Genomic DNA, 115,343 nt, shown 5'->3' with positions numbered 1-115,343 from the left:
CTGGACGCCAACGACATCGGCATCCCCTTCCCGCAGATGGATGTGCACCTGCACCAGCAGGAGTCCCGGCGGTTAAAGGAGGAAGTGGTCTGATCCCGCCGTCATCAGCCACAAAAAAGCCGCTTTCAGCGGCTTTTTTATTAGATTCCGTACTGCTCCCGGTAGGCCCTGACCCGCTCCAGGTGCTCGGCCAGCTCCGGCTGCTCACTCAGGTAATCGATCAGATCCGCCAGGGTGATGATGGCGGTCACCCGGGCCTGGTAGTCCCGCTCCACCTCCTGGATGGCCGACAGCTCGCCCTTGCCTTTCTCCTGCCGGTCCAGCGCGATCAGCACCCCGGCCAGGGTGGCGCCGTTGGCCTGGATGATGTCCATCGACTCCCGGATGGCGGTGCCGGCGGTGATCACGTCGTCCACCAGCATGATGCGTCCCGCCAGCTCGCTGCCCACCAGGTTGCCGCCCTCGCCGTGATCCTTGGCCTCCTTGCGGTTGAAGCAGTAGGGCACGTCCAGGTCATGCACCTCGGCCAGTTGCACCGCGGTGGCGCTGGCGATGGGGATGCCCTTGTAGGCGGGACCGAACAGCACGTCGAACGCCACCCCCGAATCAACCAGGGCGACGGCGTAGAAGCGGCCGAGCCGGGCCAGGTCGCGGCCGCTGTTGAACAGGCCGGCATTGAAGAAATAGGGGCTCTTGCGCCCGGATTTGAGGGTAAATTCGCCGAACTTGAGCACGGACTTGCTCATGGCGAACTCGATAAACTCACGCTGGTAGGCTTTCATTCTGCTCTCCGCAATATGGGTTGTTTACAGAGGGTCGGCTTATCGGGCCTGCCCTCTGCCTGACATCAGTGTCGTAAAGACCCGCGGCTTAACCGGCAATCGCCCGGCGCTGGTGCTCCACCAGCTCGTCGATACTCTGTCGGGCCAGGGCCAGCATCGCCAGCAGCTCTTCATGGCTGAAGGGCTCGCCTTCCGCCGTGCCCTGCACCTCTATCATTTTTCCCTCGGCGGTCATCACCACGTTCATGTCGGTTTCCGCCGCCGCGTCCTCGGTGTATTCCAGATCCGTCACCGCCAGCCCGTCGACGATGCCCACCGACACGGCCGCCACCAGGGTCTTGAGCGGGTTGGCGGCGATCACGCCCTTTTCCCGCATCCATTGCAGGGCGTTGGCCAGGGCCACGCAGGCGCCGGTGATGGCGGCGGTACGGGTGCCGCCGTCGGCCTGGATCACGTCGCAGTCCACAGTGATGGTGTGCTCGCCCAGGGCCTTGAGATCCACCGCCGCCCGCAGGGAGCGGGCGATCAGCCGCTGGATTTCCATGGTGCGGCCGCCCTGCTTGCCCTTGGCCGCCTCCCGCTGCATCCGGCTGTGGGTGGAGCGGGGCAACATGCCGTATTCCGCCGTCACCCAGCCCTGGCCCTTGCCTTTCAGGAAACGGGGCACCCCGGTTTCCACGGTGGCGGTGCACAGCACCTTGGTGTGGCCGAATTCCACCAGCACAGAGCCTTCCGCGTGACGGGTATAATTGGTGGTGATGGTGACCGGCCGGATTTCATCGGCCGCGCGTCCGCGAGCTCGTGTTGACATGGCATTCTCCAAGTGGGGTTAAAACCGCATCGCCCGATGGGCGAAGTGGCGCCATTATAGAGAAACTGGACGGCCATTGCATGCGGGCAACCATTGGCGCCGACCCGAGCCTGTGTCACACTCGGTGTATGAAGGTCCACATACTACAGAGAATCGCATGATCCACAGCATGACCGCCTACGCCCGGCAGGAATTCAAGCAAGACTGGGGCACCGCCGTGTGGGAAATCCGCTCGGTCAACCAGCGCTACCTAGAAACCTACACCCGTCTGCCCGAACAGTTCCGCGGCCTGGAGCCCATGGTGCGGGAGAAACTGCGCGCCCGGCTGCAACGGGGCAAGGTGGAATGCGGCCTGCGCTTCGAATCCAACCTGGCCAACCAGGGCCAGTTGCAGATAAACAAGGCCCTGGCCGAGCAGTTGATCGAAGGCGCCACTTGGGTGATGGAGAAGGCCGGCCACGGCAGCATGAACCCGGTGGACATACTGCGCTGGCCGGGGGTGATGGAAGCCCAGGCCCAGGACATGGACACCCTCAGTAACGCCCTGATCGCCTGCCTTGACCAGGTCATCGACGACTTCCTCGCCGCCCGCGCCAGCGAAGGCGACAAGCTGAAAGCACTGATCGAACAGCGGCTTGACGGCATAGAGCAGGAAGTGGCCAAGGTAAAAACCCATATGCCCGACGTGCTGGCCTGGCAACGCCAGCGCCTGCAGGAACGCTTCGAAGAAGCCAAGCTGGAGCTGGATCCGCAGCGGCTGGAGCAGGAAATGGTACTGCTGGCGCAGAAGGTGGACGTGGCCGAAGAGCTGGACCGCCTGGTCACCCACATCGGCGAGACCCGCAAGATCCTCAAGAAAGGCGGCGCCTGCGGCCGGCGGCTGGACTTTATGATGCAGGAGTTCAACCGCGAGTCCAACACCCTGGGCTCCAAGTCGATCAACGCCGACATCACCGCCTCGGCGGTAGAGCTGAAGGTGCTTATCGAGCAGATGCGGGAGCAGATCCAGAATATCGAGTAATATTTCGCCTCGTTATCTGCTCAATCCGGCCCTTGTGTTACAAGGGCTTTTTGTTTCCGGTGAAACTCAAGGAGCGGTGGTTCGCTTCAATATGGCGGAAACTGGCACCTGTGAGTAACCCGGGTGTCACATTGGTTTGGTAACAAGCCTTTTTACGGCAGAGATTACCGTAAAAAGACGAAAGTCGAGCCTGAAACCAGCCGGGCAGCTGTCGGTTGGCCTGCCGGGCCGCGTTCAGCTGCTGCCCACCATTTTCCCGGGTCTGCCATATTCCCAGTTTATTGATGGGAGCAACCGTCGTTGGCGCAGCACTTCGTCAATGGTGGTGGGTAGCCGTTCAGCGGACGACGCCGGCGCCTTGGAACAATGAGAACATGGCCGACATTCAGGGTCGGCTCCCGGGCCCGGCATGCTAGAATAACCCGGTCTTTAACGCCATCAATCATCACAGGAGCCCCCGTGAAGGCCCATATACTGCTGACCAGCCGGTTGATCAAGCTGTTCGCCAACATCACCAAGGTGCTGTGCTACGGCTTCCATGCCCTCTTCCCCGACCAGCGCTTTACCCTGCCGGAACGCTCCGGTGCCCTGCTGAAGGGCAAGAACAGGCCGATACCGCGCATCATCTGGCAGACCAACTTCACCAACAGGGTGACCCTACCGGTCTACCTCAACTACCTGTTCAACCGGCTGATCTCGCCCACCTTCGAGTATCGCTTCATGATCACCGAAGCGCGGGCCGACTTTATCAGGGCCCATTACCCGGACGAGATTTTCGAGCAGTATTCCAGGCTGCAGATCGGGGCCGCCCAGGCCGATTTCTGGCGGCTGCTGGTGCTGCAAAAACACGGTGGCGTCTACCTGGACATCGACGCCCACGCGGTGTGGCCACTCGGTTTTATCATCAGGCCGGAGCATCAGGAGCTGTACATCATCCGCAAGGGTGACGAACTGACCAATTACTTTATCGCCAGCCGGCCGGACAATCCCAACCTGGCCAGGCTGATCGCCCGGGTGCTGCAAAACATTCGGGAAAACACCATCGAAGGGGTCTACAACCTGACCGGGCCGGGGGTATTCAACCAGGTACTGGATCACCGTCGGGTGCCCACCACCTTCTATCGCTACACCTGCAGCCAGGGCAGTTTCACCAACGAGTATTTCCAGTACATCGACAAGCCCCAGGGTAAGTGGACCAAGGAGCAGCACAAGGTGAGCGTGGTCCGCCAGGAGCCCCCGCAACAGTAACCCCCCGCTCCGGTCGTCCGGAGCGGCTTATTCCAGCCCGACCCAAAGAGTGCTGAATCCGCTGCCCGGGTAACGGGCCCTGACCGGCTCTCGTCCGGGTGACAGGGACCACCCGTCGCTCGCCTGCAGCAGCGCTGCCAGCACCAGCCGCAGTTCCAGCCTGGCCAGGGGAGCGCCCGGACAGACGTGGATACCGGCGCCATAAAGCAGGTTGTCCGCCGGATCCCGATCCAGGCGGAACTCGTCCGGATCGCCGAACACCGCCTCATCCCGGTTGGCCGACGCCCAAAGGATGGAAATCCGCTCGCCCGCCACCAGCGTTCGGCCGCCCACCTCGACTTCCCTGGTGGTGACGCGGCGGTTGCTGATCAGGGGCGCATGAATGCGCAGGATCTCGTCGATGGCGGCGGGCAGCAGCGAGGCATCCTGGCGCAATTGCCGCTGCACCTCGCCATGCTCGGCCAGATAGTGGATCAGGATGCCGATGCTGGCGGTGATGGTGCCGAGCTCACCCACCGTCCAGTTGCGCAGCAGGCTGACCAGTTCCTCGTCGGCCAGCGGCCGCCCCGATATCCGTTCCCGCAGCAGGACGGTGGTCAGATCGTCCGGGGCCTCGGCGCCCAGTGCTCTGCGCTCCGCCAGCAAGGTGGGGATATAACCGTCGAACTCGATCGCCACCGCCGCCAGTCGGGCCCGGTCACCGGCCAGGGTCGCCCGCTGGTGGTTCAGGGTCCACTGACGCAGCGGCTCGTGCAGCGAGGCCGGCCAGCCGAGAAAGGCGCATTGTACCTGCAGCGAGAACGGCTGGGCCAGGCCTGCTACCATCTCGCACTCCCCCCTGGGCAGGGCCGCGACCAGACGACGGGCCAGTGCCCGGCAGGCCGGCTCGAAGGCCGCCATGCGGTTTTCATCGAAATAAGGCTCGATCAGCCGCCGGTACCGGCCATGCTCCGGCGGATCCATGCCGTTCGGCACGGACAGATGGCAGGATACAGCATTGCTGAAACCGTGGTGATCCTCGAGGATGCGACGCACCTCCCGGTGGCCGAACACCGACCATTGCAGATAGTCGCTGTAGGCAACAGGACATCGCCGGCGCAACTCATCATAGGCGGCGATCTGATCCTGCAGTACGGCTTCGGCCCTGGGATCCCAGTCGCTTTGGGGTTTATCGGCCATTGTGGCTCCTTCTTTTCACCACCGGCGGTGGCGTGCCGGTATCAAGCGCCAGACAGGCTGCCATTGCTGCATAAAGCCCCGGGTTCGCCCTTGATCGGGATCACGGATAAGGTGCATTTAAAATATCACGGCCCCTCATGCCCGCCATTCGCCATGATATTTTCAACATTTCCCGCTATTTATTGGTGTACGACACAATATCTTCAACATTTCCTGCTATTTATCGGTGAAGGGCTCGCCGACGCTGGCAAAGGGACTCAAAACGGCATTAAGCTGATTCCATCCCAGTCTCGCCGGAGCACGACGCCCTTACCCGAATCGTCACCACACGCACTAAAAAAACTAACAACCAATAACGTAGAGCACCGCCGGCAACGAACGCATGCCGGCACATCTTAGGGAGAAGAATATGAACCGCTGGCATCGCCTCGGCATGCGCGCCCGTCTGTTTATCGCCACGGCCCTGCTGCTGGCCGTTCTCGTCCTGCTGGTGGTGATACTGCAATCCACCCTCAACGGCCGGGATCGGCTGTCCCGGCTGCAGCACGACGAACTGCCCACCGCGCTCTCGGCCATCGCGGCCCAGGTTCAGGCCAGGCTGAATACCGTCATCGCCGGCTCCGAAGCCCTGGCCAAGAGCCCCTTTATCCTGGACTGGATTGCCGCCGGCGCCCCGGCGGATCAGCTGCCGCAGATACAGGCGGCCCTGGCCCAGGTGCAGGACTCGCTGCAGGCCACGGCGGTGTTCATGGCCACCAATGACGGCCGGGAGGTGCGCTACCACCACTACGAAGACGGCAAGCTCGACTGGCGACGGATGTCCGCCGACAATCCCGACGACGCCTGGTACTTCAGCTACCTGAATGGTGGCCGGCCCTTCGAGCTGAACCTGGACACCAACGCCTTCAGCGACGAGCAATTGCTGATGTTCGTCAACTTCCGCAGCAGCCGTACCAACCCGGCGGATCAGCCGCTGAACGTGGCCGGCGGCGCCATGAACATGAGCCAGCTCGGCGCCCTGATCCGGGAGTTTCGCATCGGGGCCGGGGGTAAGGTAATGCTGGTGCAGCCTTCCGGCCTGGTCGATATCCACCCGGACATGAACCAGGCCGGAAGGCTCGACCTGGGCAGCCAGCCCGAGCTGGCCGGGCTGCTGTCCGGCAAAAGCGAGCAGGGCCGTATCCTCCGCCTGGACTGGCGGGGGGAAGAAAAATTCATCGGCGCCATCTGGATGCCCGCCTTGCAACGCTTCCTGGTGGCCGAAGTGCCCACCGCCGACATCCTGGGTGAAATCCGCCACAACCAGCTGACCACCCTGGGTATCGCCGGCCTGCTGCTGGGCCTCGGGCTGGTGTTGCTCTACCCCATGGCCGGCGCCCTGATCGCCCCCCTGGCCTCGTTGCGCCGCCAGATCAGCGACACCGCCGACAGCCTGGACCTGCGGGTACACTTCGAAACCCGGGATCAGGCCGAAATCGGCCACCTGTGCCGGCAACTGAACCTGCTGATGGACAAGCTGCGCCAAACCCTGAGCGAAGTCCGTCATGTCAGCGACGAAACCGAAGTGGTGGTGGAGCAGTTGCACGGCGGGGCCCGGGAAGCGAGTGACTCCTTCCACCTGCAGCAGTCGGCGCTGGAGCAGATCACCCGGGTCATGCACGGCATCACCACCCAGGTGGCCGACATCGCCACCAACGCCGGCGAAGCCGGCCGTTACTCGGAAGAAGGCAGCGCCGTGCTGGACGCGGCGGAGCGGCAGTTGGAGCAGAGCTACGGTGCCATCGGTCGCCTGGAGCAGGACATGCTGGATGCCAAGGCGCGGATGGAGTCCCTGCGCCGCCACAGCGACGACATACTGCACGTGCTGGAGGTGATCCGCAGCATCTCGGATCAGACCAACCTGCTGGCGCTCAACGCCGCCATCGAGGCGGCACGGGCCGGCGAGCACGGCCGCGGCTTCGCCGTGGTCGCCGACGAGGTGCGCCAGTTGGCCCAGCGCACCCAGAGCTCCACCACCGAAATCCAGAACATGATCGACAACCTGCGCAACGCCAGCACCCAGGTGGCCGAGCAGATGGACATCAGCGCCGGCAGCAGCCAGCACGGCCTGGCCAGCCTGACCAGCACCCGGGAGCAGTTGCGACAGATGAGCCGGCGCCTGGAGGAAGTGTTCGCCATCAACAGCAGCATGAGCACCGGCACCCGGGCCCAGCAGGACGCCATCGGCCAGATCCACGAGGGGCTGCAGCACCTGGCCGAACAGGGCGCCCGGGCCAGCACCATGGCCCAGCAGGCCGCCAGCGCCAGCCAGCACCTGAGCCAGCAGGTCGGCCGGCTGCGGGACAAGGTAATGGTGTTCCAGTGCTGAGCCGACCGGTGGTCCCGGTTTTTCACGCATAACTATTCGGTTTTTACGAGGCTTTGGGCAGGTAAAAACTGATAGAGCCGAAGCAGCCACCTGATCATAATGAAATTTGCGTGGAGGGCACTTCCGCAGCAAGCTATAGTTACTTTTGATTGGCCGTTGTGTTTGCAACGGCCATTTTTTTATCCGCCGGCTTCTGGTAAGCTTTGCCGCCCCTGGTTCCAGCCGCCATGCTCGGCGCTGGCAGACAACCTCGAACGGGCTCGACACTATGGCGCACAGCGGTACCTTATTTATCATTTCCTCTCCCAGCGGCGCGGGCAAGTCCAGCCTGATCCGGGCCCTGCTCGAACGCCCCAGTGCCGACGGCAAGCTGCAGGTTTCGGTCTCCCATACCACCCGCGACAAACGCCCCGGTGAAGAGGATGGCGTGCACTACCACTTTGTCGACAAGGCGCAGTTCGAGCGGCTTATCGAGCGGGGCGCCTTCTACGAGTGGGCCGAGGTGTTCGGCAATTATTACGGTACCTCCCGCGAATGGATTGACCAGTTGCTGGTGCAGGGCATCGACGTACTGCTGGACATCGACTGGCAGGGCGCCCGCCAGATCCGCAAACAGTCGCCCAGCGCCAAGTCCATCTTCATCCTGCCGCCCAGCCGGGAAGAGCTGGAGCGCCGGCTGCACGCCCGCCAGCAGGACAGTGCCGAGGTGATCAAAAACCGCATGGCCAAGGCGGTGTCGGAAATGTCCCATTACGATGAATACGACTACCTGCTGGTCAACGACACCTTCGAGCATGCGCTGAACCAGCTCAGCGCCATTATCGAGGCCGAGCGCGCCAATACCGGCAAGCAGGCGGTACGTTACCAGGACTTGCTTTCCCGGCTACTGGCGGAATAAGCTAAGATCCATTAGAATTTTGCACCTTTTTTAATCATTGGAGTCCATCATGGCACGCGTTACTGTTGAAGATGCTGTAGAACAGGTTGGTAACCGCTTCGATCTGGTCCTGGTTGCCGCCCGTCGCGCCCGCCAACTGGCCACCCAGGGTAAAGAACCGCTGGTCGATGAAGAAAACGACAAGCCCACCGTGGTCGCCCTGCGCGAAATCGAGGAAGGCTTGGTCAACCATGCGGTCATGGACGTCCAGGATCGCCAGGAGCAGCAGGAGCTGGAAGCCGCCGAGCTGGCCGCCGTGGCCGCCATCGCCGAAGGCCGCAGCTAACTCCGGTTTTGCCCTCCGGCCCGCGCCGGCGGGCCCGTTCCCGGCCTGAACGGGCCTCACCTCTGAATTATGTGCAAACGGCGTTGACTGTCGGGGTACCACTTGTATCTATTTGAATCACTCAAGGAACTTTCCTCCGGATATCTGCCGGCCGAGCAGGTAGAGCAGCTGAAAGCGGCCTATATCGTGGCCCGGGACGCGCACCAGGGACAGACCCGCTCCAGCGGCGAACCCTATATCACCCATCCGGTGGCGGTGTCCCGCATTCTGGGCGAGATGCACCTGGATCACGAAACCCTGATGGCCGCCCTGCTGCACGACGTGATTGAAGATACCCCGGTCACCAAGGAGATGCTCGAACAGCAGTTCGGCAAGCCGGTGGCGGACCTGGTGGAAGGGGTGTCCAAGCTCGACAAGCTCAAGTTCCGCGATCGCAAGGAAGCCCAGACCGAAAACTTCCGCAAGATGGTACTGGCCATGACCCAGGACATCAGGGTTATCCTGATCAAGCTGGCCGACCGCACCCATAATATGCGCACCCTGGGCGCCCTGCGCCCGGACAAGCGCCGCCGCATCGCCCGGGAAACCCTCGAGATCTACGCCCCCATCGCCAACCGGCTCGGTATCCACAGCATCAAGAACGAGCTGGAAGAGCTGGGCCTGGAGGCGCTCTACCCCATGCGCACCCGGGTATTGCGCGAGTCGGTGCGCCGGGCCCGGGGAAACCGGCGAGAGATCATCCAGTCCATCCTGGAAGAGATCAAGGGCCGGCTGGACGACGCCCGTATCGAAGCCCTGGTCAAGGGCCGGGAAAAGAACCTGTTCTCCATCTACAAGAAGATGGTGAAGAAAGAGCTGCAGTTTCACGAAGTGATGGATATCTACGCCTTCCGGGTGATCGTCAGGGACATCGACACCTGCTACCGGGTGCTGGGCCAGATGCACACCCTGTACAAGCCCCGCCCCGGCAGGTTCAAGGACTATATCGCCATTCCCAAGACCAACGGCTACCAGTCGCTGCACACCTCCCTGGTGGGGCCGCACGGGGTGCCGGTGGAAGTGCAGATCCGTACCGAATACATGGATCAGATGGCCGACAAGGGGGTGGCGGCCCACTGGGCCTACAAGCAGGACGGCGAAAGCTCCGGCACCACCGCCCAGGTGCGCGCCCAGCGCTGGATGCAGAGCCTGCTCGAGCTGCAGCAGAGTGCCGGCTCCTCCTTCGAGTTCATCGAAGGGGTCAAAACCGATCTCTTCCCCGACGAAATCTACGTGTTCACCCCGGAAGGCCGCATCCTGGAGCTGCCCTCCGGCGCCACCCCGGTCGACTTCGCCTATGCGGTGCACACCGATATCGGCCACGCCTGCGTCGGCGCCCGGGTCGACCGGCAGCCGTTCCCGCTCAGCCAGCCGCTGCACTCGGGCCAGACGGTGGAGATCATCACCGCCCCCAGCGCCCGGCCCAACGTGGCCTGGCTCAACTTCGTGGTCACCTCCCGCGCCCGCACCAAGATCCGCCAGTTCCTCAAGAACCTGCGCACCGAAGAGTCGGTGCTGCTGGGCAAGCGGCTGCTCAACCACGCGCTGGGCGCCAAGAACCTGGAAGACATTCCGGCCGAACGCATCGCACAGGTGCTGAAGGACACCAAGCACGGCTCCATCAACAACCTGCTGGCCGACATCGGCCTCGGCAACGCCATGAGCGTGGTGGTGGCGCGCCGGCTGCTGGGCAAGCTGGACGAGATCCCCGCCGAGCGCAACAAGACGGCGAAGAAGATGCCGATCCGCGGCGCCGACGACATGCTGCTCAACTTCGCCAACTGCTGTCGTCCCATCCCCGGCGATCCCATCGTGGCCCACATCAGCCCGGGCAAGGGGCTGGTGGTGCACCTGGAGTCGTGCAAGAACATCCGCGGCTACAGCAAGGAACCGGACAAGTACCTGCCGGTGCAGTGGGACATGGAGCAGGATTTCGACTTCGAATTCAAGACCGAGATCGGCATCGAGATCATCAACCATCAGGGGGCCCTGGCGGAGCTGGCCAACGTGATCGCCGCCACCGGCGCCAATATCCACAGCATCAGCACCGAGGAGAAAGACGGCCGGGTCTATGTGGTGGAGTTGTTGATCACCACCAAGAGCCGTATCCACCTGGCCAATATCATGCGCAAGATCCGGGTCACCCCCAACGTGCTCAAGGTGTACCGGCAGCGCAAATAGGTCCGGGTGTTGATCAAATAACGACATTTCATCTCCCGGGCTTTAGCGGTAAACTGCTCCGCAATTTGTTGCGCCCGGTTTACCACCACGGAGCCCGTTATGCTCGGTCGCCTGCTTTTGCTCGGGGTCTGCCTGCTTATGAATACCGCCATCGCCTCGCCCTTGCGCCTGACCACCGAAGCCGAACTGAACACCCTCGGTCCGGCGGGACTGGAGGTATTCTGGCGGCAACAGGCGACGGAAGGCACCTTTAGCGGCAGCGGCGATCTTTCGTTGCCCTTCGCCAAGCTCAGTTCCGCCGACCACGACAAGGCGGTGATCCTGGTCAACGGCCGCACCGAAAGCTATCTCAAGTACCGGGAGCTGGCGCGGGATCTGTTCAACAACGGCTATGACGTCTATCTCTACGATCACCGGGGCCAAGGCCTGGCGCCGCGACTGCTGGACGACCCACTGCTCGGCTATGTCGCCGATTTCGACGATTATGTACAGGATCTGGAGCGGTTCGTGCAACAACAGGTGCTGCCGGATCGGCCCGGACAGCTCTACCTGCTGGCCCACTCCATGGGCGGCACCGTCTCCGCCCTGTGGCTGAGCGAGACCCGGGTCAGGCTGCAGGCGGCGGTGCTTTCCTCTCCCATGATGGGCATCTATCTCGGCCCCCTGCCCCGCTGGTTCGCCAGGGGCCTGGTCCGGGTGCTGCAGACCGGCTGCCACTGGCTGGGCTACCAGCACTGCTACGCCCCCGGCCAGGGCGGCGGCTACCAGGAGCCCGAGTTCGCCGATAACGATCTGACCCACAGCCCGCTGCGCTACCGGCTGTTCCGCCAGCTCTACCGGCAACGGCCCGAACTGCAGCTGGGCGGGGTCAGCCTGCACTGGCTGGCGCAGAGCTTCAGCGCCGCCGACCGGGCCATCGCCCGCGCCCATCGCATCACCACACCCCTGCTGGTGCTACAGGCCGGCGCCGACGTGGTGGTCGACAATGGGGCGCAGCAGGCGTTCTGCCAGGCCCTCGGCCACTGTGAAGGGGGCGGCCCCCTGGTGATTGCCGGGGCCGCGCACGAACTCTTTATCGAACAGGATGACTACCGCCAGCAGGCACTGGGACCGGCCCTGGCGTTCTTCGACCAGCATCCGTAAGCCGGGCACCGCCGTGCCCCCAACCGCCAACAGGACTGCCCTATGTACAACGTAATAGTGTCCGATCTCGACGGCACCCTGCTCAACCGCCATCACCAGGTTTCCGACTACACCCGGGAGGTGCTGCACCAGTTGGTGGCCCGGGACATCGAATTCATCGTCGCCACCGGCCGCCACTACGTGGACGTGCGCTCCATCCGCGACAAGCTGGGGCTGAACGTCAGCCTGATCACCAGCAACGGCGCCATGGTGCACAATCCGGACGACAAGCTGATCTATAACCAGACCATCCCCGCTGAGATGGTGGAGGATCTGGTCGGCCGCTTCCGCCTGCCCGGGGTGCACCTCAACATGTACCGGGGCGAACACTGGCTGGTGGAGGAAGACATGCCGGGCATGCTCGACTTCAGCCCCGACAGCGACTTCCGTTACCAACTCACCGATCTGCGCGCCACCGCCAAGCAGGGGGTGGAAAAAGTGTTCTACGCCGGCGATCACCAGCAACTGCTGCAGGTGGAGGAAATGCTGCTGGCCCACTTCGGCGACCGGCTCAACGTCACCTTTTCCCTGCCCCAGTGCCTGGAGGTGATGCACGGCGAGGTCAACAAGGGCTCGGCGGTGGCCTCGCTGATGGGCCTCAAGGGCGTGCCCCTGCAACGGGTGATCGCCTTCGGCGACGGCATGAACGACTACGAGATGCTGTCCGGCGTCGGTCGGGGCGTGGTTATGGCCAACGCCCATTCCCGGCTGCGGGACGCCCTGCCCCACCATGAGCGCGCCCTGAGCGCCGACGAGGACGGCGTGGCCCGTTACCTGGCCGGGGTGTTCGGGCTCTGACTCAGGCCATCGCCAATATCGCCTGCCACTGCTCCGGGGTGACCGGCATCACCGACAGCCGGCTGCCCTTCTGCACCAGCGGCATCCCGGCCAGGGCCGGGTTGGCCTTCAGCGCCGCCAGCGGCAGCAGCGGCAGGCGGCGCTCGAAGGCCAGTTCCACCGCGTACCAGGTAGGCTGGTCCGGATTGGATTTGGCGTCGAAATAGGTGCTGCCGGGATCGAAGGCGAAAGGGTCGGGAAAGCCGGCCCGCACCACCCGGCCGATGCCGGCGATGCCCACCTGCTTGCAGCTGGAATGGTAGATAAACACTTCGTCACCTTCCTGCACCTGGTCACGCAGGAAGTTGCGCGCCTGATAGTTGCGCACCCCTTCCCAGATGGTATTGGCCCGGGCCAGATCGTCGATGGAAAAGGTGTCGGGCTCGGTCTTGAACAACCAGTAGGCCATGGTGCTCCCTCGTCATTTATTTGCGCCGCCCGCTGGCGGCCATTATCGGTCTATGGCAACCTTGTGGGTTGAAAATAGTGGCCTTTCACGGAGAAATACGCAATGCACAAACCGCTGTGGCTCGGCCTGGCACTGCTCCTTACCGCCTGTGGCGGCACGCCCCCTCCGCCCGCACCCGAGCCGCCCCCGGTGGCAGAAGCCGAGCCCGAGCCGCAACCCTTTGAAAACGGGGTGATCAGCGTACCGGTCAGCCCGGTGCAAGAGCTTCCCGGCACCTGGTGATCATGGACAACTACATCGGCATCATGTCCGGCACCAGCCTGGACGGCATCGACGCCGTGTTGGTCGAGACCGACGGCGAACGGATCCGGCTGCTTGAGCGCACCACCGCCCCCTTCGAACCCGGGCTGCGCGACCGGCTGCTGGCCCTGGCCGGCGGCGGCGCCGTCAGCGCCCGGCAATGGGGCGAGCTCGATGCCGAACTGGGCCGGGCCTATGCCGGTGTGGTGCTGCAGCTGCTGGCAGGATCCGGCCGGCAGGCCGCCGACATCCGCGCCATCGGCTGCCACGGCCAGACCGTCTGGCACCAGCCCGACGGCCCCCTGCCCTTCTCCCTGCAACTGGGCGACGGCAACCGGCTGGCGGCCGAAACCGGCATCACCACCGTCAACGACTTTCGCCGCAAGGACATGGCCTTGGGTGGCCAGGGCGCGCCCCTGGTGCCCGCCTTCCACCGGCAGGTGCTGGGCGGCACGGACCGGGTGCGGCTGGTGGTGAACATCGGCGGCATCGCCAACATCACGGTGCTGGCGCCCGATACGCCGGTGCTGGGCTACGATGTCGGCCCCGGCAACATGCTGATGGATCTCTGGTGCCGGCGCCACACCGGTCAGCCTTTCGACCGGGGCGCCGCTCTCGCCCGCCGCGGCCGGGTGTCGCCCGCCCTGCTGGCGCGGCTGCTGGCCGAACCCTGGCTGGCCCTGCCCGCCCCCAAGAGCACCGGGCGGGAGCTGTTCAACGAAAGCTGGCTGGACCACCGGCTCGCCGGCGACGAGGCGGTGGCCGACGTGCAGGCCACCCTGGCCGAGTTCACCGCCACCGCCATCGCCCGCGAGGCGCAACAGTGGCCGGCGGGCGAGCTGCTGGTGTGCGGCGGCGGCGGCCACAACCCCCTGCTGCTGGAACGCCTCGCCGCCCAGTTGCCCGGCTGGCGGGTGGACACCACCAACGCCGCCGGGGTGGACATGGACGCCATGGAAGCCATGGCCTTCGCCTGGCTGGCCCACCAGACCCTGCACGGCCTGGCCGGCAACCTGCCGGCGGTGACCGGCGCCCGCCGACCCGCCATACTGGGCGCCATCCACCCGCCCGGCTGAACCCGAAGGTATCCCCATGCAACACCACGACCTGCTCAACGATTTGGCCCGGCTGGCCTCGGAAGGCCGCAACCCGGACACCCTGGATATCGATCTGAAAAGCACCCTCGACATCGTCACCACCATCAACTCCCAGGACCAGCGGGTGCCGGAGGCGGTGGCCCGGGTGCTGCCCGAGATCGCCGCCGCCGTGGATCTCGCCGTCGCGGCCTTGCGCCGGGGCGGCCGCCTGGTCTACCTGGGCGCCGGCACCAGCGGCCGGCTGGGGGTGCTGGATGCGTCCGAATGCCCTCCCACCTTCAGCGTGCCGGCCGGCATGGTGGTGGGGCTTATCGCCGGCGGCGAGGCGGCCATGTTCCGCGCCCAGGAGGGGGTGGAAGACGACGCCGCCCGGGGCGAGCAGGATCTGCGGGACATCGATCTCTCCGATAAAGACGTGGTGGTGGGCATCGCCGCCAGCGGCCGCACCCCCTATGTGCTCGGCGGCCTGCGCTACGCCCGCGCCCTGGGCGCCGGCACCGTGGCGCTGGCGTGCAATCCGGGCTCCCTCATCGGCCGGGAGGCGGCCATCGCCATCGAGCCCGAGGTCGGGCCCGAGGTGATCACCGGTTCCACCCGGCTCAAGTCCGGCACCGCCCAGAAGCTGGTGCTCAACATGCTGAGCACCGCCAGCATGATCCGCCTGGGCAAGGTGTACCAGAACCTGATGGTGGACCTGAACGCCAGCAATGAGAAGCTCGAGGCCAGGGCCATCCGCATCGTGATGCAGGCCACCGGCACGGACGAAAGCACCGCCGCCCGGGCGCTGGACGATGCCGACCGGGAGGTCAAGCTGGCGATACTGATGCTGCTGTCGGGGCTGGGCAAGACCGAGGCCCGGGCCCGGCTGCAACGGGGCCAGGGCGTACTGCGCCGGGCGCTGGAGGATTAGGGCTCACCGGAGGACGACTCGTCGTCTTGGGCCAGCCTGGCGCGCAGCTTCTCTTCCCGGCGGCGATACCAGTGGGCCTTGAACGCCGTCCACCAGTCGTGGGACAGCTCGCCGCCGTAGGCCTCCAGCAGGGCGATTACCCGATCCAGGGTCAGCACGGCGGCGTCGTAGTCGATATCCAGCCAGTGCTTGCGCACCACCACCTTGACCACGCCCGGCTCGGTGCCGAACACTTCCGCCAGCTGCTCTATCTGCAGCTGGTTCATATGGTCGAGTTTAAGGTGCCGTCGGACCAGGGCGCGTTCGTCCTGGGCCGGTGAGGTCGGTGATGTCATGGCCTGCTCCTGTGCTCTGCTCTTATTCTAGTCGTTCCGCTCCTGACCGAGTTAAGAGTAAAGGACCGCCAAAAGCAAGCCTTGCCGCCACCGGCCAGGGCCAGCGACAACCGTTGCAAAGCCCGGCCCGCTGCGCCACCATAATGCGGAATTCATTTCCAAAAAATGAGAGGGACAGATGGACGCCACCGTCACACTCAAGGCCATGGCCGGCCAGCCGGCCATGGCCCTGCCCGCCATCGGCCAGGGCACCTGGTACATGGGCGAAGGACTGGCCCCGCGGCAGGACGAGGTCCGGGCCCTGCAACAGGGGCTGGAGCTGGGGCTGCGGCTTATCGACACCGCCGAGATGTACGCCGACGGCGGCGCCGAGGAAGTGGTGGGCCAGGCACTGAAGGGCCGCCGGGAGCAGGCTTTCCTGGTGTCCAAGGTCTACCCCTGGAACGCCGGCCGGCAGAGCGCGATCCAGGCCTGCGAGCGCAGCCTCAAACGCCTGGGCACCGATTACCTGGATCTCTACCTGCTGCACTGGCCGGGCAGCGTGCCCCTGGACGAAACCCTCGAGGCCTTCGAGCGGCTGCAAGCGCAGGGCAAGATCCGGCGCTTCGGGGTGTCCAACTTCGATATCGACGAGATGCAGGAACTGGCGTCCCTGCCCGGCGGCGAGCGCTGCGCGGTCAACCAGGTGCTCTACCACCTGGGCTCCCGGGGCATAGAGCATTCGCTGCTGCCCTGGCAGCGCCAGCAGGGGCTGCCCACCATGGCCTACTGCCCCCTGGCCCAGGGCGGCCGGCTGCGCCGGGAACTGCTCGGCCACCCGGAGCTGCAGGCCATCGCCGCCGAGCTCGGCGCCACCCCGGCCCAGGTGCTGCTGGCCTGGGCCATCCGCCCGATAAACGGCCTGCGCGACGTCATCGCCATCCCCAAGGCGGTGCAGCCCGAGCATGTGCAACAGAACGCCGGGGCGCTGCACCTGCGGCTGGGCGACGACGTCCTGGCCCGGCTGGACGCCGCCTTCCCGCCGCCCCGGCGCAAGGAACCGCTGGATATCGTGTAACGCTACACCAGCAGCAGGAAGGGGAAGACGATCACCGCCAGCAACACCAGGATGATCACCGAGATATAGGGCAATACCGAGCCGAACGACCTGTTCAGCGGCAAGCCGCCGATGGTGCCGGCGATCAGCAGGCACAGGCCGTAGGGCGGCGTGATCAGGCCGATGGACAGGGTGATGATGATGATGATCCCCATCTGTACCGGATCCACGCCCAGCAGCAGGGCGGTCGGATAGACCACCGGCACGAACAGCACCATGGCCGGTATCGCATCCATGAAGGTGCCGATGAACAGGAAGAACAGCACCACCACCAACATGAACAGGTACCTGTTGCCGCCCAGTCCGGCGAAGAACTCCGCCACCAGGCTGTTGATCCGGTAATAACCGAGGAACTCGCCCAGGGCCGAGGCGGCCGCCAGGGCGAACAGCGACAGGCAGCTCAGCTTGAGGGTGTCGATAAAGATCTCCGGCAGATCGCTCAGCCTGATGGTCTTGTAGTAGAAGGCGCTGATCAGGTAGGCGTACACCGCCGAGAACGCCGCCGCCTCGGTGGGGGTATAGATGCCCCCGACGATGCCGCCGATGATGATCAGCGGGGTGATCATCGCCGGAATGGCGTCCTTCAGCAGCGCCATGAATTCGCCGCGCGATACCTTGTCCGCCACCGGCAGCCCGTCCTTCCTGGCGAAGTAGCTGATCATCGCCATCATGCCGAAGCCGATCAGCAGCCCGGGGAGCAGGCCGCCGATAAACAGCTGGCCGACGGAGGTATTGGTCAGGCCGCCGTAGATCACCATGGTGATGCTGGGCGGTATGATGCTGCCGATGGTGGACGAGGCCGCCGTCACCCCCACCGACATCTCCGGGCTGTAACCCTTCTTGGTCATGCTGGGGATCAGGATCTTGCCCACCCCGGCGGTGTCGGCGGTGGACGAGCCGCTGACCCCGGCGAACATCATCGACACCATCACGTTGGCATGGGCCAGGCCGCCCGGCTTGCGCCCGACCAGGGCGATGGAAAAGTCGATCAGCTTGCGTGAGATCCTGCCGCTGTTCATCAGGTTGGCGGTCAGGATGAACAAGGGGACCGCCAGCAGCACATAGGAGTTCAGCCCGTAGAACATCTTCATCGGGATCATGGTATTGGGAATACCGCCGATGCTGGCCACCCCGGCCAGGGCGGCGATGCCGATGGCGAAGGCAATCGGAATGCCGAGAATAATCAAGGCGACGAACAGCACCACTATCAGTCCTAGCTCCATGCCGGCTTCTCCCTTTTGATGCAGACCCGGATCTCCTTCAACATGCCCTCGAGCAGATAAATCGAAGAAGTCGCAAATGTAATCGGCAGTACCAGCCAGACATAACCCTGCTGCAACGACGGCAGGGTGATCCACTTGGAATGCCAGAAGGTGTCGGTGATTTCCACGCTGTAAAAGGCGCACAACACGCAGAACACCAGCATGACCGACTGTTCGAACAGCACCAGCGCCAGGCGGGCCCGGCCGCTCAGTTTCAGCGCCAGGGCGTTGAAGCTGAAGTGCTTTTTCTCCCGGACCATGACGGCGGCGCCGGAGAATATCGCCCAGATAAAGGCGTTGACCGCCACTTCCTCGGTCCACAGCACCGAGATGTTCAGGTAGCGCGCCAGTACCTGCAGCAGGGTGGCGGCCACGAAGATGACCAGCGCCAGGGTCCCGATCGCGAGCTGGAGCCTGGCCAGCCAGGTGATAAATCGTTCCATCGTCACTCCCCGTTGTATGGGGCTGCACCCGGGGTGCAGCCGATCCTTTGAAGTTTCACGCCCGGGCGGCCGTTACCGGGCCTGCCGGATCTGCTCGACCAGCTCGCTCATGCCGTGCTGCTCGGCCCATTGCTGCTGGATTCGCTGCGCCAGCTCCATGAACGGCTGGCGGTCCGGGGTGTTGACGATGGCGCCGCCCTCGATGGCCTGTTGCTTGTACTGGCTCTCCTCGGTGTAGATGGCCTGGCGCTCGGCCCGGGTCGCCTGGTGCACCGCCGCCATAAAGCGCTCGCGCTGCTCGTCGCCCAGCTTTTCCCAGGTGGCGTTGCGCAGCAGCAGCAGCCGGGTGGTGTAATCGTGGCCGGTTTCCGAGATGTACTTGCCGTTGGCGGTCTTGTGATGCTCCATCGGCACCAGGTAGGGGTAGGCGTTCTCGGAGGCATCGACCACGTTGCTGGACAGGGCCTGATACAGCTCGGCCCAGGCCACGGAGGTGGGCACCGCCCCGGCGTCGAGCCAGAACTGGGACACCACCCCGGCGGTCTGGGTACGGATCTTCATCTGTTTCAGGTCGTCCAGGCTGTTGACCGGCTGCTTGCCATACCAGTGGCGCACCCCGGCCGACCAGTAGCCGACGACGCGGTATTTTTCGCCCGACTCGGCGAAGATGAGATCCGCCATCCTGTCGCCGACCTCGCCGTCGACCACCGCTTCCCAGTGCTCGTAGTCGTCGAACAGGTACAGCAGGGAGAAGAGGTCCACCTCATCGATGCCGGCGGAAGTCATGAAGCCCGGCGACACCAGCACCAGATCGGCGCCGCCCAGCACCAGTTTTTCCATCAGTTCGTTTTCGTTGGTACCGATGGTGCCCGCATGCACCTCCACGCTGAACTCCCCACCCTGCTCGGCCACCTCTTTCAGCTTCAACATCCCTGTCTGGTAGGGGCTGGAGATGTTGGTCTGGTTGTGCGCGGCGATGATGCTGATGGCGCCGGAGTCCGCCTCCTGCTCGCCACACCCCGCCAATGCCGCCGCTACCAATAACGCCAATACCTTTTTCATTCCGTCCTCCAAAATCCTGAGTCATGTTCCGTGTGCAAGGCACCGCCCTTGGGCACGGAAGAATAATGGAACCGGTTCCTAAAAAAGGAAACGGACTCGCGCCCATTTTGTGACGGCACCCGGCAGATCGGAAAATAGTGCGTGACGGGGATCATGGATTTACAGGAAAAGCCGACAGAAAAACCGTTCGCCGGCGGCTTTTTGCCCACGCCAGCTTCGGTTCCCCGCCGCTACATGGTGGTGGAGCCGCGGATCACCAGTTCGGCAGGATACAAACGGGCCTCATGGGCGCCGGTGTCGCCCTCGATCCGCCGGAGCAGCAGGGCACAGGCGGTTTCGCCGATCAACTGGTTGGGCTGGCGCACCGAGGTAATGCCGGCGCCGGGCAGCTCGGCCCAGTCCAGATCGTCGACACTGAGCAGGCCGATCTGGGCGCCCCAGTCGATGCGCAGCCGTTTCAGCGCCTTGGCGGTGATCATGGTGACCACCCCGTTGGCGGTAACGATGGCCTTCTTCAGCCCCCGGTTGGCCGCCACAAAATCCGCAATGGCGTGGTCAACCTGTTGTTCTTCCTTGGTAAATTCGAAATGGCTGCAGCTCATGCCGGGCTCCTCTCCCACAAACTCCCGCAGCGCCCGCAACCGCTCGCTGCGGGTATCGATGGCCAGCGACTGGGTCAGGAAGAGGATGGACTCGTACCCCTGCTCGATCAGGTGGGCGGCGGCGATGCTCATCGCCTGGCGGTTGTCCAGGCCCACCACGTCACAGTCGAAGCCGGCGCTCTTGCGATCGACGAAGACGAAGGGACAATCGATGTCGGCAAAGGCCTGCAGCGACTCGTCGGACATGCCCACGGAATTGATGATCACCCCATCGACCCGATGGCTGCTCAACAGGGCGAGATAGCGGTTCTGCTGCTCGGGCTCATTGTTGGTGTTGCACACCATCAGCATGTAGCCGGCCTCGTTGCAGATCTTTTCGACTCCCCGCAGCACGCCGATGGAGTAGGGATTGGTGATGTCCGCCAGCACCAGGCCAATCAGCCTGGAACGCCCGGCCTTGAGCGCCCGGGCGGACTGGCTGGGCCGGTAATCCAGCGCCTTGATCGCCGCGCCGATGCGACTGCGCAGATCTTCCGACAGCAGCTGCAGCTCGCCATTGAGGTAGCGGGACACGCTGGTCTTGCCGACCCCGGCCTGCCTGGCCACGTCGGATATGGTTGCATGACCTTGTTTTTTAATGTTTTTTTTCAAATCAATTCCATCCTGTTCGGGCGCGACAACCATGGTGGTGGAGGCCTGGCGCCGTGCTTGCCCCCCCGGTTTCGGCAGTCCCCGCCGTGACCCCGTCATATTATGCTTTTTTTCTGCGCCGTTTCACAAAATTGGGCCAAGCGACTTTAACACGTTATGGAACCGGTCCCATAATCATTCCCCGTCGACCGGCTGACCGGCCGGACGCGAACTTCAACCTCACAAGCGAGAGGATGCCATGACATCGGTACAGAATCTGGATGTGGTGACCATCGGCGAAGCCATGGCCATGTTCACGGCCCAGCAGCGCGGCGCCCTGGCGGATGCCAGCAGCTACATCCGCCGCCTGGCGGGGGCCGAGCTGAACGTGGCCATCGGCCTGGCCCGGCTCGGCTTCGGCGTGGGCTACGTCACCAAGGTCGGGGCCGACGCCTTCGGCGAGTACATTCGTCGCGAGATCGCCGGGGAAGGGATCAATACCGACAGGGTGATCACGGATCCACGCTTTCCCAGCGGCTTCCAGCTGAAGGCCAGAACGGACGACGGCAGCGATCCCCGGGTGGAGTATTTTCGCCGGGGCTCGGCGGCCAGCACCCTGTCAACCGGCGACTACGACGCCGATTTTTTTACCGCCGGCCGGCACCTGCACCTGAGCGGGGTGGCGGCGGCGGTGTCCGACAGCCTGCGCGCCCTTTGCCATGCCGCACTCGACGGCATGAAGCAGGCCGGACGAACAGTGTCGTTCGACACCAATCTGCGCCCGAGCCTGTGGCCGGACGCACAGACCATGGTGGCCGAAGTGAACGCCCTGGCCTGCAAGGCCGACTGGGTGCTGCCGGGCATAGAGGAAGGCGAAATTCTCACCGGGCAGCGGGAGCCCGCGCGCATCGCCGACTTTTACCTGGCACGCGGGGTTGGCGTCGTGATGATCAAGCTGGGCCCCGCGGGTGCCTACTACAAGACCGCTCGCGGCGAGCAGGGTATGGCGGCGCCCTTCCCGGTGGCCAAGGTGGTCGACACCGTCGGTGCCGGCGACAGCTTCGCCGTGGGCGTGATCTCCGCCCTACTGGAAGGCTTGCCCCTCGCCCGGGCAGCTCGGCGGGGCAACCTGCTGGGCTCGCTGGCAGTCCAGGTGGCCGGCGACAGCGAAGGCCTGCCCGACCGTTCCACCCTCGACCGGCTGCTCGCCGACAAGGAAAGCGCATGAAACCGAAAATCGTGTTGTACAAAGCCCTTCCCGAGGCGGAGCTGGCCCGCTTGCGGGACCGGTTCGAGGTCAGCGCCTTCGACGGCATCGGCCCCCACAACAGGGCCGACTTTATGGCGGCCCTTACCGAGGCGGAGGGGCTGATCGGCGCCAGCGCCCCGGTCACCACTGAAATGCTGGCGCAGGCGCCCCGGCTGCGGGCGGTGTCCACCATTTCGGTGGGCATCGATCAGTTCGATCTCGCCACCCTCAACCGACGCCGCATCGCCCTGATGCACACCCCCTCGGTGCTGACCGAAACCACGGCGGACACCCTCTTCGCCCTGGTCATCGCCACCGCCCGACGGGTGGTGGAGCTGTCGAACCTGGTGCGTGACGGCTGCTGGCAGGGCAGCATAGGGCCCGAGCATTTCGGCGTGGACGTGCACGGCAAGACCATGGGCATCATCGGCATGGGCCGCATCGGCTACGCCCTGGCGAAGCGCGCCCACCTCGGCTTCGACATGAAGATCAACTACTACAACCGCAGCCCGCACCAACAGGCGGAAGCGCAGCTGAGCGCCACCCGGATGCCGCTGGACGCCCTGCTGGCCGAGGCCGACTTCGTCTGTCTGGTGCTGCCACTCACGCCCGGGACCGAGCGTTTCATCGGCCGGGAGCAGTTCGCGCTGATGAAGCCCGACGCCATCTTTATCAACGGCTCGCGCGGCAAGGTGGTCGACGAACCGGCGCTGATCCAGGCCCTGCAGGAGCGCCGCATCCGCGCCGCCGGCCTGGATGTGTTCGAGGTAGAGCCGCTGCCGGGCAGCTCGCCCCTGTGCCGGCTGGACAACGCCGTGCTGCTGCCGCACATCGGCTCCGCCACCCACGAAACCCGGCTGGCCATGGTGCGCTGCGCCGTCGACAACCTGATCGCCGCCCTCGACGGGGATCTCGGCCGCAACTGCGCCAATGCGGCGGCCGTGTTCCCTCCACAGGGCTGACAGCCGGAGACCTTATTTCGTCCGACAACGGCACCGATACCACTTTTATCCCGGATACGGCTGCCGTATCCGATTACAGGGATCACCACATGCAAGCAGAGGTTATCGTCGTTACTTCCGCCTACGGTCACGACAAAGTTCGTGCCCTGGGCGGCCAGGCGGCATTGCTGCCGATCATCGCCGCCAGCGGCGCGGACGGCGTGGAAATACGCCGAGAACTGCTCAACCGGGACGAATCGCTCCCCGGCCTGGCGGAGCAGATCCGCGCATGCCACCTGAGCTGTGTCTATTCCTCTCCCACGCCCCTGTTCGACCCCACCGGCACGCCGGATCTGCACGGGCTGACGGAACGGCTGGACGAGGCCACCCAGCTGGGCGCCCGGCTGCTCAAGCTGCCCCTCGGCCATGCTCCGGACAACCCCGGGCTGGCCGGGCTCACGGCCCTGCTCCGCACCGGCGACATCCGGCTGTTAATTGAAAACGACCAGACCCCGGAGGGTGGTACCCCGGCCCCCCTGCTCCGTTTCTTCCAAGCGGTACAGCAGCAAGGCGCCCCCATCGGCATGACCTTCGACATGGCCAACTGGCACTGGCTGGGGGAGGACAACGCCAGGGCCGCCGCGCAGTTGGCGTCTTTTGTCGAATATATCCACGTCAAGGCCAGCCGGGAGCGCGACGGCAAGGTGCATGCCGTGTCCCTCGACGAGGCGCCGGATACCTGGGCCCCGCTGATACCCCTGTTGCCGACGACAGTGCCGCGCGGCATCGAGTCGCCGCTGCTGGGGGACGATCTGGCTGCAGTTACCCGCGGCTATGTGAACCGACTGCGCATCCCGGCCGCCTGAGTTGCGTAATCACCCATCACTAAAAACAGAACGGCAACCAAAACAACCGAACAGGAAGTCAGCCATGCATCATACCCTTGAACACGTCACCGCGCGGATCCTGGCCCGCAGCCGCGCCAGCCGGGCCGCCTACCTGCAGCGTATGGAACACCAAGCCGCACAGGGCAAGGCCAGGGCCGGCCTGGCCTGCGGCAACCTGGCCCATGTGGTGGCCGCCGCCTGCTCGGCGCAGAAAAAACGGCTGCTGGACATGACCCGGGCCAACCTGGCCATCGTTACCGCCTACAACGACATGCTGAGCGCACATCAGCCCTACGATGCCTACCCCGCCGCCATCAAGGCGGCGCTCGCCGAGCACGGCCACAGCGCTCAGGTGGCCGGCGGCGTGCCGGCCATGTGCGATGGCATCACTCAGGGCCAGCCGGGCATGGAGCTATCCCTGTTTTCACGGGATCTGATCGCCCAGGCCACCGCCGTGTCGCTCAGCCACAACGCCTTCGACGCCACCCTGCTGCTCGGCATCTGCGACAAAATCGCCCCCGGCCAACTGATCGGCGCGCTCAGCTTCGGCCAGCTGCCCACCGCCTTTATCCCCGCCGGCCCAATGCCCACCGGCATCGGCAACGAGGAGAAGGTCCGCGTCCGCCAGCAATATGCCGCCGGCCAGGTCGGGCGCGAGGCACTGCAGGAAATGGAAAACCGGGCCTACCACGCCCCCGGCACCTGCACCTTCTACGGCACCGCCAACAGCAACCAGCTGGTCTTTGAAGCCATGGGGCTGATGCTGCCGGGATCCGCCTTCGTCGCGCCGGAAAGCCCGCTGCGCCACGCGCTGACCATGGAGGCGGCGCTGCGCCTGGCGGCCCAGGCGACGGGGGTGGCGAGCCGCCCTCTGTATCGGGTGCTGGACGAAAAGGCGGTGGTCAACGGAGTGGTGGCGCTGCTCGCCTCCGGCGGCAGCAGCAACCACACCCTGCACCTGGTGGCCATTGCCCGGGCAGCGGGCTGGGTACTGAACTGGGACGACTTCAGTGAACTCTCGGCAGTGGTACCCCTGCTGGCGCGGATCTATCCCAACGGACCGGCCGATATCAATGCCTTCCAGGAGGCGGGCGGCGTGCCGCTGCTGCTGCGCCTGTTGGCCGAACGGGGGCTGCTGCACACCGACGCCTTGCCGGTCTACGGCGACTACCGGGACTACCTCAGCGCCCCCACCCTGGATGCGGACGGCCGCCTGCACTGGCGCCCCTGCGCCGACACCCGGGATCCGGCGGTGATCGCCCCCCGCGGCCAGGCCTTCAGCGCCAGCGGCGGGCTCAGGGTGCTCGACGGCGACCTGGGCCGCGCCATCATCAAGGTCAGTGCCGTGGCGCCGGAACATCGCCTGATCCAGGCGCCGGCCCGGATATTCGACAGCCAGCAGGCGGTGGTCGAGGCCTACCGGGCGGGCGAACTGCACCAGGATGGGGTGATAGTGGTGCGCTTCAACGGCCCGGCGGCCAACGGCATGCCCGAGCTGCACCAGCTGATGCCACTGCTTGGCAACCTGCAGCAGGCCGGCCACCGGGTGGCGCTGGTCACCGACGGCCGCCTGTCCGGCGCCTCGGGCAAGATACCCGCAGCCCTGCACCTGACCCCGGAGGCAGCCCGGGGCGGCCCCCTGGCGCGGCTGTGCGACGGGGATCTGATCACCCTGGACGCGGAGCGCGGCACCCTGGCGGTGGACGCCCCTCTCCGGGAGCGCCTACCCGCCACCCCGGACCTGAGCGACAACGACGCCGGCTGTGGCCGGGAGCTGTTCGCTCCCCTGCGGGCGCTGGTGTCCGACGCGGAGCACGGCGCCAGCCTGTTTTCACCCCCGGCGCCGGCAAGGCCGGCCACACAGCAAGAGGAAACCCCAAGATGACATGGCAACTCCAACCCGACGCGGTCTTCGCCGCTTCCCCCCTGATGCCGGTGATGGTCGTCGACCGGCCCGAGCAGGCGGTGCCCCTGGCCCGCGCCCTGCTGGCCGGCGGTATCGGCGTGTTCGAGGTCACCCTGCGCACCGAGGCGGCGCTGGCCGCCATTGCCGCCATCGCCGAGGCCCTGCCCGAGGCGCTGGTGGGGGCCGGCACCGTGCTGACCCCCGATCAATACGATGCCGCCGTGGCCGCCGGCGCCCGTTTCGTGATCTCGCCGGGCTGCACTCCCCGCCTGCTGCAGCACGCCGCCCGGGGCAGCGCCCCCCTGATCCCCGGGGTCAGTACTCCCTCGGAGATCATGCAGGCACTCGAGCTCGGCTACAGCCGGCTCAAGTTCTTTCCCGCCGAAGCCAACGGCGGGGCGGCGGCGCTCAAGGCCATGTCCGCCCCCCTGCCCCAGGTGCGCTTCTGCCCCACCGGCGGCATCAACCCGGACAACCTGGCCGGCTACGCCGCCCTGAACTGCGTGGCCACGGTGGGCGGCAGTTGGATGCTGCCCGCCGACGCCATCGCGGCCGGCGATTGGGAACGGGTGACCCGCCTCAGCCGGGAGGCGCTCACCCTGCTCGGGGAGCTGCACCGCCAGGCTGGCTAAGGCACTATGTAGCCGGCAGGCAACCCCGCCGTGTGCAGCTGTGCACCTTGCCGGCGGGCCGCCCGCGCCCCAGGCATCGTCGCCACCTGGACTTAACACGACATGGTTCTCTCACCTTCCCATTTAACCATTTGAAAACAGATGGTTATCATTATTTGTGGTTGCCATCCCGCCCCTTCCGGCCCTATGGTGGAAGGGGTAGCGGCTGGCGGAGCCGACCACGGGAGGGAGCACCATCATGCAGACACCGGCACCACGCTGGCACCGGCTGACCACGGAGCAAACCGCCTCGGCGCTGGACACCGACAGCGGCCGCGGCCTGAGCGACCAAGCCGCCCGGCAACGGCTGGCCGAGCACGGCGAGAATCGCCTGGCCGAAACGGCGCCCCGTCCCCCCTGGCTCAGGTTCCTGGATCAGTTCAAGGCCGTACTGGTGCTGGTGCTGCTGTTCGCCGCCGGGCTGGCCTGGGCCATCGGCGATCTGAAGGATGCGGTGGTCATCCTGCTGGTGGTGCTGTTCAACGCCGCCCTCGGCTTTTACCAGGAGCACCGGGCGGAACGCACCCTGGCCGCGCTCAAGGGCATGCTGGTGCCCAGGGCCAGGGTCAGGCGCAACGGCCAGGTGCAGGAGCTGGCCGCCGCCGAGCTGGTGCCCGGCGACCTGGTGCTGCTGGAGGCGGGCGACCAGGTGCCGGCCGACGGCCGGGTGCTGGCCGCCCACGCCCTGGAGGTGCAGGAGGCGGCGCTGACCGGGGAGTCCCAGCCGGTCGGCAAGCTTGCCCCGCCGCTGACGGAGGACGAGCTGCCCCTGGGCGAACGCTGCAACATGCTGTACATGAACACCACCGTCACCCGGGGCCGGGGCGAAATGCTGGTGGTGGCCACCGGCATGAATACCGAAATGGGCGGCATAGCGACGCTGATCGCCCAGGCCCCGGAAGGGGAAACCCCGCTGCAACGGCAGCTGGACCGGCTGGGCAAGCGGCTGGCGGCCATCGCCGGGGTGGTGGTGGTGGCCATCTTCGCCATGACCCTGCTGCGCGGCACGCCCTGGGCCGAAGCGGCGATGACCTCGGTCGCCCTGGCGGTGGCCGCCGTGCCCGAAGGCCTGCCCGCCGTGGTCACCGTGACCCTGGCCATCGGCATGTGGCGCATGGCGCGCAAGAAGGCCATCCTGAAGAAACTGGCGGCGGTGGAAACCCTCGGCGCCACCACGGTGATCTGCACCGACAAGACCGGTACCCTCACCCTCAACCAGATGACCGCCCGGGCCGGCTGGCACGCGGGCCACCGCTTCAGCGCCAGCGGCCAGGGCTATGGCAGCGACGGCCGGATCCACAGCGAGGGCGGCCCCGGGCCGGCAGACATGCTGCCGCCCATGGCGCTGTGCACCGAGTCGCGGGTGCGCGACGGCAAGCTCATCGGCGATCCGACCGAGGGCGCCCTCTATGTGCTGGCCCAGAAGGGCGGCCTGGATCCCCAGCGGGAGCAGGAGCGCGCGCCGCGCCTCGCCGAGATCCCCTTCGACTCGGCCCACAAGTTCATGGCCACCTTCCACCACCGGGGCGACCGGGTGCTGATGTACATCAAGGGGGCGCCGGACATCCTGCTCGGCCACGCCGGCCACTGGCAGCACGGCGACGGCCCCCGCCCGCTGGACGATGCCGCCGCCCGCGCCATCACCCGGGAAAACGACCACCTCGCCGGCCAGGCGCTGCGGGTGCTGGCCGTGGCCCAGCGGGAGATCCCGGCCCGCGATTTCGACCCGGGCGAGGATCTCTGGCGCTGGGTCGGCGACTGGACCTTTCTGGGGCTGGTGGGGCTGATGGATCCACCGCGCCCCGAGGCGGCCGAGGCCATCGCCCACTGCCGGGCCGCGGGCATCCAGGTGAAGATGATCACCGGCGACCACAAGACCACGGCGGCGGCCATCGCCCGAGAGCTGGGGCTGCGGGGCGGGGTGCTGTCCGGTGCCGAGCTGGAGCGCATGGACGACGCCGAGCTGGCCCGCCGCATCGACGATATCACGGTATTCGCCCGGGTCTCGCCCCAGCACAAGGTCAAGATCGTCCGGGCGTTGCGGGCCGACGGCCACGTCACCGCCATGACCGGCGACGGGGTCAACGACGCCCCCGCCCTCAAGGCGGCGGACATCGGCGTCGCCATGGGCATCACCGGCACCGCCGTGACCCGGGAGGCGGCGACCCTGGTGCTGACCGACGACAACTTCGCCACCATAGTGCAGGCGGTGGAGGAAGGCCGCACCATCTACGACAACATCGTCAAGTTCGTGCGCTTCCAGCTGTCCACCAACATCGCCGCCATCCTCACCGTGCTCAGCGCCACCCTGCTGGGCCTGCCGATGCCCTTTACCGCCATCCAACTGCTGTGGATCAACATCATCATGGACGGCCCGCCCGCCATGACCCTGGGGGTGGAGCCGCCCCGGCCCGGCCTGATGCGGGAGCCGCCGCGCCCGCCCGGGGCGCAGATCCTGTCCGGCCGGCGCCTGGGCCGGCTGGCGCTGTACGGCCTGACCATGACGACGGGCACCCTGGCGATGTTCGCCTACGGCCTGGCGCAGGACGCGCCGGAGCGGGCCGGCACCCTGGCCTTCACCACCTTCGTGCTGTACCAGTTCTTCAACGTGTTCAACGCCCGGGCGGAGCAGGGCTCGGCCTTCAACCGCCATTTCCTGGCCAACGGCAAGCTGTGGCTGGCGCTGGCGGCCGTGCTGCTGCTGCAGCTGCTGGTGGTGCACTGGCCGCCGCTGCAGCAGGTGTTCGCCACCGTCGCCCTCGGCCCGGGCGACTGGCTGCGCTGCGCCCTGGTGGCGTCCAGCGTGCTGTTGCTGGACGAGGCGGCCAAGCTGAGTCTGCGGCTCTGGGCCCGCCACCGTTCTTCCACCGCCGGCTGAGCCGAGACGCCGAGGAGGCCGTATGGAATTCGTTCTGTTAATCGCCCTGATCCTGTGCAACGGCCTCTTCGCCATGGCGGAGATCGCCCTGGTCACCGCCCGCAAGAGCCGGCTGCAACGGCTGGCCGACGAGGGCGACCGGGCGGCGGCGGTGGCGGTACGCCTCGGCCGGGAGCCGACCCGGTTTCTGTCCACCGTGCAGATCGGCATCACCGCCATCGGCCTGCTCAACGGCATAGTGGGGGAAGCGGCCCTGGCCGGTCCCCTCGCCGGGCTGTTGCGGGAGGCCGGCCTGAGCCCGGGCGCCAGCGCCATCGCGGCCACCGTGATGGTGGTGGCCGGCATCACCTATGTCTCCATCGTCGTCGGCGAACTGGTGCCCAAGCGGCTCGCCCAGTTCAATGCCGAGGGCATCGCCCGGCGCGTGGCCCGGCCCGTGTCCTGGCTGGCGCAGCTGTCGCGCCCCTTCGTCTGGCTGCTGTCCGTCTCCACCGACGGCCTGCTGCGGCTGCTCGGCCAGCAGGCGCCGGGCGGCAGCCACCTGACCGAGGAAGACATCGACGCCATGCTGGTGGAAGGCTCCCTCAGCGGGGTGATCGAACCCTATGAACACGACATGGTGCGCAAGATTTTCCGCCTCGACGACCGACGGATCATCTCGCTGATGACGCCACGCAGCGACATCGTCTTCCTGGACATCGACCATCCCCGGGAGCTGATGCTGGCGCGGGTCAACGACGCCGAACATTCCTGCTTCCCGGTGTGCCGGGGCGGCATCCAGGAGGTGCTGGGCGTGGTCACCGCCAAGCAGTTGCTGCGCCAGCAGCTCAGTACCTCGCCGCCGGCGCTGGGCGAGCTGCTGCAACCCGCGGTATTCGTGCCCGAATCCCAGACCGGCATGCAGCTGCTGGCGCAGTTCCGCCGCTCCGGCATCCGCATGGTATTCGTGGTGGATGAATACGGCGACGTCCTGGGGCTGGTGACCCAGCAGGATCTGCTGGAAGCCCTGGCGGGGGAATTTCACTCGCCGGAGCCCGGGGAGTTCTGGGCCGTGCAACGGGACGACGGCTCCTGGCTGCTGGACGGCCTGCTTCCCGTGCACGAGCTGCAGGACCGGCTCGGCCTGAAGCGGCTGCCGGGAGACGGACACGGCCGCTACCACACCCTGGGCGGCATGCTGCTGTGGCTGTGGGGGCGCATTCCCGGCACCGGCGAGCACCTGGACTGGGAGGGCTGGCGGCTGGAAGTGGTGGATCTCGACGGCAACCGCATCGACAAGGTGCTGGCCAGCCCGCTGGCCGACGCCGGCGGGCAGGCGCCGGCCGGCGACGAGACGCCCTGAGCCGGGCGGCGCGGGCGTTATTTGCTGCGGGTGATCTTGTCCAGGTAGCCCATGGCGAAGGCCGACAGCACGAAGGTGATATGGATCAGCAGGTACCACTTGATCTTGTCGTTGGGGATATTCTCGGTGTTCATGAAAATTTTCAGCAGGTGGATGGAGGAGATCGCCACTATGGAGGCCGCCACCTTGTTTTTCAGCGAGCCGGCGTCGAGCTTGCCCAGCCAGCCCAGCTTGTCGTCGCTCTCTTCCACGTCCAGCCGGGACACGAAGTTTTCGTAGCCGGAGAACATCACCATCACGATCAGGCCGCCCACCAGGGCGATGTCGATCAGCGACAGGGTGACCAGGATCAGATCCACTTCCTTCATCGCCAGGATATTGGGCAGGATATGCAGGATTTCCTGGAAGAACTTGATGCCCAGCGCCACCAGCACCAGGCTCAGCCCCAGGTAGATCGGCGCCATGATCCAGCGCGACGAATACATCAGTTTTTCAAACAGTCTTTCCATTGTTCTTTTTTCTCTCAAAAACGACCGGTTGTGCCGGAGCGGGGCGGAAGATGCTGTAGCTTACCACCGCAGCCTCCCAGCACGACGCCGGATGCCGCCTTCCCGGCATGACGGGGGCACATAACAACGATTCCTCCCCCGGTAACGCACTACCCGGGGAGGAATCGTCATTATTATTGATGAAAAACCATGACTCTACTACCGGTACCCTTGCCCGGCGCATCACCCGCTCAGGCGGTGCTCCCTCCCCTCAAGGGTCCCTGGTAAGGGGCAGCGCCGGCCTTCCGCTTTCGCTCGACGAATGTCTGCAGATAGTGCTGGTATTCGTTCAGCACGTCATGCACCACCTGCAGCCGGGTGTAACCGTTGAGGTTCTGCCCTGCCCCGTTTTCGGTCAGGAACACGTCGAGCCGCAGATAATAGTCGTCATCCGCGGGCAGGAAACTCGGCGGCGGCACCCGCCGCGGGCGGATGCCGTAGACAAAGCTGGGCGCCCCCTCGAAGTCAACCTGCAAGACCGGGCAACGCAGTGAGGAATCCTTTACCTCCTGTTCGATAATGTGGGCCGGATGGCCGCGGCTCGTCAGTTCTTCGGCCAGCTCGGCCAGGGCCGGTCGAATGGCGTGGCGCAGCGTGGCTTCCGCACCGCTCAGGGTCAGGCCATCCAGGGTTCGATCCAGCCGCTCGCGCCAGTCGCTGGCGACCACCTGCTGGCGGGCTTCGGCCTTGCCGGTTTCGAGCTTCAGCGAACGATACATGGCGAACATGGTCAGGAAGATCACCACCGAAAACGGCAAGGCGGTGATCACCACGGCGCTCTGCAGGGTACGCAGTCCTCCGGCGATCAGCAGGGCAAGGGTAATCAGGCCGATGAGCGCCGCCCAGAATATCCGCAGCCGGGCGGGCGCGTCGTGGTTCACGTCGCGCAGCACATAGGTGAAGTTGGACAACACCAGGGCGCCGGAGTCGGCCGAGGTGACGAAGAAGACGATGCTCAACAGCAGCACCAGGCTGGCGGTAAGGCCGACCCAGGGCAGTTGCTCGAGGAAGGTATAGATGGTGGCCGGCGGTGTGTTCAGGGCCTGCTCCCCCAACTCGACCAGCCCCTGCTCGACCATGTCGATGCCGCTGTTGCCGAATACGGACATCATCACCATCACGAAGATCAGCGGGATGAACAGGGCACCGGCGACGAATTCACGGATGGTGCGACCACGGGAGATGCGCGCCAGGAACAGACCGACGAAGGGCGCCCAGGCGATCCACCAGCCCCAGAAGAACACCGTCCAGCCGCTGAACCAGCCCTGGGCCTCGGGCGTGTAGGCGTAAGTATCGAAGCTCTTGCCGACCAGGGCGGCCATGTAGTCGCCAGTGTTCATCACCAGGGCATTGAGCAGCTTGAGGGTATCGCCCTGGATCAGCACGAACAGCACCAGGCCGGCGACCAGCAGCAGGTTGAGCTCCGACAGCCGGCGAATGCCCCGCCCGACGCCGCTGACCACCGACAGGGTCGCCAGGGTCACCACCAGCACGATCAGCATGATCTGGGCGGGCAGCCCTTCCGGTATGCCGAACAGGTAGGTCAGGCCATAGTTCATCTGCATCACGCCGATGCCGAGCGCGGTGGCGATACCGAACACCGTGGCCAGCACGGCGGTGATGTCCACGGCATCGCCGATGGGACCATAGATGCGCTTGCCCAGCAACGGGTAGAGGGTCGAGCGAATCGCCAGCGGCAATTGATGGCGATAACTGAAATAGGCCAGGGCCATGCCCATCAGCACGTAGAGCCCCCATCCCGATATGCCCCAGTGCATGAAGGTCTGCACTATGGCCCGGCGCTGGGCCTCGGGGCTTCCTCCCTCGCCGAGCGGCGGATTCAGGTAGTGGGTCAGCGGCTCGGAAATCACGAAGAACAGGATGGCGCCGCCGAGTCCGGCGGCGAACAGCATGGCCGACCATGACAGCAGCGAGAACTCCGGTCGTGAGTCATCGGGGCCGAGGCGGATCTTGCCGAAGCGCGAGACCCCGATCATCACCACGAACACCAGATAGGCGGCGACCGCCAGCATGTAGTACCAGCCGAAGGTGCTCCCTATCCAGTCCAGCCCGGCATTGAAGAACGCCGTGGCGTGATCGGTGAAGGCGATCGCATAGATCAGAAAGACCAGAATGCCGGCCACCGAACCGTGGAAAACGCGCCGATTCAGGCCGTTACTCTGCTCATGTTCAACTGTTTTGTATAGCATGGGAAATCCCTCTCAGATTCCTATCGTCACCGGTCTGTCGCGGCAATCATCGCCGTCGACAAGATGGGCCCGTTGTAAACGGGCCATGACGTCGGGTTTGGTCCAAACCAAGTACAGTTTCCCACCCCGGCCATGGCAACGTCTGGCCTGGTGCCGGAGCAGATGAATACCGCTCAAGTCGATAAAGTTGATGCCCGCCGCCAGGATCACCAGATTCGGTTGGTCACAACGCTCGAGTCGTTGGGCAACCGAGTCACAGGCGCCGAAAAACAGCGAACCGTCGATCCGGACGACATCACAGCATGGCTCCTCCAGGGCCTGCTGAATCTCCAGGGGGGCGGCTGACAGCATGCATTCCACCACCGGCGGCCGGGTGGTACGACGCAGGTAGAGTACCAACGAGGCCAGCACGCCGAAGTAAATGGCAAACTCCAGCGCCAGCAACAGGGTGCTGAAAAAGGTGATCGACAGCACCGCCGTTTCCGAGCGGCTGGTCTGCAGCGCTTCGCGGATCCCCTTGCGGTCGACCAGCCTCGCGGCCACCAGCAGCAACAGGCCGGCCATGGCCGGCATCGGCACATGATGCAGCAGGGGTGCGGCCAGCAGCATGATGGGCACCAGGAACAGCGCGGCCAGCACCGCCGCCAGTGGCGAGCCGGCCCCGGCGCTGGCATTGAGCCCCGAACGGGTGAACGATCCCGAGGAGACATAACCGGAAAAAAAGGCACCACCTATGTTGGACAGCCCCTGCCCGATAAACTCCTGGTTGCTGTTCAGCCGCTCGCCCGAACGCAGAGCGAAAGCCCGCGCGATCGCCGTGGCCTCGACCAGCCCCAGCAACCCCAGGGCGATGGCGCCGGGAACCAGTGACCGTAGCGAATCGGGTGAAAAATCCGGCATCGAGAGCGGCGGCAGCCCCGCCGGTACCGCGGCGATACGCGGGATCAGGGCGTGCTGTGGGTCGAGCCAGGCGGCCAACAGCGAGGCGGCCAGCAGTACCAGCAGCATGCCCGGCCAGCGCGGCAGCCAACGCTGGAATGCCAGGCAGGCCGCGACCGTGAAGCCGGCGATCAGCACGGCGTCTAACCGAACATCGCCCAAGCGTGGCCAGAGGTCGAGAACACCGACGTGCTCCTCGAACACCAGCCCCAACGCATGGGGAAGCTGGCTGATGGCGATGATCAGGGCGGCACCGGCGGTGAAGCCCATCACCACCGAATGCGAGACGAGATTGACCAGCGCCCCCAGCCGCGCCAGGCCCAGCAGCAACTGGAAGACCCCGGCGAGAAAGGTCAGCGTCAGCGCCAGGATGATGAAGTCGCCGCTGCCCGCCCCGGCAAAGGGTTTCAGGGTCGCGAACAGGGCAATCGACAGTGCCGCCGTCGGCCCGCTGATCATTTGCCGCGAGGAGCCGAACAAGGCGGCCAGCACGGCCGGGACCATGGCGGTGTAAAGGCCGTACTCCGGCGGCAGCCCGGCCAGCAAGGCATAGGCCACCCCCTGGGGCACGACCAGCACGGCACCGGTCAGGCCGGCGATGGCATCACCGCGCAGCGAGCGCGAGTTCTGCTGCGGCAGCCAGCCGAGAAACGGCAACCAGCGCTGCAGCCTGGCCGGTGGCCGGCGGGTGTCGGTCGGCGACGTCATCATGACCGGTCGGTGGACACGACCGGGAAGCGCGCACGTCGCTCCAGATCGTCCAGATCGATGGTGTTGCGCATGTACTGGATGCTGGCATCGAACACCGGCTGGTGATCCCAGGCCGTGACCTTGCCCTTCATCAGGGCACGAGCGACCAGCTTGCGGCGCCGCTGGCTGGCAATGACATCATGGTACAGCCGCCCATAGTCCCAGCGGCGGGTAACCTCGTTGCGGAACTCCTGGCACAGCCCCTGGTGGGCGGGATCCGCGGCCAGATTGTTGAGCTCCAGCGGATCGGCCTCGAGATCGAACAACTGGTCGGGATCCGGGGCGGTGTGGACAAACTTGTAGCGCCCGCGGCGGATCATCAGCAAGGGGGCGATGGCGCCTTCGCCGAGGTATTCGCCGATCACCTCGTCGTGGCCGCCGTTGCCGGTCAGGTGCGGCAGCAGGCTGCGACCGTCGACGGGGACGGCGTAGTCCGGTGCGACACCGTCGCGGGCGAGCTCGGCAAAAGTGGGCAGCAGATCCATGGTCGACACCGACTCGGCAACGCGCCGCGGGGCGAAGCGACCGGGGGCGTGGACCAGCATCGGCACCCGGGCCGAGTCCTCGAACCAGCTCATCTTGTACCAGAGGCCGCGCTCGCCGAGCATGTCGCCGTGGTCGCCGGAGAAGACGATGATGGTATCCTCCTCCAGGCCGCATTCCTTCAGCGTGGCCAGTACCTCACCGATGCGATCGTCCACGTAGCTGATGGCGCCGTAATAGGCATGGCGCGCGTTGCGGATCTGCTCGTCACCGAGGGTCTCCTCATTGAGCTGATAGACATGGCGCAGCCGCTCTGAGTGGGGATCCGACTGCTTCCGTGAATAAGGCACCCGGGGCATGTCGATGTCGTCGTGGTTGTAGCGATCCCAGTATTGCTGCGGGATGGTGTAGGGATCGTGCGGGTGGGTCAGCGAGACCGTCAGGCAGAAGGGGCGCCGCTCGCCGTTGCGTACGTAGTCGTAGAGAAAGCGCCTGGCGCGAAAGGTGACCTCGTCGTCGAAGTCGAGCTGGTTGGAGCGTACGCAGGGGCCGGCCTGGGTGACCGAGGACATGTTGTGGTAGTAGCTCGGCCGCTCGTCGAAGTTCTCCCAGTCGACCACCCAGCCGTAATCCGCCGGGTAGATGTCGGTGGTCAGGCGCTCTTCGAAACCATGCAACTGATCCGGGCCGCAGAAGTGCATCTTGCCGGAGAGGGCGGTGGTGTAGCCGGCATCGCGCAGGTAGTGGGCGAAGGTCGGGGTATCGGCCGCAAAATCGGCGGCGTTGTCGTAGCCGCCGATACGCGACGGCAGTTGGCCGGACATCAGGGTGAAGCGCGACGGCGCGCACAGCGGGCTGTTGCAGTAGGCCGAGTCGAAGACCACCCCTTCGGCTGCCAGGCGCGACAGGTGTGGCGTCTTGACCAGGGGGTGGCCGTAAATGGGCAGGGCCGAGGCCGTCATCTGGTCGGCCATCAGGAACAGGATGTTGGGTTGCTTGGCGGTCACGCAGGGATCCTCCCGGGGTAGTTACGACGATAGGTGTCGGGTCCTGCCGTCAGTCTCCCTCCAGCTTCCGGGGTCTGTAAACTCGTTGATTTTTTATACTTCTCATTAGCCAGACTAATGTCGCATCGAGGTAAGACAGGGTCGCCCATCGGGCGATAAGCTGCTATTACTGCTTGTACACTCGAAAGTCACCAGAAGGCCATTAGCCGGGTTAATACCGAAGCCGGGCCTGTCCGCCGCTGGCCCTCTGCGTGCCTATTCATGGAGCGATCAGGATGGTGACCTTACTGGGCGGGGTGGTGTCGCCCAACAGCCTGCGCGTCTTCGAGACGGCGGCTCGACATTTGAGCTTTACCCTGGCGGCCAGGGAGCTGCGCTCGACCCAGTCGGCGGTCAGCCAGCATATCCGCACCCTGGAAGAACAGCTGGGCCTGCCCCTGTTCGAGCGCATTTATCGCGGCGTCCGGCTGACCGAGGCGGGGCAAGCCCTGTTTCTCAGCGTTCAGGACGGGTTCGCCACCATAGAGCGGACCCTGACGGCGCTGCTGCACCAGAACCAGCATCCCAGGGTCAATATCCTCACCGATTTCTCGTTCGCGGCGTACTGGCTGATGCCCCGGCTGCCGTCGTTCCGCCGGCAGTATCCCCATATCGATGTGCGCATCATGACCAGCCAGGGGCCACCCGACTGGCAGGACAGGGAGGTCGATGTCGCCATCGTATTTTGCGACGAGCGGGCCCTGACGTCGGTCCCGCTGTTGTTTCCCGAAGAGGTCTTTCCGGTCTGCAGCCCCGGCTTCCTGCAACAGCATGGTCCCCTGGACGAGCTCGAAAGGCTCTCGCAGATACCCCTGCTGGCGCTGGACACCCAGGGACAAAGCTGGCTGGACTGGGCCGAGTATTTCCGGCTGCTCGGTGGCACCGGCTACCTCGGCACCCCCGAACTGACGTTCAACAACTACACCCTGCTGATCCAGGCGGCCATCGCCGGACAGGGGGTCGGCATGGGGTGGAAGGGTCTGGTCGACCACCTGATCGAGGGCGGCATGCTGGTTGGGCTGGAGTCACTGAGCCTGCGGACGCGGCGGGGCTACGGCCTGATCGACGTCCGGCCCGAGGTGACCGGCGAGGCCAAGCGCATGCTGCTGGAGTGGATACTGTCTTGCCGTGCCCAGGAACAAGCGTCGCCGCCTGTCTGAACGCCAGCCGTCAAGGCGGTTGGCCGCCAGCGCCTCATGTGTACTGACAATAAAGTCTGTACACTAATGACCAAAGCGACAATAAAGTTTGTACACTAACTCATAAGCCACTGAAATTTAAATAGATATTTCAGTGGCTTAGCTGAAACCTACTATGATTCTATCAAGTCAGGTAGCAATGAAGCAGGATCACACTCCAGCGTCAGAGCAAGCTGATACAGCTTTTCCACGGTAATGTTAACCTCTCCCCTCTCAATCAGACCCATATAGCTCCCGCCTGCACCACACATCAGAGCAAAGCGGTCCTGTGACAACCCTTTGGCCTTTCTCTGCTCACGGATCTTTGCCCCCAGCGCTCTCGCCAGTTCTTGCATACTTTGGAGAGCTGGAATGCTATCAAACACTAATGAAAGACTTACCCTGCATAAAAGAGAAAATTGAAATAAAATACAGAAAAACCCAAGAAGAGAACTTAAAGCTAGTGGGAATGCTTTGTGCAACAAACAAGTTTATAGGGAAGTTAAGTGTACTACACAAAAAATTTAAGAGTGACATTACACTAAAAATAAACCTGCTTTGGATTGGCTTTCAAATTAAAACACTCGACTGGTCACAAAGCAGGAATGTAATTATAAAAAATAAAATAGCACAATAGCCAACCACCCTTAACCACCAGTTTTTATTGAGCGAGCTGCAGAGATCAATTTTCCCTTCATTATCAACTTATAATTAGATATACTACCATATATCTCTTCTATATTTTTAACATTGTCAATACTTCTATAAACAAAATTTTCTCCTTTAAGAACACCCAACCTCTCATAAGCGAAGTGGACTTTAGCCTCCAAAGAATTCACATAATCATCACACATATTATCTCTTTTTACCTTATATTTATGCACCGCCTTCACATGAACATTCAATGGACAGCCAATGTAATCAAACATATTCTCTTGAACACATGAAGAACAGTCTCTAACCTTAGATTTCATTAGCTCATGAAAAACACCAAAAAAATTAAACTCAAGAGCGGTAAAGTTTTCAGCCATATATCTATCAGGAAAATCCGAACTGTAATATTTATTTGAAAAAACAAGATTCAAATTTTTAAGTATGTAAGCCCTTTGACTAAATGACGTTAAGGTATCACTATCACTTTTAGATAAAGCTCCATAGGTAACAGGTGAGTTAAAGCCATCTGGGTAGTAAGCCTGCGAGCGAAAGAAATAAGAAGCAAGCTCTCTTTTTGCGCATGGGGAAAGTGAAAAACTCATACTAGGAGAACTATAAAGAAGAGAACCCACTTCTGACTCACCAGAAAAACATTCAATGGATGCTAAGCTAGACCAATCTGCACTTAAAATATGCCTGACACACTTTAACGTTTTTCTTAAATTCAAGCCCACGGGAAGTTCATTGATCTCACAACCGTGAATATCACACTTGGAAGAATTATACCAGGACGACTTAAAACAAGAGAACCCGACTTCACTTATTTGTCTATTAATACATTCCTTGCAATACTTAATATTATAGAAAGGGCCACCTCGATCCTCTTTCTTCTTACTAAAAAAAAGTTCAACCCCGGCTATTGACCAACCAAACCTATCGGACACAAAATCAAATTTTTCACCAACGCAAAAAAGTTCATCATAAAGTCTAATTAAATGACGGAAGCCCAAGCCTTCATAAAATCGATAGTGATCATTATCTATAATTCTATGACATCTCCAGCGACCATTAAAAAACAACAAGCGGAAGTCACTCTCACCCATCATAGATAAAGTTCTGAATATATAGCTTTGTAGCAACTCACCATCTTGTGGCTGAGTCAATCCATTAATTATCATTAGTAAAAAGTGCCGCTTTATCGTCAAGTTTTGTTTTTATATTCTCCCATTTGGGCATCACCTGGCCCATCAGTCGGTAAAAACGCTCGCTATGATTGTGCTCGGCCAGGTGGCAAAGCTCATGCAGAATCACGTAATCAACGCATTCACGCGGGGCCTTAACCAGGTGCGGGTTAAGGGTAATTCTGCCCTGAGGCGAGCAACTGCCCCACTGGGTCTGCATGGTGAGAATACGCAGGGGCGGGCGCTCCGCTACCCACAGCGCCTGGGGCAACAGGGCATCGAGCCGGCGGTTAAACACTTCCCTGGCCCGGGTCTTGTACCAGGCGTTCAGCACGGCTTTTACCCTGTCAGGCTCAGAAGCTCGCACCGAGGCCTCCAGGCGGCCCCGCAGCAGCTTTACGCCCTGAGGCTGGTCAGCGTCGACCACCACCTTCAGCAGGTGCTGTTTGCCCAGATAGTAATGGCTTTCACCACTGATATAACGGCGCGGCGTTATGTGCTCCTGCTGCTGGCGAAAGTCCCGCAGTTGCTCATGAATCCACCGGGCACGTTGCTTCACCGCCGCCGTCACGGCGTCATCATGAGTGCCTTCCGGTGCCGAGACCACCACCCGGCAATCCGGGTGTACCTTAATGAGTACCTTGTCACTGCCTTGCCGCCGTTTCACCCGCTCAAAGGTAATGCGCTCGTCACCGTACCAGAAACCAAGGGTGCGGCCCTGTTCATGAATGGGCACATTCATACTCAGCTCAGCCCCACCCGGGTGATCTGCACCACCATTTCCACCATATTGCGGGCCTGATCCATGCCGCCGCCCACCGCCTTGCACTCCTTAAACAGGCGCGGCAACAGCTGCTTGCGGATCTCCGCCTCAATATTTTGCGGATTGATGGAGTGCTCGGCCACGGCAGCGGTGACGATGTCATCCAGCTCAAAGGCAAGCGTTACCCACTTGTTCTGCACCTGGTCATCCGTCATGGCAAAGACGGCGGGCAGCGTCTTTTTGAACACGCCGAAATAGGCCTGGGCATGGCGGTTGCCGGCAAAGGCATCGGGTAGCTCATCCAGCCGGCGATCCTGCACCTGCTGTTCAAACTCCTGGAACAGCAGATATTGTTTCAGCGGGTGGTCAAAGAGCTTTTCTGCCTCGATAATGGCCTGACGCAGCAACCATGAAAACGCCTCCTGAGCATAAGGATCATCCCTCAGCTCTTGCTCAATCATCCGGGTCACCCGGGTTTTGATGATGTCGGTCTCGTTACGGGTTTTCTCTTCGGTCCAGTCCTGAGGCTGCTGTTGCTTGCCCATTTTGCCCACTTCATAGGCACCCTCGGGCTCTTTAACGTCCACGCCCACCACATGCTTGTCGAGCAACTTTTTCACCTGCTCGGCGTATTCGTCAAAGTCGATGCGCTCGCCTGCATCCTGCTGTACCAGTTGGCGCAGACTGGTGAACTGCTTGACCGTTTCCTTGTAGAGGCGGCGGTCATCTTCGGTAAAGCTTTTGTCTTCAAAAAAGGTGGCTGATTGCAGTGCAACCTTAAGGCAGCTGGCAAAGGCCGAGAGCGCGGCATAGAAGTCTTCACGCACCTTGAGGTGCACATCCACCAGCTCGCCGTCCCGCTCCTGCATATTGGGCACCAGCACCCGGCGCAACTGCTCAATATCGTTTTTGTTTTTCACGCCATCAAAAATGGCCCACAGCTGTTTATAAAGCTGGGGCAGCCGCTTGTATTCCGTGCTCATGGACTGATACAAACCATCAATGTCGTTAATGTCGTAACCGCCCTGAGTGCGGGATGCCAGGTCCTGATATTTGGCAATGGTGGTGTCCAATTCCGCCAGGATGCCGCGATAGTCGATAAGCAAACCAAACTTCTTTTTCGGGTGCAGCCGGTTCACCCGGGCAATGGCCTGGATCAGGTTGTGCTGCTTCAGCGGCTTGTCGATATAAAGTACGGTATTTTTGGGCTCGTCAAAACCGGTGAGCAGCTTGTCTACCACAATCAGCAGTTTGAGCTTGTCGTCCTTGTCGAACCGCTCCACCACATCCTTGGTGTAGGCCTGTTCGTCCTGGCTGCCCACGTTGTCCTTCCACCACTGGGCCACTTCCGGCATGGCCGACTCATCCACGGCAGTGTTGCCTTCCCGGGTGTCGGGCGGGCTCATCACCACCGCTGACTCAAACAGCCCGGCTTCATCCAGATACTTTTTATACTTGATGGCCGAGGCCTTGCTGTCGCAGGCCAGTTGGCCCTTCAGGCCTTCGTCGATGTTTTTGACAAAGTGATTGGCAATATCCAGTGCAATTAGCCGAATACGGTCATCGGCACCGTATACCTGGCCTTTTTTACCGAACTTGCGCTTGAGATCGGCCTTCTGCTGCTCGCTCAGGCCTTCGGTAATGCGATCAAACCAGCTGTCGATGGCCCGCTCGTTCACATCCAGGTCAGGAATACGCTCTTCATAGAGCAGCGGTGTTACCGTTTCGTCTTCCACCGCTCGCTGCATGGTGTAGGCATGCACAATGGGGCCGAACTTGTTGGTGGTTTTGTCATCCTGCAGCAGCGGAGTGCCGGTAAAGGCCACAAAGGCCGCCCTGGGCAGCGCCTGCCGCATTTTGATGTGGTTTTCGCCGCCCTGGCTGCGGTGCCCTTCGTCAATCAGCACAATGATATTGGGGCTGTCATTGTGGCATTCCGGACGCTTGGTGGCGCTGTTGAACTTTTGAATAAGAGAAAAGATGATGCGCTCTGTGCCCTGACCAATCTGCTCGGCCAGACGCTTGCCCGAGGTCGCCATGGCGTCGGCCTTGTCCTTTTTACCTTCCAGCTCTCCGCTCATCATAAAAGTTCTGCTCAGCTGGCTTTCCAGATCCACCCTGTCGGTAACCACCAGCAGCCGGCATTGTTTCAGCGCCTCGTGCAATATCAGCGCCCGACTTAAAAACACCATGGTGAACGACTTGCCGGAGCCGGTGGTATGCCAGACAACACCGCCTTCCCGGCCACCATCGGCCCGCTGGGTCTGAATGCGGTCAATCAGCCGCTTGATGCCAAACACCTGCTGATAGCGGGCCACAATTTTGCCGGCTTTTTTATCAAACAGAATGAAGTAACGGATCATCTCCAGCAGGCGATTCGGGCTCAGCAGGCTGATCAGTAATTTATCCTGCCCGGTAATGGCCAGCTCGCCACCGGCAATCAGGCTCTGATACCAGTCCAGATCCTTTGCCGGACGATGACTGAACAGCGTTTGTAGCTGAGTGGCAGACAAGGCACGGTTCTTTAAAGCCTGCATGGCTGCATCGGTAATGTCTTCTTCCCGCCAGGCGGCCCAGAACTTTTTCGGTGTGCCGCAGGTGCCATAACGACCTTCGTTGCCGTTAATCGACAGCAACAGCTGGCTGTAGGAAAATAACAGGGGAATTTCATCGGGCCGCTGATTACGCAGGCTTTGGGAAATGCCTTCCTCCACGGTAGGGCCTTTGTTGCCATGGCCATCGGGCCGTTTGGCTTCAATCACTACCAGCGGAATGCCGTTCACAAAGCACACCAGATCGGGACGGCGCTTGTCTTGAAACGAAGAGCCTACGCCACCGGCACGGGTAACGGTGAACTCTTCGGTAAACACAAAGCTATTGTTGGCCGGGTTGTGCCAGTCAATCAGCGGTATGGTGGGGCTGACCTTTTTGCCATCCACAAACTCGGTGACGGCAATGCCGTACAGCAGATGGTTATAGAGCCTTTCATTGGCGGTAAGCAGGCCTTCGTTCAGCGCCGGGCTGCATACCTCGGCCACCAGATTATCAATGGCCTTGGCCGACAGCGTCCGCTTGGTTCCTGCAAGGGTATAGGTGCGTTTGGCCAGTTCCGCCCTCAGCAGGCCGTGCAGCACCACCTCATCGGCCTTGCCACCCCGGGCCGCCAGCGCCTGCTCCGGGTTAAGGAACGACCACCCCAGATTGGCAAGCAGTGCCATGGCCGGCAGCTTGGCGCTATATTCTTCCTGAAATTTGAATGTGTGCTTTGTCATTATTAACTCTTTCTGCTTGTTGGTGCCCAACAACATCCAACTTTACCGATTTATCAAATTTTACTCTCAGGTAAAACTCCAAGCTGCAACATCAGCCTTTTAAACGAAGAAAACAAATCATCCAGTGATTTAATGTAATCAAAATAGTTACTTAACAACTTGGATGCTACTTCATCGTCGTGATTTGACCCTCTCAAGAATAAAGATACCCCCATTTCACACTCTAAATCCATGACGAATTTTTTTATTAACGACTTCGACATTACTCTTTCAGGCTTGAATACGCCATCATCCTTCCAAGATCGAACAACATCAATAAAGTTAAGGTTATCAAATTCTGGTCTATTATTTTTCTGACCATTAAATTTAACCTCTATCTCTTTATTTAGAGAACTACTCATATCGTGAATATCACGCTCCAACTGCCTCATCCAATTATCTGTAAAAATAGAGACGCATTCAGTTCTAACATCAGGAATCAATGAACACAAGTAATCTTTAAGGATAATATTGTTTGAAAATAACACCGACTCTATACAGTAACCATCATGACTATAAGGAGTACAGCCTTTATTTCCTAACATCTCCTTAAGTCTTTTATCAATATCATTTGTAGAAAAGTCGCGATCGAAAACAACATGCCACTTTTTACCTTTAAGAAGTGACATCAGAGTTCTTCGGTTATATTCAATTTTTTGTGTTATATTGTCTTTCCCACGTAATGAAAGAAAAACAGAGTGTGAAGTACATCCAACCGGCTGAAATGTTTGCTTTAACTTTGAGTTAAGTTTTTTGATATACTCTGCATCATCTTCACCTTCAACAAATACTACATGTGTTGCATGATTCAACCGTTCAAGCGACATAATCACGCCACCTAAGGATTTTTTTATTATGTCAAAACCACTCGGGTTAATTGCTTCTAACTGACCGCTAATCTTCGATTCATCACTCAGGAAGAAAACTTCTCCATCTTCAGAGTTAGTGACAAACTGGTCATTATGACTAATCACAAAGAATTGATTATGATCAATCCCTCTTAGATGACTAAGCAGGCTTTGTTGTAACTTAGTATGGATGTGAGAATCAGGTTCATCTACTAATAATAACTTGAGAGGGGCATCAATAAACTCAATTGTCGATAGTATTTCGACAATTTGCAAAAAGCCACTCCCTTGCAAGTGGAGATCATAATACTTTGACCCATCGATTGAAACACCAAGCCGAATAAACTCATCCTTATCTTTCCTTGCAGGGCTAGGTATATCAAACTTTACTTTTTTATCAAGTATTTCAGAGATACTCCCTTCCAAATCAGAAATAGACCTTCTTTTGGATATTATTTTATTCCTCAGAACTTCGTGCGAAGAACCTTTTTGAATTTTCCTTTTTATTTGTGCTTCATTGTAATACGGTTCATACTGATGAACACCAGCTACAGGCCTTGTTTGGTAGATGAAAATCGCTTCATCTAAAAATTTTCCATCTCCACAGAAGGATGTAGCAAAGTTACTAAATTGCTTTTCTTCTATAGGTTGCACTCGAAAGAACGCATTCTCAATTGATGTTGGGCATGTTACTTTAAAACCGAGATCCCAAAATTCATCATCACCCTCTTCATTCTTTAACGTGAGCGTTATTTCAGAGCACTTACCTAACTCAGCGTCTTTGGGGTCATAGAAAAGGTCTTCATCACTGGTGATACGTAAAAAGTCTAGATCTTGGTAATTAACATATCTATTAGTTGACTTCTTGACCTTATAAAACCCTTTTCTGGAGGCGAGTATATATGTTTTGTAACATTTCTCCCAAAGGTGTATAGCTTCAAAAACAGTAGATTTACCCGCACTATTCTCTCCAATGACAATATTAAAATCTGGATTGGGAGTAATGCATATACTCTTAAATGCTTTGAAATTTCTTAGTTTTATTTTGCTAATTCTAAGTTTCATCTTTATCCCATCAAACCAAAACTCGACGTTTACCCGTCAACAACTGCTGCATCAGCGCCTTTTTCTCCTGCCTGAGTGCATCCAGCTTTTGTTGTAGAGTATCTATTTCTCTATCGGCGATGGACAGCACGGCAGAGATTTTTTTTTGTTCTTCAATATCCAGAGGGACTTTAAATTCTTTTTCCTTCAACTCTCGCATATGCCTGCTGTAGCCAAGGTTCGGAATGTCAGTATTCAGCAAGGTGTAATACCCAAATTTATTAAAAATATTTGGTTGCGTGTCGAGAACTTGAGTGCCATCTGCTCCAGGGCAGAAGATAAAGTCAATCCATTTTAGGCATCTGGTATGATCTCCAAAAACAATCACGGGTATGTCTGAATAGACTTCGTCATTCCCACAGTAACCAGCTATCATTTTTTGACCCTGATCGACAATAGGAACAGAGCCGGACTCTAAATATTCATTAGATTTAACCTGAGCGGATTTTTTGTTGACAACTTTGAACGCATCTTGAAAGGTGAAATATTTCCACTCCCCACTAAACCTCACTCCATCCTTATTCAGCAGACGCTGTTTGCCGGTCAGCAGTTGCTGCATCAGGGCCTTTTTCTGCTGGCGGCTGTTGGCCAGCAATTGCTCCGTAGTGGTGATCGCCTTGTCCCATATGGACAGAATTTTAGCGATTTTCTTTTGTTCAGGAGGTGGTGGAACTGGAACTTTGTATGCCTTTAAACTTTTCAAACTTATGGCTGGCTGCGCAGTTTCAGTTTTAATCTCTGAGAGACCGTCTCTCTCATAGTTGAAATATAGTATAAAACTAAAAAATTCAGTGTCGTTATCATCAAAAGATAATTTTAGGCAGTTTCCCGCAATAATGGCTTCGGGATGATCATGAGGGATGATTGCACATCGTCCAGCTTGCGCTCCGATCTTTGCCATCAGAATATCACCACCTTTAGCGGCACTTCTTTTTTGTTCGTCGAATAGTTTCTGGTCTACATAGACATACTTATCTGCTGAGAACTTTCCAGATGTAACAAATCCACTTTGCAAAACAGGAACACCTTCCGACTTGTAATGCTCTGACTTCAGATTGCTACCAAATGGGCCATCAACCATTGCATATTTCTTTCTGGAAACTACATCCTCTAACCGCTTGTAGCTCCAATCAGCTGGGAGTTTCATTGCAAGCCCCCTTGTGATCGGTAGTCGAGCTCCTTCAGATATTTATTCATCTCGCCTTCCAGCTCACTGAGCTGGGCCTTCAGCTGTTCACGCTCGGCGCGCACCGCCAGCAGATCGATCTCTTCCTCTTCCTCAAAGGTGTCGACATAGCGGGGAATATTGAGGTTGTAATCGTTCTCGCGGATCTCTTCCAGGCTGGCGAGGTAGGCGTATTTGTCCAGGTTATCGCCGTTCTGATAGGTGGCGACGATCTTCTGAATGTTCTCTTCAGACAGCTGGTTCTGGTTCTTGCCGGCCTTGAACTCACGGCTGGCGTCGATGAACAGCACTTTGTCGTCCACTTTCTGCTTTTTGAATAGCAGAATGGCGGCGGGAATACCCGTGCCGTAAAACAGCTTTTCCGGCAGGCCGATCACGGCGTCCAGCAGGTTTTCTTCAATCAGCTGCTTGCGGATCTTGCCCTCGCTGGAGCCACGGAACAGCACACCATGAGGCACCACCACACCCATACGGCCAGAGCCGGGCTTGAGGGTTTCTATCATGTGCAGAATAAAGGCGTAGTCACCCTTGGTTTTGGGCGGCACACCGCGGCGAAAGCGGCTGAACTTATCGTGTTCGGCCTCGTCGTGACCCCATTTGTCCAGGCTGAATGGCGGGTTGGCGGTGACCACATCGAACAGCATGAGATCGCCGTTTTTGTCCAGCAGCTTGGGGTTGCGAATGGTGTCACCCCACTCGATTTTGTGGTTGTCTTCGCCGTGCAGAAACATGTTCATTTTGGCCAGTGACCAGGTGGAGCCAATGGCTTCCTGCCCATACAGGGCATAGTGGCGGCTGTTATGATTGGCCTCGATTTTACGACCACACTTCATCAGCAGCGAGCCGGAGCCACAGGCCGGGTCGCAGATGGTGTCGCCGGGCTGCGGGTCGAGCAGGGCGGCGATTAAATCACTCACCTCGGGCGGGGTATAGAACTCGCCCGCCTTCTGGCCGCCGCTGGCGGCAAAGTTCTTGATGAGATATTCATAGGCGTTGCCGATCACGTCCAGGCCGCCCACCCGGCTGGGTTTGAGGTTCAGCTCGGGCTTGGCAAAGTCTTCCAGCAGGTGGCGCAGAATGCTGTTCTTCTGCTTTTCTTCGCCCAGCCGGTCGGTGTTAAAGGAGATATCCTGAAACACGCTCTTGCCGGCGTCTTTCAGCTTGGTGCCGTTGGCTTCCTCAATGGCGTGCAGAGCCTGATCAATGCGCTCGCCGTTGCCGGGCTCGTGACGGCGTTCCCACAGGGCGTTGAAGCTGGCGTCGCGGGGCAGCACAAAGCGCTCGTTTTTCATCATCTCTTCAATGAGTTCCGGCTCGTCGCCATACTCAGCCTTGTAGCCGTCGTAGTGATCCTGCCATACATCCGAGATGTACTTGAGGAACAGCATGGTCAGGATGAAATCCTTGTAGGTGTCGGCGCTGATAGTGCCACGGAAGGTATCGCAGGCGTTCCACAACGCCTTGTTGATTTGATCCTGATTGATTTTATCGTTCATACATTTTTCTCCTGAAGCAGTTGCTGAAACATGCCTTGCAGCATGTCTTCTCGATTTTTTAACAAGGCTTGGGTCAGCTGTTGTTCCTGCTCCCAAAGCTGGTTTAAGCGAAGAATTTTCTGTTGAGTAACCAGAGAGGGCATCTCCAGTTTTATTTCTCTCGCCACCTTGGTGCTCAACATCACAAGGTTGGTGCCCTGGCTACCTGCCCCTTCTGACAGCCAATATTGCATTGCCGGACGATTGAGCGACCAGCACAAAAACTCAGGTAGCACTCCCTCTTTCGGGGTGATGACCAGAAACTGGCTACTCACGACAGTGGGCAGCGAGGCAGCGTCATCAGGCACCAGGCAAGAGGCACGAAAGTACCCTCCCTTGGTGCCTCTGGACGGCAATAACACAGCTCCGGGAGCCACAAACGCCTTATCCTTGCCTTCCCAGCGAATCAGCGGCAGCTGATGGACTGGTATCAGAGACGAGCTCGTAGCTTCCCACATGGCCCTTACATCCTTGATCTGGGCCACATGGGCCGTACCTTCGCTTACGGATACCTCTTCAATTTTTTCCCGAAAGGTAAATCCGGTTCGAATATCAGCAATATCCTCAAGTGCCGTGAGATTAGTGGTTTGTGACATGACTCGATCCTTTCTTCATCGGAGTACGCAGCATGCATCCAGCACTTCGGCCCGTCTGAGTATCAGGTAAGAAGATCGCTTCTCCCCAGCCAACACGCAGAGCCTCCTGCTCAAACCAGCTTTTAACTATGCTCGTGACTTTCTTTTGGTTCTTGCGATGGTGCTTATTAAAAAGTGCTAAAACCCGCTCTATGGCGCAGAAGAAAGCGTCATCACTGGTCTTCATCTTGCCAGGCACTGGGAAAACAGATCTCTCACGCTTTGCACGCTGCTCAGCCCCTACAGTGTTGCTATGCTTCAGAACACCAGCCTCTGTGGGCTTTATGGATCGGATCAGATGGATACGCTTCACCACTCTGATGTCTTGCAGGTCTGCGTTTGTTTGATATGCTTGCTTCATTCAAATCTCCTCTGTGACTACCTCACGTTTAGCTTTGAATGCAGCGACAGGCTGCCACCTGTCGCTACCTCATGAACCCAACCCAAAAAAAATACAGTAGGAACGCTACGAATCAGGTCGATGTATGTATACTGGTTCATAGGGAGCCGATCTGTCAACTTTTATTTTGCAGTAGCTGAATTACAGACTTAAATCCTAGCCTGTCCTGCGACAAACAAGGCGGTCAGAAGGAGAAGGGGTCAGGCATAGCGCCCGGCGGGCTTTACAGGCTCGGGAAGTACAGCCTGTAGCCAGAGGCGATCATTGAGGTACAACCAGAAGAAAGCGGCGTTGCACCGGCTTTTGTAGTCTTTTCTGTGTGCTTCGGGGTGAGCGTTGCGATACTTGATGATCTGCACTCTACAACGCCGGCGCATGGACTCCCAATGGCACAGCTTGCGTCGTTCCACCAAGCCGGGGGTACTGGAAATCACCTGCTCCACCGAGCCAATCCCAATTCCGCAACGCTTCGAGATCGCGCTTCTGTGCACACCTGCTTGGGCAAAGCGCAGAATGCGCTGCTTGCACTCCTCGGTAAGCGTTCTGGGCCTGGTCGTGATCGGGATATCATGGAGTTGGGCCAGCCGCTTCAGGTAGCAGCGGCTTTTGCCGGTGATACGAGACACTTCAGCCATTGAGCGATTTTCTTTTAGCAACCTCAGGCACTTGCGCTCAACGTTTGAGGATGTGCGGGGCTTATCTCGTTTGTTACCGGCAGAAATGCTTGCCGAAGGTAAGGCGTAGTCGAGCATGTCTTGCGGCTGACGATAAAGCCAGCTGGAGAAAAGCAGATGCCGAAATGGGTGACGATTACTCTCTGGATCCAGTAACTGAGAGACATAACGATAGTCCTGAGCATGGCGGGGAAGTAGCGTATCGGCAGCAGCGCGATATTCCTCTGCAGCAGCTATAAACGCCTTGATGACTCCTTCACGCCGCACGCTGCCATGCTTTGTGATAAATCCCAGCTCCGCCAACCTTAATCTGTATGCCGAGGCCACATTCAACTGGCAGCTTTCGCAAGTGATCAGCTGTAACAGCTCGTAAGCAAAGTGCGCAACTCTCGTCTCCAAAGGCTCTGCCGAAATGTACCTATCGGTATATTCAGGCAGGCACCCTGCCATCACTCGCTGCCTTCGTACCAGAGGCATTCTGCGCAGCAACACAGGGTGAAACGGGCAGGCTGTTATTCCCGGGACTTGATGACTCCTGTGCCAATAGGCCACCCCCAGCTGCTGTAACTCATTACCAGCACAGAGCGGGCACCATTTCAGGCACAGTGTCTCTCCAGAGCCAAAGGAAGCAAGCTGACTGTATCTGACCGCCTTTGCCCCTTCGCAGGCCAGCATCATGCGCCTTAGCTGAGCGGCATACCTGGGCATAAACAGGCAAAACAGCGGGGCCAGCGTCTGTTCATTAACAATATCGTCTTTATTCTCACCAATCAGAGTAGCAAGCTGCTCAATACCTGCTGGCAGGAAAGGGTGTACCGAGGCTCTCTTGCTTCCAAAAGCCTTTTCCGAAAAATCACCTATGTGCATACCGAACATTGTCACGTATCGTATCAAGCGGCTAAGCAGGAGTTCATCCGGGAAAGGCTTTGGCACCCTCATTACACCACCACAGCTAGGCAAATTTCTCTAATGGGTCTTCACAGAGTATGTTCTTGGCCCTCAACAGCTCCAGGGGATCATCCTGAGTCGCAGCTCGTTGAATCAAATCCATATCGCCAATAAGAGGGTAGAGATCTTCTGTGTTCTGCAACTGATTAATTTTAGAAGAGAATTCAGGATGGTGCGGCCTGGTGAGGTCTCCTGGTATGGTTTGCAGATTTCCTGAGTGAACCAATGACATCCTTTCATCAGAAGGTGATTTCTCTAAAACGGGACTAGATTCTTTCTTCTTTCGTTTAAGAAGAGAAATGGAACGCTCCCTTTTCATCTCATCTGTAATGTCTTTTGAAGCCCTTATGGCAATACTTGATGCATGCCTAAGCACTTCTGGAGTGTTCCTTTCATCTTCAGCGCCAATAATATATCGCTGAGCTTCACGAAAGATCCTGACAGCTAAATCTATGTTGCCTACTGATAAATCATAAAGTGTATCATTCAATTCTTGGGAAAGCGGAGTTTTAACATTAGTCCATTGTAGATCCCATAACTCTTCGACAAAAACACCCCAAACCTCATCATTTTCCATCAGTTCAAAGTCAAAATAGCCATTACTCTCGGCCCTTCTTGCCGTCTTAAGTGTTTTGCTTAGCAACTTATTGAAAGGAGGATTCGCACAGAAAATAATTGGAATACCCAAGTTATTCACCAGATTATGGATAAAACCGAGAAGCCTATCAGCCCCCCCTGTTTTAGCCAGGTTAAGATTTTGCATTTCATCTATAACAAGAATTCCAAGAAAGCTGGATTTGATACGTGCTTCAATCTGCTCTATCAAAGAAGGAATTGTTCTTTCTTTTGCTGTGGGTTCCAAACCCATTTTGATGTCCAGCTCGGTGAGAATCTTGTGGCACAAAGCCCTAATACTGGAATCCTCAGGGCAGTCTACTTTAATCCACACTACCTGACGAAGAGGGATAGACATACCATTGTAACGAGTGTGTGTGATGGTATCAGGAAAGTGACAGAGGATTTGCTCCAGCATGCAGGTTTTTCCTACACCACTTTCTCCAATTATAGTTATACCACAACCCTTCGCTTGAAAATAACCAGTTCCAGGTTCAACTTTCGTACGCTCACCAACAGGGTAATGCAAATAATTCATTGTCGTAGGTGACAAAGGGTTTTTGGCTGAATAACCCTCCTTGATAGCAATTTCAATTGCCCTAAAACAATCAAAATATATTGGTAGTGGCTGCCTCAGAGCCTTCAACCTGGTGAGATACTCCACTCTGTGAGACGGTTCCAGCTTCATTTCATCTGAAGAGTACGGCGGGTAGTAGCTCAGCACGTCAACCAAATCATCATCACACAACTTGACTGGTAATGCTTCAATCAATGGATTACCGCAATGTTCAGGAAGTATAGCTCTATTATATTTCGCTTCTTCATGCCTCATTTATCAGAATCCTTTTTCCGCTTAAGTATAGATATTACTTTCTCTTTACGTTCTTCTGAAATACGAGAAACTGAATTATCAGCGGATGTCACATAATCATCGTAATCGATTTTCTCTTCAACTCTGGCATTACTTACATACTCCCTTCTTCTGTCTTTCATCCCTTTAATCTTGTCACTCTTTTTACTTAGCTTAGGCAGCTCTTGTACTTCTTGCTTTGCGGCCTCAACTATTGATTTTCTTCTAGCATGAGCTTCAACAGTTCGAGTTGATACTTGAGGCCTGACTCCCTCAAGCTTTTTCCAGTCTTTAAAGTACAAGATATCAGCTTTATGTCGTTCCTCAAAAATGGATGATCTCTGCATCAATCTGCATCGTGTAAAGCCCTCTAACGGCTGTAGTCGGACAAAAATAAATGAAGAGTTATCACTATCAATCAGTGCTTCCATTTTTGAGCGGCCGTAATTCCTTGCAATAGTTTTCCAGTCTTCAAACTCAGGTCTATCACACTCGTAGTACATATCATCATTGAGCCTGATGCCTTTACTTGTCATCGAGACATATTCAACAGGTAACAATCTTGCCCTTATCTCCGCTTCATTAGCTTTATTCAAAGAATGCAAATGCTTTTTGAAGTGAACATTCCAGTAGTTTAGCGGGGTAGGACGAAGCTGAGATTCAATCAGTAAAGTAGTTTGAGCCGCAAGTGCATCAAGAGTTTTACTGTTTTGTATGAGCACATCTTCAATAATCATCTGAGTCACTTCTTTCAGAGTAAGCGCTGCATCCATTCGTGGGTCTTTATCACCTCGAATATATTTTATCCCTCTGGTCGTACCCATCAGCTCGTGGATTAGGCTTTCATTAAGAATATGAAACCTATGCTCTACTACTCCTTTTTTTTCAGCTCTATATGGTGGCGCAAAGCTCAAGTGACCAATCAATGGAACAGCACGTTCCTCGGCATCTTTACATATAAACTCGCCACGATCACATAACAGACGCTGTGGTATATGCCGACAGGGCCAGTCTTCTTCTTTAATATCAATACCATAACGTGCACAAAAATCTTTCTTTGAAGAAAAGCTATTAACTAAAACCTGACGACCAGCCCTCCATGAAGCATATTCCATTGAAACATGAAGGCCTACAATCATACGACTAACTTTATCAATAACATAATATAATGTGGGTCGCCCAATAACATGATTCCTATTAAATTCTGATACAATATGAACATCAAGAACTGTGGCATCCAGTTCGAAGTAACTTCCGGGAACTTCAGCGTGATCTATAGTGGAGCCTCGAAGGCCGCGTTTATTTCTATCAAAGTCGCCACTACTTGTGCTTTTTTTAATAAATTCTGATTGAGGAATAAGCTTTTTCACCCAGTATCTAAATGATCTCAAGCTCGGCACTAATGGAGATCTTGCATCTTTCTCTGCTTGTAGTATTTCGTTAGCGTAGAATTCATTCAGCATTTTATTATAAACATGGCTTATAGCCATTGAACGCCCCTTCAAAGCATACTTTTTAATAGCCTTAAGAAACTTTTTCTTGTCTTCTTCAGAGGCATTTTTTCCTGATGCTGCCGACATACCGGGAGTTGATAACTGTATAGGTGCACCACGCTTTTTTAGCCCTGCCAAACGAGGCTCCCCTGGGCCACCAGAGTTCTTATATGCTGGCAACAAACCATTCACATCCTGACCATATCGCCAGTATTGGTTAAGTATGCGATAAAGTTTTTGAACGTAAGTTCCTTTTCTCCTAGCATGGGCTGGTATTATTTTACAACGTTGACTAACCGCCACTTCGAATAAAAAATAAGGTTCATTCACTAACTCCTCAATTAATTCGAACTGATCATCCCGCCTTTTTATATGTTCGCTCGGTATATCACCTTCACTTGACAGAAGATAAAAGGGGAGAGTAAAAGAAGATGGCTTAATATCCTTTCTTTCAATCCCATCCAGGAACTCTTCAAGACTTACAGCAACCGGTTTTTGCAAACTAAGATTTTCTGCCAAGTCAAATAGTATCAACAAGCCATCTTCTTTATAACTTGCCAGCAAGCGATAAAGGCCATTACTTAGCCCATCAAAATTATTCACATCCCAGACACCGTTTATCTCAACCTGCATATATTCTTTCTCCTGCACGTTTATTGATGCCAGTAACATGAAGTATTCCCGTATCTGCTATGGGATTATTTAAATCTATCAGCACCATCTTCTTGGCAATAAGTGTTTTTAATAGAGTCAATGCATCATCATGCTCTACAGCCAAATTATCAATGAAGGTATTACACAGAGATTCTACAAACGTCAGCCCCACTGTAATGAAATCAAGAGCTAAAACAAGGAGCTCATAATCAAATATCCTACCTTGCCTGACAGGAGATGTTGCCCACTGAATATTTCTTGACTGTATTTTATTCCTATCTGTTGTGGTGAAAATGTGGAAAGGCACACCCTGCAACTCCCACCAAACCCTTTCTATATCAAGTTTTTCAGCAGTGCGCTTATCATCGAACTTATCTTCAGGTTTTACGCTTACTGCTTCGTACCATATTTTAATGCCATCGGTACGAGTTAACAGGAAGTCTGTAGTCATAACATTAGGAGTTTTCGTACTTGGAATGGTTGGATGTTTCAAACCCAAAGCACAGGAAATTCTTATTGATAGATCTAACGGTAGAAGAGGGAACTGATCTCTAATATCAATTACAGAATCAGAAAATTCAGCCAAATAGAAAAAACAGCTCTCATTTTCAGAAAGGGATGTATAACACCTATTTATCTTTAAACCATTTATTTTCCCACTATTTCCTGGTGAATTAACATCCTCTACCCTCAGCCATGGTTTGTAGCTTTCCCCTTGCCCCAACCCATAACTATTTTTGAGTGCTCGTTTAAAGTCTTCCGTGGTTTGTAACTTTCTTCGGCCAGCCAAGTGCTTAGCTCCGTTATGTCATCTTGGAGCTAAGTATAGAACAGTGTACAAACTTTATTGTCATAAAATGGGCTTGTGTACAAACTTTTTGTCTAGTGTACAAACTTTATTGTCAATGCACACCTCACACCACCTGACCGGCGCACCAACCGGAGCTCCAGGCCCACTGGAAGTTGTAGCCGCCCAGCCAGCCGGTGACGTCCATCACCTCGCCCACGAAATAGAGGTTGGGTACCCTGTTGGCCATCATGGTCTTGGAGGAGAGTTCGTGGGTGTCCACCCCGCCCAGGGTCACCTCGGCGGTGCGGTAGCCCTCGGTGCCGCCGGGCTGCAGCGACCAGGCCGCCAGCCTTTCCTCTATCGCCGCCAGCTCCCTCGGGGTGTATTGCTTGAGCGGCTTGTTCACCAGCCCTTCCCGCGCCAGCAGCGCCTCCACCAGCCGTTTGGGCAGTTGGCGGCCGAGCCAGGTCTTCAGTTCCTGGTTGGGGCTGTCCGCCACTCCCTCGGCCAGCCGGCCAGCGGGCAGCAGCTCGAAGCGCACCCGCTCGCCGGGCTGCCAGTAGGAGGAGATCTGCAGCACCGCCGGGCCGGACAGGCCCCGGTGGGTGAACAGCAGGCTTTCGGCGAAGCGGGTGCCGTCCTCGCTCTCGGCCACCACCGGCAGGCTCACCCCGGCCAGGGGCTCCAGGCTTTGTTTGTCTTCCGGCTGCAGGGTAAAGGGCACCAGGCCGGCCCGGGTGGGCAGCACCCGCAAGCCGAACTGCTCCGCCAGCTTGTAGCCGAAGGGGGAGGCGCCGATCTTCGGCATGGACAGGCCGCCGGTGGCCACCACCAGGGAATGGCAGCTGTAGGCTTCGTTGTGGGTGGCCACCATAAAGCCCTCGCCCAGCCGGTCCACCTCCAGCACCTCGGCCCGCAGGCGGATGCTGACCCCGGCCTGATCGCACTCCTTCACCAGCATATCGACGATGTTCTGTGCCGAATCGTCACAAAACAGCTGGCCCAGGGTCTTCTCATGATAGTCGATGCCGTGCTTGTCCACCAGGGCGATAAAGTCCCACTGGGTATAGCGGGCCAGGGCCGACTTGACGAAATGGGGGTTGGCGCAGAGGAACGCCTTGGGCTCCACCTGGTAGTTGGTGAAGTTGCAACGGCCACCGCCGGACATCAGTATCTTGCGGCCGATACGCTTGCCGTGATCCAGTACCAGCACCCGCCGCCCCCGCCTGCCCGCCTCAGCGGCACACATCAGGCCGGCGGCGCCGGCGCCGATCACGATTACATCCCAGGCCTGCATGGGCTTCCCCTCTCGTCGACACAAAGGCGCTATTCTAGCGCCCCGGTCCCGCCCCCGCTATCACGGCGCCGGGCTCGGCGCTATAATCCGCCCCCATGAGCGACCTGGCCGATCTTTTCGACACCCTGAGCACCCTGCTGCAGCGCACCCGCGGCGACTGGCAGCGCTATCCCTTTGCCTGCCATTCCCTGCCCTGGCCGGAACTCGCCCCCCTGCTCGAAGAACTGGACGAGGCCCGGCTGGAGGCGCTGGAGGCCGACCCGGCCGCCGCCCTGGCCTGCCTGGCCGAGTGGCGCCCGGACGCCGTCGCCCTCAACCGGCCGCGGCTCCCGGCGTTGGCGCGGGCCGCCGACTATGCCACGCCGCGCTGGAGCAACGGCATCCCCGGGCGGAAATGGGCGCAAATCAAGGATTTTGCCGCCAATATCACCGGCGTTTATCCCATCCTGGAGTGGTGCGCCGGCAAGGGCCACCTCGGCCGGTTGCTGGCCCAGCAGTCCGCGCGGCCGGTCACCAGCCTGGAATGGAATCCGGATCTGTGCCGTCAGGGTGAACAGTTGGCCGCCCGGCTCGGGCTCGAACACCGCTTTGTCTGCGCCGATGCCCTGGCCGAAACCGCCGCCGGGCTCTTCACTGCCGAACAGCAGGCCCTGGCCCTGCACGCCTGCGGCGAGCTGCACCTGCGCTTTTTGCGCCATGCGGCCGCCGCCGGCACCCGGGCGCTGGCGCTCTCTCCCTGCTGCTACCACCTGATCGAGGGCAACCGCTACCGGCCGCTGTCCGCCGCCGGCCAGGCCCGGGATCTCGGGCTGGACCGCCAGGATCTGCGGCTGCCGCTGCAGCAGCAGGTGACCGGCGGCGAACGGGTGCACCGGCTGCGCCGCATCGAGCTGAGCTGGCGGCTGGCCTTCGACGAGCTGCAACGGGCGCTGAGGGAACAAAATGAATATCTGCCGCTGCCCTCCTTCCCCAAGCAACTGCTGAGCGGCGATTTCGCCGACTTCGCCCGCTGGGCCTGCGGGCAGAAGGGGCTCCCCGCCCCCGCCACCCTCGACGGCGCCTACTGGCTGGCCCGGGCCGAGCCGCGCCGGCTGATGGTCCAGCGCATCGAGCTGGTGCGCCACCTCTACCGCTACCCGCTGGAGCTGTGGCTGCTGCTGGATCGGGCCCTGTTCCTCGCAGAGCAGGGCTACCGGGTGCGCCTCGGCACCTTTACCGCCCTCGACAACACACCACGGCGCTATTTGATCCAGGCCAGCCGTAGCTGAAATACCCGGCCGGCGGCATTGTGCTCAGGACCGATCCTGACCTATGCTGCTGGCAATCAGGGGCTGCCAGAATTCCTGCCCAGCTCACGGTTTAACGGCTAATGGATTGATAGAGTTAGGAAAAAAGGAGAGGTGCCATGACAGAGCCTTATCAGTACAAACATATACTGGCGGCGGTCGACATGACCGAGAAGAACCGCAAGGTAATCGCCAAGGCGGTGGACCGCGCCCGGGCCAACCAGGCCAAGCTGTCGGTGATCCACGTGGACGTCGATCTGAAAGACCTCTACACCGAGATGATCGACATCGATATCGACAATATCCAGGACCAGGTGGTGGCCGACGCCAAGCAGCGGCTGGAAGAATACCTGGCGGATATCGACTACCCCATCGAGAAAAAACTGGTGATCTGCGGCGATCTCACGCTGAAAGTGAGTGAAGCGGTGGAGCAGAACCAGGTCGACCTGCTGGTGTGCGGCCATGAGCAGAGCTTCTGGAGCCTGCTCACCTCCTCCGCCCGCCAGTTGATGAACACCGTCCCCTGCGACATGCTGGTGGTGCCCCTGCCCAAGGGCTGATGCTCAGGGCGACCGGCACAGGCGGTCGCCCACCTCGTCCAGCAACTGCCGAAACCACACCAGCGCCGGATCGAATTCGGTGAGCGGATGCTGCGCCAGCACGTAGGTACTGAGCAGGGGCTCGCTCAGCGCGTGTTGCCGCAACGGATAGTAACGGCAGAAATCCCGGGCGATCAGCTCCGGCACCACCGCCAGGTAGCGACCGGTGGCCAGCAGCTTGGGCAGTGCCTCGAAGCTCGGCACCCAGACCCCGATATGCCGCTCCCTGCCCTTTTGTTTCAGCCAGTTGTTCACCAGGATCTGGTTGTGCCCCCAGGTCGAGGTAGACACATGGCTCCAGGACACCAGCTCGGCGGGCGTCAGCCGCGCCGGCAGGCCGCTGTCCCGCGCCGCCAGGCACACCATGGGATTGTCGAACCAGGGCGCGAACAGCAGCCGGGGGGAGAGGTGGCCGGCGCCGGCAAAGCCGACCACCAGATCCAGGCCGCCCCGGGACAGGGTTTCCTCGTAGTCGGAATGCACCAGCTCGCTCACCGCCAGCCGGCAGCCCGGCGCCCGCCGGTGCAGCAGCTCCACCAGCTCGGGCACGGCGCCGTGCTCGATGGACGAGGGCACCGCCATGCGAAAGGTGCGCGTCGAACTGGCGGGGTCGAACACCGCCGACTGGCGCACCCCCTGCTCCAGCAGGGCCAGGGCCTGGCGCACCGGGGCCGCCAGCGCCAGGGCCCGGCCGGTGGGGCGCATCTCCTTGCGCGCCATCACGAACAGCGGATCCCCCAGCGCCTGGCGCAGCCTGGCCAGGGCGTGGCTGACGGTGGACTGGGACAGGTTGAGCCGCTCCGCCGCCCGGGTCACGTTGCGGCACTGCATCAACACATCGAACACCCGCAGCAGGTTGAGATCCAGTCGCTGGTAGAGGTTATCCATCGATATTAACCATACATGAATGATGATAATTCATTTCCAGCATACATAATCAACCCATAGAATTCACCTCGTTGACGAGTTAACCGTCGGCGTGGTGAAGCTGTATTGCCCGTCGGGCCGGCATGCAACATTCAGGACATGGTGGCATCATGGGGGGTACTGCCTGTCTCTCCGTCCCGGCAAAGCTGTTCGAGGTGACTTTGCCGGGGTGGAGAAAAGCGGAATGTTCGACGCCGGCGACACGGGTGACCACGCTGACAACCTATTGACGGGGTCAGGTCTCTGGACTCATGGGTTCTGCGAGTGGTGTTAAACCACGTTATTACGGGACGTCATTCTCTCCTTTATGACAAACCTGATGTTGGTCCCGGGCCGGTGCATTGCACCGGCTTTTTTTATGGCCGGCGCCGCTGGCCAAGGGCCGCACTTTGCGCCATCATGGCCGCCCGCGTTTACCAATGGCGAAGTTTCATCCCATGTCCTATCTGGTTTTTGTCACCCTGTTGTGGGCCTTTTCCTTCAGCCTGATCGGCGTCTACCTGGCCGGGGCCGTCGACAGTTATTTCTCGGTACTGAGCCGCGTCGCCCTGGCCGCCCTGCTGTTCCTGCCGCTGATGTCCTGGCGCCAGCCGCCCCGGCTGGTGCTGGGGCTGATGGGCTGCGGCGCGGTGCAGCTCGGCATCATGTACCTGTTCTACTACCAGTCGTTCCTGCTGCTGACGGTGCCGGAGGTGCTGATCTTCACCGTGCTCACCCCCATCTACGTCACCCTGATCTACGATCTGCTGCACCGGCGCTTCAACCCCGGCTACCTGCTCACCGCCGCCCTGGCGGTGCTCGGCGCCCTGGTGATCCGCTTCGACGGCCTCACCGATTCCTACCTGCTGGGCTTCGCGGTGGTACAGGGTGCCAACCTCTGCTTCGCCCTGGGCCAGGTGGGCTACAAGGTGCTGATGGAACGCTATCCGCGGCATCCGCCCCAGCGCCAATTGTTCGGCTATTTCTACCTGGGCGCCCTGCTGGTGGCGGTGCCGGCCTGGCTTTTACTCGGCGGCGACCGCTACCCCGCCACCGGCCTGCAGTGGGGCATACTGCTGTGGCTGGGCCTGGGTGCCTCCGGCCTGGGCTATTTCCTGTGGAACAAGGGCGCCACCCGGGTCAATGCCGGGGCGCTGGCGATCATGAACAACGCCCTGGTGCCCGCCGGCCTGCTGGTCAACCTGCTGATCTGGAACCGGGACGCCGACCTGCCGCGGCTCGCCGCGGGCGGACTCATACTGTTCGCTTCGCTCTGGCTCAACGAGGCCTGGCTCAAGACCCCGGCCGCCGCCCGGGCCTGATGGCGGCGGGCTCACAAAATCACAATTTAGCCGGTGCCGGCCATGGCAATCCGCACCGGCCTCCTTACACTGGGTCATAGGAAACAGTGCCCAGGAGAGAACCATGTTTAATGCCTTACTATTAGAAGAATCCGGCAAAAACACCCAAGCCTGCCTGCAACGGCTCAACGAGCACCAGCTCACTACCGGCGACGTGCTGGTGAAGGTCGACTACTCCACCCTCAATTACAAGGATGCCCTGGCCATCACCGGCAAGGGCAAGATAGTGCGCCAGTGGCCCATGGTGCCCGGCATCGACTACGCCGGCACCGTGCTGGCCTCGGATCACCCGGACTACCGCATCGGCGACGAGGTGCTGCTCACCGGCTGGGGCGTGGGCGAACAGTACTGGGGCGGCCTGGCGGAGAAGGCCAGCGCCAGGGGCGACTGGCTGATCCCCCTGCCGCCGGGCATGAGCGCCAAGCGGGCCATGGCCATCGGCACCGCCGGTTTCACCGCCATGCTGGCCCTGATGGCGCTGGAGCACGCCGGGGTGAAACCGGAGCAGGGCCCGGTGCTGGTTACCGGCGCCACCGGCGGCGTGGGCTCGGTGGCGGTGCGGCTGCTGGCCGGCGCCGGCTTCGAGGTTCATGCCGCCACCGGCCGGCCCGAGCACGGTGACTGGCTGAAGTCCCTGGGCGCCGCCGCCATCGTCTCCCGTGCCGAGCTGGAAGCCGAGCCGGCGCCGCTGGAATCCCAGCGCTGGGCCGGCGCCGTGGACAGCGTGGGCGGCCGCACCCTGGCCAAGATCCTGAGCCAGACCAAAATGGACGGTGCCGTGGCCGCCTGCGGCCTGGCCGGCGGCGTGGGCCTGCACACCACGGTCATGCCCTTTATCCTGCGCGGCGTGCAGCTGCTCGGCATCAACTCGGTCTATATGCCGAAGGCCAAGCGCATCGGCGCCTGGCAACGGCTGCAGGAAAGCCTGCCGCTGGACTTCGAAGACCAGGCCCAGGTGCTGACCCTGGAGCAGAGCATAGAAGCGGCCCGGGATCTGCTGGCCGGCAAGCTCAGGGGGCGGGTGGTGATCCAGCCCTGAGGCATGTGCACGCCATTGATATGGTCATGCCTGCGCGGGCATGACCATCCCGTACTCGTCCTTGCCAAAATATGTTATAAGATAACAAAATCATTTTCCCGGACCGATTTATGAGCACTCCCGTCACCACCCACCTCGTCATGGGCTTTCTCGGCAGCGGCAAGACCACCCTGCTGCGCCACCTGCTGGCCCACAAGCCGGAACAGGAGCGCTGGGCCATCCTGGTCAACGAGTTCGGCGAGGTGGGCATCGACGGCGCCCTGCTCTCGGATCAGGGCGCCACCATCAAGGAAGTGCCCGGCGGCTGCCTGTGCTGCGTGTCCGGCCTACCGTTCCAGATCGGGCTCAACGCCCTGTTGCACAAGGCCAGGCCCGACCGCCTGCTGATCGAGCCCAGCGGCCTGGGCCATCCCGGGCGCATCCTCGACACCCTCACCGCCGAGCACTACCGGGAGACACTGCGATTGGGCTCCGCCTTCTGCCTGGTGGACCCGCGCCAGTGGGCCGATCCGCGCTACCGCGAGCACGATACCTTCCAGGATCAGCTGGCCCTGGCGGACGTCGTCGTCGCCAACAAGACCGATCTGTGCAACGAGGCCGCGCTCGAGGCCCTGCGCCGGGGCATGGACGGCTACCGGCCGCCCAAGCAGGCACTGGTGGAAGTCAGCCAGGGGCGGCTGGATCCCGCCTGGCTGCGGGGCAGCCACGACCCGGAGCGCCGGGTCGCCCATCCCCAGGCCCACGCCGGCAACGCCGCCCGGCCGCTGGTCGCCAACCAGGGCCCCCGGCTCAGCCGCGGCCAGCCCTGGCGCCGTTACAGCAACCACGGCGAGGATCACTTTTCCATCGGCTGGCGTTTCCTCGACGAGGTGGAGTTCAGCCTGGCGGAGGTGCAGGCGTTCTGCCAGGCGCTGGACGTCACCCGGCTGAAGGCGGTGCTGCGGGTCGAGGACGGCTGGCGCGCCTTCAACAAGGTCGACGGCCGGCTCAGCGTCTATCGCATCGCCCCCCAGCAGGAAGGCCGGCTGGAGCTGATCCATCACCGCCCGCTGCCCGCCCACCCGCTGCATGAACAACTGATGAAATCGGTAACGTCGCTGCCGTCGTCATAAAACTGTCACCAAATTGTCTTAGTCTCCCGGGCACAAGGATGCGTTGGGGTCTGATTGATGAAAGTGTCACTGTTTTCGTTGTTGTCGTCGTTGTTGCTGATCCTACTGGCCCTGGTACTGGCCGGCGCCTTCTACCTGGGGGATCTGCGCCTGCAACAAGGAGAGCAGACCCGGGCCGGGCTGGAGCAGCTGCGCCGGGACGCCAATATCTCCCTCTACCGCACCATTTCCGCCTATCTGGCCAGGGGCGACACCAGCCTGATGACCGAGGCCGAGCACCAGTTGCAAGCCATGGAGAGCGCCCTCGGCCAATACCCTGGCGCCGAGCCGGCACGGCAGGCGGTGGCGAACCTCCATCAGCAGCTGACCCACGACTTCCGCGAGGCGGGCAAGCTGTCCGGCAACAGCCAGCACCTGTTGCAACACGCCGAGCAGGAGCTGGCCGACCAGCTCAGGGCCCTGGCCCGCTACGCCGACAGCCCCCACAGCCTGGCGCCCCGCTACCAGGCGATCACCGCCGAAATGCTGGCTTCCCTGCCGCGCCTTATCCACCTGCGCCAAGGCTATATCGACAGCGGCAATCCGCAGCTGAAGGAATCCCTCGACTTCCAGCTCGACGCGCTGAACCAGCTGGCCGGGCGGCTCCAGGCCCTGCCGCTGCTGGGCATCTACCAGGAGCAGGAAGTGGACGAGTTCGCCCTGCGCAAGCCCAAGCCGGTGGAGGCCGGCGACGCCCCCAAACGGGAAGTGCTGAGCCTGCTCAACCGCTACCCCAAGGAGCTGGCCAACACCCAGGACACCCTGGCCCTGCGCGGCCAGGCCTCGACGGCGCTGAACGCCAGCCTGACCGAGATAGAACACCAGCTGGATCAGCTGGTGGCACGGCAGGAAGCCAGCCGGCTGCAGGAATACCGGCAGCTGGCCCTGCTGCTGCTGGCCCTGTGCGCCGCCCTGCTGCTGTTCGCCCTGCTCAGCTACCTGTTCCAGCGCATCCTGGTGGTCAACCGCCTGCGCCTGCTGCGCAACGCTTTCCGCCAGCTGCTGCAGGACGGCCAGCTGGCCACCCTGCCGGTGACCCATCCCAACAGCGAACTGGGCCAGATCGCCACCAGCTTCAACGGCCTGATCGATCGCCTGCAGCAACAGCAGCACAGCCGGGCCGAACAGCTGCAGCACGTCTCGGGAGCCCTGGAGCAGATGATCGAGGAGGTGCTGGATATCCAGCGCCATACCCACACCACCGACCAGACCATGGGCGGCAGCGTCCATATGGTCAACGAACTCAACCACCTGGCCCAGCAGATGCGCCAGGCCACCGACGACATCGCACTCACCGCCCGCGACAACCTGCAGGCCATGAGCGTCAGCCGGGAAAAGGTCGAACAGCTGGTGCTCACCGCCGAGCAAAGCCAGCAGGCCGCCGTGACCGGCCAGCAGGCCCTGGCCAGCCTGGCCAGTTCGGTCGGCGACGCCTCCGCCATCATCGGGGTGATCCAGCAGATCGCCGAGCAGACCAACCTGCTGGCGCTCAACGCCGCCATCGAGGCGGCCCGGGCCGGTGAGCACGGCCGGGGTTTCGCGGTGGTGGCCGACGAGGTGCGCAAGCTGTCCGGCAACACCCAGGGCTCGCTCACCGAAATCGGCGGCATCATGGAGCGGCTGCGCCTGGCCAGCGACGAGCTCGACCAGACCATCAGCAAGATGATGCAGGCCGCCGAAGCCCAGCACGATCAGGCGCAGACCCTGATGGAGGTGACCGAGCAGGTGCGCACCACCTCCCAGGCCACCACGGCGGTGGCGGAGCAGGGCGCCGGCCATGCCGACAGCCAGGCCGCCGAGCTGGGCCGCTTCATGGGGCTGATGGACGAGCTCAAGCTGCAGTCCACCCAGGTCTCGGAACGGGCCGGCCAGGTGGTGGCGCGCATCCGCAGCCAGGCCGGCACCATTACCGACATGCTGCAACAGGCCTGAGCCGCCGCGGGCGGCTACAGCTGGTCGATGGGGATCTTCAGGTACACCTTGCCCTGTTCGTCCGCCGGCGGCATCGACCCGGCGCGGATATTGACCTGGATGGCGGGAATGATCAGCCGCGGCAGCTCCAGGGTGGCGTCCCGCTCGCTGCGCATCTTCACGAACTCCGCCTCCCCGACGCCGCCGCGCAGGTGGATGTTGTAGCACTTCTGTTCGGCCACCGTGGTCAGGCAGCGGTGCTCGCGTCCGCCCTTGGGGTAGTCGTGGCACACGTAGAGGGCGGTCGACTCCGGCAGGGCCAGCAGCCGGTGGATGGAGCGATACAGCCGGGCGGCGCTGCCGCCGGGAAAGTCGCAGCGGGCGGTGCCCACGTCCGGCATGAACAGGGTATCGCCGACGAAAGCCGCCTGTTCGTTGATGATGTACGCCAGATCCGCCGGCGTATGGCCGGGAATGTGCATCACCCTGAATCCCAGCTCACCCGCCTCGAAACCGTCACCGTCACCGAACAGGTGGTCGAACTGGCTGCCGTCGGGCTGGAAGGCGTCTTCCAGATCAAAGACCTGTTTGAAAATACGCTGTACCTCGCGGATATGCTCGCCGATGCCGATCCTACCGCCCAGCCGCTCGCGGATGAAGGGCGCCGCCGACAGGTGGTCCGCATGGGCGTGGGTTTCCAGTATCCAGTGCAGGGTCAGCCCCTGCTCCCGGATAAAGTCCACCAGCTGTTGGACGGTATCGGTGCGGGTACGGCCCGACTTGTAGTCGAAATCCAGCACCGGATCGATCACCACGGCGGCGCCACCCGGCCGGTCGTAGACCACATAACTGAAGGTGCTGCTGTCACTGTCGAGAAATGCTTTGACAAGCGGGGGGGGCTGCTCGGCCATGGTGCCATCCTCCTGATACGGGACACCACATTAAATTAGTATACACTAATTTAGCGTGGTAGCCGTGACTGACTCCCTTAGGATAGTCGGCGGACGGCGGCCATGGCGCGGGACTAGAGCGCCGCCTTGATATACAGATCGAAGCGGTTGTTCTTGGTGGCGATACTGGTGGCCGGCCTGACCTCGTTCAGAAAACCCGCGTAGTCGGGCCGCTTCACCACCACCCGGGCCCGGGCCAGGTCCAGCGCCCGGGGCAGCAGGGCATCGGCGTCCTCATCCGGCCCCACCAGCGAGTGGAATACCCGCATCTCCTTCTTCACCAGTGCCGACTTCTTCTTGTGGGGGAACATGGGATCCAGGTAGACCACGTCCGGCTCCTCGCCGATGTCCGCCAAGGTCAGGCCGAAGGGCAGCAGCCGCAGCCGTTCGGCGACCCAGCCACCGATCTCCGGATCCAGGGCCGCCCGGCGCAGGCCGTCGGCGAGCAGGGCGTGTACCACCGGGTGGCGCTCGCACAGGGTCACCACACAACCCAGGGAAGCCAGCACGAAGGCGTCCCGCCCCAGGCCGGCGGTGCCGTCCACCACGCTCGGGTTGTGGCCGTGCTTGAGCCCCACCGCCCGGGCGATGCTCTGGCCCCGGCCGCCGCCGAACTTGCGCCGGTGCGCCACCGCTCCCGCCACGAAATCCACGTGGATGGCGCCGAGCCGGGGTTCGTCCAGCTTGCAGAGCTCCAGCCGGCCCGCGGTGAACACCAGGGCGAAAGGCGCCGGGGCCGTGACCCCGGCCATCTGGCGCCGCACCTGCGCCGCCTCCCCGGCCAGGCCGGGATCGTCAAGATCGATCCGAATCGGGTACCGAATGTCCGTCATAGGACTCCAAAAAAGGTAACAGTTCACGCATGGCCATGGGTTTGGCGATCAGGTAGCCCTGCAGGTAGTGACAGGGCTGGGCGGCAAGGTAGGCTGCCTGGGCGGCGGTTTCCATGCCCTCCACCACCACTTTCATCCCCAGATCGCCGATAATGCGCAATATGCCTTCCAGCAGCAGGCCATCGCGCCGGTTGCCGGGCAGGTGGTCGATAAAGCTCTTGTCGATTTTAACAAAATCGATGGGAAAGGCGCGCAGGTAATTCAGCGCCGAGTAGCCGGTGCCGAAGTCGTCGATGGCGATGCGGCAGCCGGCCTGGCGCAGGGCGTTGATCCGCTCCAGGTGCTGCTCGTTGCCCTGCATGAACAGGGACTCGGTGATCTCGAAGATGAGGTGCCGGGGCGACAGGCCGTGCTGCTGGATCACCGACAGCCATTCGCCGCCGTCCAGCCCCAGGCTCTGGAACTCCAGGCTGGAGCGGTTCACCGCCATCTCCAGCGCATAGCCCGCCTGGTGCAGCCGGCGCAGATCGGCGCAGGCCCGGTTCAGCACCCAGTCGCCCAGGGCCTGCACCATGCCGCATTCTTCCGCCACCGGCACGAACTCCGCCGGGGAGATGAAGCCCAGCCCGGGGTGCTGCCAGCGCACCAGCGCCTCCAGCTTGGTGACACCGCCGGTCGCGCTGTCCACGATGGGCTGGTAGTGCAGGCTGAGTCCGCCCTGCTTGACGGCTTCCACCAGTTCGTGCTGCAGCCGCAGCCGCCGGGTCTGGAAGCGGTTGAGCTGGCTGTCGTACAGGGCCAGCGGCTGTTTTTTCTGCTTGGCGCCGAACAGCGCCTGCTCGGTGTGCTGCAGCAGGCTTTCCGCGTCCTCTTCCTCGGCGCCGGGCCACAGGGCCCCGCCGAGGGTGGCATCCACATAGAGGTGCTGGCTGGCCAGATGCAGCGGCCGGTTGAGCGCCCCCAGCAGGTGCTTGCCGAAGATGCGCGCCTGGCGGTGCTGCACTATGCCCGGCACCAGCACCGCAAACTCGTCGCTGCCGATACGCGCCAGGAAATCCCCGCCGCGCAGCCGGCTCTGCAGGCGCAGGGCCACCTCCCGCAGCACCTGATCGCCCACCCGATGGTTCATGGCGTTGTTGAACAGCCGGAAATTGTTGAGATCCAGAATCATCAGCGCGAAGGGCTCGCCGCCCTGGCAGCACTGGATCAGCCGGCGGTGAAAGCTGGCCCGGTTGGCCAGCCCGGTCAGGCCGTCTTCCTCCGCCGGCAGGGCCGGCTGCGCCACCGGCTTGCTGTCGCTGATATCGCTGAACACCGCCAGATACTGACAGATCCGGCCCTGGCGCATCAGGGTGGTGATCTTGAGCAGCTCCGGGAAGACCTGACCGTTCTTGCGCCGGTTCCACACCTCGCCCTGCCAGCTGCCGTGATCGCGCAGCGACTCGTTCATCAGCTGATAGAAGGCCCTGGAGTGCATGCCCGACTTCAGCAGCGAGGGGAAGCGGCCGATCACCTCTTCCCGGGAATAGCCGGTGATCCGTTCGAAGGCCGGGTTGACCCCGGTGATCCGGCCGTCGGCATCGCATACCATCAGGCCCTCCGGGCGGAACAGCTCCAGGCTCTGGCTCAACCGCTGGGCCCATTCGTCCCGCCCCGATTGCTCCAGGTTTTCCAGCAGGGCCACGAGGTGATCGGGCCGGCCCTGGTCGTCGGCCACCAGGGTCATGTGCACCCGCCCCCACAGCGCGCGGCCGTCCTTGTGCAGGTAACGTTTCTCCAGCGTGGCCATGCCCTGCCCGGGCTCCTGGCACAACCGCCGATACAGGCGCAGGGTCTCGGGCCAGTCGGCGGCATGGGTGATCTCGCTGATCGGGCGCCCCTGCAGCACCTCGGGCCGGTAACCCAGCGCCCGCGTCACCGGCTCGTTGCACCAGAGGATGACGCCGGCGGGGCTGAGCTTGAACAACGGCAACGGCAGATGGTTGAGCAGGCCGAGCGAGGCGGTGGCGGCCATGGCCCTGTCCTGCTGGCTGAACATGGCCCGGAACAGGTTGAGCCAGGCCGTGGGGGGCTGCGGCTGGCCCTTGTGCTGCCAGACGAACAGCAAGGCATAGCCGGGGTAGCTGGGGGCGAGCGACAGAAAATAGCCGGCCGCCATGTGCAGCGCCCGGCAATGACGGCCGGGCAGCGGTCCCTGAGGCCGGTTCAGGCTGACCAGGCTGACATTGGACGACGCCGCGCCCGCAGCCAGCACCGGCTGCCAGCTGTCTCCCTGCGTGCGACACAACAAGGCGCCGTCTGCCACCTTCTGTTCAACCAGCTGATCCAGACACCACAGGTTGAACCATGAGGATACCTTGCTTTCCATCTTGTCGACTATTATCCCGGAACCCGTGCTTTATGGCTGGTGTATACCCCATCTCCCCCGCAGATGACCAGCCGGGGACAAGAAAAAGGTGGCCGAGGCCACCTTTTTATCCCCGATTCAGGCGGCGATGCCCGAGTGGCGCAACAGGGCGTCGATGTTCGGCTCCCGGCCGCGGAACTGCCTGAACAGCTCCATCGGCTCCTTGGAACCGCCCTGCTCCAGCACCGCGTGCAGGAAGTCGCGGCCCACCTTGGCCGAAAACACCCCCTCTTCCTCGAAGCGGGAGAAGGCGTCGCTGGACAGCACCTCGGCCCACTTATAGCTGTAGTAGCCCGCCGCGTAGCCGCCGGCGAAGATGTGGGAGAAGCTGTGCTGGAAGCGGTTGAACTCGGGCGGCGGCAGCACCGACACCGTGCTGCGCACCTGGTTCAGTATTTCCTGCACCCGCCCGGGCTGGGCGCCGTCCTTGGCCATGTGCAGGCGGAAGTCGAACAGGGCGAACTCCAGCTGGCGCAGCATCATCAGCGCCGAGTGGAAGTTGCGCGCCGCCAGCATCCGCTCCAGCATGTCCGCCGGCAGCGGTTCGCCGCTCTGGTAGTGGCCGGAGATAAAGGCCAGCGCCTCGGGCTGCCAGCACCAGTTTTCCAGGAACTGGCTGGGCAGCTCCACCGCGTCCCAGGCCACGCCGTTGATGCCGGCCACCCCGGCCACGTCCACCTTGGTCAGCATATGGTGGATGCCGTGGCCGAACTCGTGGAACAGGGTCAGCACCTCGTTGTGGGTGAACAGGGCAGGCTGATCGCCTACCGGACCGTTGAAGTTGCAGGTGAGGTAGGCCACCGGCTTCTGCAGGCTGCCGTCCTCCCGGTAGCGGCGGCCGATGCAGTCGTCCATCCAGGCGCCGCCGCGCTTGTTGGCGCGGGCGTACAGATCCAGGTAGAAGCTGCCGCGCAGCTCGCCGGTTTCGTCGTAGATGTCGAAGAAGCGCACGTCCGGGTGCCATACTTCCACCCCGAAGCGTTCCTTGACCTTGATGCCGAACAGCCGCTTCACGGTCTCGAACAGGCCGTGCACCACCCGGTGCTCGGGGAAGTAGGGGCGCAGCTCTTCGTCGGAAATGGTGTATTTGTGCTGTTTGAGCTTTTCGCCGTAGTAGCTGATGTCCCAGGCGTTGAGCCGCTCCACCCCGTGCTGTTCGCGGGCAAAAGCGGTGAGCTCGGCCAGCTCGGCCTCGCCCTGGGGACGGGAGCGGCTGGCCAGCTGGTCGAGGAAATCCAGCACCTGCTGCTCGCTTTGGGCCATCTTGGTGGCCAGGGACACCCGGGCATAGCTGTCGTAACCCAGCAGCTCGGCCAGCTCCTGCTTGAGCGCCAGGATTTCCTCGATCACCGTGCTGTTGTCGAATTCGCCGGCGTTGGGGCCCTGATCCGAGGCCCGGGTGCAATAGGCCCGGTACAGCTCCTCGCGCAGGGCGGCGTCGTCGGCGTACATCATTACCGGCAGGTAGGAGGGAATGTCGAGGGTGAATACCCAGCCGTCCAGCTCCCGGGCTTTGGCCTGGGCCTCGGCCGCCGCCAGGGCGGACTCGGGCAGGCCGGCCAGTTGTGCCTTGTCGGTGATGTGCCTGAACCAGGCCTGGGTGGCGTCCAGCACCCGGTTGGAGAAGGTGGATCCAAGCTCCGACAGCCGGGCCTGGATGGCCCCGAAGCGCTGCTTCTGCTCCGCCTCCAGGGCGATACCCGACAGCCGGAAGTCGCGCAGGGTGTTGTCCACCTCCTTCTGCTGGGCCAGGCTCAGCTTCTTGAAATCGTCCCGATCCGCCAGGCTCCGGTAGGCGTCGAACAGCCCCTCATGCTGGCCCATCCAGGTGTGGTACTCGGACAGCAGCGGCAGGCAGGACTCATAGGCCTGGCGCAGCGCCTCGCTGTTCATCACCCCGTTCAGGTGGCCGATGGGCGACCAGATACGGCTCAGGTGATCGTTCACTTCCTCCAGCGGAGCTACCAGATTATCCCAGGTGAACTCCTCGTGGCGCGCCAGCACCGTTTCCACCCGCTTCTTGCAATCCGCAATGGCATGCTCCACCGCCGGCTTGATGTGTTCCGGCTTGATCTGGCTGAACGGCGGCAGGCCGTCCATGGTAAGTAGCGGATTCGTCATATCCTGTACCTCTTTCTTGTTTTGGCCGTCGCCTTGCCCGCAGGCAACCGAGGGAATACCCCTAACATGGTGATAGCCGCGTCAATGTTCAAGCCTTTCGTGCATTTGTCTGCCGATCGACCGCGGAAACGGCGATTTGTTGACCGCCTGCTCGGGCAAAACTTGGTGTACAATCGGCCCATCGCTTTACTCGAACCCCACTCATCCACGGAGCAGACATATGGCACAACACTTCGACTATATCGCCATCGGTGGCGGCAGCGGCGGCATCGCCTCCGCCAACCGGGCCGCCATGTACGGCAAAAAAGTAGCGCTGATTGAAGCCAAGGATCTGGGCGGCACCTGCGTCAACGTGGGCTGCGTACCGAAGAAAGTGATGTGGCACGGTGCCCAGGTCGCCGAGGCAATCAAACTCTACGCCGCCGATTACGGCTTCGACGTGGATCTCAAGGGCCACGACTGGGCCCGGCTGGTGGCAAGCCGCCAGGCCTATATCGGCCGCATCCACCAGTCCTACGACCGGGTGCTGGGCAATAACAAGGTGACCGTGATCAAGGGCTTCGCCCGCTTCAAGGACGCCAACACCGTCGAGGTGAACGGCGAGCACTACAGCGCCGACCATATCCTGATCGCCACCGGCGGCGAGCCCATCGTTCCCCATATTCCCGGTGCCGAGCACGGCATCGACTCCAACGGCTTCTTCGAACTGACCGAGCAGCCCAGGCGGGTGGCGGTGGCCGGCGCCGGCTACATCGCGGTGGAGCTGGCCGGGGTGCTGAACGCGCTCGGCTCCGAGACCCATCTGCTGGTGCGCAAGCAGGCGCCGCTGCGCAGCTTCGACCCCCTGCTCACCGACACCCTGGTGGAGGTGATGGCCACCGAAGGCCCGCGACTGCACACCCATTCCGTGCCCAGGAGCGTGGAAAAACAGGCCGACGGCAGCCTGACCCTGCACCTGGAGAACGGCGAGTCGCTCACCGTGGACTGCCTGATCTGGGCCATCGGCCGCCGCCCGCTGACCCGGGGCCTGAACCTGGAGGCCGCCGGCGTGTCGGTGGACCAGCACGGTTACATCAAGGTGGACGAGTACCAGAACACCACGGCCCCGGGCGTGTACGCGGTGGGCGACAACATCGGCTACGTGGAGCTGACCCCGGTGGCGGTGAAGGCCGGACGCCAGCTGTCCGAGCGGCTGTTCAACAACAAGCCCGATGCCAGGATGGACTATGACCTGATCCCGACCGTGGTGTTCAGCCATCCGCCCATCGGCACCCTGGGGATGACCGAGCCCCAGGCCCGGGACCACTACGGCGACGACAACATCAAGGTATACACCTCTTCGTTCACCGCCATGTACACCGCCGTGACCCGGCACCGCCAGCCCTGCAAGATGAAGCTGGTGTGCGCCGGTGACAACGAAAAAATCGTCGGCATCCACGGTATCGGCTTCGGCATGGACGAAATCCTGCAAGGCTTCGCGGTGGCGGTGAAAATGGGTGCCACCAAGGCCGACTTCGACGCCTGCGTGGCCATCCACCCGACCGGCGCCGAAGAATTCGTCACCATGAGATAATCTATTGATATAAAAAGTAAAAAGCCGGGAAAACGCCCGGCTTTTTTTGTTTGGTTTAAACCATGAAACCCATCATCTCTTCCGTTACTCGATAAAGGTCGGACAAAGGGATCGGCTCCGGCGCCACCTGTCGGTGCCGTCTGCAGGCAAGTCAGTGTTCCAATCTGCAACCTTCGCTGCATATAATGCGAAAGCTTCATATGAGTTTTTACCTAAATGCTGGCGAGCCAACGTCAATCACAGGGAAAAGGAGAGGCAAGGTCGCCCGCAGGGCAAGATCATGAAAAACCCTTATGGGACAAGGCTTTTGGCGGGTTGAAAATTTAAACACTAACAACCACGTTGTACAGCGGAGCGCACATTTTATGAAGAAATATCTCGATGGGGAAGGATCGCTTTGACGATCAATATCAGCTGTGATCCTATGCTGTCTTTTCAACGACAGATGATCGCCATGAACGGACTCGGCCTCTTGCAGCACCTCTCCATCATCAGTGACCCGCGCCAGCAATGGAAGGTGGAGCACAAGCTCCCGGACATCCTCTTTCTCACCATCGTGGCGGTGATTGGCGGCGCCGAAGGGTGGGAGGAAATCGAGGATTTCGGCGTCGATCATCTCGACTGGCTGCGCCAGTACGGCGACGTCGAGAACGGCGTGCCGGTGCACGATACCATCGCCCGGGTGATGGGCATGCTCTCGGCCAGGCAGCTGCAAAAGAGCTTTGCCGCCTGGATGAAAGAGTGCCATGACGCGACCGAAGGCGAAGTGGTCGCCATCGACGGCAAAACCCTGCGAGGCAGCTACGACAAGGGCCGGCGGCAAGGCGCCATCCACATGGTATCGGCGTTCAGCGCCGCCAATCAGGTGGTGCTGGGCCAGGTTAAAACCGATGATAAATCGAATGAGATCACCGCCATTCCCGAACTGTTGGAGCTGCTGAGCATTCGTGGCTGCCTGGTGACCATCGATGTCATGGGCTGCCAGCGGGCCATCGCCCAGAAGGTGATCAACAAGGGCGCGGACTACCTGCTGGCGGTGAAAGGCAACCAGCCCAAGCTGGAAGAGGCCTTCAATCATTACTTCCGGATGGAGATGTTTCAGCATCCCGATAGTGACAGCTACAGCACGCAGGAAAGTGGCCATGGCCGCCAGGAAACCCGGATGAGCCTGGCGGTGGACGACTTGTCCATCCTGGGGGACCTGGTGTTTGACTGGCCGGAGCTGAAAACCTTGGGGATAGTGGCGGCGATACGGGAAGTGGGCGGTCAACCGGCCAAGGACATCAAGGTACGCTACTACATCAGCTCGGCGAAGCTGTCGGCCAAGGAGCTGCTGGAAGCCAGCCGCTCCCACTGGTCGATAGAATCCCAGCTGCACTGGCAACTCGATGCAGGCATGCGGGAAGACGACTGTCGCATTCGGCGAGAGCAGGCCGGCGAAAACATGGCCACCATCCGGCATATCGCCTTCAATGCGTTGAAGGAAGACACCAGCTTCAAGGCCGGCATGAAACGCAAACAAAAGCGGGCAAGCCGAAACAACGCCTACCTGTCGCAAGTCTTGGCAGGACTGGGGGTTTCATAATCTTGCCCTGAAATACAGGGTCATTTCTCACTCGCCGGCGTTTACCGCCCAGGAGGTGGCCGAGGCCGCCCATGTACCGGGCCGGGTGATAGCCAAGGTGGTGATTATGACGCTGGACGGCCAGATGGCAATGATAGTGGTGCCCGCCCCCAAGATGCTCCATTCCGACAGCCTGGCCCGGTCCCTGTCGGCGCAGGAGGTGACCTTTCTGCATGAACACGACTTTCGCGAGAAGTTTCCCGACTGCGAAGTCGGCGCCCTGCCCCCCTTTGGCAACCTGTATGAAATGCCGGTGTATATAGACACCGAACTCGCACGCCAGGAAGAGATCGTCTTCAGTGCCGGAGTTACCGTGAACTGTTCAGCTTGCCCATGAAAGACTACCTGAGACTGGTCCAGCCTCGGGAGATTGAGGGCTAGCCCAGGCGTGCCGCACCTAACAAAAAGGCCGAGCATGTGCTCGGCCTTTTTGTTGGGGTTTCCCACCGGCGGTTCCCTACGGATGGATGAGGCAGCTCTGGTGCCTCTTTACGCACCCCAAACAAGCCTACTGCTCAGTGGTGGTGGCCACCCTCGCCGTGGGCGTGGCCGTGGGCGATCTCTTCCTCGCTGGCGGAACGCACCGCCACCACCTCCAGTTCGAAGGTCAGGGTGCGGCCGGCCAGGGGATGGTTGAGATCCACCTCGGCCATGAACTTGCCGACTTTCAGTATGGTCACCTGGCGGTGGCCCTGGTCGGTGTGCACCACCGCGGTCATGCCCGGCCGCCAGCGGCTGGCGCCGGAGAGGTGCTTGACCGGCACCCGCTGGGTCAGGCCGTCCTTGCGCTCGCCGTAGGTTTCGGCGGCCGGCAGGGTCACACTGAACCGTTCGCCGGTTTCCTTGCCGGCCAGGGCCTTTTCCACCCCCGGCATCATGTTGCGGTGGCCGTGCAGGTAGGCCAGGGGCGACTGGCCGGCGTTGCTTTCCAGCACCTCGCCATTCTCGCCCTTCAAGATGTAGTTGAACTGCACTACGGTGTTGTCGGCAACTTGCATCTTTATCCTCGTCTGAAAAAAGGAACACCGATGGTCGTGCGGGCGCAACGGCAGCCCTAAGTCCTTCGATACCCCATGTAGTAGGCTTAAGACAGGGCGCGGCCATCTGACCACACCCGGAGAAGGGAGGATAATATCATGAAGAAGCAACCAAGATGGAACGGCCTGCTGCTTGGCATCGCCCTGCCGGCACTGGCCCTGGCCGCCGACATCCCGGACCAGGGCCCCGAGCAACACCTGCTTTACCCGCCCGAGCAGATCGCATGGCAGCCCGGTCCGGCCTCGGTGCCCGCCGGGGCCCAGTTCGCGGTGCTGGAAGGCAACCCGACCGAAGCCGGGATCTTCACCATGCGCCTCAAGCTGCCCGACGGCTACCTGATCCCGCTGCACTGGCACCCCGGCGTGGAAAGGGTCACGGTGCTCAGCGGCATCGTCTACCTGGGCATGGATGACAGCCACGCCAAGGAAAACGCACAGCGCCTTGCGGCCGGCAGCTACACCGCCATGCCCCCGGGCATGCGCCACTACGCCCTGGCCGAGGGCGAGACGGTGGTCCAACTGACCTCAGTCGGCCCCTGGCAACTGAACTATGTCAATCCGGCCGATGATCCGCGCCGCTAAGACTCGCTTGCGGGCCCGGCAGCGGAGGTTCCGGGCCCGTCCCCTGCCGGCGGTGCTGGACTAGCATCATTTCTGTTGCAACGAGTCCCGTTCGATAACATAGAATACTTGTTCCACATACACCGGGGATATCGAATGCCATTTCACCATGCCAGGCTGCGCCGTTTTTCCCTGCGCTTGGGCGCGGCCCTGCTCGCCGGCCTGCTGCCCGTGCGGCTGGGCCTGGGGATCGTCCACTGGCAGCTCCAGAGCGGACTCTACCGGGACACCCAAGACCAGTTGGAGCACGCCCGGCGGAGGCTGGATCAGACCCTGGACCACGCCCGCCGCGCCGCCGACGCCGTGGCGGAGCATGCCGGCCAGCCCTGTGAACTGGTGGAGCAGCGGCTGCGCGAGCAGGTCGCGGCGGTGCCGGACGTCCGCACCGTGAATTTGGCCCGGGGCCGCGATATCGACTGCACCTCCCTCTACGGCGCCTACCAGGCCGACTCGCGGACCGAGGACTTCACAGAGGGGCAATTGCGCCTGATGTCCGGCAACCGGGTGACCCCCTTATCGCCTATCGCCAAACGGCCGGGGAATACAGCGTACTGGTGGGGATAGACGGTTACTACCTGCGCAATATCCTCGACATGCCGGGCGCCGGCGCCCCTGTCCGCCTGATCGTGGGCTCGCGCTGGATGGGGCCGGATGGCCGGGTCCGGGATGGCTTGCCGGAGCAGGAAGGACAAGGCCTGTCTCTCCCTTCCACACACTACGCCTACCGGCTCGATACCCACCTTTCCGGCCAGAGCGACTGGCACCATGCCTGGGCCTATTCCAGTGGCAGCCTGCTCCTGCTTCCCCTGTTCGGCCTGGGGGCCGGCTCCGGCCTGTTCTGGCTGCTGGGCCGCGTCACCTCCCCCGCCCAGGAACTGGCACGGGCGCTGCGGCAGCAGGAGTTCGTGCCTTTACTGCAACTCGTGGTCGACGGACAGGAGCAGCGTTGCACCGGCTGTGAAGTGCTGATGCGCTGGCAACTCCAGCCTGGCCTACCTGCAGCAGTTCCGGGTGGATTACCTCAAGATAGACCGCAGCTTCGTGGGCAGGATCGGGGTCGACGCCCTCTCCAGCCACCTGGTCGACAACGTGATCGACCTGGCCACCCGGCTCGAACTCCAGATGGTGGCGGAAGGCGTGGAAACCAGGCCCAGGTGGATTACCTGGCGGCACGGCGGGTGCACTACCTGCAGGGCTATTTCTTCGGCCGCCCCCTGCCCCTGGAGGTATTTTCCCGCACCCTGCCGGCCGGCGATGCCGGCATCGATACCGCAGTGCGGGAGGTGGTGGTGTCTAAGGACCCGCGGCCGGGCAGGCACACTGCCGTTAAATTGAGCCCCCCCGGGGATTGGGATACACTGCCCTGAACCCCAGCCAGCCGAGAGCCAGTGCCGCATGTCAAAACCGCAGGATGATGTCCGCATTATCAAAAAATATCCCAACCGTCGCCTGTACGACAGCCATACCAGCAGCCACGTCACCCTGGCCGATATCCGCCGGCTGGTGCAGGAAGAAGAGCCCTTCCAGGTGGTGGATGCCAAAACCGGCGAAGATCTGACCCGCAGCATCCTGCTGCAGATCATCCAGGAGGCGGAAAGCGACGGCGATCCCATCTTCTCCAGCGATATGCTGAAAAACATCATCCGCTTCTACGGCCCCTTCCAGGGGGTGCTCGGCAGCTACCTGGAGGAAAGCATCCAGTCGGTGCTCGATATCCAGAGCCAGGCCGGCATGCAGTCTTCCAAAGCATGGACCGAATTCATGCGCGGCCAGGTGCCCATGATGCAGGAGCTGATGCGCCAGTACGTGGAGCAGTCGCGCAACCTCTACCTCAACACCCAGAACATGTTCGGCCTGTTCAGCGCCTTCCCGGACCAGGGCAAAGGCAAGGACAAGGAGCAAAAAAAAGACGATAAGGAGTGACCCCTATCGTCTCAAACGAGATAACAACTTGTTGTTATTTATCGTTATCAGCTGGCCTTGGTCGCACCGCGAGTGGTTTTGGCGGCGGGGGCTGAGCTGGTTACCGCGGCGGCGGCGGTGTTGATGCTTTTTTCCGCGGCTTCGGCGGCCTGCTTGGCGGCTTTTTCGGAGTTTTCCGCGGCCTGCTTCACCGCCTTGTCGGCGATGTCAGCGGCTTCTTTCACCACTTTCTGGGCACTTTCATAGGCTTCGTTGGCGTTGCTGACCGCAGATTTCAGGGCGGTAACCGCCGGCTCGGCCACGGCCGGCGCGCTGCTGGCAACCTGCTCGACCCACTCGTCTACCTGCTTGCTGCCGGCGGCGATCTGCTGCTCGCCGAACTTGCTCACTTCTTCCTGGGCTTCGGTGGCCAGGGCAACCAGTTCACGGTTGAAGGCCAGCTGACGGTCCAGCAGGCTGCTGGGGCTGAAGAAGGCGGTTTGCAGCTCGAAGAAGGCCTTGGGATCGCGAACCGCCAGCAGCTTGCTGCCGTAGTCGAACTGGGTCGCACTCAGCTCGGTAAGGGCCTTGTATTGCAACTGCCCCAGCTTTTCTACGCTGGCAAACAGGCTGCTGCTCAGGTTCTGTACCAGGGCCAGGTTGGCTTGTTGGGCGTTTTGCAGCTTTTCAAAATCGAATAATGACATAGTTAGCGTCTCCTGAAGAATGGGAAGGCCTTGAGCCCTGCACGCCAACATGGGAATCCATCGTCACACAACTTGTTGTTGTTTCGGCGCGCATGGTCAATATTGCACCGCACAAAACGCATTTACAAGATCTTTTTTGTGCAGCGCAAAAAAGCTGAGTGTTCGGGGCGGCCCGTACTTGGTTGAGCGCAAGCCGCCACGTCCATGGATAACAGAGCAGTATTAAGCCCGCATGACAGGAGCATTGGTGACGGGGCGATACGGCCTGCCGGGAAAAGCTGGCCGCCTTCCCCCGGCGCCGGCTTTTCCTTATACCCCGCCGCCACCCGATAATAATGGCAGTGCACAACAACCGCCGTCGCCAAGGGCCGGCAGAGCGGAGCCGCCGTTTGATCAATAAAATTGAATACAAAAACAAAAACATTTATGTGTAAAAAAGTGTACAGGTAATGTTATTGTTAACCCTCGCGGCCTCTCTTCTCTGGCCCGGCCACCACGCAACATTAAATAAAAATAGATTCCATAAAACAGAAATAAAAACCACGACCAACAAGATTGCTGTAAATGAAATATAAAATACCTAAAAAACATACAGTTAAATAGAAAAACAACCCCTCATCACCTCAATCTGAAAACCTAGAAAATTCCACATCATAAAAATCATTTCCAAAATATGTTGATCGTCACATTTTTTTTCGTATCATCAGGCTATGGGTTGCGCAGTTGTTAACCGCCCTCACCAGGCGGAACCGCACACCGAACACCATGGATAATCAACAACGGTGCCGAGAGCACCTCAGATGAATGGATACCGACTATGGCTAAAATGAAAGCAATCGAAGCAGCAGCCAAAATCCTGGAGCTGGAAGGTGTTACCAAAGCCTTTGGCGTTCCCGGCGCCGCCATCAACCCCTTCTACGCCGCGCTGCGTGGCCTGGGCTCCATCAGCCATGTGCTGGCCCGTCACGTAGAGGGGGCCTCCCACATGGCCGAAGGCTATACCCGCGCCAACCCGGGCAACATCGGGGTTTGTATCGGTACCTCCGGCCCCGCCGGCACCGACATGATCACCGGCCTGTACTCGGCCTCCGCCGACTCCATTCCGATCCTGTGCATCACCGGCCAGGCGCCCCGTGCCCGCATGCACAAGGAAGACTTCCAGGCCGTGGACATCGAGTCCATCGCCAAGCCGGTCGCCAAGTGGGCGGTGACCGTGATGGAGCCGGCCCAGGTACCCGGTACCTTCCAGCAGGCGTTCCACATCATGCGCTCCGGCCGTCCCGGCCCAGTGCTGATCGACCTGCCGTTCGACGTACAGATGGCCGAGATCGAGTTCGATCCTGAAGCCTATCAGCCGATGACACCCTACAAGCCGGCCGCCACCCGCATCCAGGTTGAAAAAGCCCTGACCATGCTCAACGAAGCCGACAAGCCGCTGCTGGTTTCCGGTGGTGGCGTGATCAACGCCAACGCCGATGCGCTGCTGACCGAGTTTGCCGAGCTGGTGGCCGTACCGGTGATCCCGACCCTGATGGGCTGGGGTACCATTCCGGACGACCACGAGCTGATGGCCGGCATGTGCGGCCTGCAGACCTCACACCGCTACGGTAACGCCAACCTGCTGGCCTCCGACTTCGTACTGGGTATCGGTAACCGCTGGGCCAACCGCCATACCGGTTCCGTCGACGTCTACACCAAGGGCCGCAAGTTCGTGCACGTGGACATCGAACCGACCCAGATCGGCCGGGTGTTCGGCCCGGATCTCGGCATCGTATCCGACGCCGGCGAAGCGCTGAAGCTGTTCGTGGAAGTGGCCAAGGAATGGAAAGCCGCCGGCAAGCTGAAGGATCGCAGCGCCTGGGTCTCCGAGTGCCAGGAGCGCAAGCGCACCCTGCAGCGCAAGACCCACTTCGACAACGTACCGGTCAAGCCGCAGCGCGTATACGAAGAGATGAACAAGGTCTTCGGCCGCGACACCACCTATGTATCCACCATCGGTCTGTCGCAAATCGCCGCCGCCCAGTTCCTGCACGTGTACAAGGCGCGCAACTGGATCAACTGCGGCCAGGCCGGCCCCCTGGGCTGGACCATCCCGGCCGCCCTGGGCGTGTGCGCCGCCGAGCCGGGTCGCCAGGTGGTTGCGCTTTCCGGTGACTACGACTTCCAGTTCATGATCGAAGAACTGGCGGTGGGCGCCCAGTTCAAGCTGCCCTACATCCACGTGCTGGTGAACAACTCCTACCTGGGCCTGATCCGCCAGTCCCAGCGCGGTTTCGACATGGACTTCTGCGTACAGCTGTCGTTCGAGAACATCAACGCGCCGGAGCTGGGCGAGTACGGTGTGGATCACAAGGCCGTGGTCGAAGGCCTGGGCTGTAAGGCCATCCGGGTGTTCAAGCCGGAAGAGATCGCCCCCGCCTTCGAACAGGCCAAGGCGCTGATGGCCGAGCACCAGGTGCCGGTGGTGGTGGAAGTGATCCTGGAGCGGGTGACCAACATCGCCATGGGCGTGGAAATCGACGCCATCAACGAGTTCGAAGAGCTGGCCGAGAAGGGTGCCGACGCCCCCACCGCCATCTCCCTGCTCGATTGACAGTAACGCGGCCCGGCCTCCAGGTCGGGCCCATACTGAATATGCCCCCAACTGAACATAAGGACATCGCAATGCCGAAATTAGCCGCCAACCTGTCGATGCTGTTTACCGAGGTCGACTTCCTGGACCGCTTCGAGGCCGCCGCCAAGGCCGGCTTCAAGGGCGTGGAATACCTGTTCCCCTATGACTTCCCGGCCGAGGACATCAAGGCCAGGCTGGACCAGAACGGCCTGGAGCAGGTGCTATTCAATCTGCCGGCCGGCGATTGGGCCGCGGGCAGCCGCGGCATTGCCGTCGATCCGAGCCGGGTTGAGGAGTTCAAGGCCGGCGTGGACCAGGCCATCGCCTACGCCAGGGTGCTGGGCAACAAGCAGGTCAACTGCCTGGCCGGTATTCCGCCCGCCGGGGTGTCCGCCGAGCAGGCCGAGGCCACCTTCGTCGCCAATCTGAAGTACGCCGCCGAGAAACTGAAGGAAGCCGGCATCAAGCTGATCGCCGAGGCGATCAACACCCGCGACATCCCTGGTTTCTTCCTGAACAACAGCAAGCAGGCGCTGGCGATCATCGAGCGGGTCGGTTCCGACAACCTGGCGTTCCAGTACGACATCTACCATATGCAGATCATGGAAGGGGACATCATCCCGACCATCGAGAAAAACCTGAGCATCATCAACCACATCCAGCTGGCCGACAACCCGGGTCGTCACGAGCCGGGCACCGGCGAGCTGAACTACCACAACATCTTCGCCTTCCTGGACAAGGTGGGCTACCAGGGTTGGGTCGGCGCCGAGTACAAGCCGGCCACCACCACCGAAGCGGGCCTGGGCTGGCTGAAGACCCACGGCGTTGCCTGAATCCCTGAACTGATCGCTCCCGGCGCCGGCCATCCGGCGCCCCCAGCCAAGAGGAAACGAACATGAAAATAGGTTTTATCGGTACCGGCATCATGGGCAAGCCCATGGCCCAGAACCTGCAAAAAGCGGGTCACACCCTGTATTTCTCCGAGCACTACAAGCCGGCCCCGGCCGACCTGCTGGGTGACAACGGCATCGCCCTGGCCAGCCCCAAGGCGGTGGCCGAAGCGGCAGAAGTGATCATCACCATGGTGCCCGATACTCCCCAGGTGGAAGAGACCCTGTTCGGCAAGGACGGCGTGGCCGACGGCCTGTCCGCCGGCAAGGTGGTGGTGGACATGTCCTCCATCTCCCCCATGGCCACCAAGGCGTTCGCCAAGCGCATCAACGAAACCGGTGCCCAGTACCTGGACGCGCCGGTGTCCGGTGGTGAAGTGGGTGCCATCAACGCCACCCTGACCATCATGGTCGGCGGCGAAGAGGCCACCTTCGAGCGCATCAAGCCGCTGTTCGACACCATGGGCAAGAACATCACCCTGGTGGGCGGCAACGGCGACGGCCAGACCTGCAAGGTGGCCAACCAGATCATCGTGGCGCTGAACATCGAAGCGGTGGCCGAAGCCCTGGTGTTCGCCTCCAAGGCCGGCGCCAACCCGGCCAAGGTACGCGAGGCGCTGATGGGCGGTTTCGCCTCTTCCAAGATCCTGGAAGTGCACGGCGAGCGCATGGTGAAAGGCACCTTCAACCCGGGCTTCCGCATCGCCCTGCACCAGAAGGACCTGAACCTGGCCCTGAGCGGTGCCCGCGAGCTGGGCGTGGCCCTGCCCAACACCGCCAGTGCCCAGGAACTGTTCAACACCTGTACCGCCCTGGGCGGCGACGGCTGGGATCACTCCGGCATGGTCAAGGCGCTGGAGCACCTCGCCAACCATAATATCCGGGGCGAGTAACCCTTTTTACCGGTCCGCGGCTTTTTGGCTTCGGTCGCGGGCCGGTCAAAACCGGGGCAGGCACCGGCAACAGCAGACTTTCACTCAGGGGGCTTTGTGTTAGATCTTCATTGCCGGTTGTGCTGCCCCACCCTCTTCATCAGCGTAAGATAGAGACAGCCGTTTTTTCAGGAGTATTTGCACATGGATATCCATCCTCAGGAGTTGTTACAGCAGTTATTCGACAGCGCCGTGGCCGCCGCCCTGCCCAAGGGCAACCTGGCCGAATACCTGCCCAAGGATACTCGTCAAAAAGCCGTTGTCATCGGGGCCGGCAAGGCCGCCGCCTCCATGGCCGCCGAGCTGGACGCCATCTGGGAAGGCGAGCTTTCCGGCGTGGTGGTGACCCGCTATGACCACGGCGCGCCCTGCCAGCGCATCGACATCATCGAAGCCGCCCACCCGGTGCCGGACGACGCCGGCGAGCGGGTCGGCCGCCGCATCCTGGAACTGGTGTCCGGCCTCGGCGAGGACGACCTGGTGATCTGCCTGCTGTCCGGCGGCGGCTCCTCGCTGCTGAGCCTGCCGGCCCCGGGCCTGACCCTGTCCGACAAGCAGGCCATCAACAAGGCCCTGCTCCGGTCGGGGGCGGCCATCGACGAGATGAACTGCGTGCGCAAGCACCTGTCCGCCATCAAGGGCGGCCGCCTGGCCGCCGCCGCCTACCCGGCCCGGCTGATCGCCCTCGGCATCTCCGACGTGCCCGGCGACGAGCCCACCGTGATCGCCTCCGGCCCGACGGTGGCGGATCCCACCACCTCGGCCCAGGCGCTGGCCATCCTCGACCACTACGGCATCGAGGTGGGCGTCCATGTGCGCGACTGGCTGAACAGCCCCGAGTCCGAGACCGTCAAGCCGGGTGACGAGCGCCTGAGCCGGGCCGAGTTCCACATGATCGCCACTCCCCAGGATGCGCTGGACGCCGCCGCCGACGTGGCCATGTCCCACGACATCACCCCCCTGGTACTGGGTGACTGCATCGAAGGTGAATCGCGGGAGGTGGCCAAGGTGCACGCCGCCATCGCCAAGCAGATAGTCAAGTGCGGCCAGCCGATCTCCGCGCCCTGCGTGATCCTCTCCGGCGGCGAAACCACGGTCACCATCAGGGGCCAGGGCCGCGGCGGGCGCAACAGCGAATTCATGCTCAGCCTGTTCAACGAGCTGAAGGGGCTGAAGGGCGTCTACGCCCTGGCCGCCGACACCGACGGCATCGACGGGGTGGAGGACAACGCCGGCGCCTATATTACGCCCGAGCTGTACCAGCAGGCCGAGGCGGCCGGGCTCAAGGCGGAAGACTACCTGGCCGACAACGACAGCTACGGCTTCTTTTCCCGGCTGAACACCCTGGTGGAAACCGGCCCCACCCGCACCAACGTCAACGACTTCCGGGCCATTCTGGTGCTGCCGGAATAACCCGCCCCCGATAATAACCATAACGATAACAACAAGGTTCACCGGCCCCCGGGCCGGTGACCATGACTCCTACCCAAAAAACGAGACTCGACCATGACCTTAACCATTAGCGCTCAACCGCTGACGGCCGCCGCCTTTGCGCCGTTCGGCGATGTGATTGAATCCGAAAACCAGCACCAGTTTTATATCAACGACGGCAAAGCCCTGCGCTACCACGATATCGCCCGGGTCGGGATAGCGGGCAGTGAGGCCCATGTGGGCATCAGCCTGGTGGACGTGTCACCCTGGAGCCTGCCGCTGGCGGTGACCCTGATGGAGAAGCATCCCAAAGGCTCCCAGGCCTTTATCCCGCTTGATGACCAGCCTTTCCTGATCCTGGTGGCGCCGTGTGGCACCACGCCCGCCCCCGGGGACATCCGCGCCTTTGTGTCCAACGGCCGGCAGGGGATCAATTACCACGCGGATACCTGGCACCACCCCATCGTTTCCCTCCAGGACCAGCAGCGCTTCATCATTGTCGACCGCATCGGCAAGGACGACAATTGCGACCTGCACCATCTGGAGCCCGGCCAGCTCGAGGTGGTGCTCGGCTGAGCGGCGTGCTCCGGCACAGACAACGGCCTCCGCCACCGGCGGGGGCCTTTTTATTCTTCCCGACCGCCAACCGCAACGCCGATCAACCCCTCAGCGGGGACCACCACCGGTCCGCTCCCCACGCCAGTCCGCCTGGACACAGCCTGTTATCCCGTTTCTCGCCCATCCACCAGCCCCCTTGTCCATCCACCAGGCCACCACCGCCCTACAAAGATGAATGACACCGCCATGCCACAGCGCAGCCCATCGCCGGCTTTATATCTTCACATGAAATCAACTAGTCTTTTATGAGATTTAAATTTTAAAAATCATGAAAAATGGTAATAAAGATGGAATCGATCAAAATAATGCACAATAACAAAAAGAATTAGAAACAATATACAAAACAGTGACAACACAAAGTTAATACACATAAAAATACAAAACAAAAATAAATACAAAACAATACAATTAACTATATTAAAATCATTGACATACATAAACTTACACTTAAAAACAGAAGGATAGAGATCGATACGAATGGCCAGAAGGTGCCGGAAATAATAGCAAGTTGACCATTAAGTCAAAATAAATTAAATATTTCCATTAGACGGAAATAACTTCCAAAAAATGTTGATCCCATGTTAATAAAGGTTTATTAATATCGACAAGGTCAGCCATTAATACAAAACCGCTCTCGTTTTATGTGCAAAACGGGGACGACGACCTGTTAAAAAACTACGCCGCTCAGCGTAAATGGACTTAACTCAATTGATGTAATGAAGGGAGAGGTCATGGAGCCCATGTCTAAAGCCAATCAGTTTTCCGCCGATACCGTGGAAAAGAAAAAGAAGTCGTTCGAGATGCCGCATATCTACGTCATCCTGTTCGTATTCAGCGCCATCGCCGCCGTACTCACCTACATAGTGCCCGCCGGCCAGTATGACCGGGTGCCCGGTCCCAACGGCCGCACCACCATAGATCCCAACTCCTACCAGGTGATCGAATCCAACCCGGTCGGCCCGGTCGACTTTATGCTGGCCATTCCCAAGGGGCTGATGGACGCCGGCGCCGTGGTGTTCTTCACCTTTATCATCGGCGGCATGTTCATGGTGCTGCGCCGTACCGGCATCATCGAAATCGGGGTCGACAAGCTGACCCGCCGCTTCGCCAACAACAGCATCGTCATCATCCCGGTGCTGATGACCACCTTCGCGGTGATCGCCACCCTGATCGGCACCCAGGAGCTGGCGCTGGTGTATGTGCCGGTGATACTGCCGCTGATGATCGCCCTGCGCTTCGACTCGGTCACCGCCGCCGCCGTGGCCCTGTGCGCCACCACCGCCGGCTTTACCGCCGGGGTACTCAACCCCATAAACACCGGCCTGGGCCAGCAACTGGCCGACCTGCCGCTCTATTCCGGCCTGCTGCTGCGGGTGCTGGCCTTCGCCGCCATCCTGCTGGCCGGCATCTTCTACGTCACCCGTTACGCGCTCAAGGTGCGCGACAATCCGGCCCTGAGCCTGATGGACGGCGACGCCAAGGAAGCAGACAAGCGTCACCGCTACCAGCACGGCAACGACGAAGGCATGCTGACCGCCACCCCGCGCCAGAAATGGGCCGCCTTCGCCACCTTCGCCTTCTTCGCCACCCTGGTGTGGGGCGTGCTGACCCAGGGCTGGTTCATGATGGAAATGGCCGGGCTGTTCGTGATCATGGGCGTGGTGGTCGGCCTGATCGCCGGCCTCAAGACCGAGGAAATCTGCGAAGGCTTCAACGAAGGCTTCCGCGACGTGCTGGTGGGCGCCATGATCTGCGGCATCGCCCGCGCCGTGGCGGTGGTACTGGAAGAAGGCCAGATCATGGACACCCTGGTGTACGGCCTGGGCAACCTGGTGGGCGGCTTCCCGGCCATCTTCTCCGCCATCGGCATGTTCTTCGCCCAGCTCGGCTTCAACTTCGTGATCCCCTCGGGCAGCGGCCAGGCCCTGGTGACCATGCCGATCATGGCGCCGCTATCCGACCTGGTGGGAGTCACCCGCCAGACCGCGGTGCTGGCCTACCAGTTGGGCGACGGCCTGGGCAACATCCTCTACCCCACCTCCGGCTACTTTATGGCCACCCTGGCCCTGGCCGGCGTCACCTGGAACAAGTGGGTCAAGTTCTTCCTGCCCCTGTTCGCCACCTGGATCGCCATCGCCATGGGTTTCCTGATTTTCGCCCAGATCACCCAATGGGTGGGCTAAAGCCCCACCGGTTAATACCAGCCATGCAAAGGGCCTCCTGCCGGAGGCCCTTTTTCTTGTCTCTTACCGAGCCTAAGAATCTGTTTACGATCTTCGCGAAGCTTTTTTGTTACGACCAAGCCGAAGAGGCAACAGGGAGGGTTTACGGCGTGTCGGCGGCGCCGTGCGCTTTGGCCGAGTACGACAGATCGTAAACGGCTTCCGAGAAAGAGCCAGCCGGCCATTTATCCGGATCCGGCTCACAATCTGGCCAAGCCAAAGAAAAGACGGCTACACTTTTTGCTCGAAGCGCCACCACCTTTCCTCTATAATCACGCGCTTTGAAATTTCCCGGCCACCAACCGGGTTGTTGACAGGCTCTAAGGGGGTATGACTGAGGTGATCAAGACACCGTACTATCTCATCGACAAAAGCAAACTGCTGCGCAACATGGAAAAAATTGCCTATGTGCGCGAACACTCCGGCGCCAAGGCGCTGCTGGCCCTGAAATGCTTCGCCACCTGGTCGGTGTTCGACCTGATGAGCCAGTACATGGACGGCACCACCTCTTCCTCCCTCAACGAAGTCAAGCTCGGCAAGCTCAAGTTCGGCGGTGAAACCCACGCCTACAGCGTGGCCTATGCCGATGACGAAATAGAGGAAGTGCTGGCCCACTCCGACAAGATCATCTTCAACTCCATCGGTCAGCTCGAGCGCTTCGACGCCGCTTCCGCCGGCCAGGTGCGCGGCCTGCGTCTCAACCCGGGCGTGTCCAGCTCCGAGTTCCTGATCGCCGACCCCTCCCGCCCCTTCAGCCGCCTGGGCGAATGGGACGCGGCCAAGGTCGAACAGGTGCTCGACCGCATCTCCGGCTTTATGATCCACAACAACTGCGAGAACAGCGACTTTGCCCTGTTCGACCAGATGCTGGGCCAGATCGAGGAGAAGTTCGGCCCCCTGCTGGCGCAACCCCGGATAAGCTGGGTCAGCCTGGGCGGCGGCATCCACTTCACCGGCGAAGGCTATCCGCTCGACCGGTTCTGCGCCCGGCTCAAGGCCTTTGCCGAGCGCTACGGGGTGCAGCTCTACCTGGAGCCCGGCGAGGCGGCCATCACCCTCAGCACGTCGCTCGAGGTGACGGTGCTCGACACCCTCTACAACGGCAAGCAGCTGGCGATCGTGGACAGCTCCATCGAGGCGCACATGCTCGACCTGCTGATCTACCGCCAGCCCGCCAAGATGGATCCCTGCGACGGCCCCCATCAGTACATGGTGTGCGGCAAGTCCTGCCTGGCCGGGGACATCTTCGGCGAGTTCAGGTTCGACCACGAGTTGAAGGTAGGCGACCGGCTGTCGTTCATCGATGCCGCCGGTTATACAATGGTAAAGAAAAACTGGTTCAATGGTGTGAGCATGCCCGCCATTGCCGTGCGTCAGCTCGACGGCAGCGTGGAGCTGGTGCGTGAATTCGGTTTCGACGATTTTGTAAACAGCCTCTCCTGAGGCATGGAGTAACCACAACAAAGCCTTTCAAGGAGGCGGTTAGAGGAAAAAAATGAAGAAAAACGTTCTGATTATTGGTGCCGGAGGTGTCGCCCAGGTGGTCGCGCACAAGTGTGCGCAGCATAACGACGTGCTGGGGAACATCCATATCGCTTCGCGTACTGTCGAGAAATGCCAGAAAATCGTCGACAGCGTGCGGGAAAAGGGCAGCCTTAAGGTTGCCGGTGAATTGCAAGCCCATGCCCTGGATGCGCTCGACATCGCAGCCACCAAGGCATTGATTGACAAAACACAGTCGCAACTGGTGATCAATGTCGGATCGGCTTTCGTCAATATGTCGGTGCTGCAGGCCTGTATCGAGACCGGCGCCGCCTACCTCGACACCGCCATCCACGAAGATCCGGCCAAGATCTGCGAAAATCCGCCCTGGTACGCCAACTACGAGTGGAAGCGCAAGGCCATCTGTGCCGACAAGGGCATCACCGCCATACTGGGCGTGGGCTTCGATCCGGGTGTGGTCAACGCCTATGCCGCCGTGGCGGTGAACGAGTATTTCGACAGCGTCGACTCCATCGACATCATCGACATCAACGCCGGCAGCCACGGCCGCTATTTCGCCACCAACTTCGATCCCGAAATCAACTTCCGCGAGTTCACCGGCCGGGTCTGGTCCTGGCAGAACAGCGAGTGGGTGCAGAACCGGATGTTCGAGGTGAAACGCACCGACGATCTGCCGGTGGTGGGCAGCCAGACCAGCTACATGACCGGCCACGACGAAGTACACTCCCTGTCCCAGAACCTGGGCGTGCCCAACGTGCGCTTCTGGATGGGCTTCGGCGAGCACTATATCAATGTGTTCACCATCCTCAAGAACCTGGGCCTGCTGTCCGAGCAGCCGGTGAAAACCGCCGAGGGCCTGGAAGTGGTGCCGCTCAAGGTGGTCAAGGCCGTATTGCCGGATCCCTCCTCCCTGGCGCCCACCTACAGCGGCAAGACCTGCATCGGTGACCAGGTGAAGGGCAAGAAGGACGGCCAGGACAAGGAAGTGTTCATCTACAACGTGGCCGACCACGCCGAGGCCTACGCCGAAGTGGGCAGCCAGGGCATTTCCTACACCGCCGGCGTGCCGCCGGTGGCCGCCGCCCTGCTGATCGCCTCCGGCGAGTGGGACGTGAAGCACATGGCCAACGTGGAAGAGCTGGATCCCAAGCCCTTCATCAACCTGCTCAACGAAATGGGTCTGCCGACCCGGATCAAGGACGAGCAGGGTGACCGCCCGCTGAGCTTTTAAGCGCCGCGCACAAAAAAAGGCCAGTCTGCAGACTGGCCTTTTTGTTTGCGCTCCCCCAAGGGTAGGGTCCGACTTCAGTCGACCAAATCACGGCGCCGTAGTCGGGGTGGTCCATTGAAATGGACCCTACGGTAGACCCGGTGAACCCGGCGCTCCACCCATAGTTCATCTCTCTTCAATATATAATGGTCGAATTTATTCGATCGCAGCCGGGTCAGCGCTCCGCGGTCGATGGGCGCCCCTGCACCCTCCGGCCGTCGGCTTCCGGCTTCCGGCCGGTTTCCGGCGCCCGGCCGCCGATGGCCCTGGTCACTTCCCGGGCCGCGTCCATCACCAGGGCGCTGAGCATGGGAATGCGTTCCCACTTGACCCGCACCGCCGGCCCGGAGATGGAGATGGCGGCCACAGCCTCGCCGTATTCGTTGTAGATATTGGCGGCGATGCAGCGCAGGCCCTCGAACTGCTCCTCGTCGTCCAGGGAGTAACCCTGCTGACTGATCTTGTTCAGCTCCTGCTCGAACTGGCTGGGCGTGGTGATGGTGTGATCGGTGAAGGAGGCCATGCCGGTCTTGCGGATGATCTCCAGGGCATCCTTACGCGGCATCACCGACAGCAGCGCCTTGCCCACGCCGGACGCGTGCAGCGGTGAACGGCTGCCGAGCGAGACCACCATGCGCATGGTCTGGGGCGACTCCACCTGGCCCACATAGACCACGCTGTTCTTCTCCAGTATCGCCAGGTTGGAGGTTTCGCCGGTTTCCGCCACCAGCCGCTTCATGAAAGGCCGGGCCTGGGCGATAAAGTCGCGCTTCTTGAGATAGGCGTTGCCGATGGAGAAGGCGTTGACGCCGATGCTCCACAGCCCCTGGGCCTCGTCCACGTCCACAAACTCATGGCTGCGCAGGCTGTTGAGCAGACGGTGGGCGGTGGAGGGCGCCAGCCCCAGGCTGCCGGCCACTTCGGTCAGCGACATGCCCATGCTGGAGGCGGCCAGCCGCTCCAGCAGCAACAGGGCGCGGGACAGGGATTGCACCTGGATGGCACTGCTTTGCTTGGTGGTTTTCGGTTTTTTGTTCTTTATTTCTTCAGCCATGGGAAACCCGTGCGATACAGAAACCTGGCGCTATTGTAGGGTGAATTCGCCGCCAAGTCGCGCCGATGACCCGGTTATGGCGGCAGGATCACGCCCGTCCCTGTGTTTTTTCCGCACTGCAACAAGAACATGGCCATCCAAACGTCTCGATTGCCAAATAGGACGGCTCTGCTATATTGCCGTCATCAGTGACAAGGAGCATGCCATGCACCCGGACAGCAAACTGCCCGATCTGGGCACCACCATTTTCACCCGGATGAGCGCCCTGGCAACCGAGCACGGCGCCATCAACCTGTCCCAGGGCTTTCCCGATTTCGACGGCCCGGCCTTGCTGAAGGAACGGTTGAACCACCATGTGGCGAGCGGCGCCAACCAGTACGCCCCCATGGCCGGCACCCCGGCCCTGCGCCGGGCCATCGCCGCCAAGACCCGGCTGCAGCACGGTCTGGAGCCCGATCCTGAGCAGGAGATCACCATTACCGCCGGTGCCACCGAGGCGCTCTACGCCGCCATCACCGCCCTGGTGCGCCCCGGCGACGAGGTGGTGTGCTTCGATCCCAGCTACGACAGCTACGCCCCGGCGGTGACCCTGGCCGGCGGCCGCCTGGTGCGGCTGCCACTCGGCCCGCCCGAATTCCGGCCCGACTGGGCGCAGTTCCGGGCGAGCCTAAGCCCGCGCACCCGGCTGGTGATCGTCAACACCCCCCACAACCCCACCGCCACCGTCTGGCAGGCGGACGACTTCAACCAGCTGTGGCAGGCCATCGCCGATCACCCCGTCTTCGTGCTGAGCGACGAGGTCTACGAGCACATCTGCTTTACTCCCGCCGGCCACGGCAGCGTGCTGCACCACCCCAGGCTGCGGGAGCGGGCCATCGCCGTTTCCTCCTTCGGCAAGACCTATCACATGACCGGCTGGAAGGTCGGCTACGCCATAGCGCCACCGGCCCTCACCGAGGAGCTGCGCAAGGTACACCAGTACCTGACCTTTTCGGTCAACACCCCGGCCCAACTGGCCCTGGCCGATATGCTCGAGGCCCATCCCGAGCACTGGCGGCAGTTGCCGGACTTCTACCGGGCCAAGCGGGACCGCTTCGCCCGGGCGCTGGCGGGCAGCCGTTTCAAGGTGCTGCCGAGCCTCGGCACCTACTTCCTGCTGGTGGACTACGGCGCCGTCAGCGAGCTGGACGACGTGGCCTTCGCCCGCTGGCTGACCGAGCACGCCGGGGTGGCCGCCATTCCGCTGTCGGTGTTCTGCGCCGGCCCCTTCCCCCACCAGTTGGTTCGGCTATGCTTTGCTAAGCAAGATGCCACCCTGGACGAAGCGGGAGCCCGCCTATGCCGACTCTGAACCTCAGCCTGCTGCAACAGCCCCTGCACTGGCACGACGGCCCAGCCAACCTGGCCCATTTCGACGAACTGCTGGCCGGGCTGCACGGCCAGGATCTGATCCTGCTGCCGGAGATGTTCACCACCGGCTTCGCCATGGACGCCCCCCGCCATGCCCTGCCGGAAGAAGAGGTGATCGACTGGCTGCACGATCACGCCCAGCGGCTGCAGGCCATGATCGGCGGCAGCCTAGCCCTGGACACCGGGCAGGGGGCGGTCAACCGCTTCCTGCTGGTGGATCCCCACCGCCGAGTGCACCGCTACGACAAGCGCCACCTGTTCCGCATGGCCGGCGAGCACGAGCTCTACCGGCCGGGCAAGGACCGGGTAATAGTGGAATGGAAGGGGTTTCGGATACTGCCGCAAGTCTGCTACGACCTGCGCTTTCCGGTGTGGTCGCGCAACCGCAACGACTACGATCTGGCACTCTATGTGGCCAACTGGCCGGCGCCCCGGGCCCGGCACTGGGCCGCCCTGCTCACCGCCCGCGCCATCGAGAACCAGGCCTTCGTGGCCGGCTGCAACCGGGTCGGCCAGGATCCCAACGGCCTGAGCTACAGCGGCAACAGCCTGATCCTGGATCCCCAGGGCGAGGTGCTGGACAAGGCCGGCGACCACCAGGCCGCCGTGCTGCAGGCCGGCCTCAGCCTGGCCGAGTTGCGGGACTACCGGGAGCGCTTCCCCGCCTGGATGGACGCGGACGATTTCCGCCTCGCATAGCCCGGTTAATGCCGGGTGCGGATCCGTCGCACCGTCCCGCTCTTGCCGCAGATCACCATGGTCTCGGTGGTCAGCCGGCCGTCATCGTAGCGCTGCACCCCGCGCAGCAGATCGCCCTTGGTAATGCCGGTGGCCAAGAAGGCGATGTCATCGGAGCGCACCATGTCGCCGAGCCGCAGGGCCGCCCCCGCCGTGACCCCCATCTCCCGGCAACGGCGCGCTTCCAGCTCGCTGGCGGCCTGGTTCTCCGGGCTCTCGCCCTTGGCCTCGCGGCGCAGCAGCAGGCGGCCGTTCATGTCTCCACCCAGGGCGCGGGCCACGGCGGCGGAGATCACCCCCTCGGGCGCCCCACCGATGCAGTACATCATGTCGATGCCGGTGTCCGGCAGGCAGGCCAGCACCGAGGCGGCCACGTCGCCGTCGGGGAAGGCGAACACCCGGACCCCGAGCCGGTGCAGTTCGGCAATCACCGCGTCGTGGCGGGGCTTGGCCAGGGTGACCACCGTCAGCTCGGCCAGCGGCTTGTTCAGGGCGGTGGCCACCGCCCGTACGTTGTCGGCGATGGGCCTGTCGATATCGATGACCCCGCGCGCCGCCGCGCCCACCACCAGCTTCTCCATGTACATGTCGGGCGCCGAGAGAAAGCTGTCCCGCGCCCCCGCCGCCAGCACCACCAGGGCGTTGGCCTGGCCCATGGCGGTCATCCGGGTCCCTTCTATCGGGTCCACCGCGATGTCGACCGCCGGGCCGCCCCGGCCCAGCCGCTCGCCGATATAGAGCATGGGCGCCTCGTCGATCTCGCCTTCACCGATCACGATGCGCCCGTCGATCGGGCTCTGGCCGAGCAGTTCGCGCATGGCCACCACGGCGGCGTTGTCGGCGGCGTTCTTGTTGCCCCGCCCCAGCCAGGCATGGCCGGCCAGCGCCGCGGCCTCGGTGACCGTCGTCAGTCGATAGAGTAAATCCTGTTCCATAAAAGCCTCCCAGCCCGGACCCCGGCATCCACGATGCCCATCGGTAAAATCATCTACCCCGCTAGCCTAGCGCCGCGACTAAACAAATGTCAACAAACAAAACAAATGAACAAAATATTAAGACCTAGCCACTCCTATATTGGCTCCTGACACCATGGAAAAATATGGATACACAGATCAAATAATCGCATACATCGTCATTTTTGCTGATAAATGCGGAAATTTAACCACCAAAAGCAGAGTGGTCATTAGTTAACTATCAACACTTATGTTAACAATTAAGACCCGGGTCGCTTCTGTTGACCTGGCCGCTGAGGTAGAATGGCCGCCGGATCAACAGGGGAGACACATGGTGGATCGGCAGGAAAGCGCAGAAATCGCATTAATGACGGAAATCGCGACGCTGTATTACGTGGAAGGGGAAACCCAGGAAGCCATCGCCCAGCGCCTGGATATGTCCCGCATCAAGGTCGGCCGCATCATCAAGCGGGCCCACGCGGTGGGCATCGTCGACGTGCGGGTCCGGCACCACCCCTCGGTCAGCGCCGAAATCGAAACGGCGCTGATCGAACGTTTCGGCATCAAGCGGGCCCTGATCGCCCTGGATCATACCGACCCCGAACGGCAACGCTCGGAAGTGGCCTCCCTGGTGGCCGATCACCTCACCCGCAACCTGAGTGACGGCAGCGTGGTGGCGGTGGGCATGGGCCGCAACGTGGGCGCCGTGGCCGACAACGTCTTTACCGACGACAGCCACAAGTGCTCTTTCGTCTGTGCCATCGGCGGCTCGCTCAAGGCCGGCGAGTACATGAACCCCGACCATATCTGCCGGCGCCTGGCCGCCAAGTTCGGCGGCGACAGCGAAACCCTCTACGCCCCCGCCCTGGTGCAGCACCCCGAGCTGCGCCAGCAACTGCTGGAAAACAGCACGGTACGCCAGACCCTGGACCGGGCCCGCCGCGCCGACATGGCGCTGATCGGGGTGGGCGACATGAGCGAAGACAGCAACATGGTACGCATGGGCTGGTTCTCGCCCCAGGAAATCGCCGAAGCCCGGCTGCTGGGCACGGTGGGCGACATGATGGGCTACGACTTTATCGACATCCACGGCCAGACCTCCCAGACCAAGATGCAGGGCCGGGTGATCGGCCTGACCATCGGCGATCTGGCGCGCATCCCGGACGTGATCGCCATCGCCAGCGAGCAGACCAAGGCCGCCGGCATCCTCGGCGCCCTGCGCACCGGGGTTATCGACACCCTGGCCACCAGCTCCTCCAACGCCCTCACCGTGCTGAGCCTGGACGACGCCACCCGCAAGAAAGGCTGAGCCCTGCCCGTGAAAAAGGAAAGGACCGCCTGGCGGTCCTTTGGTCAGCGTCGGCGGGTTGCCATCAATAGATGTGCATGCCGCCGTTCACGTCGAGGGTGGCGCCGGTGATGTAGTCGGACAGATCCGAGGCCAGGAACAGGAAGGCCTTGGACACGTCTTCCGCCGCACCCAGGCGGTTGAGGGGAATGGTGGTCAGGATCTTTTCCTTCATCTCGGGGGTCAGCTTGCCGCCGGTGATGTCGGTCAGGATCAGGCCGGGGGTCACCGAGTTGATGCGGATGTTGTGCACCCCGAACTCCCGGGCCATGGCCTTGCCCAGGCCCAGCATGCCGGCCTTGGCGGCGCTATAGTGCGGGCCGCCGAAGATGCCGCCGCCGCGCTGGGCCGACACCGAGGAGGTGTTGATGATGGCGCCGCCGTTCTGGCTCACCATCTGCGGCAACACCGCCTGGGACATGTACAGCATGCCGCGCAGGCTGACGTCGGTGACCTGCTCGTAGTTCTCCGGGGTGATCTCCAGGGTCTTCAGCGGCTGGGTGATGCCGGCGTTGTTGACCAGCACGTCGATGCGGCCGAACTTCTCCAGCACGGCGGCGACCGCCTTATCGCAGGACGCCTTGTCGGTGACGTCGCAGGCCACGCCGAAGGCGCGCTCGCCGACGGCCTTCGCCGCTTCCTCGCTCTGGGCCTGGTTCAGATCCAGGATGGCCACATAGGCGCCGTGCTGATGGAACAGCTCGGCGGTATTGCGGCCGATGCCGCGGGGGCTGGCGGCACCGGTAATGACACACACTTTATTTTCCAGCAACATGGTCTGTCTCCTTTAAGACATCGTCAAGAAAAGTCAGGGATTTCAGCAACTCGTTTTCAATTTCCGCCAGCGGCAACAGCGTGGCCTTCTTGTAGGGTTTGGCGTCGTTATTGCGCAACAGCCGGAACGGCAGCTCCAGGCTGAATGACAATTCGGGAAAAGCGGCCTCGATGGCCGGCAGCAACCGGATGAAATCGATCTGGCCTTCGCCCAGGGCGCAGAAATGGTATTTTTCATCGCGGTAATAGGCGTCCTTGATATGCAGGTGCTCGCAGAACGGCAGCGCCTGCAGGGTATCGGCCACCGGATCCAGCCCGGGGCGGTGGGAAATGATGTTGCCCACGTCGTAATTGATGCTGAACACGTCCCGCTCCAGCCGCGCCAGCAGGGCGGGGATGTCGGCGGCGCTGTTCAGGATGTTGTCGACCCGGTCGCCGGGATTCTCCAGGCAGACCCGCAGGCCGTGCTGGCGGGCGATGGCCGCCATGTCCGGCGCCAGCGCGAAGAAGCGCTCGGCGGTGGCCAGGGTGGCGGCATTGGTGACGAAGCGGGAGGCGCCGAGCTCGGCGGCGAAGCGGGCCCGCACCTCGAACTGGGCCAGCGCGTCCTCGTCCCCCAGGTTGATATGGCCGGAGAAGGTGGGGCAGCGCTGCCCCAAGGAGTTCATCAGGGCCACCAGCTCACGGGCATAATCCCGGCTCAGATCGGCGTCGGTAAACTCGTTGACGTAGCCCTTGATAAAGGCCAGCTCCACGTTTTTGATGCCGCACCGCTGCATCGACTGCAGGATGTCGGGCATGGGGTAGCCGTCGTAAGCACCGGTGCTTACGGAAATATCTCGTCCCATTGAATGCTTCCTTTATGCTTGGCGATTGCCGTTAATCAGGTCGTAGCTCTGGATCACCTGGCTGTCGTCCGCCTGGCCCAGGCCGCGGCCGGCGGTGGCGAGGAACATCTGGTGCGCCGCCGCCGCCAGCGGCAGCGCCGCCCGGCTGTCGCTGCCCGAGGCCAGCACTATCCCTAAGTCCTTCACGAAAATGTCGATGGCGCTGGTCACCTCCGGATCGTCCCGCAGCATGCGCGGCCCCCTGTCCTTCAGCATCCAGCTGGATGCCGCCGAGCCGCTCATGATCTCGAGCAACACCTGCAGATCCACCCCGGCCTTGCGCGCCAGGGAAAAGGCCTCGGCCACCGCCGCGATGTGCACGCCGCACAACAGCTGGTTGACGGTCTTGACCACGGCGCCCTGGCCCGGCTCCTCGCCCACGTGGAACACCTTGTCGCCCATGGCCCGCAACACGGGAGCGATCCGTTCGAATATCGCCGCCGGCGCCGCCGTCATGATCGACAGGGTGCCGGCCCGGGCACCGACCACGCCGCCGGACACCGGGGCATCCACCAGCTGGCGGCCCGCCCTACGTACCCGTTCCGCCAGCCGGGTCACCACCGCCGACGGACAGGTGGCCATCAATACCACCACGGCCTCGTCGGCCAGGGCCTCGAGGGCGCCGTCCTCGAACAGCACCTGTTCGGCCTGGGCCGCATTGACCACCATCAGCACCAGGGCGTCGGCGCCGGCCGCCGCGTCCCGGGCCGAGTCGCAGGCCCGGCCGCCGGCCTGGCGCAGCGCCGCCAGCGCCTGTGGGTTCATGTCGAAACCGGCCACCGGAAAGCGTGCCGCCAGCAGGTTACTGGCCATGGGCAGGCCCATGGCGCCCAGCCCGATAAAGGCTACCTGATTCATGTATTGCTCCTTGCCGCGTCGTCCGGCGGTGTTAATAAATGGTGAAGGCCGGCACATAGGAGATCAGCAGCAGCACCGTGATCGCCACCAGGTAGAAGGGCCACAACTCCCGCACGATGCGGCCGATCTTCTCCTTGGAGATAGCCGCGGCCACGAACAGGGTGGTGCCGATGGGCGGGGTGAACAGGCCGATGCTCAGGTTCACCGCGATCATGATGCCGAGCTGGATGGGATCCATGCCGATGCTGTTGCCCACCGCGACCAGGGTGGGGCCGAGCAGCAGTATGGCCGCCGGCAGATCCAGGAACATGCCGATGCACAACAGCAGGATGTTCATGGCCAGGATGATCATCCAGGGGCTGGAGAAGGCCTGCTGGGCGTAGCTGGCGATCTGGTTGGGCACCTGCTCGGTGATCAGCACATGGCCGACCAGGTTGGAGGCGACGATCACCAGCATCACGATGCCGGTGGTCAGGGCGGTGCCCACCAGGGCGCCGATCACCCGCTTGACGGTCAGGTCCCGGTAGATGCACAGGCTGACCACCAGGGCGTAGGCCACGGCGATGACACTCACCTCGGTGGGGGTGGCGATGCCGGCGCGCAGCAGCACCACGATAAACAGCGGCATGGCCAGGGCCGGGGCGGCGAACAGCAGCGCCTTGAGCAGCCCGCGTACCGAGAAACTCTCTTTCAGCAGCGGGAAGCCGCGGAAGCGCCCGGAGAAATAGCACACCATCATCATACCGCCAGCCAGCATCACCCCCGGCAGTATGCCGGCCACGAACAGCGAGGCGATGGAACTGTTGGACACCAGGGCGTAGAGGATCAGCGGGATGGAAGGCGGGATCAGCCCGGCGATCACCGACGACGAGGCGGTCACCGCGGCGCTGAAGGCGCCCGGATAGCCTTCCCGCTTCTGCCAGGGGATCAGCATGGAGCCTAGGGCCGAGGCTTCGGCCACCGCCGAGCCGGACACCCCGCCGAACACGGTGGAGCCCACCACCGTCACCTGGCCCAGGCCGCCGTGAAAGCGCCCCACCAGGTAGGCGGCAAAGTCCACCAGCTTCTTGCCCAGGGTGCCGGACATCATCAGGCTGCCGGACAGGATGAAGAAGGGAATGGCCAGCATGGGAAAGCTCTGGGTGGGCTGGAACAGCTTCAGCACCGCGATCACCGCGGGCGCATCGCCGACGAACAGCACCGCCGCCCCGGCGCTGATGATCAGCGCATAACCGACCGGAAACGCCAGCAGCATCAGCAGCGCAAACAGCACAATCATTAACGACGTCATTCTGCCACCTCGGATTTGGTCATACGGTTATCGAAGGCCGAGGGATCGGCCAGCCACCACAGGATATTGGTCAGGGCGGTCAGGGCGATGGCGCCGAAGCCGTATACCAGCGCCATGTAGGCGTAGCTGGACGAGATCCCGGAGATGGGGAATAACTGCTTGCCGGCAATACGTACCACCTCCACACCGATATAAGAGAGATAACTAAAGGTCACCACCACCACCAGCTGCATCACCAGCATCAGCACCCGGGTCACCGGAATGTTGAGCAGCCCGAGGACGGCATTGACCGCCACATGCTGGCCGCGCTGGGCGGCGGCGACGATGGCCCCCATCACCAGCCAGGGAAAGAGCAGATTCGGCATTTCCGCCGGCCAGCCCAGGCTCTGGGTGGTGAGGTAACGCACCACCACGTCCGCCCCCAGGAACAGGAACAGCGAGATGATGGCCGCCATGAAGATACCGATGGCGGTATATTCGGTGGCCTTGTCCAGTCCACACAATAATCGGATACCGGTACTACTGCATGATGGTTGATACACGAGTTTTCCCTGTACGTTCATTTTCCGCCTCCTTGTTGAGAGGGTTGCAAGTCCCCATTTTTCCATCCACCCGGCGAGCCAGGAGCCATGGAAAGAAAGGGACTCAGGAAACCAGGCAGGTCAAGGCGGGGAGCGACTCCCCGCCCCCTGCTTACTGCTGGGCCGCCTCGGCGACCATCAGCTCCACCAGTTCCGGATACTCTTTTTTCCACTTGTCGTAGACCGCCTGGGTGGCCTCGGCGAAGACCTTGTGGTCCACGCTGTTGAACTGCACCCCGGCCGCCTCCATTTCCGCCCGCAGCTGGGATTCCTGCTCGACGAAGGTATTGCGGTTGAACTCGCCGGCTTCCATCGCCGCTTCCTTGACTGCCTTCTGGTCGGCCTCGGACAGGCCGTCCCAGACGATCTTGCTGGCCAGGAAGGGCGTGGCCTCGTATTTGTGGCCGGTCAGGGAGATGTACTTCTGCACCTCATAGAGTTTGGAGGAATGGATATTGGCCAGCGGGTTTTCCTGGCCGTCCACCACCCCCTGCTGCAGCGCGATGTACAGCTCGGAGAACGCCATCGGCGTCGGGTTGGCGCCCAGGGTCTGGAAGATGTCCACGGTCATGGTATCGGGCGGCGTTCTCAGCTTGACGCCGGCCAGATCCTCGGGCTTGGTGATGGGCCGCACGTTGTTGCTGACATGGCGGATACCGTTGTCCCAGAACGACAACACCACCAGGCCTTCGCGTTCGGCCAGGGCACCCAGCTCCTCGCCCACGGGGCCGTCCAGTACCCGCCAGGCTTCCTGCTGGCTGGAGAACAGGAACGGCAGGCCCACCAGGCCGAACTCGGGGATCACGCTGGAGGTGGTACCCTGGGAGTTAGCGCTGAAGGCGATGGCGCCCAGGCGCATGGAGGTGATGGCTTCGCTGTCTTCACCGAACTGGGCGTTGCCACCGACTTCGACCTTGATGCGGCCGTCGGTTTTCTCTTCCACCAGCTTGGCGAACAACAGGGAGGCGTCGGCCTTGGGATTGCCGTCCGCGGCGTTGTGGGCCACCCGCAGGGTTTGCTGGGCCCACACCGGGGCGGAGGCGAGCGTGATAGCCAGTGCGGCGGTAGTCAGTACCTTTTTCATATCACAATCCTTACTTTCGGTGAGTTAATGTCCATATTTCACATAATGGCCCGGAATACCGGGGCATCCCGGGCCCCATGTCGGTTGCCGGCTCAAAGCCACTGTCGGGTCTGAGCCACGATGCGATTCACGGAAATGCCGTATTTGTCGTGCAGGGTGGGCAGGGCGCCCGCGTCCAGGAACTGGTCCGGCAGGGCAATTTGGCGGAACGCCGGGGTCACGCCCGCCCGCAGCAGGGTGCCGGCCACAGCCTCGCCCAGGCCACCGATCACCGAGTGGTTTTCCGCCACCACCACCAGCCGTCCGGGCCTGGCCGCCTCCCGCAGTATGGTGGCTTCGTCCAGGGGCTTGATGGTCGGCACGTGCAGCACCGCCGCGTCCACGCTGTCCTGCTGCAGCCGCTTGGCGGCCTCCAAGGCGCGCATGGTCATGAAGCCGGAGGAGATGAACAGCACCTCGCGGCCGTCGCGCAGCAGCTTGGCCTTGCCCAGTTCGAACTGGTAGTCGTATTCGTCCAGCACCAGCGGCACGTTGCCGCGCGGCAGGCGCATGTACACCGGCCCCTGGTGCTCGGCGATGGCCGGCACCGCCTGCTCCACGTCCAGGGCGTCGCAGGGATCCACTATGGTCAGGTTGGGCATGGCGCGGAAGATGGCCACGTCGTCCGTGGCCTGGTGGCTGGGGCCATAGCCGGTGGTCAGCCCCGGCAGGGCACTGACGATCTTGACGTTCAGGTTCTCTTCGGCGATGGCCATGCAGATGAAGTCGTAGGCCCGGCGCGAGGCGAACACCGCGTAGGTGGTGGCGAACGGCAGGGCGCCTTCCCGCGCCAGGCCGGCGGCGGCGCTCATCAGCAGCTGCTCGGCCATGCCCATCTGGTAGAAGCGCTCCGGATAGCGCTGGGCGAAAATATGCAGGTCCGTGTATTTGGCCAGGTCGGCGGTCAGGCCGACGATGTCCGGGTTGCTCTCGGCCAGCCGGCTCAGGGCGTGGCCGAAGGGGGCCGGAACCGTCTTTTGTCCTTCCTCGGCGATGGAGGCGATCATGGCCGAGGTTTTCAGGCGAACTTTACTCATGTCAGTGTCCTTGTTATCCATTCACGGCAGATAAAACGTCGTTAGCGAGCCTGGAAACCGGCATCCAGCGCCGCCAGGGCCAGCTCCCATTCCGCCGGCTCCACCCGGATGAAGTGGGTTTTTTCCCGCTGCTCGAGGAAGGGCACACCCTGCCCCATGCGGGTGTCGCAGATGATGACCCGCGGCCCCTTGACCTCACTGTGGCGGGCCCGGTCGAAGGCCTGGCTGACCGCCGCGATGTCGTTGCCGTTGACCCGCTGCACCTGCCAGCCGAAGGCCTGCCATTTGTCGGCCAGGGGTTCGAAGTTCAGGATCTGGGTCGAGGGGCCGTCCGCCTGCTGGTTGTTGACGTCGACGATGGCGATCAGGTTGTCCAGCTGCCAGTGGCCGGCGGACATGGCCGCCTCCCAGGTGGAGCCTTCGTTCAGCTCGCCGTCGGACAGCAGGTTGTAGATGAACGCATCGGAGCCTTTTCTTTTCAGCCCCAGCGCCATGCCCACGGCGATGCCGAGGCCCTGGCCCAGGGAGCCGCCGGTGATCTCCATGCCCGGGGTATAGGAAGCCATGCCCGACATGGGCAGCCGGCTTTCATCGGAGCCGTAGGTTTCCAGCTCGTCTTCCGGCACGATTCCGGCCTCGATCAGGGCCGCATAGAGGGCGATGGCGTAGTGGCCGATGGACAGCAGGAAGCGATCCCGTCCTTCCCATTCGGGATCGTCCGGCCGGTAGCTGAGCGCCTGGAAGTAGGAGACCGCCAGCACGTCGGCGATGCCCAGGGCCTGGCCCACATAGCCCTGGCCCTGGACTTCCCCCATGCGCAGGGCGAAACGGCGAATATGGTAGGCTCGTTGTTCCAAGCTGATACCGGCATGTTCCTGTTGCATAAATAACCTCTTGTGTTCGGGCAAACAATTAAGCCAAACCCCGGCAAGCCGCCATGGCGCGGCGGCTCACTCCGCCGAGGTAAACCAGTTGATCCTTTCCTTCGACTCTTGGTCCCACACCCGGAAGTGGGTATCCATGGCCTGCTTGGCCGCTTCCGGATCCCGCTTGCGCAGGGCTTCAATCACCGCCACATGGCTGCCGTTGGTTTTCTCCATCGAGCTCTGCGACTGGCGCACCAGCACCCGCCGGCGGTGCACCACTTCCTTCAGTACCGACGCCAGGCCCTGGATGATCAGGATGATGACCGGGTTCTGGGTCATGTAGGCCAGGTGGCGGTGAAAGTCGTAGTCCGCCGCCAGGCTCTCGTTGACGTTGCTGTTGTCGTTCATCACCGCCAGCAGCCCTTCCAGCTTGACGATGTCGGCCTCGGTGGCCTTGCTGGCCGCGCTGTAGGCGATTTCCCGCTCCAGCATTTCGCGGGCGCCTTCGAGCGCGTCCACCGAGATGTAGCCGAGCCGCAGGGCGATATCGAAGTAGATCTGTACGAAGGCCGGCTGGGGCATCTGCAGGAAGGTGCCGCTGCCGCGGGTGCGCCGGATGAAGCCCAGGTTTTCCAGGGTAGCCAGCTGCTCCCTAACCATTGATCTCTGAACACCCAATTGTTCAGCCAGTTTTCGCTCAGGAGGCAGCCGCATCCGACCCTGATCATCGGTTTCTGCCGTGGCCAGCACCTCTTTCAGGCGTTTGAATGTGTCCATTTTGCTATCTCCCATACTGGCCAACCTCATTGGTAGTACCAATCCATGAGTAAAATGTAACAAAAGAATCACAGGTAGACAAATTTTCACGGAAAAAATAAATCAATAAAAATCAAATATATATAAAATATATGTTAATTAGTTATATTTTTAGTGATCTGGATCGCACTAAAATTGATCGCCTTGGTAGTACCAAATTAGGGCTTTTGTCAGCGACAACGAGGAAGAAAGGAAGGATGACAGGCAACAACCCAACATTGGTTCACAATCACAAACTAAAGATCAACCGTGCGCCGACGAGGGAGTACGCGCATGTCCGGATGGCGACCGTGGGCCACGCGCAGGAAATGGATGTGCCGCCGGCAGCAAGGCCGGCGGTGGATGACTCAGCGAATAACGAAAGGATCGGGCACGTCTTCCGCCGTCGATAACCACACCGACTTGGTCCTGAGGTATTCGCGCAACGCATCCTGGCCACTTTCCTTGCCCAGGCCGCTCTGCTTGAAGCCGCCGAAAGGAGTGAGGTAGCTCATGGTGCGGTAGGTATTGACCCAGACCGTGCCCGCCTCCAGCCGGTCCGGCAGGCTCAGGGCCCGGCGCAGGTCCTCGGTCCAGAGACCGGCAGCCAGGCCGTAGGGGCTGTCGTTGGCGATGGCCACCGCCTCCTCTTCATCCTCGAACGGAATGATCGACAGCACAGGGCCGAACACCTCCTCCCGGGCGATACGCATGCGGTTGTTCACTCCGGCGAAGATGGTGGGCTCCACGAACCAGCCCTGGCCGAGCTCCGGCGCGCCGGGCCGTCCGCCGCCCAGCAGGCACTCGGCCCCCTCCGCCCTGGCGATGTCGATGTAGCCGAGGATCTTCTCCAGCTGCGGCAGGTTGGTGACCGGCCCCACCTGGGTGTCCGGGCTCATGGGATCACCGAGCCGGGCCTTGCGGGCGAAAGCCAGCAGCTGGTCGACGAACTCGTCGTGGATGGCGCGCTGCACCAGCAGCCGGGAGCCGGCGACGCAGGTCTGGCCGCTGGCGGCGAAAATACCCGAGATCACGCCCTTGACCGCATTCTCCTGGCGGGCATCGGCAAAGACGATATTGGGCGACTTGCCGCCCAGCTCCATGGTGACCCGTTTCATGCCCCGGGCCGCCGCCTGGTAAATCTGCCGGCCGGTCTGATCCGACCCGGTAAAGGCCACCTTGGCGACTTGCGGATGTTCCACCAAAGGCGCTCCCACTTCGGCGCCGAAACCGGTGACCACGTTCAGCACCCCGGGGGGAAAGCCGACCCGCTCGACGATGCGCACGAATTCCAGCAGGGAAGCGCTGGTGTATTCCGATGGCTTGAATACCACCGTATTGCCCGCCGCCAGGGCCGGCGCCAGCTTCCAGCTGGCCAGCAGCAGCGGCGAGTTCCAGGGGATGATGGCCGCCACCACCCCCACCGGCTCATGCCGGGTGTAATTGAAATGACCGGCCTTGTCGGTGGGGATCACCGCCCCCTCGATCTTGTCGGCCAGGCCGCCATAGTAGTAGTACCACTGGCGCAGGTAACGGGTCTGGGCGCGCATTTCGGCATAGAGCTTGCCATTGTCACGTACCTCTATGCCGGCCAGAAAGTCGGCCTGGTCGGCCAGCGCATCCCCCAGCCGGCGCAGCAGCTCCCCCCGGGCACTGGCGGTGAGCCCGCGCCAGGCCGGATCCCGCAGGGCCCTGGCCGCGGCGGCAACCGCGCAGTCCACGTCCGCCCCGTTACCCCTGGGGAGCCGCGCCCAGGGCTGGCCGGTATAGGGATTGAATGACTCAAACCACTCGCCGGACAGGGACTCGACCCAGCGTCCGTCGATATACATCCGATATTGCTGCATGGATCACTCCTATATGAACAATGTGTTGGCGCCACCCAAAGACGGCGTCGTCAAGGGCCCTCGCCTGCGGCTCAGGCTGGCTGCCAATGACGCTTTCGAAGGCGGTCCGGGGGCAGGAAAACACCCGCCAGGAGACGGGATCGAGGTGTTTCAGCGGAAGTGTGCTTCGCCAGCGGTCAATCCGTTTGGGATGAGAGGATGACTTAGTCGCTTGAGCATAGTGAGTGGTGAGGGGAATCAAGTGGTTCCCCTCTGTCAGCATAGTTCTCAGTCTCGAGACAGACGGGAACGATCCAGCATCACCGCCAGTACGATGATGGCTCCTTTCACCACCTGCTGATAGAAGGACGAAACCCCCATCAGGTCGAGGCCATTGTTCAAAACACCAATGATCAGAGCACCAAACAATGTTCCCACTACGGTACCTACACCGCCGGCAAGGCTGGTGCCACCAATCACGACAGCGGCGATAGCATCAAGTTCATAGGCAACACCAGCCTGGGGCAAGGCTGCCGAGGTCCGGGCCGACAGTAACAGGCCGGCAAGTCCACAGAGCAAACCTGAAATGGCGTAGACACTGAACAGGACCCAACGCACCCGAATGCCCGAGGTTCTGGCCGCTTTGGGGTTACCGCCTACTGCATAAATGTACCTGCCGTAGGTGGTAAACTTCAGGATTGCCCAACAGATAAGGAAAACGCTCAGAAACAGCACAACCGGCATCGGTATGCCCAGCAATTCGCCCTGGCCGATAAACCGGAAACTGGTATTCAAATTGGAAATGGGCATCCCGTCGTTGTAGATGTAAGTCAGACCCCGGGCCATACTCAACATCCCCAAGGTCATCACGAAGGGAGGAATGGCAAAGCGTGCAATCATCAGCCCGTTGATCGACCCCAGGGCAAGCCCCACACCCAGGCCCAGGATGACGGGAATGAAAACTGATGTGTTCCCTGCCCCGGTCGCAAAACTCGCTGCCACCATGGCGGCACAAGCCACCATGGAACCAACCGACAGATCGATTCCCCTGGTCAGAATAACGAAGGTCATTCCCAACGCCAGAATACCATTGATAGAAGTCTGGCGAAGTACGTTAATGATATTGTTCGTTGTCAGAAAATAAGGACTAATCATGGCCAGTGCTGCACACAGCACAAAAAAGGCGATGATGATGCCATATTTCGAAACAAAACTTCCCAATGATGCCAGGGTCTGATGACCACCTTTTGCAGGTGCAGGAGTGCCTGATACTTTCGCGTCCATAAACATTACCACTCTTCCTTTAATTAAGATGCCAACTTAGCCAAGTTTTCCTGTGTCAGTCCGTCACCCTTCAGTTCACCGGTCATCTTGCCACGTCTGAATACGATCACTCGGTCGCACATTCCCAGTACCTCTGGTATTTCCGATGACACCATAATGATGGCCTTCCCATCTCGGGCGAATTCCGACATAAAGTGATATATTTCTCGCTTGGCTCCCACATCCACTCCCCGGGTCGGCTCGTCAAGCAACAGTATGCAGGGCTCCGTTTTCATCCACTTGGCCAGAACCACTTTCTGCTGATTGCCACCGCTCATATGTTTCACGGCCAGTTCCCTAGATGCGGCCTTAACGCTGAACTGAGTGACCAACCGATCTACAGATGCGACTTCCTTGGTTCGCTGGACTACCCCCAAGCGGGAAACACTATGGAGTGAAGCCAAAGAAATGTTGTCTTTAACAGACCCCTCCAGGACCAGGCCGCTGCCCTTGCGATCCTCTGTGACGAGAGCCATACCAGCCTGCATCGCAGCCTTGGGCGAAACCGGAACGAATGGAGTTCCTTTTACCGAGGCATAACCTTCATCAAGCTCAAAGGTACCAAAGAGCGTCTCGAGGAACTCGCTCCGACCTGCACCCATCAGCCCGAAAATACCCAAGATTTCTCCGTCATACAGCCTCAGGCTGATATCCTCGAATACCGGCTTTCTGGTAAACCCATTGACCTCTAGCAATATATTTTCATTGGGCGTATTAAACTTGGTAAACTCTTCCTCCAGCTCTGCCCCAAGTATATTATTAATCAATGTTCGGCGATCTATCTCCGTCATTTCCCCCGATTCAATAAACTGCCCGTCACGAAATATCGTGTATTCATCCGCGATTTGATAAAGCTCATTCATCCGGTGAGACACATAAATAATACTCGTACCTCTTGTCTGAAGACGGCGAATAGAGGAGAACAACAGCTCTGCTTCCTTTTCGCCAATCGCGGAAGTCGGCTCGTCCATGATGATTATTTTAGAGTTGTACGATATAGCTTTGGCGATTTCAACCAGTTGTATCTGGGCTAGACTGAGTTTGCTCATCAGGGTTCGAGGTGATATATCAAAATGCAAGTCCTGCAGCAACTGCTCGGCATCACCAAACATTTTTCTGTAGTTGACAATGAACCCGGATATTTTCGGTTCTCGCCCAAGATACAGATTTTCAGCTACTGTCATGCCAGGTACCGGCTCCAGTTCCTGACTGATGATGGAGATACCTGCGTCCAGCGCATCGGACGGGCCAGAGAAATGAACGGGTTTCCCCTCGATATAAATATCGCCAGCATCACGCTGCAACAACCCCATCAGTATATTCAGAAAAGTAGATTTTCCGGCACCATTACCACCACATAGGGCATGAACACTACCCCTCCTCAATTTCAGGCTTCCATTCCTCAGCGCAGGCACACCAGAAAAAGACTTTTTTATGGATTTTGCTTCGAGTAGATATTCTTCATTCATGATGTACCTCCTAGTCAACCAATCCATTACGCGCCATTACCGATGATTCCACAACCCGTAGCATGAATTATGGTCAGTGATTATCCTCGCCTCCTTCATGGAATAAATCATCTGGTCATTACTTCATCACTGGATGGTATAACCACCATCGATAATCATATTGGCTCCTGTTACCATACCGGCCATATCGCTTGCCAGATACACTGCCGATGCGGCAATTTCTTCGGGAACAGCAAACCGTCTGACGGGTATTTTTTGTTTCATGATCTCACCTACTTCGCCTTCCCAGGCTTTTTTCCCTAGCTCTGTCAATACCACAGTCGGAGAAATAGCATTCACAGTAATGCCGTACTGTGACCACTCCAATGCCAGCACTTGAGTCAGCGATATGACCCCCGCCTTGCTTACACAATAGGCAAGGTGTTTATCCAAGGCGATCACTCCCGCTTGGGAAGCAAGGTTGATAATACGGCCATATTTCTGGGATAGCATTACATTTCCAACCGCCTGACAAAGCATAAACACACTCTTCAGGTTTACATCTAGCGTTCTGTCCCACTCTTTTTCCTGGTAATGCTCGGCAGACTCCAGAGAGACGATACCTGCACTATTCACGAGAATATCAATTCGGCCAAATTTTTCGATGACCAGCTCAATTGCCTTGTTGATCTCGTCTCTTTTCGTGACGTCCAAGCGAACGGAAAAAACATTCTCCTGCCCCATGCTTTCGGCAATCTCATGAACTTTTTCGCTAATATCAAACAGAACAACCCTGGCACCCTTTGCTATATATGCCTCAACAATGGACTGTCCTATGCCGGCAGCGGCACCCGTCACAATGGCAACTTTATCTTTGAGGGAAAAACTATAATCGGCAATGGATGAACTCATAACCCTACTCCTATAAGGATATCTCAACAGGTAAATAGGTCCAGGCAGATTACATAGTCTGCCTGGCCATTCATCACCTCTTGCTCAGCAACTCATCTACGTTATCGGGGGTAACAGGTGTCCAGGGAACGTTATAGTGATTACTCTTCCCCTCATTCCATTCCATTTCGCCGGCATAAAGCTCCCAAATGGATGACATTGGCTTATACTCCGCACCTTTTGCTCTTGCCAAGGCAACATCGATGGCACCTTGCGCCTGTGCTTCCGCATCCTGCAGAACGGAAACCATGGTTCCGGACTTCACCGCGTTAAGAGCGTCGGTCACACCGTCCACACCAGCTACCGCAAAGTCTTCCACCTTGAGTCCGGCAGCCGTGATCGCTTCAATCGCGCCCAACGCCATTTCGTCATTTTGTGCAATGATTCCATCAATTTCACCTTGGTGAGCGGTCAACCAGTTTTCCATCAGGGACAGAGCTTCGGCACGTGACCAGTTGGCCGTACGTTGCTCCAGCACGGTAACATCCGGGTTTTTATCTAGCACATTCTTGATACCGGCCCCACGATCAACTTGGGCTGACTGCCCTATGGGCCCGTCCAGGATCACCACATTTCCTTTATTGCCGATCTTTGAAAGAACAGCCTCGGCCACCATTTCACCGGCTTTGACGTCATCCGAGCCCACAAAGGAAGCCAGCATATCGGTGTTACAACGGGTATTCGAGCCAATGACCGGGATATTGGCCGCGCTAGCTTTGGCAACGGAGCTGATGCAGGCATCGGCATCGATGGGAACGAAGATGATGGCGTCAAACTGGCGCGTAATCATGGTGTCAAACTGGTTATCCTGTACCAAGGCGTCATAACGACCATCAAATACGGTAACCTCTGCGACACCGGATTTAACGGCTGGATGCTGTTGTGCTGCATTGCTCCAGAGCTGCATGAATTCTCCTTGTAGCCCGTATACAGCCGCGCCGATGCGCACCGGCTCCTGAGCCAGGGTCGCCGCACTGAACAGAGTGGCCGCTGCCGCCGCAAATACCGTTTTCAGATTCAAGCTCTTTTCCATATCGCTCACCGTCCTTCCATATAAATCAATATCTTAGATGTTTACCTCACAGTCCTGCCGCATCAACGCAACAAGTCGCTTCCTTCACCCAGAGAGTCACCATGCCGAGCAGTTAAACACGCCATGACCTTCCGTAGTTCTAGAAAAATCTAATACCTGTCATTTGAAACATCAATGAACCTTTGCTCCATCCGTGACGCCGATCATATTTTTAACAAACCGCTCGTAGAGGAGCATCCCTTTACCCAACAAGAGCACAAACGGAGATGATTCCGCTATCTAATTGATGTTTATGATTAATTTTTTCTCTTATGACGCCTCTAATACATCGGATCGGATAAGCCACAGGACATCTCAACCAGAACAATAGAACACAGCCAACACAAAAGTATTCACAACAGCATCTTGTTGGCTTAGACTGAAACCATCAAATGAAACACTAAGTGAACAATTGAACAGGCATCACCGGGGGCTTACCATGATCACCAAGAAGATTGCTATCGGCTGCGACGATGCGGCGGTGGAGATGAAAAATACGCTCAGGCAGTACCTGATCGGGCAGGGCTTCGAGGTCACCGACTTCGGGGTGGAAGCCGGGGTCAGCGTGCATTACCCTGACATCGCCTACCAGCTGGCCACCTCGGTCAGGAGTGGCGCCCAGGAGCTGGGCATACTGTGCTGCGGCACCGGTATCGGCATGGCCATCACCGCCAACAAGGTCAGCGGTATCCGCGCCGCCCAGGCCCACGACACCTATTCGGCCCAGCGGGCGCGCAAGAGCAACGACGCCCAGATCATCACCCTGGGCGCCCGGGTGGTGGGCATCGAGCTGGCCAAGGAAATCGTGCACGCCTTCGTCACCTCGGATTTCGAGGCGGCCCGCTCCGGCCCCAAGGTGGAGCGCATCCGTTACTATGAAAACCTCGACAAACAGTAACGGGCTCACGGCTCGCACAGAAGATGGATTACGGGCATCGGGGATTCGCATATAGTCCCTCATGACTCAGAGACCGATTAAGCAAGGAATGACAGGAGTGTTCTAATGCAGCGCATCATCAACGATCCGGATCTGGTAGTGGAAGAATCGGTACTGGGCTACGTCAAGGCCCACCCCCGGCTGCTGGCCCATACCGACAACCCGCGGGTGCTGAAGTACCCGGGCAGGGTGGCCGACAACAAGGTGGGGGTGATCACCGGCGGCGGCTCCGGCCACGAGCCGGCCTTCCTCGGCTACGTGGGCAAAAACCTGCTGGACGCGGTGGCCGTCGGTGAAATCTTTTCCTCCCCCACCGCCATCAGCTTTCTCGATGCCGCCAAGGCCGCCGACCGGGGCGCCGGGGTGGCCTGCCTGTACGGCAACTACGCCGGCGACAACATGAACGTCAAGATGGCCACCAAGATGGCCGAAAAGCAGGGCATCACCATCAGGACGGTGGTGGCCAACGACGACGTGGCCTCGGCCCCCGCCACCGAACTCGGCAAGCGCCGGGGCGTGGCCGGCGAGATCCTGATGTGGAAAATTGGCGGTGCCGCCGCCGCCCGCGGCTACGATCTGGACGGGGTGATCCGGGTGGCCCAGCGCACCATCGACCAGACCCGCAGCATCGGCGTGGGCCTGTCTTCCTGCGTGATCCCCGCGGCCGGCAAGCCCAACTTCCATATCGAGGCGGGCACCATGGAAGTGGGAATCGGCCACCACGGCGAGCCGGGTATCAACGTGACCGCGCTGGCCCCCGCCAACGAGATGGCACGCATCATGGTGGACACCGTGGTGCCCGACCTGCCCTTCGGCGCCGGCGACGAGGTGGCGGTGCTGATCTCCGGCCTCGGCGCCACCCCCAACAACGAGCTGCACATCCTCTATTCGGCGGTGGACGAACTGCTGCAGGAAAAGGGGATTCGGGTGCACCGCAGCTACGTGGGCAACTATTTTACCTCGCTGGAAATGTTCGGTGCCACCCTGACGGTACTGAAGCTGGACGACGAACTGAAACAACTGCTGGACCTGCCGGCCACATCCATTGGCCTGACCCAGGTGGAGGAAGACTGATGAGCACATTCAACAATTTGCACGGCAAGCAGTGCGTGCTGGAGATCTGCGACAAGATTATCGACAACAAGGCCTACCTGAGCGAGGTGGACGGCCTGATCGGCGACGGCGACCACGGCATCAACATGGCCAAGGGCTTCAACCTGTGCAAGAACGATCTGCAGGCGCTGGACACCGTCACCCTGGATCAGAGCTTCTCCATCCTGGCGAACATCCTGATGGGCTCCATCGGCGGTTCCATGGGCCCGCTCTACGGCAGCATTTTCTTCGGCATGGCCTCGGCCATCGAGGGCCGGGACAGTATCGATGCGGAGCAGTTCGACGTCATGCTGCGCGAAGGACTGGCCAGCGTGCAGGAGATCAGCAGTGCCCAGGTGGGCGACAAGTGCCTGATGGATGCCCTGGTGCCGGCGGTCGATGCCTTTTCCGCCGCCCTCGCCGCCGGAGACGGCTTCGCGGATTGTCTGGAAAAAATGGCGGCCGCCGCCCAGGCCGGCAGTGAGTCCACCCAGGATCTGGTGGCCAGGATCGGCCGCGCCAGCCGGCTGGGCGAACGTTCCCGCGGCGTGCTGGATGCCGGCTCCGTGTCCTGCGCCATGATCCTGGGCACCCTGGCGGGCGCGGTGACCAAGCGTCTGGACTGAGCTTCCCCCCCCCTTGATGACAAAAGGGCCGGCATCTTGCCGGCCCTTTTCCGTTTAGCCGGCCTCGGCCAGCAGTTCGCGACGGTATTGGACGATGTCCTCGATGGTCAGCACCGGCATGTCGTGCCGCTTGCCGAAGGCCACGATTTCCGGCAACCGGGCCATGGAGCCGTCCTCGTTGGTCAGCTCGCACAACACCCCGGCGGGCCTGAGCCCCGCCAGTTTCATCAGATCCACGGTGCCTTCGGTGTGGCCGCGCCGGCTCAATACCCCGCCAGGCTGGGCCTTGAGGGGGAAGATATGGCCGGGGCGGGCCAGATCCGCCGCCCGGGCGCCGTCGGCGATGGCGACCTTGACCGTGGTCACCCGGTCGGCGGCGGATACACCTGTGCTCACCCCTTCCTTGGCCTCGATACTGACGGTGAAGGCGGTCTGGTTCTTGCTGGAGTTATCGACCACCATCGGCGGCAATTCCAGCCGGCGGGCCAGCTCGTCGGTGATGCACAGGCAGACGATGCCGCTGCATTCACGGATCATCAGCGCCATCTGCGCAGAAGTCAGGCTCTCGGCCGCATAGATGAGATCGCCTTCGTTTTCCCGGTCTTCATCGTCGACCACCAGCACGCCCAGCCCGGCTTGCAGGGCGAGCAGGGCGCGTTCCACCCGTTCGATGGGGGTACCGAATTCGGCCAAAAGAGAAGGACTTTGAACAGACTGATTCATGGTAAAAGCTCCTGTTGCTACCAGAATCAGGGCATGGGAACGGAGGCCCTCCCCTGGGGAAAGCCTTTCAGGATACCGGCAAAACGACGATGCGACACCGCCGCCCAGGGGCAACGGAGGCCGGCTCCCTTATCCTCTTCCATCCGGACTATCACCGTCGGCTCTGGCGTCTCACCAGATCTGCTGACCCCGGCCACAGGCCGGGCGCTCGCGGGCTCGCTGCAACAACCTGGGGCTGCACAACATACCGCCGGTGGGGACTTTCACCCCGCCCTGAGAATAAGTTAATCAATAAGGTTTACCGCCAAGCGGCCGGGCTATTGTACGCCGACCGGGCAACTTTTCAAATGTTAAGCGAGGTATCAGAGGAACAGGTCGAAAAAGTCAGGGGAAACGACGGCCGCCGGAAATTTGGAAAGGAAAAAAACAAAAAATCCGACGCAAACGTCGGATTCAATGGTGGTCGGCGTTGCAGGATTCGAACCTGCGAAAATCCTCTGGTCCCGCTCATATTAAAAACACGGATGCGCTGCCAAGCTGCGCTAAACACCAGAAACGAAAAAACCGACCATCGGTCGGTACAATAATGGTCGGCGTTGCAGGATTCGAACCTGCGACCCTCTGGTCCCAAACCAGATGCGCTACCAAGCTGCGCTAAACGCCGATAAACTCTCTAAGTTGTGCTTTAGTGTCGGGGCGCGACCCTCTGGTCCGCTTATTCCCAACGACCGGAGATGCGCTACCAAGCTGCGCTAAACGCCGTTTTATTCATTATGAAGCAGTGGTGCGAAGGGGGGGACTTGAACCCCCACGTCCATAGGACACTAACACCTGAAGCTAGCGCGTCTACCAATTCCGCCACCCTCGCATTGTTTACTGCTTCCAGGCCGAGGCCTGAAACTGGGGTGACCGACGGGGCTCGAACCCGCGACAACCGGAATCACAATCCGGGACTCTACCAACTGAGCTACGGTCACCACATTTTGTCCATTACCAGATGGCGCGCCCGACAGGATTCGAACCTGTGACCTCTGCCTCCGGAGGGCAGCGCTCTATCCAGCTGAGCTACGGGCGCTCTATATTTGGACGCTGCGAATACTAAGGTGACCCCCCGACCTTGTCCAGCACTTTTTTACAAT

General features: G+C 60.9%; 97 protein-coding genes, 5 tRNA genes, 3 pseudogenes and 1 riboswitch (1 of these 106 only partly in view). Of the genes and pseudogenes, 49 read left to right on the top strand and 56 right to left on the bottom strand.

What is annotated here, in order from left to right:
• Positions 1-93 carry the end of a small-conductance mechanosensitive channel MscS gene (mscS, locus tag C7H85_RS11570; RefSeq protein WP_106729857.1) on the top strand. The gene continues 783 nt to the left of window position 1, outside the view, so only the last 93 of its 876 coding nucleotides appear in the window; the start codon falls outside the window, past its left edge; it ends in the stop codon at positions 91-93.
• Between the two features lie 47 nt (positions 94-140).
• Here mscS and pyrE read toward each other — a convergent pair whose 3' ends face one another.
• Both pyrE and rph read right to left on the bottom strand, forming a co-directional pair.
• A complete protein-coding gene (gene pyrE, locus C7H85_RS11565) occupies positions 141-782 on the bottom strand; it encodes an orotate phosphoribosyltransferase (RefSeq protein ID WP_106729856.1) in 642 nt (213 codons plus the stop codon).
• An 88-nt stretch (positions 783-870) separates the two neighbouring features.
• Positions 871-1,593 carry a ribonuclease PH gene (gene rph, locus C7H85_RS11560; RefSeq protein WP_106729855.1) on the bottom strand — a complete coding sequence of 241 codons (723 nt, stop codon included), beginning with the start codon at positions 1,591-1,593 and terminating at the stop codon, positions 871-873.
• Between the two features lie 157 nt (positions 1,594-1,750).
• Between rph and C7H85_RS11555 the strand changes: the two genes are divergently transcribed.
• The gene (locus C7H85_RS11555) at positions 1,751-2,614 is read left to right on the top strand and encodes a YicC/YloC family endoribonuclease (RefSeq protein ID WP_106729854.1); all 864 of its coding nucleotides are present in this window, start codon (positions 1,751-1,753) and stop codon (positions 2,612-2,614) included.
• 459 nt (positions 2,615-3,073) lie between these two features.
• Entirely contained in the window at positions 3,074-3,862 is a 789-nt protein-coding gene (locus C7H85_RS11550) for a glycosyltransferase family 32 protein (protein ID WP_106729853.1), read from the top strand.
• Between the two features lie 27 nt (positions 3,863-3,889).
• On the opposite strand, the gene C7H85_RS11545 is transcribed toward C7H85_RS11550, so the two are convergent.
• Positions 3,890-5,041 (bottom strand): cytochrome P450, encoded by a 1,152-nt coding sequence (locus C7H85_RS11545; protein ID WP_106729852.1) that lies wholly within the window; start codon positions 5,039-5,041, stop codon positions 3,890-3,892.
• A 409-nt stretch (positions 5,042-5,450) separates the two neighbouring features.
• Here C7H85_RS11545 and C7H85_RS11540 point away from each other — a divergent pair, with 409 nt between their 5' ends.
• The 6 genes from C7H85_RS11540 to C7H85_RS11515 all read left to right on the top strand — a co-directional run bounded on the left by C7H85_RS11540 (position 5,451) and on the right by C7H85_RS11515 (position 12,832).
• Positions 5,451-7,409: a methyl-accepting chemotaxis protein gene (locus C7H85_RS11540; RefSeq protein WP_106729851.1), complete on the top strand. Its 1,959-nt coding sequence runs from the start codon at positions 5,451-5,453 to the stop codon at positions 7,407-7,409.
• 268 nt (positions 7,410-7,677) lie between these two features.
• Positions 7,678-8,307 carry a guanylate kinase gene (gene gmk / locus C7H85_RS11535; RefSeq protein WP_106729850.1) on the top strand — a complete coding sequence of 210 codons (630 nt, stop codon included), beginning with the start codon at positions 7,678-7,680 and terminating at the stop codon, positions 8,305-8,307.
• Between the two features lie 49 nt (positions 8,308-8,356).
• Positions 8,357-8,632, top strand: coding sequence for a DNA-directed RNA polymerase subunit omega (rpoZ, locus tag C7H85_RS11530; RefSeq protein ID WP_106729849.1), 276 nt, complete (start codon positions 8,357-8,359; stop codon positions 8,630-8,632).
• Positions 8,633-8,734: 102 nt separating this feature from the next.
• Entirely contained in the window at positions 8,735-10,852 is a 2,118-nt protein-coding gene (gene spoT, locus C7H85_RS11525; protein WP_106729848.1) for a bifunctional GTP diphosphokinase/guanosine-3',5'-bis pyrophosphate 3'-pyrophosphohydrolase, read from the top strand.
• 99 nt (positions 10,853-10,951) lie between these two features.
• Entirely contained in the window at positions 10,952-11,995 is a 1,044-nt protein-coding gene (locus tag C7H85_RS11520) for an alpha/beta fold hydrolase (RefSeq protein WP_106729847.1), read from the top strand.
• Between the two features lie 42 nt (positions 11,996-12,037).
• Complete coding sequence (locus C7H85_RS11515) at positions 12,038-12,832, top strand: Cof-type HAD-IIB family hydrolase (protein ID WP_106729846.1); 795 nt, start codon at positions 12,038-12,040, stop codon at positions 12,830-12,832.
• A gap of 1 nt (position 12,833) precedes the next feature.
• Here the strand turns inward: C7H85_RS11515 and C7H85_RS11510 are convergent, their stop codons facing one another.
• A complete protein-coding gene (locus tag C7H85_RS11510) occupies positions 12,834-13,280 on the bottom strand; it encodes an EVE domain-containing protein (protein WP_106729845.1) in 447 nt (148 codons plus the stop codon).
• A 102-nt stretch (positions 13,281-13,382) separates the two neighbouring features.
• On the opposite strand from C7H85_RS11510, the gene C7H85_RS11505 reads away from it, so the two are divergent.
• Genes C7H85_RS11505 through murQ form a run of 3 tightly spaced genes read left to right on the top strand, consistent with a single transcriptional unit; the run spans position 13,383 to position 15,587 of the window.
• Positions 13,383-13,562, top strand: a complete 180-nt coding sequence (locus C7H85_RS11505) for a hypothetical protein (protein ID WP_106729844.1) — start codon at positions 13,383-13,385, stop codon at positions 13,560-13,562.
• The gene (locus C7H85_RS11500) at positions 13,562-14,656 is read left to right on the top strand and encodes an anhydro-N-acetylmuramic acid kinase (RefSeq protein WP_210433643.1); all 1,095 of its coding nucleotides are present in this window, start codon (positions 13,562-13,564) and stop codon (positions 14,654-14,656) included. The genes C7H85_RS11505 and C7H85_RS11500 overlap by 1 nt, the downstream gene beginning before the upstream one ends.
• Positions 14,657-14,672: 16 nt before the next feature.
• Positions 14,673-15,587 (top strand): N-acetylmuramic acid 6-phosphate etherase, encoded by a 915-nt coding sequence (gene murQ, locus C7H85_RS11495; RefSeq protein ID WP_106729842.1) that lies wholly within the window; start codon positions 14,673-14,675, stop codon positions 15,585-15,587.
• Here murQ and C7H85_RS11490 read toward each other — a convergent pair.
• Positions 15,584-15,922 carry a hypothetical protein gene (locus tag C7H85_RS11490; protein WP_106729841.1) on the bottom strand — a complete coding sequence of 113 codons (339 nt, stop codon included), beginning with the start codon at positions 15,920-15,922 and terminating at the stop codon, positions 15,584-15,586. The two genes, murQ and C7H85_RS11490, sit on opposite strands and share 4 nt — an antisense overlap.
• Positions 15,923-16,100: 178 nt before the next feature.
• Between C7H85_RS11490 and C7H85_RS11485 the strand changes: the two genes are divergently transcribed.
• Entirely contained in the window at positions 16,101-16,979 is an 879-nt protein-coding gene (locus C7H85_RS11485) for an aldo/keto reductase (RefSeq protein ID WP_106729840.1), read from the top strand.
• Positions 16,980-16,981: 2 nt separating this feature from the next.
• Here C7H85_RS11485 and C7H85_RS11480 read toward each other — a convergent pair whose 3' ends face one another.
• From C7H85_RS11480 to C7H85_RS11465, 4 genes are all read right to left on the bottom strand, one after another.
• The gene (locus C7H85_RS11480; protein ID WP_106729839.1) at positions 16,982-18,241 is read right to left on the bottom strand and encodes a TRAP transporter large permease; all 1,260 of its coding nucleotides are present in this window, start codon (positions 18,239-18,241) and stop codon (positions 16,982-16,984) included.
• Positions 18,232-18,723, bottom strand: coding sequence for a TRAP transporter small permease (locus C7H85_RS11475; RefSeq protein WP_106729838.1), 492 nt, complete (start codon positions 18,721-18,723; stop codon positions 18,232-18,234). The genes C7H85_RS11480 and C7H85_RS11475 overlap by 10 nt, the downstream gene beginning before the upstream one ends.
• A gap of 72 nt (positions 18,724-18,795) precedes the next feature.
• Positions 18,796-19,785, bottom strand: a complete 990-nt coding sequence (locus tag C7H85_RS11470) for a TRAP transporter substrate-binding protein (protein ID WP_106729837.1) — start codon at positions 19,783-19,785, stop codon at positions 18,796-18,798.
• Positions 19,786-20,015: 230 nt separating this feature from the next.
• Positions 20,016-21,038 carry a LacI family DNA-binding transcriptional regulator gene (locus tag C7H85_RS11465; protein ID WP_210433634.1) on the bottom strand — a complete coding sequence of 341 codons (1,023 nt, stop codon included), beginning with the start codon at positions 21,036-21,038 and terminating at the stop codon, positions 20,016-20,018.
• Between the two features lie 238 nt (positions 21,039-21,276).
• On the opposite strand from C7H85_RS11465, the gene C7H85_RS11460 reads away from it, so the two are divergent.
• From C7H85_RS11460 to C7H85_RS11430, 7 genes are all read left to right on the top strand, one after another.
• A complete protein-coding gene (locus C7H85_RS11460) occupies positions 21,277-22,245 on the top strand; it encodes a sugar kinase (RefSeq protein WP_106729836.1) in 969 nt (322 codons plus the stop codon).
• On the top strand, positions 22,242-23,228 hold the full coding sequence (locus tag C7H85_RS11455) for an NAD(P)-dependent oxidoreductase (protein ID WP_106729835.1): 987 nt from the start codon (positions 22,242-22,244) through the stop codon (positions 23,226-23,228). The genes C7H85_RS11460 and C7H85_RS11455 overlap by 4 nt, the downstream gene beginning before the upstream one ends.
• An 89-nt stretch (positions 23,229-23,317) precedes the next feature.
• Positions 23,318-24,073, top strand: coding sequence for a sugar phosphate isomerase/epimerase family protein (locus C7H85_RS11450; RefSeq protein WP_106729834.1), 756 nt, complete (start codon positions 23,318-23,320; stop codon positions 24,071-24,073).
• A 64-nt stretch (positions 24,074-24,137) separates the two neighbouring features.
• Entirely contained in the window at positions 24,138-25,979 is a 1,842-nt protein-coding gene (gene edd, locus C7H85_RS11445) for a phosphogluconate dehydratase (RefSeq protein ID WP_106729833.1), read from the top strand.
• Entirely contained in the window at positions 25,976-26,632 is a 657-nt protein-coding gene (locus C7H85_RS11440; RefSeq protein ID WP_106729832.1) for a bifunctional 4-hydroxy-2-oxoglutarate aldolase/2-dehydro-3-deoxy-phosphogluconate aldolase, read from the top strand. Before edd ends, C7H85_RS11440 begins: the two co-directional genes overlap by 4 nt.
• Positions 26,633-26,870: 238 nt before the next feature.
• Positions 26,871-29,549, top strand: a complete 2,679-nt coding sequence (locus C7H85_RS11435; protein ID WP_106729831.1) for a cation-translocating P-type ATPase — start codon at positions 26,871-26,873, stop codon at positions 29,547-29,549.
• A gap of 22 nt (positions 29,550-29,571) precedes the next feature.
• Positions 29,572-30,891 (top strand): hemolysin family protein, encoded by a 1,320-nt coding sequence (locus tag C7H85_RS11430; protein WP_106729830.1) that lies wholly within the window; start codon positions 29,572-29,574, stop codon positions 30,889-30,891.
• Positions 30,892-30,908: 17 nt separating this feature from the next.
• Here C7H85_RS11430 and C7H85_RS11425 read toward each other — a convergent pair whose 3' ends face one another.
• The 4 genes from C7H85_RS11425 to betC form a co-directional block, all read right to left on the bottom strand.
• On the bottom strand, positions 30,909-31,400 hold the full coding sequence (locus C7H85_RS11425) for a TIGR00645 family protein (RefSeq protein WP_106729829.1): 492 nt from the start codon (positions 31,398-31,400) through the stop codon (positions 30,909-30,911).
• Between the two features lie 230 nt (positions 31,401-31,630).
• On the bottom strand, positions 31,631-33,649 hold the full coding sequence (gene betT, locus C7H85_RS11420) for a choline BCCT transporter BetT (RefSeq protein WP_106729828.1): 2,019 nt from the start codon (positions 33,647-33,649) through the stop codon (positions 31,631-31,633).
• Positions 33,650-33,661: 12 nt separating this feature from the next.
• Positions 33,662-35,299: a SulP family inorganic anion transporter gene (locus C7H85_RS11415; RefSeq protein WP_210433633.1), complete on the bottom strand. Its 1,638-nt coding sequence runs from the start codon at positions 35,297-35,299 to the stop codon at positions 33,662-33,664.
• Positions 35,296-36,828 carry a choline-sulfatase gene (gene betC / locus C7H85_RS11410; protein ID WP_106729826.1) on the bottom strand — a complete coding sequence of 511 codons (1,533 nt, stop codon included), beginning with the start codon at positions 36,826-36,828 and terminating at the stop codon, positions 35,296-35,298. The genes C7H85_RS11415 and betC overlap by 4 nt, the downstream gene beginning before the upstream one ends.
• A gap of 275 nt (positions 36,829-37,103) precedes the next feature.
• Between betC and C7H85_RS11405 the strand changes: the two genes are divergently transcribed.
• Entirely contained in the window at positions 37,104-38,027 is a 924-nt protein-coding gene (locus C7H85_RS11405) for a LysR substrate-binding domain-containing protein (protein WP_106729825.1), read from the top strand.
• A 152-nt stretch (positions 38,028-38,179) separates the two neighbouring features.
• Here the strand turns inward: C7H85_RS11405 and C7H85_RS20365 are convergent, their stop codons facing one another.
• On the bottom strand, positions 38,180-38,317 hold the full coding sequence (locus C7H85_RS20365) for a hypothetical protein (RefSeq protein WP_245879658.1): 138 nt from the start codon (positions 38,315-38,317) through the stop codon (positions 38,180-38,182).
• Between the two features lie 17 nt (positions 38,318-38,334).
• Between C7H85_RS20365 and C7H85_RS19810 the strand changes: the two genes are divergently transcribed.
• Positions 38,335-38,682 (top strand): hypothetical protein, encoded by a 348-nt coding sequence (locus C7H85_RS19810; RefSeq protein WP_168388254.1) that lies wholly within the window; start codon positions 38,335-38,337, stop codon positions 38,680-38,682.
• 10 nt (positions 38,683-38,692) lie between these two features.
• Here the strand turns inward: C7H85_RS19810 and C7H85_RS19575 are convergent, their stop codons facing one another.
• From C7H85_RS19575 to C7H85_RS11340, 13 genes are all read right to left on the bottom strand, one after another.
• Positions 38,693-39,862, bottom strand: a complete 1,170-nt coding sequence (locus C7H85_RS19575) for a hypothetical protein (protein ID WP_146140451.1) — start codon at positions 39,860-39,862, stop codon at positions 38,693-38,695.
• Positions 39,863-39,866: 4 nt separating this feature from the next.
• Complete coding sequence (locus tag C7H85_RS11395; RefSeq protein ID WP_106729823.1) at positions 39,867-40,622, bottom strand: M48 family metallopeptidase; 756 nt, start codon at positions 40,620-40,622, stop codon at positions 39,867-39,869.
• A gap of 2 nt (positions 40,623-40,624) precedes the next feature.
• Positions 40,625-43,915, bottom strand: a complete 3,291-nt coding sequence (locus tag C7H85_RS11390) for a type I restriction endonuclease subunit R (RefSeq protein ID WP_106729822.1) — start codon at positions 43,913-43,915, stop codon at positions 40,625-40,627.
• A gap of 53 nt (positions 43,916-43,968) precedes the next feature.
• Positions 43,969-45,867 carry an ATP-dependent nuclease gene (locus C7H85_RS11385; protein ID WP_106729821.1) on the bottom strand — a complete coding sequence of 633 codons (1,899 nt, stop codon included), beginning with the start codon at positions 45,865-45,867 and terminating at the stop codon, positions 43,969-43,971.
• A gap of 10 nt (positions 45,868-45,877) precedes the next feature.
• Positions 45,878-47,053, bottom strand: coding sequence for a restriction endonuclease subunit S (locus C7H85_RS11380; RefSeq protein WP_106729820.1), 1,176 nt, complete (start codon positions 47,051-47,053; stop codon positions 45,878-45,880).
• The gene (locus tag C7H85_RS11375) at positions 47,050-48,588 is read right to left on the bottom strand and encodes a type I restriction-modification system subunit M (protein WP_106729819.1); all 1,539 of its coding nucleotides are present in this window, start codon (positions 48,586-48,588) and stop codon (positions 47,050-47,052) included. Before C7H85_RS11375 ends, C7H85_RS11380 begins: the two co-directional genes overlap by 4 nt.
• Positions 48,585-49,223: a restriction endonuclease subunit S gene (locus C7H85_RS11370; protein ID WP_106729818.1), complete on the bottom strand. Its 639-nt coding sequence runs from the start codon at positions 49,221-49,223 to the stop codon at positions 48,585-48,587. The genes C7H85_RS11375 and C7H85_RS11370 overlap by 4 nt, the downstream gene beginning before the upstream one ends.
• A complete protein-coding gene (locus tag C7H85_RS11365) occupies positions 49,207-49,623 on the bottom strand; it encodes a hypothetical protein (RefSeq protein ID WP_106729817.1) in 417 nt (138 codons plus the stop codon). The genes C7H85_RS11370 and C7H85_RS11365 overlap by 17 nt, the downstream gene beginning before the upstream one ends.
• Positions 49,624-49,862: 239 nt before the next feature.
• Complete coding sequence (locus C7H85_RS11360; RefSeq protein ID WP_106729816.1) at positions 49,863-51,275, bottom strand: TnsD family Tn7-like transposition protein; 1,413 nt, start codon at positions 51,273-51,275, stop codon at positions 49,863-49,865.
• A gap of 13 nt (positions 51,276-51,288) precedes the next feature.
• Complete coding sequence (locus tag C7H85_RS11355; protein WP_106729815.1) at positions 51,289-52,731, bottom strand: ATP-binding protein; 1,443 nt, start codon at positions 52,729-52,731, stop codon at positions 51,289-51,291.
• Complete coding sequence (locus C7H85_RS11350; RefSeq protein WP_245879652.1) at positions 52,728-54,914, bottom strand: transposase; 2,187 nt, start codon at positions 54,912-54,914, stop codon at positions 52,728-52,730. The genes C7H85_RS11355 and C7H85_RS11350 overlap by 4 nt, the downstream gene beginning before the upstream one ends.
• Complete coding sequence (locus C7H85_RS11345; RefSeq protein WP_106729813.1) at positions 54,865-55,686, bottom strand: TnsA endonuclease N-terminal domain-containing protein; 822 nt, start codon at positions 55,684-55,686, stop codon at positions 54,865-54,867. The genes C7H85_RS11350 and C7H85_RS11345 overlap by 50 nt, the downstream gene beginning before the upstream one ends.
• A 124-nt stretch (positions 55,687-55,810) precedes the next feature.
• Positions 55,811-56,983 carry a BaiN/RdsA family NAD(P)/FAD-dependent oxidoreductase gene (locus C7H85_RS11340; RefSeq protein WP_106729812.1) on the bottom strand — a complete coding sequence of 391 codons (1,173 nt, stop codon included), beginning with the start codon at positions 56,981-56,983 and terminating at the stop codon, positions 55,811-55,813.
• A 95-nt stretch (positions 56,984-57,078) separates the two neighbouring features.
• Here C7H85_RS11340 and C7H85_RS11335 point away from each other — a divergent pair, with 95 nt between their 5' ends.
• Positions 57,079-58,251, top strand: a complete 1,173-nt coding sequence (locus C7H85_RS11335) for a methyltransferase (RefSeq protein WP_106729811.1) — start codon at positions 57,079-57,081, stop codon at positions 58,249-58,251.
• A gap of 137 nt (positions 58,252-58,388) precedes the next feature.
• A complete protein-coding gene (locus C7H85_RS11330; RefSeq protein WP_106729810.1) occupies positions 58,389-58,829 on the top strand; it encodes a universal stress protein in 441 nt (146 codons plus the stop codon).
• Between the two features lie 3 nt (positions 58,830-58,832).
• Here C7H85_RS11330 and C7H85_RS11325 read toward each other — a convergent pair whose 3' ends face one another.
• Entirely contained in the window at positions 58,833-59,756 is a 924-nt protein-coding gene (locus C7H85_RS11325) for a LysR family transcriptional regulator (protein ID WP_106729809.1), read from the bottom strand.
• A 476-nt stretch (positions 59,757-60,232) separates the two neighbouring features.
• Between C7H85_RS11325 and C7H85_RS11320 the strand changes: the two genes are divergently transcribed.
• The 4 genes from C7H85_RS11320 to C7H85_RS11305 all read left to right on the top strand — a co-directional run bounded on the left by C7H85_RS11320 (position 60,233) and on the right by C7H85_RS11305 (position 65,257).
• Positions 60,233-61,096 carry a carboxylate/amino acid/amine transporter gene (locus C7H85_RS11320; RefSeq protein WP_106729808.1) on the top strand — a complete coding sequence of 288 codons (864 nt, stop codon included), beginning with the start codon at positions 60,233-60,235 and terminating at the stop codon, positions 61,094-61,096.
• Positions 61,097-61,199: 103 nt separating this feature from the next.
• Complete coding sequence (gene acuI, locus C7H85_RS11315; RefSeq protein ID WP_106729807.1) at positions 61,200-62,174, top strand: acrylyl-CoA reductase (NADPH); 975 nt, start codon at positions 61,200-61,202, stop codon at positions 62,172-62,174.
• Positions 62,175-62,284: 110 nt separating this feature from the next.
• Positions 62,285-63,286 (top strand): CobW family GTP-binding protein, encoded by a 1,002-nt coding sequence (locus tag C7H85_RS11310; protein ID WP_106729806.1) that lies wholly within the window; start codon positions 62,285-62,287, stop codon positions 63,284-63,286.
• A gap of 57 nt (positions 63,287-63,343) precedes the next feature.
• Positions 63,344-65,257 (top strand): methyl-accepting chemotaxis protein, encoded by a 1,914-nt coding sequence (locus tag C7H85_RS11305; protein ID WP_106729805.1) that lies wholly within the window; start codon positions 63,344-63,346, stop codon positions 65,255-65,257.
• A 14-nt stretch (positions 65,258-65,271) separates the two neighbouring features.
• On the opposite strand, the gene C7H85_RS11300 is transcribed toward C7H85_RS11305, so the two are convergent.
• From C7H85_RS11300 to prlC, 4 genes are all read right to left on the bottom strand, one after another.
• Positions 65,272-66,147, bottom strand: a complete 876-nt coding sequence (locus tag C7H85_RS11300; RefSeq protein WP_106729804.1) for an MBL fold metallo-hydrolase — start codon at positions 66,145-66,147, stop codon at positions 65,272-65,274.
• 113 nt (positions 66,148-66,260) lie between these two features.
• Positions 66,261-67,019 (bottom strand): class I SAM-dependent methyltransferase, encoded by a 759-nt coding sequence (locus C7H85_RS11295; RefSeq protein WP_106729803.1) that lies wholly within the window; start codon positions 67,017-67,019, stop codon positions 66,261-66,263.
• Positions 66,982-69,387: a putative bifunctional diguanylate cyclase/phosphodiesterase gene (locus tag C7H85_RS11290; protein ID WP_106729802.1), complete on the bottom strand. Its 2,406-nt coding sequence runs from the start codon at positions 69,385-69,387 to the stop codon at positions 66,982-66,984. The genes C7H85_RS11295 and C7H85_RS11290 overlap by 38 nt, the downstream gene beginning before the upstream one ends.
• A 117-nt stretch (positions 69,388-69,504) precedes the next feature.
• Positions 69,505-71,547: an oligopeptidase A gene (prlC, locus tag C7H85_RS11285; protein WP_106729801.1), complete on the bottom strand. Its 2,043-nt coding sequence runs from the start codon at positions 71,545-71,547 to the stop codon at positions 69,505-69,507.
• Between the two features lie 220 nt (positions 71,548-71,767).
• On the opposite strand from prlC, the gene gorA reads away from it, so the two are divergent.
• The 3 genes from gorA to C7H85_RS11270 all read left to right on the top strand — a co-directional run bounded on the left by gorA (position 71,768) and on the right by C7H85_RS11270 (position 75,081).
• On the top strand, positions 71,768-73,120 hold the full coding sequence (gene gorA / locus C7H85_RS11280) for a glutathione-disulfide reductase (protein WP_106729800.1): 1,353 nt from the start codon (positions 71,768-71,770) through the stop codon (positions 73,118-73,120).
• Positions 73,121-73,574: 454 nt separating this feature from the next.
• Complete coding sequence (locus tag C7H85_RS11275) at positions 73,575-74,705, top strand: ISAs1 family transposase (RefSeq protein ID WP_106729935.1); 1,131 nt, start codon at positions 73,575-73,577, stop codon at positions 74,703-74,705.
• 7 nt (positions 74,706-74,712) lie between these two features.
• Positions 74,713-75,081, top strand: a complete 369-nt coding sequence (locus C7H85_RS11270) for an aminoacyl-tRNA deacylase (RefSeq protein ID WP_342749339.1) — start codon at positions 74,713-74,715, stop codon at positions 75,079-75,081.
• A gap of 178 nt (positions 75,082-75,259) precedes the next feature.
• Here C7H85_RS11270 and C7H85_RS11265 read toward each other — a convergent pair whose 3' ends face one another.
• On the bottom strand, positions 75,260-75,742 hold the full coding sequence (locus C7H85_RS11265; RefSeq protein ID WP_106729799.1) for an FKBP-type peptidyl-prolyl cis-trans isomerase: 483 nt from the start codon (positions 75,740-75,742) through the stop codon (positions 75,260-75,262).
• A 138-nt stretch (positions 75,743-75,880) separates the two neighbouring features.
• Between C7H85_RS11265 and C7H85_RS11260 the strand changes: the two genes are divergently transcribed.
• From C7H85_RS11260 to phaR, 4 genes and pseudogenes are all read left to right on the top strand, one after another.
• Positions 75,881-76,363: a cupin domain-containing protein gene (locus tag C7H85_RS11260; RefSeq protein ID WP_146140450.1), complete on the top strand. Its 483-nt coding sequence runs from the start codon at positions 75,881-75,883 to the stop codon at positions 76,361-76,363.
• Positions 76,364-76,498: 135 nt separating this feature from the next.
• Positions 76,499-77,118: pseudogene (locus C7H85_RS20125) on the top strand (CSS-motif domain-containing protein); the annotation flags it as partial.
• Positions 77,119-77,377: 259 nt separating this feature from the next.
• Positions 77,378-77,769, top strand: a pseudogene (locus C7H85_RS20115) (EAL domain-containing protein); the annotation flags it as partial.
• 28 nt (positions 77,770-77,797) lie between these two features.
• Entirely contained in the window at positions 77,798-78,325 is a 528-nt protein-coding gene (gene phaR / locus C7H85_RS11250; protein ID WP_106729798.1) for a polyhydroxyalkanoate synthesis repressor PhaR, read from the top strand.
• Positions 78,326-78,372: 47 nt separating this feature from the next.
• On the opposite strand, the gene phaP is transcribed toward phaR, so the two are convergent.
• Complete coding sequence (phaP, locus tag C7H85_RS11245; RefSeq protein ID WP_106729797.1) at positions 78,373-79,011, bottom strand: TIGR01841 family phasin; 639 nt, start codon at positions 79,009-79,011, stop codon at positions 78,373-78,375.
• Between the two features lie 817 nt (positions 79,012-79,828).
• Here phaP and gcl point away from each other — a divergent pair.
• From gcl to C7H85_RS11205, 8 genes and pseudogenes are all read left to right on the top strand, one after another.
• Positions 79,829-81,604: a glyoxylate carboligase gene (gene gcl, locus C7H85_RS11240; protein WP_106729796.1), complete on the top strand. Its 1,776-nt coding sequence runs from the start codon at positions 79,829-79,831 to the stop codon at positions 81,602-81,604.
• 71 nt (positions 81,605-81,675) lie between these two features.
• Complete coding sequence (gene hyi, locus C7H85_RS11235; RefSeq protein ID WP_106729795.1) at positions 81,676-82,458, top strand: hydroxypyruvate isomerase; 783 nt, start codon at positions 81,676-81,678, stop codon at positions 82,456-82,458.
• A gap of 44 nt (positions 82,459-82,502) precedes the next feature.
• Positions 82,503-83,408, top strand: a pseudogene (gene glxR / locus C7H85_RS11230) (2-hydroxy-3-oxopropionate reductase); the annotation flags it as partial.
• A 183-nt stretch (positions 83,409-83,591) separates the two neighbouring features.
• Positions 83,592-84,860, top strand: a complete 1,269-nt coding sequence (locus tag C7H85_RS11225) for a glycerate kinase type-2 family protein (protein WP_106729793.1) — start codon at positions 83,592-83,594, stop codon at positions 84,858-84,860.
• A 93-nt stretch (positions 84,861-84,953) separates the two neighbouring features.
• Positions 84,954-85,454, top strand: coding sequence for an ureidoglycolate lyase (locus C7H85_RS11220; protein ID WP_106729792.1), 501 nt, complete (start codon positions 84,954-84,956; stop codon positions 85,452-85,454).
• Positions 85,455-86,236: 782 nt separating this feature from the next.
• Positions 86,237-87,679, top strand: coding sequence for a YfcC family protein (locus tag C7H85_RS11215; protein ID WP_245879649.1), 1,443 nt, complete (start codon positions 86,237-86,239; stop codon positions 87,677-87,679).
• A gap of 378 nt (positions 87,680-88,057) precedes the next feature.
• Positions 88,058-89,161, top strand: a complete 1,104-nt coding sequence (locus C7H85_RS11210) for a carboxynorspermidine decarboxylase (protein WP_106729932.1) — start codon at positions 88,058-88,060, stop codon at positions 89,159-89,161.
• 52 nt (positions 89,162-89,213) lie between these two features.
• Complete coding sequence (locus tag C7H85_RS11205) at positions 89,214-90,452, top strand: saccharopine dehydrogenase family protein (protein ID WP_106729791.1); 1,239 nt, start codon at positions 89,214-89,216, stop codon at positions 90,450-90,452.
• A 214-nt stretch (positions 90,453-90,666) separates the two neighbouring features.
• Here C7H85_RS11205 and C7H85_RS11200 read toward each other — a convergent pair whose 3' ends face one another.
• Positions 90,667-91,545, bottom strand: a complete 879-nt coding sequence (locus tag C7H85_RS11200; RefSeq protein ID WP_106729790.1) for an IclR family transcriptional regulator — start codon at positions 91,543-91,545, stop codon at positions 90,667-90,669.
• Positions 91,546-91,750: 205 nt separating this feature from the next.
• Between C7H85_RS11200 and C7H85_RS11195 the strand changes: the two genes are divergently transcribed.
• Positions 91,751-92,896 carry a pyridoxal phosphate-dependent aminotransferase gene (locus tag C7H85_RS11195; protein ID WP_106729789.1) on the top strand — a complete coding sequence of 382 codons (1,146 nt, stop codon included), beginning with the start codon at positions 91,751-91,753 and terminating at the stop codon, positions 92,894-92,896.
• Complete coding sequence (locus C7H85_RS11190) at positions 92,884-93,654, top strand: amidohydrolase (RefSeq protein ID WP_106729788.1); 771 nt, start codon at positions 92,884-92,886, stop codon at positions 93,652-93,654. The genes C7H85_RS11195 and C7H85_RS11190 overlap by 13 nt, the downstream gene beginning before the upstream one ends.
• 5 nt (positions 93,655-93,659) lie before the next feature.
• On the opposite strand, the gene glpX is transcribed toward C7H85_RS11190, so the two are convergent.
• Positions 93,660-94,628 carry a class II fructose-bisphosphatase gene (gene glpX, locus C7H85_RS11185; RefSeq protein ID WP_106729787.1) on the bottom strand — a complete coding sequence of 323 codons (969 nt, stop codon included), beginning with the start codon at positions 94,626-94,628 and terminating at the stop codon, positions 93,660-93,662.
• 385 nt (positions 94,629-95,013) lie between these two features.
• On the opposite strand from glpX, the gene C7H85_RS11180 reads away from it, so the two are divergent.
• Positions 95,014-95,955: a sugar-binding transcriptional regulator gene (locus tag C7H85_RS11180; RefSeq protein ID WP_245879648.1), complete on the top strand. Its 942-nt coding sequence runs from the start codon at positions 95,014-95,016 to the stop codon at positions 95,953-95,955.
• A 64-nt stretch (positions 95,956-96,019) separates the two neighbouring features.
• Here C7H85_RS11180 and C7H85_RS11175 read toward each other — a convergent pair whose 3' ends face one another.
• The 14 genes from C7H85_RS11175 to C7H85_RS11110 all read right to left on the bottom strand — a co-directional run bounded on the left by C7H85_RS11175 (position 96,020) and on the right by C7H85_RS11110 (position 110,787).
• The gene (locus C7H85_RS11175; RefSeq protein ID WP_106729785.1) at positions 96,020-96,769 is read right to left on the bottom strand and encodes an SDR family NAD(P)-dependent oxidoreductase; all 750 of its coding nucleotides are present in this window, start codon (positions 96,767-96,769) and stop codon (positions 96,020-96,022) included.
• A complete protein-coding gene (locus tag C7H85_RS11170) occupies positions 96,753-97,616 on the bottom strand; it encodes a sugar phosphate isomerase/epimerase family protein (protein WP_106729784.1) in 864 nt (287 codons plus the stop codon). The genes C7H85_RS11175 and C7H85_RS11170 overlap by 17 nt, the downstream gene beginning before the upstream one ends.
• Before the next feature lie 12 nt (positions 97,617-97,628).
• A complete protein-coding gene (locus C7H85_RS11165) occupies positions 97,629-98,570 on the bottom strand; it encodes an NAD(P)-binding domain-containing protein (RefSeq protein WP_146140449.1) in 942 nt (313 codons plus the stop codon).
• Positions 98,545-99,804 carry a TRAP transporter large permease gene (locus C7H85_RS11160; RefSeq protein WP_106729782.1) on the bottom strand — a complete coding sequence of 420 codons (1,260 nt, stop codon included), beginning with the start codon at positions 99,802-99,804 and terminating at the stop codon, positions 98,545-98,547. The genes C7H85_RS11165 and C7H85_RS11160 overlap by 26 nt, the downstream gene beginning before the upstream one ends.
• A complete protein-coding gene (locus tag C7H85_RS11155) occupies positions 99,801-100,367 on the bottom strand; it encodes a TRAP transporter small permease (RefSeq protein WP_158260087.1) in 567 nt (188 codons plus the stop codon). The genes C7H85_RS11160 and C7H85_RS11155 overlap by 4 nt, the downstream gene beginning before the upstream one ends.
• 130 nt (positions 100,368-100,497) lie before the next feature.
• Positions 100,498-101,469, bottom strand: a complete 972-nt coding sequence (locus tag C7H85_RS11150; protein ID WP_106729780.1) for a TRAP transporter substrate-binding protein — start codon at positions 101,467-101,469, stop codon at positions 100,498-100,500.
• 92 nt (positions 101,470-101,561) lie between these two features.
• The gene (locus tag C7H85_RS11145) at positions 101,562-102,545 is read right to left on the bottom strand and encodes a transketolase family protein (protein WP_210433631.1); all 984 of its coding nucleotides are present in this window, start codon (positions 102,543-102,545) and stop codon (positions 101,562-101,564) included.
• A 41-nt stretch (positions 102,546-102,586) separates the two neighbouring features.
• Positions 102,587-103,429, bottom strand: coding sequence for a transketolase (locus C7H85_RS11140; RefSeq protein ID WP_106729778.1), 843 nt, complete (start codon positions 103,427-103,429; stop codon positions 102,587-102,589).
• 66 nt (positions 103,430-103,495) lie between these two features.
• Positions 103,496-104,188, bottom strand: a complete 693-nt coding sequence (locus C7H85_RS11135) for a FadR/GntR family transcriptional regulator (protein ID WP_158260086.1) — start codon at positions 104,186-104,188, stop codon at positions 103,496-103,498.
• Between the two features lie 386 nt (positions 104,189-104,574).
• Positions 104,575-106,053, bottom strand: coding sequence for an aldehyde dehydrogenase (locus C7H85_RS11130; RefSeq protein WP_106729776.1), 1,479 nt, complete (start codon positions 106,051-106,053; stop codon positions 104,575-104,577).
• Positions 106,054-106,320: 267 nt separating this feature from the next.
• Positions 106,321-107,322 carry an ABC transporter permease gene (locus C7H85_RS11125; RefSeq protein ID WP_245879647.1) on the bottom strand — a complete coding sequence of 334 codons (1,002 nt, stop codon included), beginning with the start codon at positions 107,320-107,322 and terminating at the stop codon, positions 106,321-106,323.
• Positions 107,323-107,339: 17 nt separating this feature from the next.
• Entirely contained in the window at positions 107,340-108,824 is a 1,485-nt protein-coding gene (locus tag C7H85_RS11120; protein WP_106729930.1) for a sugar ABC transporter ATP-binding protein, read from the bottom strand.
• 126 nt (positions 108,825-108,950) lie between these two features.
• On the bottom strand, positions 108,951-109,715 hold the full coding sequence (locus tag C7H85_RS11115) for an SDR family oxidoreductase (RefSeq protein WP_106729775.1): 765 nt from the start codon (positions 109,713-109,715) through the stop codon (positions 108,951-108,953).
• A 73-nt stretch (positions 109,716-109,788) separates the two neighbouring features.
• On the bottom strand, positions 109,789-110,787 hold the full coding sequence (locus C7H85_RS11110; protein WP_106729774.1) for a substrate-binding domain-containing protein: 999 nt from the start codon (positions 110,785-110,787) through the stop codon (positions 109,789-109,791).
• Between the two features lie 478 nt (positions 110,788-111,265).
• Here C7H85_RS11110 and rpiB point away from each other — a divergent pair, with 478 nt between their 5' ends.
• The 3 genes from rpiB to dhaL all read left to right on the top strand — a co-directional run bounded on the left by rpiB (position 111,266) and on the right by dhaL (position 113,481).
• Complete coding sequence (rpiB, locus tag C7H85_RS11105; RefSeq protein ID WP_106729773.1) at positions 111,266-111,724, top strand: ribose 5-phosphate isomerase B; 459 nt, start codon at positions 111,266-111,268, stop codon at positions 111,722-111,724.
• A 105-nt stretch (positions 111,725-111,829) separates the two neighbouring features.
• Positions 111,830-112,837, top strand: a complete 1,008-nt coding sequence (locus tag C7H85_RS11100) for a dihydroxyacetone kinase subunit DhaK (RefSeq protein ID WP_106729772.1) — start codon at positions 111,830-111,832, stop codon at positions 112,835-112,837.
• Entirely contained in the window at positions 112,837-113,481 is a 645-nt protein-coding gene (gene dhaL / locus C7H85_RS11095; protein WP_106729771.1) for a dihydroxyacetone kinase subunit DhaL, read from the top strand. Before C7H85_RS11100 ends, dhaL begins: the two co-directional genes overlap by 1 nt.
• 54 nt (positions 113,482-113,535) lie before the next feature.
• Here the strand turns inward: dhaL and ribB are convergent, their stop codons facing one another.
• From ribB to C7H85_RS11065, 6 genes are all read right to left on the bottom strand, one after another.
• Positions 113,536-114,204 carry a 3,4-dihydroxy-2-butanone-4-phosphate synthase gene (gene ribB, locus C7H85_RS11090; protein WP_106729770.1) on the bottom strand — a complete coding sequence of 223 codons (669 nt, stop codon included), beginning with the start codon at positions 114,202-114,204 and terminating at the stop codon, positions 113,536-113,538.
• A 127-nt stretch (positions 114,205-114,331) separates the two neighbouring features.
• Positions 114,332-114,489: riboswitch (FMN riboswitch) on the bottom strand.
• Between the two features lie 175 nt (positions 114,490-114,664).
• Positions 114,665-114,756: transfer RNA gene (locus C7H85_RS11085), tRNA-OTHER, on the bottom strand.
• Positions 114,757-114,791: 35 nt separating this feature from the next.
• A tRNA-Pro gene (locus C7H85_RS11080) sits at positions 114,792-114,868 on the bottom strand.
• A 118-nt stretch (positions 114,869-114,986) separates the two neighbouring features.
• A tRNA-Leu gene (locus tag C7H85_RS11075) sits at positions 114,987-115,072 on the bottom strand.
• 33 nt (positions 115,073-115,105) lie between these two features.
• A tRNA-His gene (locus C7H85_RS11070) sits at positions 115,106-115,181 on the bottom strand.
• Between the two features lie 21 nt (positions 115,182-115,202).
• Positions 115,203-115,279, bottom strand: a tRNA-Arg gene (locus C7H85_RS11065).
• Between the last annotated feature and the right edge of the window lie 64 nt (positions 115,280-115,343).

The sequence above is a fragment of the Zobellella endophytica genome (genome assembly GCF_003012775.1).
Lineage (GTDB): Bacteria > Pseudomonadota > Gammaproteobacteria > Enterobacterales > Aeromonadaceae > Oceanimonas > Oceanimonas endophytica.
This window is presented reverse-complemented; position numbering and strand designations above follow the sequence as displayed.

Coding starts and splice junctions, on each gene's coding strand:
- C7H85_RS11455 (WP_106729835.1), top strand. CDS start 22,242: ATGAAACCGAAAATCGTGTTGTACAAAGCCCTTCCCGAGGCGGAGCTG.
- C7H85_RS11120 (WP_106729930.1), bottom strand. CDS start 108,824: ATGAATGAAGAATATCTACTCGAAGCAAAATCCATAAAAAAGTCTTTT.
- C7H85_RS11415 (WP_210433633.1), bottom strand. CDS start 35,299: ATGATGACGTCGCCGACCGACACCCGCCGGCCACCGGCCAGGCTGCAG.
- C7H85_RS11460 (WP_106729836.1), top strand. CDS start 21,277: ATGACATCGGTACAGAATCTGGATGTGGTGACCATCGGCGAAGCCATG.
- C7H85_RS11215 (WP_245879649.1), top strand. CDS start 86,237: ATGTCTAAAGCCAATCAGTTTTCCGCCGATACCGTGGAAAAGAAAAAG.
- C7H85_RS11480 (WP_106729839.1), bottom strand. CDS start 18,241: ATGGAGCTAGGACTGATAGTGGTGCTGTTCGTCGCCTTGATTATTCTC.
- C7H85_RS11330 (WP_106729810.1), top strand. CDS start 58,389: ATGACAGAGCCTTATCAGTACAAACATATACTGGCGGCGGTCGACATG.
- C7H85_RS11425 (WP_106729829.1), bottom strand. CDS start 31,400: ATGGAAAGACTGTTTGAAAAACTGATGTATTCGTCGCGCTGGATCATG.
- C7H85_RS11300 (WP_106729804.1), bottom strand. CDS start 66,147: ATGGCCGAGCAGCCCCCCCCGCTTGTCAAAGCATTTCTCGACAGTGAC.
- C7H85_RS11515 (WP_106729846.1), top strand. CDS start 12,038: ATGTACAACGTAATAGTGTCCGATCTCGACGGCACCCTGCTCAACCGC.
- C7H85_RS11200 (WP_106729790.1), bottom strand. CDS start 91,545: ATGGCTGAAGAAATAAAGAACAAAAAACCGAAAACCACCAAGCAAAGC.
- C7H85_RS11490 (WP_106729841.1), bottom strand. CDS start 15,922: ATGACATCACCGACCTCACCGGCCCAGGACGAACGCGCCCTGGTCCGA.
- C7H85_RS11405 (WP_106729825.1), top strand. CDS start 37,104: ATGGTGACCTTACTGGGCGGGGTGGTGTCGCCCAACAGCCTGCGCGTC.
- C7H85_RS11370 (WP_106729818.1), bottom strand. CDS start 49,223: ATGTCACAAACCACTAATCTCACGGCACTTGAGGATATTGCTGATATT.
- C7H85_RS11395 (WP_106729823.1), bottom strand. CDS start 40,622: ATGAATGTGCCCATTCATGAACAGGGCCGCACCCTTGGTTTCTGGTAC.
- C7H85_RS11355 (WP_106729815.1), bottom strand. CDS start 52,731: ATGAGGCATGAAGAAGCGAAATATAATAGAGCTATACTTCCTGAACAT.
- C7H85_RS11275 (WP_106729935.1), top strand. CDS start 73,575: ATGAACGGACTCGGCCTCTTGCAGCACCTCTCCATCATCAGTGACCCG.
- C7H85_RS20365 (WP_245879658.1), bottom strand. CDS start 38,317: ATGTGTGGTGCAGGCGGGAGCTATATGGGTCTGATTGAGAGGGGAGAG.
- C7H85_RS11180 (WP_245879648.1), top strand. CDS start 95,014: ATGACGGAAATCGCGACGCTGTATTACGTGGAAGGGGAAACCCAGGAA.
- C7H85_RS11320 (WP_106729808.1), top strand. CDS start 60,233: ATGTCCTATCTGGTTTTTGTCACCCTGTTGTGGGCCTTTTCCTTCAGC.
- C7H85_RS11325 (WP_106729809.1), bottom strand. CDS start 59,756: ATGGATAACCTCTACCAGCGACTGGATCTCAACCTGCTGCGGGTGTTC.
- rpoZ (WP_106729849.1), top strand. CDS start 8,357: ATGGCACGCGTTACTGTTGAAGATGCTGTAGAACAGGTTGGTAACCGC.
- C7H85_RS11385 (WP_106729821.1), bottom strand. CDS start 45,867: ATGAAACTTAGAATTAGCAAAATAAAACTAAGAAATTTCAAAGCATTT.
- C7H85_RS11510 (WP_106729845.1), bottom strand. CDS start 13,280: ATGGCCTACTGGTTGTTCAAGACCGAGCCCGACACCTTTTCCATCGAC.
- C7H85_RS11145 (WP_210433631.1), bottom strand. CDS start 102,545: ATGAGTAAAGTTCGCCTGAAAACCTCGGCCATGATCGCCTCCATCGCC.
- C7H85_RS11390 (WP_106729822.1), bottom strand. CDS start 43,915: ATGACAAAGCACACATTCAAATTTCAGGAAGAATATAGCGCCAAGCTG.
- gorA (WP_106729800.1), top strand. CDS start 71,768: ATGGCACAACACTTCGACTATATCGCCATCGGTGGCGGCAGCGGCGGC.
- C7H85_RS11350 (WP_245879652.1), bottom strand. CDS start 54,914: ATGTTACTGGCATCAATAAACGTGCAGGAGAAAGAATATATGCAGGTT.
- edd (WP_106729833.1), top strand. CDS start 24,138: ATGCATCATACCCTTGAACACGTCACCGCGCGGATCCTGGCCCGCAGC.
- C7H85_RS11335 (WP_106729811.1), top strand. CDS start 57,079: ATGAGCGACCTGGCCGATCTTTTCGACACCCTGAGCACCCTGCTGCAG.
- C7H85_RS11130 (WP_106729776.1), bottom strand. CDS start 106,053: ATGCAGCAATATCGGATGTATATCGACGGACGCTGGGTCGAGTCCCTG.
- hyi (WP_106729795.1), top strand. CDS start 81,676: ATGCCGAAATTAGCCGCCAACCTGTCGATGCTGTTTACCGAGGTCGAC.
- C7H85_RS11545 (WP_106729852.1), bottom strand. CDS start 5,041: ATGGCCGATAAACCCCAAAGCGACTGGGATCCCAGGGCCGAAGCCGTA.
- ribB (WP_106729770.1), bottom strand. CDS start 114,204: ATGAATCAGTCTGTTCAAAGTCCTTCTCTTTTGGCCGAATTCGGTACC.
- C7H85_RS11340 (WP_106729812.1), bottom strand. CDS start 56,983: ATGCAGGCCTGGGATGTAATCGTGATCGGCGCCGGCGCCGCCGGCCTG.
- C7H85_RS11225 (WP_106729793.1), top strand. CDS start 83,592: ATGGATATCCATCCTCAGGAGTTGTTACAGCAGTTATTCGACAGCGCC.
- C7H85_RS11475 (WP_106729838.1), bottom strand. CDS start 18,723: ATGGAACGATTTATCACCTGGCTGGCCAGGCTCCAGCTCGCGATCGGG.
- C7H85_RS11110 (WP_106729774.1), bottom strand. CDS start 110,787: ATGGAAAAGAGCTTGAATCTGAAAACGGTATTTGCGGCGGCAGCGGCC.
- dhaL (WP_106729771.1), top strand. CDS start 112,837: ATGAGCACATTCAACAATTTGCACGGCAAGCAGTGCGTGCTGGAGATC.
- C7H85_RS11555 (WP_106729854.1), top strand. CDS start 1,751: ATGATCCACAGCATGACCGCCTACGCCCGGCAGGAATTCAAGCAAGAC.
- gmk (WP_106729850.1), top strand. CDS start 7,678: ATGGCGCACAGCGGTACCTTATTTATCATTTCCTCTCCCAGCGGCGCG.
- C7H85_RS11175 (WP_106729785.1), bottom strand. CDS start 96,769: ATGTTGCTGGAAAATAAAGTGTGTGTCATTACCGGTGCCGCCAGCCCC.
- C7H85_RS11365 (WP_106729817.1), bottom strand. CDS start 49,623: ATGAAGCAAGCATATCAAACAAACGCAGACCTGCAAGACATCAGAGTG.
- C7H85_RS11360 (WP_106729816.1), bottom strand. CDS start 51,275: ATGAGGGTGCCAAAGCCTTTCCCGGATGAACTCCTGCTTAGCCGCTTG.
- C7H85_RS11135 (WP_158260086.1), bottom strand. CDS start 104,188: ATGGACACATTCAAACGCCTGAAAGAGGTGCTGGCCACGGCAGAAACC.
- C7H85_RS11430 (WP_106729830.1), top strand. CDS start 29,572: ATGGAATTCGTTCTGTTAATCGCCCTGATCCTGTGCAACGGCCTCTTC.
- phaP (WP_106729797.1), bottom strand. CDS start 79,011: ATGTCATTATTCGATTTTGAAAAGCTGCAAAACGCCCAACAAGCCAAC.
- C7H85_RS11265 (WP_106729799.1), bottom strand. CDS start 75,742: ATGCAAGTTGCCGACAACACCGTAGTGCAGTTCAACTACATCTTGAAG.
- C7H85_RS11440 (WP_106729832.1), top strand. CDS start 25,976: ATGACATGGCAACTCCAACCCGACGCGGTCTTCGCCGCTTCCCCCCTG.
- C7H85_RS11160 (WP_106729782.1), bottom strand. CDS start 99,804: ATGACGTCGTTAATGATTGTGCTGTTTGCGCTGCTGATGCTGCTGGCG.
- C7H85_RS11150 (WP_106729780.1), bottom strand. CDS start 101,469: ATGAAAAAGGTACTGACTACCGCCGCACTGGCTATCACGCTCGCCTCC.
- pyrE (WP_106729856.1), bottom strand. CDS start 782: ATGAAAGCCTACCAGCGTGAGTTTATCGAGTTCGCCATGAGCAAGTCC.
- C7H85_RS11380 (WP_106729820.1), bottom strand. CDS start 47,053: ATGAAACTCCCAGCTGATTGGAGCTACAAGCGGTTAGAGGATGTAGTT.
- betT (WP_106729828.1), bottom strand. CDS start 33,649: ATGCTATACAAAACAGTTGAACATGAGCAGAGTAACGGCCTGAATCGG.
- C7H85_RS11125 (WP_245879647.1), bottom strand. CDS start 107,322: ATGTTTATGGACGCGAAAGTATCAGGCACTCCTGCACCTGCAAAAGGT.
- C7H85_RS11155 (WP_158260087.1), bottom strand. CDS start 100,367: ATGAACGTACAGGGAAAACTCGTGTATCAACCATCATGCAGTAGTACC.
- rpiB (WP_106729773.1), top strand. CDS start 111,266: ATGATCACCAAGAAGATTGCTATCGGCTGCGACGATGCGGCGGTGGAG.
- C7H85_RS11485 (WP_106729840.1), top strand. CDS start 16,101: ATGGACGCCACCGTCACACTCAAGGCCATGGCCGGCCAGCCGGCCATG.
- C7H85_RS11290 (WP_106729802.1), bottom strand. CDS start 69,387: ATGGAAAGCAAGGTATCCTCATGGTTCAACCTGTGGTGTCTGGATCAG.
- C7H85_RS11170 (WP_106729784.1), bottom strand. CDS start 97,616: ATGGGACGAGATATTTCCGTAAGCACCGGTGCTTACGACGGCTACCCC.
- C7H85_RS11375 (WP_106729819.1), bottom strand. CDS start 48,588: ATGAACGATAAAATCAATCAGGATCAAATCAACAAGGCGTTGTGGAAC.
- C7H85_RS11295 (WP_106729803.1), bottom strand. CDS start 67,019: ATGACGGACATTCGGTACCCGATTCGGATCGATCTTGACGATCCCGGC.
- glpX (WP_106729787.1), bottom strand. CDS start 94,628: ATGGAACAGGATTTACTCTATCGACTGACGACGGTCACCGAGGCCGCG.
- C7H85_RS11310 (WP_106729806.1), top strand. CDS start 62,285: ATGAGCACTCCCGTCACCACCCACCTCGTCATGGGCTTTCTCGGCAGC.
- C7H85_RS11450 (WP_106729834.1), top strand. CDS start 23,318: ATGCAAGCAGAGGTTATCGTCGTTACTTCCGCCTACGGTCACGACAAA.
- phaR (WP_106729798.1), top strand. CDS start 77,798: ATGTCAAAACCGCAGGATGATGTCCGCATTATCAAAAAATATCCCAAC.
- rph (WP_106729855.1), bottom strand. CDS start 1,593: ATGTCAACACGAGCTCGCGGACGCGCGGCCGATGAAATCCGGCCGGTC.
- murQ (WP_106729842.1), top strand. CDS start 14,673: ATGCAACACCACGACCTGCTCAACGATTTGGCCCGGCTGGCCTCGGAA.
- C7H85_RS11305 (WP_106729805.1), top strand. CDS start 63,344: ATGAAAGTGTCACTGTTTTCGTTGTTGTCGTCGTTGTTGCTGATCCTA.
- C7H85_RS11220 (WP_106729792.1), top strand. CDS start 84,954: ATGACCTTAACCATTAGCGCTCAACCGCTGACGGCCGCCGCCTTTGCG.
- C7H85_RS11195 (WP_106729789.1), top strand. CDS start 91,751: ATGCACCCGGACAGCAAACTGCCCGATCTGGGCACCACCATTTTCACC.
- C7H85_RS11115 (WP_106729775.1), bottom strand. CDS start 109,715: ATGAGTTCATCCATTGCCGATTATAGTTTTTCCCTCAAAGATAAAGTT.
- C7H85_RS11205 (WP_106729791.1), top strand. CDS start 89,214: ATGAAGAAAAACGTTCTGATTATTGGTGCCGGAGGTGTCGCCCAGGTG.
- gcl (WP_106729796.1), top strand. CDS start 79,829: ATGGCTAAAATGAAAGCAATCGAAGCAGCAGCCAAAATCCTGGAGCTG.
- C7H85_RS11190 (WP_106729788.1), top strand. CDS start 92,884: ATGCCGACTCTGAACCTCAGCCTGCTGCAACAGCCCCTGCACTGGCAC.
- C7H85_RS11470 (WP_106729837.1), bottom strand. CDS start 19,785: ATGAAAAAGGTATTGGCGTTATTGGTAGCGGCGGCATTGGCGGGGTGT.
- C7H85_RS11140 (WP_106729778.1), bottom strand. CDS start 103,429: ATGCAACAGGAACATGCCGGTATCAGCTTGGAACAACGAGCCTACCAT.
- C7H85_RS11100 (WP_106729772.1), top strand. CDS start 111,830: ATGCAGCGCATCATCAACGATCCGGATCTGGTAGTGGAAGAATCGGTA.
- C7H85_RS11260 (WP_146140450.1), top strand. CDS start 75,881: ATGAAGAAGCAACCAAGATGGAACGGCCTGCTGCTTGGCATCGCCCTG.
- C7H85_RS11540 (WP_106729851.1), top strand. CDS start 5,451: ATGAACCGCTGGCATCGCCTCGGCATGCGCGCCCGTCTGTTTATCGCC.
- acuI (WP_106729807.1), top strand. CDS start 61,200: ATGTTTAATGCCTTACTATTAGAAGAATCCGGCAAAAACACCCAAGCC.
- C7H85_RS11435 (WP_106729831.1), top strand. CDS start 26,871: ATGCAGACACCGGCACCACGCTGGCACCGGCTGACCACGGAGCAAACC.
- C7H85_RS11165 (WP_146140449.1), bottom strand. CDS start 98,570: ATGTGCCGGCCTTCACCATTTATTAACACCGCCGGACGACGCGGCAAG.
- C7H85_RS11520 (WP_106729847.1), top strand. CDS start 10,952: ATGCTCGGTCGCCTGCTTTTGCTCGGGGTCTGCCTGCTTATGAATACC.
- prlC (WP_106729801.1), bottom strand. CDS start 71,547: ATGACGAATCCGCTACTTACCATGGACGGCCTGCCGCCGTTCAGCCAG.
- C7H85_RS11505 (WP_106729844.1), top strand. CDS start 13,383: ATGCACAAACCGCTGTGGCTCGGCCTGGCACTGCTCCTTACCGCCTGT.